At 42.6% G+C, this 115343-nt stretch carries 123 protein-coding genes, 2 tRNA genes and 1 pseudogene (2 of these 126 only partly in view); 64 read left to right on the top strand and 62 right to left on the bottom strand.

The window, feature by feature from the left end; all coding sequences use genetic code 11:
- Together kae1 and VMUT_RS04290 are read right to left on the bottom strand one after the other, a co-directional pair.
- Positions 1-534: the 5' portion of a KEOPS complex N(6)-L-threonylcarbamoyladenine synthase Kae1 gene (kae1, locus tag VMUT_RS04295; protein ID WP_013604204.1), read on the bottom strand. 471 nt of this gene lie to the left of the window's left edge; only the first 534 of its 1005 coding nucleotides appear in the window; the start codon lies at positions 532-534; the stop codon falls past the left edge of the window.
- Positions 534-881, bottom strand: a complete 348-nt coding sequence (locus VMUT_RS04290) for a hypothetical protein (protein WP_237699715.1) — start codon at positions 879-881, stop codon at positions 534-536. Before VMUT_RS04290 ends, kae1 begins: the two co-directional genes overlap by 1 nt.
- Positions 882-1001: 120 nt before the next feature.
- On the opposite strand from VMUT_RS04290, the gene VMUT_RS04285 reads away from it, so the two are divergent.
- Positions 1002-1568 carry a cysteine hydrolase family protein gene (locus VMUT_RS04285; RefSeq protein ID WP_013604202.1) on the top strand — a complete coding sequence of 189 codons (567 nt, stop codon included), beginning with the start codon at positions 1002-1004 and terminating at the stop codon, positions 1566-1568.
- A gap of 90 nt (positions 1569-1658) precedes the next feature.
- Here the strand turns inward: VMUT_RS04285 and VMUT_RS04280 are convergent, their stop codons facing one another.
- The 3 genes from VMUT_RS04280 to VMUT_RS04270 are packed head-to-tail and all read right to left on the bottom strand — an operon-like array spanning position 1659 to position 4240.
- The gene (locus tag VMUT_RS04280; protein ID WP_013604201.1) at positions 1659-3017 is read right to left on the bottom strand and encodes an aspartate aminotransferase family protein; all 1359 of its coding nucleotides are present in this window, start codon (positions 3015-3017) and stop codon (positions 1659-1661) included.
- A gap of 36 nt (positions 3018-3053) precedes the next feature.
- Complete coding sequence (locus VMUT_RS04275; RefSeq protein ID WP_148224653.1) at positions 3054-3458, bottom strand: hypothetical protein; 405 nt, start codon at positions 3456-3458, stop codon at positions 3054-3056.
- Between the two features lie 56 nt (positions 3459-3514).
- On the bottom strand, positions 3515-4240 hold the full coding sequence (locus tag VMUT_RS04270; protein ID WP_013604199.1) for a hypothetical protein: 726 nt from the start codon (positions 4238-4240) through the stop codon (positions 3515-3517).
- Between the two features lie 57 nt (positions 4241-4297).
- Between VMUT_RS04270 and VMUT_RS04265 the strand changes: the two genes are divergently transcribed.
- From VMUT_RS04265 to sfsA, 6 genes are all read left to right on the top strand, one after another.
- Positions 4298-5059, top strand: coding sequence for a glucose 1-dehydrogenase (locus VMUT_RS04265; protein WP_013604198.1), 762 nt, complete (start codon positions 4298-4300; stop codon positions 5057-5059).
- Between the two features lie 46 nt (positions 5060-5105).
- Positions 5106-6794, top strand: coding sequence for an SLC13 family permease (locus tag VMUT_RS04260; protein ID WP_048057178.1), 1689 nt, complete (start codon positions 5106-5108; stop codon positions 6792-6794).
- 95 nt (positions 6795-6889) lie between these two features.
- Positions 6890-7558 carry a DUF3834 domain-containing protein gene (locus tag VMUT_RS04255; protein WP_013604196.1) on the top strand — a complete coding sequence of 223 codons (669 nt, stop codon included), beginning with the start codon at positions 6890-6892 and terminating at the stop codon, positions 7556-7558.
- A complete protein-coding gene (locus VMUT_RS04250; protein ID WP_048056863.1) occupies positions 7555-8724 on the top strand; it encodes an MFS transporter in 1170 nt (389 codons plus the stop codon). The genes VMUT_RS04255 and VMUT_RS04250 overlap by 4 nt, the downstream gene beginning before the upstream one ends.
- Before the next feature lie 58 nt (positions 8725-8782).
- The gene (locus VMUT_RS04245; RefSeq protein ID WP_013604194.1) at positions 8783-10873 is read left to right on the top strand and encodes a DUF2079 domain-containing protein; all 2091 of its coding nucleotides are present in this window, start codon (positions 8783-8785) and stop codon (positions 10871-10873) included.
- 57 nt (positions 10874-10930) lie between these two features.
- Entirely contained in the window at positions 10931-11623 is a 693-nt protein-coding gene (sfsA, locus tag VMUT_RS04240; protein ID WP_013604193.1) for a DNA/RNA nuclease SfsA, read from the top strand.
- A gap of 45 nt (positions 11624-11668) precedes the next feature.
- Here the strand turns inward: sfsA and gatD are convergent, their stop codons facing one another.
- Positions 11669-13018 carry a Glu-tRNA(Gln) amidotransferase subunit GatD gene (gene gatD / locus VMUT_RS04235; protein ID WP_013604192.1) on the bottom strand — a complete coding sequence of 450 codons (1350 nt, stop codon included), beginning with the start codon at positions 13016-13018 and terminating at the stop codon, positions 11669-11671.
- Between the two features lie 114 nt (positions 13019-13132).
- On the opposite strand from gatD, the gene VMUT_RS04230 reads away from it, so the two are divergent.
- Together VMUT_RS04230 and VMUT_RS04225 are read left to right on the top strand one after the other, a co-directional pair.
- The gene (locus VMUT_RS04230; protein ID WP_013604191.1) at positions 13133-13402 is read left to right on the top strand and encodes an AbrB/MazE/SpoVT family DNA-binding domain-containing protein; all 270 of its coding nucleotides are present in this window, start codon (positions 13133-13135) and stop codon (positions 13400-13402) included.
- Between the two features lie 6 nt (positions 13403-13408).
- On the top strand, positions 13409-13801 hold the full coding sequence (locus tag VMUT_RS04225) for a type II toxin-antitoxin system VapC family toxin (protein WP_013604190.1): 393 nt from the start codon (positions 13409-13411) through the stop codon (positions 13799-13801).
- A gap of 1 nt (position 13802) precedes the next feature.
- Here the strand turns inward: VMUT_RS04225 and VMUT_RS04220 are convergent, their stop codons facing one another.
- Complete coding sequence (locus VMUT_RS04220; protein ID WP_013604189.1) at positions 13803-14165, bottom strand: hypothetical protein; 363 nt, start codon at positions 14163-14165, stop codon at positions 13803-13805.
- A 94-nt stretch (positions 14166-14259) separates the two neighbouring features.
- On the opposite strand from VMUT_RS04220, the gene VMUT_RS04215 reads away from it, so the two are divergent.
- From VMUT_RS04215 to VMUT_RS04200, 4 genes are read left to right on the top strand one after another with little or no spacing between them, the layout of a single operon-like run.
- Positions 14260-15810, top strand: a complete 1551-nt coding sequence (locus VMUT_RS04215) for an NADH-ubiquinone oxidoreductase-F iron-sulfur binding region domain-containing protein (protein WP_013604188.1) — start codon at positions 14260-14262, stop codon at positions 15808-15810.
- Positions 15810-18503 carry a formate dehydrogenase subunit alpha gene (gene fdhF / locus VMUT_RS04210; RefSeq protein WP_013604187.1) on the top strand — a complete coding sequence of 898 codons (2694 nt, stop codon included), beginning with the start codon at positions 15810-15812 and terminating at the stop codon, positions 18501-18503. Before VMUT_RS04215 ends, fdhF begins: the two co-directional genes overlap by 1 nt.
- Positions 18504-18530: 27 nt before the next feature.
- Positions 18531-20273, top strand: coding sequence for a hypothetical protein (locus VMUT_RS04205; RefSeq protein ID WP_048056862.1), 1743 nt, complete (start codon positions 18531-18533; stop codon positions 20271-20273).
- 41 nt (positions 20274-20314) lie between these two features.
- Positions 20315-21226, top strand: coding sequence for a hypothetical protein (locus VMUT_RS04200; protein ID WP_013604186.1), 912 nt, complete (start codon positions 20315-20317; stop codon positions 21224-21226).
- Positions 21227-21334: 108 nt separating this feature from the next.
- On the opposite strand, the gene VMUT_RS04195 is transcribed toward VMUT_RS04200, so the two are convergent.
- Entirely contained in the window at positions 21335-22336 is a 1002-nt protein-coding gene (locus VMUT_RS04195; protein WP_013604185.1) for an NAD(P)H-dependent amine dehydrogenase family protein, read from the bottom strand.
- Positions 22337-22745: 409 nt separating this feature from the next.
- Between VMUT_RS04195 and VMUT_RS04190 the strand changes: the two genes are divergently transcribed.
- Genes VMUT_RS04190 through pyrH form a run of 3 tightly spaced genes read left to right on the top strand, consistent with a single transcriptional unit; the run spans position 22746 to position 24205 of the window.
- Positions 22746-22928 (top strand): chromatin protein Cren7, encoded by a 183-nt coding sequence (locus VMUT_RS04190; RefSeq protein ID WP_048056861.1) that lies wholly within the window; start codon positions 22746-22748, stop codon positions 22926-22928.
- A 53-nt stretch (positions 22929-22981) separates the two neighbouring features.
- Positions 22982-23500 (top strand): hypothetical protein, encoded by a 519-nt coding sequence (locus VMUT_RS04185; RefSeq protein WP_013604183.1) that lies wholly within the window; start codon positions 22982-22984, stop codon positions 23498-23500.
- Positions 23501-23527: 27 nt separating this feature from the next.
- Entirely contained in the window at positions 23528-24205 is a 678-nt protein-coding gene (gene pyrH, locus VMUT_RS04180; protein ID WP_013604182.1) for a UMP kinase, read from the top strand.
- On the opposite strand, the gene VMUT_RS04175 is transcribed toward pyrH, so the two are convergent.
- Complete coding sequence (locus VMUT_RS04175; protein ID WP_052298497.1) at positions 24152-24757, bottom strand: HD domain-containing protein; 606 nt, start codon at positions 24755-24757, stop codon at positions 24152-24154. The two genes, pyrH and VMUT_RS04175, sit on opposite strands and share 54 nt — an antisense overlap.
- A 66-nt stretch (positions 24758-24823) precedes the next feature.
- Between VMUT_RS04175 and rsmA the strand changes: the two genes are divergently transcribed.
- Positions 24824-25654, top strand: a complete 831-nt coding sequence (gene rsmA / locus VMUT_RS04170; protein ID WP_013604181.1) for a 16S rRNA (adenine(1518)-N(6)/adenine(1519)-N(6))-dimethyltransferase RsmA — start codon at positions 24824-24826, stop codon at positions 25652-25654.
- 5 nt (positions 25655-25659) lie between these two features.
- On the opposite strand, the gene rnz is transcribed toward rsmA, so the two are convergent.
- A complete protein-coding gene (gene rnz / locus VMUT_RS04165; protein WP_013604180.1) occupies positions 25660-26583 on the bottom strand; it encodes a ribonuclease Z in 924 nt (307 codons plus the stop codon).
- 59 nt (positions 26584-26642) lie between these two features.
- Here rnz and VMUT_RS04160 point away from each other — a divergent pair, with 59 nt between their 5' ends.
- A complete protein-coding gene (locus VMUT_RS04160; protein ID WP_013604179.1) occupies positions 26643-27368 on the top strand; it encodes a hypothetical protein in 726 nt (241 codons plus the stop codon).
- Here the strand turns inward: VMUT_RS04160 and VMUT_RS04155 are convergent.
- Positions 27357-28031 carry an ArsR/SmtB family transcription factor gene (locus tag VMUT_RS04155; RefSeq protein ID WP_013604178.1) on the bottom strand — a complete coding sequence of 225 codons (675 nt, stop codon included), beginning with the start codon at positions 28029-28031 and terminating at the stop codon, positions 27357-27359. The two genes, VMUT_RS04160 and VMUT_RS04155, sit on opposite strands and share 12 nt — an antisense overlap.
- A gap of 96 nt (positions 28032-28127) precedes the next feature.
- On the opposite strand from VMUT_RS04155, the gene VMUT_RS04150 reads away from it, so the two are divergent.
- Together VMUT_RS04150 and VMUT_RS04145 are read left to right on the top strand one after the other, a co-directional pair.
- The gene (locus VMUT_RS04150) at positions 28128-29192 is read left to right on the top strand and encodes a radical SAM protein (protein WP_013604177.1); all 1065 of its coding nucleotides are present in this window, start codon (positions 28128-28130) and stop codon (positions 29190-29192) included.
- A gap of 76 nt (positions 29193-29268) precedes the next feature.
- Positions 29269-30054 carry an SDR family NAD(P)-dependent oxidoreductase gene (locus VMUT_RS04145; RefSeq protein ID WP_013604176.1) on the top strand — a complete coding sequence of 262 codons (786 nt, stop codon included), beginning with the start codon at positions 29269-29271 and terminating at the stop codon, positions 30052-30054.
- A gap of 28 nt (positions 30055-30082) precedes the next feature.
- On the opposite strand, the gene tenA is transcribed toward VMUT_RS04145, so the two are convergent.
- Both tenA and VMUT_RS04135 read right to left on the bottom strand, forming a co-directional pair.
- Complete coding sequence (gene tenA / locus VMUT_RS04140; RefSeq protein WP_013604175.1) at positions 30083-30754, bottom strand: thiaminase II; 672 nt, start codon at positions 30752-30754, stop codon at positions 30083-30085.
- Between the two features lie 32 nt (positions 30755-30786).
- Positions 30787-32643, bottom strand: a complete 1857-nt coding sequence (locus tag VMUT_RS04135; RefSeq protein ID WP_013604174.1) for a DNA topoisomerase — start codon at positions 32641-32643, stop codon at positions 30787-30789.
- Between the two features lie 78 nt (positions 32644-32721).
- Between VMUT_RS04135 and VMUT_RS04130 the strand changes: the two genes are divergently transcribed.
- Positions 32722-33417 (top strand): hypothetical protein, encoded by a 696-nt coding sequence (locus VMUT_RS04130; RefSeq protein ID WP_013604173.1) that lies wholly within the window; start codon positions 32722-32724, stop codon positions 33415-33417.
- On the opposite strand, the gene VMUT_RS04125 is transcribed toward VMUT_RS04130, so the two are convergent.
- A complete protein-coding gene (locus VMUT_RS04125) occupies positions 33404-35275 on the bottom strand; it encodes an ATP-dependent DNA helicase (RefSeq protein WP_013604172.1) in 1872 nt (623 codons plus the stop codon). The genes VMUT_RS04130 and VMUT_RS04125 overlap by 14 nt on opposite strands.
- Before the next feature lie 120 nt (positions 35276-35395).
- Between VMUT_RS04125 and VMUT_RS04120 the strand changes: the two genes are divergently transcribed.
- The gene (locus VMUT_RS04120; RefSeq protein ID WP_013604171.1) at positions 35396-36922 is read left to right on the top strand and encodes an elongator complex protein 3; all 1527 of its coding nucleotides are present in this window, start codon (positions 35396-35398) and stop codon (positions 36920-36922) included.
- Between the two features lie 4 nt (positions 36923-36926).
- Complete coding sequence (locus tag VMUT_RS04115) at positions 36927-37721, top strand: carbon-nitrogen hydrolase family protein (RefSeq protein ID WP_013604170.1); 795 nt, start codon at positions 36927-36929, stop codon at positions 37719-37721.
- Here VMUT_RS04115 and VMUT_RS04110 read toward each other — a convergent pair.
- Entirely contained in the window at positions 37718-38947 is a 1230-nt protein-coding gene (locus tag VMUT_RS04110; protein WP_013604169.1) for an acyl-CoA dehydrogenase family protein, read from the bottom strand. The two genes, VMUT_RS04115 and VMUT_RS04110, sit on opposite strands and share 4 nt — an antisense overlap.
- A gap of 80 nt (positions 38948-39027) precedes the next feature.
- On the opposite strand from VMUT_RS04110, the gene VMUT_RS04105 reads away from it, so the two are divergent.
- Positions 39028-40155, top strand: a complete 1128-nt coding sequence (locus VMUT_RS04105) for a VIT1/CCC1 transporter family protein (protein ID WP_013604168.1) — start codon at positions 39028-39030, stop codon at positions 40153-40155.
- On the opposite strand, the gene VMUT_RS04100 is transcribed toward VMUT_RS04105, so the two are convergent.
- Positions 40152-40421, bottom strand: a complete 270-nt coding sequence (locus VMUT_RS04100; protein WP_048056860.1) for a hypothetical protein — start codon at positions 40419-40421, stop codon at positions 40152-40154. The genes VMUT_RS04105 and VMUT_RS04100 overlap by 4 nt on opposite strands.
- Positions 40422-40531: 110 nt before the next feature.
- Positions 40532-40684, bottom strand: coding sequence for a hypothetical protein (locus VMUT_RS12935; protein WP_193387205.1), 153 nt, complete (start codon positions 40682-40684; stop codon positions 40532-40534).
- Between the two features lie 106 nt (positions 40685-40790).
- On the opposite strand from VMUT_RS12935, the gene VMUT_RS12190 reads away from it, so the two are divergent.
- Positions 40791-41027 (top strand): ATP-binding protein, encoded by a 237-nt coding sequence (locus VMUT_RS12190; protein ID WP_013604165.1) that lies wholly within the window; start codon positions 40791-40793, stop codon positions 41025-41027.
- 24 nt (positions 41028-41051) lie between these two features.
- On the top strand, positions 41052-41573 hold the full coding sequence (locus tag VMUT_RS04090; RefSeq protein WP_013604164.1) for an AAA family ATPase: 522 nt from the start codon (positions 41052-41054) through the stop codon (positions 41571-41573).
- Between the two features lie 71 nt (positions 41574-41644).
- On the opposite strand, the gene hutU is transcribed toward VMUT_RS04090, so the two are convergent.
- From hutU to VMUT_RS04070, 5 genes are all read right to left on the bottom strand, one after another.
- Positions 41645-43507, bottom strand: coding sequence for a urocanate hydratase (hutU, locus tag VMUT_RS04085; RefSeq protein WP_013604163.1), 1863 nt, complete (start codon positions 43505-43507; stop codon positions 41645-41647).
- Between the two features lie 167 nt (positions 43508-43674).
- On the bottom strand, positions 43675-43872 hold the full coding sequence (locus VMUT_RS13000) for a hypothetical protein (protein WP_202795185.1): 198 nt from the start codon (positions 43870-43872) through the stop codon (positions 43675-43677).
- A gap of 249 nt (positions 43873-44121) precedes the next feature.
- The gene (locus VMUT_RS12995; protein WP_202795184.1) at positions 44122-44706 is read right to left on the bottom strand and encodes a hypothetical protein; all 585 of its coding nucleotides are present in this window, start codon (positions 44704-44706) and stop codon (positions 44122-44124) included.
- Between the two features lie 236 nt (positions 44707-44942).
- Entirely contained in the window at positions 44943-45965 is a 1023-nt protein-coding gene (locus VMUT_RS04075; RefSeq protein WP_013604162.1) for a radical SAM protein, read from the bottom strand.
- A gap of 59 nt (positions 45966-46024) precedes the next feature.
- Entirely contained in the window at positions 46025-47560 is a 1536-nt protein-coding gene (locus tag VMUT_RS04070) for a putative sulfate exporter family transporter (RefSeq protein WP_237699714.1), read from the bottom strand.
- 191 nt (positions 47561-47751) lie between these two features.
- On the opposite strand from VMUT_RS04070, the gene VMUT_RS04065 reads away from it, so the two are divergent.
- Genes VMUT_RS04065 through VMUT_RS04055 form a run of 3 tightly spaced genes read left to right on the top strand, consistent with a single transcriptional unit; the run spans position 47752 to position 49321 of the window.
- A complete protein-coding gene (locus tag VMUT_RS04065) occupies positions 47752-47991 on the top strand; it encodes an AbrB/MazE/SpoVT family DNA-binding domain-containing protein (RefSeq protein ID WP_013604160.1) in 240 nt (79 codons plus the stop codon).
- Positions 47972-48379 carry a PIN domain-containing protein gene (locus VMUT_RS04060; RefSeq protein WP_013604159.1) on the top strand — a complete coding sequence of 136 codons (408 nt, stop codon included), beginning with the start codon at positions 47972-47974 and terminating at the stop codon, positions 48377-48379. The genes VMUT_RS04065 and VMUT_RS04060 overlap by 20 nt, the downstream gene beginning before the upstream one ends.
- Positions 48380-48424: 45 nt before the next feature.
- Positions 48425-49321: an arginase family protein gene (locus VMUT_RS04055; RefSeq protein WP_013604158.1), complete on the top strand. Its 897-nt coding sequence runs from the start codon at positions 48425-48427 to the stop codon at positions 49319-49321.
- Positions 49322-49392: 71 nt separating this feature from the next.
- On the opposite strand, the gene VMUT_RS04050 is transcribed toward VMUT_RS04055, so the two are convergent.
- Positions 49393-50022 (bottom strand): superoxide dismutase, encoded by a 630-nt coding sequence (locus VMUT_RS04050; RefSeq protein WP_013604157.1) that lies wholly within the window; start codon positions 50020-50022, stop codon positions 49393-49395.
- 67 nt (positions 50023-50089) lie between these two features.
- Between VMUT_RS04050 and VMUT_RS04045 the strand changes: the two genes are divergently transcribed.
- A complete protein-coding gene (locus VMUT_RS04045; protein ID WP_013604156.1) occupies positions 50090-51088 on the top strand; it encodes a sodium:calcium antiporter in 999 nt (332 codons plus the stop codon).
- A 22-nt stretch (positions 51089-51110) separates the two neighbouring features.
- Here VMUT_RS04045 and VMUT_RS04040 read toward each other — a convergent pair whose 3' ends face one another.
- Positions 51111-51506 (bottom strand): hypothetical protein, encoded by a 396-nt coding sequence (locus VMUT_RS04040; RefSeq protein WP_013604155.1) that lies wholly within the window; start codon positions 51504-51506, stop codon positions 51111-51113.
- 49 nt (positions 51507-51555) lie between these two features.
- Between VMUT_RS04040 and VMUT_RS04035 the strand changes: the two genes are divergently transcribed.
- Positions 51556-52527: a dihydropteroate synthase gene (locus VMUT_RS04035; protein WP_048056858.1), complete on the top strand. Its 972-nt coding sequence runs from the start codon at positions 51556-51558 to the stop codon at positions 52525-52527.
- A 32-nt stretch (positions 52528-52559) separates the two neighbouring features.
- A complete protein-coding gene (gene rpiA, locus VMUT_RS04030) occupies positions 52560-53261 on the top strand; it encodes a ribose-5-phosphate isomerase RpiA (RefSeq protein ID WP_013604153.1) in 702 nt (233 codons plus the stop codon).
- Here the strand turns inward: rpiA and VMUT_RS04025 are convergent.
- The 4 genes from VMUT_RS04025 to VMUT_RS04010 all read right to left on the bottom strand — a co-directional run bounded on the left by VMUT_RS04025 (position 53248) and on the right by VMUT_RS04010 (position 59001).
- Positions 53248-54744 (bottom strand): aromatic amino acid ammonia-lyase, encoded by a 1497-nt coding sequence (locus VMUT_RS04025; protein ID WP_013604152.1) that lies wholly within the window; start codon positions 54742-54744, stop codon positions 53248-53250. The two genes, rpiA and VMUT_RS04025, sit on opposite strands and share 14 nt — an antisense overlap.
- A 49-nt stretch (positions 54745-54793) precedes the next feature.
- Positions 54794-55996, bottom strand: coding sequence for a pyridoxal phosphate-dependent aminotransferase (locus tag VMUT_RS04020; protein WP_013604151.1), 1203 nt, complete (start codon positions 55994-55996; stop codon positions 54794-54796).
- Positions 55997-56051: 55 nt separating this feature from the next.
- Entirely contained in the window at positions 56052-57140 is a 1089-nt protein-coding gene (locus VMUT_RS04015; RefSeq protein WP_013604150.1) for a threonine synthase, read from the bottom strand.
- Between the two features lie 94 nt (positions 57141-57234).
- The gene (locus VMUT_RS04010) at positions 57235-59001 is read right to left on the bottom strand and encodes a glutamate--tRNA ligase (protein ID WP_013604149.1); all 1767 of its coding nucleotides are present in this window, start codon (positions 58999-59001) and stop codon (positions 57235-57237) included.
- Positions 59002-59051: 50 nt separating this feature from the next.
- Here VMUT_RS04010 and hutI point away from each other — a divergent pair, with 50 nt between their 5' ends.
- A complete protein-coding gene (gene hutI, locus VMUT_RS04005; RefSeq protein WP_013604148.1) occupies positions 59052-60302 on the top strand; it encodes an imidazolonepropionase in 1251 nt (416 codons plus the stop codon).
- Between the two features lie 43 nt (positions 60303-60345).
- Complete coding sequence (locus tag VMUT_RS04000) at positions 60346-60780, top strand: hypothetical protein (protein WP_013604147.1); 435 nt, start codon at positions 60346-60348, stop codon at positions 60778-60780.
- Between the two features lie 9 nt (positions 60781-60789).
- Here VMUT_RS04000 and VMUT_RS03995 read toward each other — a convergent pair whose 3' ends face one another.
- The 5 genes from VMUT_RS03995 to VMUT_RS03975 all read right to left on the bottom strand — a co-directional run bounded on the left by VMUT_RS03995 (position 60790) and on the right by VMUT_RS03975 (position 64705).
- The gene (locus VMUT_RS03995; protein ID WP_013604146.1) at positions 60790-61749 is read right to left on the bottom strand and encodes an MraY family glycosyltransferase; all 960 of its coding nucleotides are present in this window, start codon (positions 61747-61749) and stop codon (positions 60790-60792) included.
- A complete protein-coding gene (locus VMUT_RS03990; protein ID WP_013604145.1) occupies positions 61746-62627 on the bottom strand; it encodes an NAD-dependent epimerase/dehydratase family protein in 882 nt (293 codons plus the stop codon). The genes VMUT_RS03995 and VMUT_RS03990 overlap by 4 nt, the downstream gene beginning before the upstream one ends.
- Positions 62628-62687: 60 nt before the next feature.
- Entirely contained in the window at positions 62688-63758 is a 1071-nt protein-coding gene (locus tag VMUT_RS03985) for a DUF354 domain-containing protein (RefSeq protein WP_013604144.1), read from the bottom strand.
- Between the two features lie 57 nt (positions 63759-63815).
- Positions 63816-63974, bottom strand: coding sequence for a hypothetical protein (locus tag VMUT_RS12930; RefSeq protein ID WP_013604143.1), 159 nt, complete (start codon positions 63972-63974; stop codon positions 63816-63818).
- Positions 63975-64105: 131 nt separating this feature from the next.
- The gene (locus VMUT_RS03975) at positions 64106-64705 is read right to left on the bottom strand and encodes a hypothetical protein (RefSeq protein ID WP_013604142.1); all 600 of its coding nucleotides are present in this window, start codon (positions 64703-64705) and stop codon (positions 64106-64108) included.
- A gap of 53 nt (positions 64706-64758) precedes the next feature.
- Between VMUT_RS03975 and VMUT_RS03970 the strand changes: the two genes are divergently transcribed.
- Positions 64759-65712, top strand: a complete 954-nt coding sequence (locus VMUT_RS03970) for an MBL fold metallo-hydrolase (RefSeq protein WP_013604141.1) — start codon at positions 64759-64761, stop codon at positions 65710-65712.
- Here VMUT_RS03970 and VMUT_RS03965 read toward each other — a convergent pair.
- Positions 65709-65897 carry a 50S ribosomal protein L37e gene (locus tag VMUT_RS03965; protein WP_013604140.1) on the bottom strand — a complete coding sequence of 63 codons (189 nt, stop codon included), beginning with the start codon at positions 65895-65897 and terminating at the stop codon, positions 65709-65711. The two genes, VMUT_RS03970 and VMUT_RS03965, sit on opposite strands and share 4 nt — an antisense overlap.
- A 271-nt stretch (positions 65898-66168) precedes the next feature.
- Here VMUT_RS03965 and VMUT_RS03960 point away from each other — a divergent pair, with 271 nt between their 5' ends.
- Positions 66169-66399, top strand: a complete 231-nt coding sequence (locus tag VMUT_RS03960; protein WP_052298496.1) for an LSm family protein — start codon at positions 66169-66171, stop codon at positions 66397-66399.
- On the opposite strand, the gene VMUT_RS03955 is transcribed toward VMUT_RS03960, so the two are convergent.
- From VMUT_RS03955 to VMUT_RS03935, 7 genes are all read right to left on the bottom strand, one after another.
- Positions 66380-67702 (bottom strand): RNA-guided endonuclease InsQ/TnpB family protein, encoded by a 1323-nt coding sequence (locus VMUT_RS03955; RefSeq protein WP_048057171.1) that lies wholly within the window; start codon positions 67700-67702, stop codon positions 66380-66382. The genes VMUT_RS03960 and VMUT_RS03955 overlap by 20 nt on opposite strands.
- Entirely contained in the window at positions 67699-67833 is a 135-nt protein-coding gene (locus VMUT_RS13195) for a DUF7557 family protein (protein WP_258167473.1), read from the bottom strand. Before VMUT_RS13195 ends, VMUT_RS03955 begins: the two co-directional genes overlap by 4 nt.
- A gap of 76 nt (positions 67834-67909) precedes the next feature.
- A complete protein-coding gene (locus VMUT_RS03950) occupies positions 67910-70831 on the bottom strand; it encodes an alpha-mannosidase (RefSeq protein ID WP_013604137.1) in 2922 nt (973 codons plus the stop codon).
- 176 nt (positions 70832-71007) lie between these two features.
- Positions 71008-71490 (bottom strand): PaaI family thioesterase, encoded by a 483-nt coding sequence (locus tag VMUT_RS03945; protein WP_013604136.1) that lies wholly within the window; start codon positions 71488-71490, stop codon positions 71008-71010.
- A gap of 87 nt (positions 71491-71577) precedes the next feature.
- Entirely contained in the window at positions 71578-71706 is a 129-nt protein-coding gene (locus VMUT_RS13190) for a hypothetical protein (protein ID WP_258167472.1), read from the bottom strand.
- Between the two features lie 275 nt (positions 71707-71981).
- Positions 71982-72479, bottom strand: coding sequence for a hypothetical protein (locus tag VMUT_RS03940; RefSeq protein ID WP_013604135.1), 498 nt, complete (start codon positions 72477-72479; stop codon positions 71982-71984).
- A gap of 55 nt (positions 72480-72534) precedes the next feature.
- The gene (locus VMUT_RS03935) at positions 72535-74538 is read right to left on the bottom strand and encodes an acetoacetate--CoA ligase (RefSeq protein ID WP_013604134.1); all 2004 of its coding nucleotides are present in this window, start codon (positions 74536-74538) and stop codon (positions 72535-72537) included.
- A 134-nt stretch (positions 74539-74672) separates the two neighbouring features.
- Between VMUT_RS03935 and VMUT_RS03930 the strand changes: the two genes are divergently transcribed.
- From VMUT_RS03930 to VMUT_RS03910, 5 genes are all read left to right on the top strand, one after another.
- Entirely contained in the window at positions 74673-75272 is a 600-nt protein-coding gene (locus tag VMUT_RS03930) for a 30S ribosomal protein S19 (protein ID WP_013604133.1), read from the top strand.
- Positions 75273-75333: 61 nt separating this feature from the next.
- Positions 75334-75855 carry a 50S ribosomal protein L7Ae gene (gene rpl7ae / locus VMUT_RS03925; RefSeq protein WP_013604132.1) on the top strand — a complete coding sequence of 174 codons (522 nt, stop codon included), beginning with the start codon at positions 75334-75336 and terminating at the stop codon, positions 75853-75855.
- On the top strand, positions 75852-76097 hold the full coding sequence (locus VMUT_RS03920; RefSeq protein ID WP_013604131.1) for a 30S ribosomal protein S28e: 246 nt from the start codon (positions 75852-75854) through the stop codon (positions 76095-76097). The genes rpl7ae and VMUT_RS03920 overlap by 4 nt, the downstream gene beginning before the upstream one ends.
- Positions 76098-76246: 149 nt before the next feature.
- Positions 76247-76606 carry a hypothetical protein gene (locus VMUT_RS03915; RefSeq protein WP_013604130.1) on the top strand — a complete coding sequence of 120 codons (360 nt, stop codon included), beginning with the start codon at positions 76247-76249 and terminating at the stop codon, positions 76604-76606.
- A gap of 47 nt (positions 76607-76653) precedes the next feature.
- Positions 76654-78615 carry an alpha/beta hydrolase family protein gene (locus tag VMUT_RS03910; RefSeq protein ID WP_013604129.1) on the top strand — a complete coding sequence of 654 codons (1962 nt, stop codon included), beginning with the start codon at positions 76654-76656 and terminating at the stop codon, positions 78613-78615.
- Here the strand turns inward: VMUT_RS03910 and VMUT_RS03905 are convergent.
- Positions 78578-79186, bottom strand: coding sequence for a 50S ribosomal protein L32e (locus VMUT_RS03905; protein ID WP_237699713.1), 609 nt, complete (start codon positions 79184-79186; stop codon positions 78578-78580). The genes VMUT_RS03910 and VMUT_RS03905 overlap by 38 nt on opposite strands.
- A 40-nt stretch (positions 79187-79226) precedes the next feature.
- On the bottom strand, positions 79227-79619 hold the full coding sequence (locus VMUT_RS03900; RefSeq protein WP_013604128.1) for a 30S ribosomal protein S8: 393 nt from the start codon (positions 79617-79619) through the stop codon (positions 79227-79229).
- A gap of 263 nt (positions 79620-79882) precedes the next feature.
- On the opposite strand from VMUT_RS03900, the gene VMUT_RS03895 reads away from it, so the two are divergent.
- On the top strand, positions 79883-80245 hold the full coding sequence (locus VMUT_RS03895) for a TA0938 family protein (RefSeq protein WP_013604127.1): 363 nt from the start codon (positions 79883-79885) through the stop codon (positions 80243-80245).
- Positions 80246-80327: 82 nt separating this feature from the next.
- Here the strand turns inward: VMUT_RS03895 and VMUT_RS12630 are convergent.
- The 3 genes from VMUT_RS12630 to VMUT_RS03885 all read right to left on the bottom strand — a co-directional run bounded on the left by VMUT_RS12630 (position 80328) and on the right by VMUT_RS03885 (position 82246).
- Positions 80328-80463: transfer RNA gene (locus tag VMUT_RS12630), tRNA-Pro, on the bottom strand.
- A gap of 100 nt (positions 80464-80563) precedes the next feature.
- A complete protein-coding gene (locus VMUT_RS03890) occupies positions 80564-80827 on the bottom strand; it encodes a hypothetical protein (protein WP_013604126.1) in 264 nt (87 codons plus the stop codon).
- A 54-nt stretch (positions 80828-80881) separates the two neighbouring features.
- Positions 80882-82246, bottom strand: a complete 1365-nt coding sequence (locus tag VMUT_RS03885) for a (Fe-S)-binding protein (RefSeq protein ID WP_048056856.1) — start codon at positions 82244-82246, stop codon at positions 80882-80884.
- 136 nt (positions 82247-82382) lie between these two features.
- Between VMUT_RS03885 and VMUT_RS03880 the strand changes: the two genes are divergently transcribed.
- Both VMUT_RS03880 and VMUT_RS03875 read left to right on the top strand, forming a co-directional pair.
- Positions 82383-82784: a 30S ribosomal protein S8e gene (locus VMUT_RS03880; protein WP_013604124.1), complete on the top strand. Its 402-nt coding sequence runs from the start codon at positions 82383-82385 to the stop codon at positions 82782-82784.
- Between the two features lie 41 nt (positions 82785-82825).
- Positions 82826-83161 (top strand): signal recognition particle subunit SRP19/SEC65 family protein, encoded by a 336-nt coding sequence (locus VMUT_RS03875; protein ID WP_048056855.1) that lies wholly within the window; start codon positions 82826-82828, stop codon positions 83159-83161.
- Here the strand turns inward: VMUT_RS03875 and VMUT_RS03870 are convergent.
- Together VMUT_RS03870 and VMUT_RS03865 are read right to left on the bottom strand one after the other, a co-directional pair.
- Positions 83158-83454 (bottom strand): hypothetical protein, encoded by a 297-nt coding sequence (locus VMUT_RS03870; RefSeq protein WP_013604122.1) that lies wholly within the window; start codon positions 83452-83454, stop codon positions 83158-83160. The two genes, VMUT_RS03875 and VMUT_RS03870, sit on opposite strands and share 4 nt — an antisense overlap.
- A 43-nt stretch (positions 83455-83497) precedes the next feature.
- A complete protein-coding gene (locus VMUT_RS03865) occupies positions 83498-83866 on the bottom strand; it encodes a hypothetical protein (protein WP_013604121.1) in 369 nt (122 codons plus the stop codon).
- A 113-nt stretch (positions 83867-83979) separates the two neighbouring features.
- On the opposite strand from VMUT_RS03865, the gene VMUT_RS03860 reads away from it, so the two are divergent.
- The gene (locus tag VMUT_RS03860) at positions 83980-85362 is read left to right on the top strand and encodes a bifunctional hydroxymethylpyrimidine kinase/phosphomethylpyrimidine kinase (protein ID WP_013604120.1); all 1383 of its coding nucleotides are present in this window, start codon (positions 83980-83982) and stop codon (positions 85360-85362) included.
- 25 nt (positions 85363-85387) lie between these two features.
- Here the strand turns inward: VMUT_RS03860 and VMUT_RS03855 are convergent, their stop codons facing one another.
- From VMUT_RS03855 to VMUT_RS03850, 3 genes are all read right to left on the bottom strand, one after another.
- The gene (locus VMUT_RS03855) at positions 85388-85699 is read right to left on the bottom strand and encodes a hypothetical protein (protein ID WP_013604119.1); all 312 of its coding nucleotides are present in this window, start codon (positions 85697-85699) and stop codon (positions 85388-85390) included.
- Positions 85700-85809: 110 nt separating this feature from the next.
- A complete protein-coding gene (locus tag VMUT_RS12445) occupies positions 85810-85965 on the bottom strand; it encodes a 50S ribosomal protein L40e (protein ID WP_013337492.1) in 156 nt (51 codons plus the stop codon).
- A 49-nt stretch (positions 85966-86014) separates the two neighbouring features.
- Positions 86015-86350 (bottom strand): AbrB/MazE/SpoVT family DNA-binding domain-containing protein, encoded by a 336-nt coding sequence (locus VMUT_RS03850; RefSeq protein ID WP_013604118.1) that lies wholly within the window; start codon positions 86348-86350, stop codon positions 86015-86017.
- A 113-nt stretch (positions 86351-86463) separates the two neighbouring features.
- Here VMUT_RS03850 and VMUT_RS03845 point away from each other — a divergent pair, with 113 nt between their 5' ends.
- Positions 86464-87054: a MarC family protein gene (locus VMUT_RS03845; RefSeq protein ID WP_013604117.1), complete on the top strand. Its 591-nt coding sequence runs from the start codon at positions 86464-86466 to the stop codon at positions 87052-87054.
- Positions 87055-87127: 73 nt separating this feature from the next.
- On the opposite strand, the gene VMUT_RS03840 is transcribed toward VMUT_RS03845, so the two are convergent.
- A complete protein-coding gene (locus tag VMUT_RS03840; RefSeq protein ID WP_013604116.1) occupies positions 87128-89089 on the bottom strand; it encodes a S53 family peptidase in 1962 nt (653 codons plus the stop codon).
- A gap of 151 nt (positions 89090-89240) precedes the next feature.
- On the opposite strand from VMUT_RS03840, the gene VMUT_RS03835 reads away from it, so the two are divergent.
- The 5 genes from VMUT_RS03835 to VMUT_RS03815 all read left to right on the top strand — a co-directional run bounded on the left by VMUT_RS03835 (position 89241) and on the right by VMUT_RS03815 (position 94440).
- Positions 89241-90440, top strand: coding sequence for an MFS transporter (locus tag VMUT_RS03835; RefSeq protein WP_013604115.1), 1200 nt, complete (start codon positions 89241-89243; stop codon positions 90438-90440).
- A gap of 68 nt (positions 90441-90508) precedes the next feature.
- Positions 90509-91759, top strand: coding sequence for an NRAMP family divalent metal transporter (locus VMUT_RS03830; RefSeq protein ID WP_013604114.1), 1251 nt, complete (start codon positions 90509-90511; stop codon positions 91757-91759).
- A gap of 109 nt (positions 91760-91868) precedes the next feature.
- Entirely contained in the window at positions 91869-92225 is a 357-nt protein-coding gene (locus tag VMUT_RS03825; protein ID WP_048057167.1) for a metal-dependent transcriptional regulator, read from the top strand.
- Positions 92226-92285: 60 nt separating this feature from the next.
- Positions 92286-93191, top strand: a complete 906-nt coding sequence (locus VMUT_RS03820) for a branched-chain amino acid transaminase (protein ID WP_237699712.1) — start codon at positions 92286-92288, stop codon at positions 93189-93191.
- Positions 93192-93249: 58 nt separating this feature from the next.
- On the top strand, positions 93250-94440 hold the full coding sequence (locus VMUT_RS03815) for an MFS transporter (protein ID WP_052298495.1): 1191 nt from the start codon (positions 93250-93252) through the stop codon (positions 94438-94440).
- Here the strand turns inward: VMUT_RS03815 and VMUT_RS03810 are convergent.
- A complete protein-coding gene (locus VMUT_RS03810; RefSeq protein WP_013604111.1) occupies positions 94412-95428 on the bottom strand; it encodes a bifunctional phosphoglucose/phosphomannose isomerase in 1017 nt (338 codons plus the stop codon). The genes VMUT_RS03815 and VMUT_RS03810 overlap by 29 nt on opposite strands.
- Positions 95429-95494: 66 nt before the next feature.
- Positions 95495-97102 (bottom strand): hypothetical protein, encoded by a 1608-nt coding sequence (locus VMUT_RS03805; RefSeq protein ID WP_237699711.1) that lies wholly within the window; start codon positions 97100-97102, stop codon positions 95495-95497.
- A gap of 389 nt (positions 97103-97491) precedes the next feature.
- Here VMUT_RS03805 and VMUT_RS13390 point away from each other — a divergent pair.
- The 7 genes and pseudogenes from VMUT_RS13390 to VMUT_RS03780 all read left to right on the top strand — a co-directional run.
- Positions 97492-98601: pseudogene (locus VMUT_RS13390) on the top strand (DEAD/DEAH box helicase family protein); the annotation flags it as partial.
- A 310-nt stretch (positions 98602-98911) separates the two neighbouring features.
- Positions 98912-99577, top strand: coding sequence for a C2H2-type zinc finger protein (locus VMUT_RS13385; protein WP_373419232.1), 666 nt, complete (start codon positions 98912-98914; stop codon positions 99575-99577).
- Positions 99469-100605, top strand: a complete 1137-nt coding sequence (locus tag VMUT_RS13380; RefSeq protein ID WP_373419231.1) for a helicase-related protein — start codon at positions 99469-99471, stop codon at positions 100603-100605. Before VMUT_RS13385 ends, VMUT_RS13380 begins: the two co-directional genes overlap by 109 nt.
- 34 nt (positions 100606-100639) lie before the next feature.
- Positions 100640-100825, top strand: a complete 186-nt coding sequence (locus tag VMUT_RS03795) for a hypothetical protein (RefSeq protein WP_048056853.1) — start codon at positions 100640-100642, stop codon at positions 100823-100825.
- Positions 100826-100951: 126 nt separating this feature from the next.
- On the top strand, positions 100952-101260 hold the full coding sequence (locus VMUT_RS03790; RefSeq protein ID WP_148224650.1) for a hypothetical protein: 309 nt from the start codon (positions 100952-100954) through the stop codon (positions 101258-101260).
- Positions 101261-101265: 5 nt separating this feature from the next.
- Positions 101266-102066 carry a hypothetical protein gene (locus VMUT_RS03785; RefSeq protein ID WP_013604106.1) on the top strand — a complete coding sequence of 267 codons (801 nt, stop codon included), beginning with the start codon at positions 101266-101268 and terminating at the stop codon, positions 102064-102066.
- Between the two features lie 65 nt (positions 102067-102131).
- Positions 102132-103196, top strand: a complete 1065-nt coding sequence (locus VMUT_RS03780; RefSeq protein ID WP_013604105.1) for a DUF1152 domain-containing protein — start codon at positions 102132-102134, stop codon at positions 103194-103196.
- 64 nt (positions 103197-103260) lie between these two features.
- Here VMUT_RS03780 and VMUT_RS03775 read toward each other — a convergent pair whose 3' ends face one another.
- Positions 103261-103740, bottom strand: a complete 480-nt coding sequence (locus tag VMUT_RS03775; RefSeq protein WP_148224649.1) for a hypothetical protein — start codon at positions 103738-103740, stop codon at positions 103261-103263.
- Between the two features lie 186 nt (positions 103741-103926).
- Between VMUT_RS03775 and VMUT_RS03770 the strand changes: the two genes are divergently transcribed.
- Positions 103927-104205 carry a hypothetical protein gene (locus VMUT_RS03770; protein ID WP_237699710.1) on the top strand — a complete coding sequence of 93 codons (279 nt, stop codon included), beginning with the start codon at positions 103927-103929 and terminating at the stop codon, positions 104203-104205.
- 44 nt (positions 104206-104249) lie between these two features.
- Here VMUT_RS03770 and htpX read toward each other — a convergent pair whose 3' ends face one another.
- The 3 genes from htpX to VMUT_RS03755 are packed head-to-tail and all read right to left on the bottom strand — an operon-like array spanning position 104250 to position 107426.
- Positions 104250-105221, bottom strand: coding sequence for a zinc metalloprotease HtpX (gene htpX, locus VMUT_RS03765; RefSeq protein WP_013604102.1), 972 nt, complete (start codon positions 105219-105221; stop codon positions 104250-104252).
- A 46-nt stretch (positions 105222-105267) separates the two neighbouring features.
- Complete coding sequence (locus VMUT_RS03760; RefSeq protein WP_013604101.1) at positions 105268-105981, bottom strand: acetate--CoA ligase family protein; 714 nt, start codon at positions 105979-105981, stop codon at positions 105268-105270.
- The gene (locus VMUT_RS03755) at positions 105972-107426 is read right to left on the bottom strand and encodes an acetate--CoA ligase family protein (RefSeq protein ID WP_013604100.1); all 1455 of its coding nucleotides are present in this window, start codon (positions 107424-107426) and stop codon (positions 105972-105974) included. The genes VMUT_RS03760 and VMUT_RS03755 overlap by 10 nt, the downstream gene beginning before the upstream one ends.
- A 196-nt stretch (positions 107427-107622) precedes the next feature.
- Here VMUT_RS03755 and VMUT_RS03750 point away from each other — a divergent pair, with 196 nt between their 5' ends.
- Positions 107623-108942, top strand: coding sequence for an aspartate aminotransferase family protein (locus VMUT_RS03750; protein WP_013604099.1), 1320 nt, complete (start codon positions 107623-107625; stop codon positions 108940-108942).
- A gap of 34 nt (positions 108943-108976) precedes the next feature.
- Here VMUT_RS03750 and trxA read toward each other — a convergent pair whose 3' ends face one another.
- Entirely contained in the window at positions 108977-109399 is a 423-nt protein-coding gene (trxA, locus tag VMUT_RS03745; protein ID WP_013604098.1) for a thioredoxin, read from the bottom strand.
- Between the two features lie 238 nt (positions 109400-109637).
- On the opposite strand from trxA, the gene VMUT_RS03740 reads away from it, so the two are divergent.
- The 3 genes from VMUT_RS03740 to VMUT_RS03730 all read left to right on the top strand — a co-directional run bounded on the left by VMUT_RS03740 (position 109638) and on the right by VMUT_RS03730 (position 111824).
- A tRNA-Asp gene (locus tag VMUT_RS03740) sits at positions 109638-109715 on the top strand.
- A 374-nt stretch (positions 109716-110089) separates the two neighbouring features.
- Positions 110090-110872 (top strand): sulfide-dependent adenosine diphosphate thiazole synthase, encoded by a 783-nt coding sequence (locus tag VMUT_RS03735; protein ID WP_013604097.1) that lies wholly within the window; start codon positions 110090-110092, stop codon positions 110870-110872.
- A gap of 61 nt (positions 110873-110933) precedes the next feature.
- On the top strand, positions 110934-111824 hold the full coding sequence (locus VMUT_RS03730; RefSeq protein WP_013604096.1) for an inorganic phosphate transporter: 891 nt from the start codon (positions 110934-110936) through the stop codon (positions 111822-111824).
- Here the strand turns inward: VMUT_RS03730 and VMUT_RS03725 are convergent.
- From VMUT_RS03725 to VMUT_RS03715, 3 genes are all read right to left on the bottom strand, one after another.
- On the bottom strand, positions 111821-112891 hold the full coding sequence (locus VMUT_RS03725) for a sn-glycerol-1-phosphate dehydrogenase (RefSeq protein WP_048056852.1): 1071 nt from the start codon (positions 112889-112891) through the stop codon (positions 111821-111823). The genes VMUT_RS03730 and VMUT_RS03725 overlap by 4 nt on opposite strands.
- A 92-nt stretch (positions 112892-112983) precedes the next feature.
- Positions 112984-113508, bottom strand: coding sequence for a DJ-1/PfpI family protein (locus tag VMUT_RS03720; protein WP_013604094.1), 525 nt, complete (start codon positions 113506-113508; stop codon positions 112984-112986).
- A gap of 56 nt (positions 113509-113564) precedes the next feature.
- The gene (locus VMUT_RS03715) at positions 113565-114164 is read right to left on the bottom strand and encodes an adenylate kinase (RefSeq protein ID WP_013604093.1); all 600 of its coding nucleotides are present in this window, start codon (positions 114162-114164) and stop codon (positions 113565-113567) included.
- 355 nt (positions 114165-114519) lie between these two features.
- Between VMUT_RS03715 and VMUT_RS03710 the strand changes: the two genes are divergently transcribed.
- A protein-coding gene (locus tag VMUT_RS03710; RefSeq protein WP_013604092.1) for a glycosyltransferase family 4 protein crosses the window boundary here: on the top strand, positions 114520-115343 show its 5' portion. Its footprint extends 379 nt past the window's final position; the window shows 824 of its 1203 coding nt (coding positions 1-824); the start codon lies at positions 114520-114522; its stop codon lies beyond the right edge, outside the window.

Raw genomic sequence — 115343 nt, 5'->3', positions numbered from 1 at the left:
TAAGTGCGGCACCCCTGGATTTGGTAATCCAACACTCCTCGCGAAGTAGTCCAGGGCGTTCCCCACGGCCATGTCTATAGTCTCGCCAAACACACCATAAGACCTGCCCGAGTGCGCTATAATCATCGTGTGACCCCCAGACACGAGGAGTACTAATGGGTCTCTGAACCTGACGGACCACCTAGCCACCTCAACATGCGCAACGCCGTGATGCACCGGCACCAGTGGTTTGCTGAACTTAATGGCTATTGCCCTGGCTAGGGTAGCACCGACCCTTAGGGCTGGGCCAAGTCCTGGGCCCATGGAGAAGGCTATGGCATTAATATCCCTAATGCTTATGTTAAGTCTTCTCAATGCATCTTTGAGTAGTTTGGGGCCGATCATTACGTGGTGGTCAGCGGCGGCTCTTGGGTGTATGCCTACGCCCTGTGGTGGTGTGTATGTGTCGTTAATGTTTATTAGTATTCCATCCTCACTGGCTATGCCGACTCCAAAGGTGTGTGCTGTGGATTCGATGCCTAGTACTAGTGTCATTAGTAGACACCTTCCATTATTGATTCAATAACGTCATCCAACTCACCATCACTTAATCCCCCATACTTCTTAATTACATAGTCAATAATTGATTGTACAGTGTTCTCAAGCCATCCACATCCTGGATCGTAATCATTATTTAGGGGTATTATGAAGTCGCCTATTGTCTTAACAACACCGGTCTTCGTTAATTGCTCAATTACGCTTATGAACTCAGGGCTCGTTATCACCAGGTCTATCCTATCCCAATTAAATGTATCGAAACCACCCAACTTATCGACTAGGAAGATTACCTTCGCTAATCTATCTAGGCTTACCCTGCCAAGCCTCCTCAATGCACTAACCACTATGCACTCAATCAAACTCATTTGCTTAGTAATTACAAAGCCGCACTTGGGTAATTAAACTTACTACGCATGATGCCTAGGTAGCAATGCTTAAATACGAAGCATGGTTATGCGTAGTGTATGGTTAGTCCTGACGTACTTAGGGAAATACTAAAACCAAGTAATTCAATTCTTGTGGCTTGGGATATGCATAGGGCATTATTCAACGGCATATTCAATAAGGATGAATTTCAAAGGGCCTTGGATACGGCAATCAGTGCCGCCAGGAGGGTTAATGTGCCAGTAATATTTACGAGGATTACACCATATCCAAGTGGCTTTGAACCAATAACCACTAGGATTATGCAGTGGAGGGGTGGCTTCAAGCCTGAGGAGATGGAGTTAATAGTTCAGCCTCAACCCAATGACGTAGTCATTAATAAGAATACCTGGTCACTCTTTGTTGGGACAAACGTAGAACTACTGCTTAGGAATTCGGGGAGGTATACCGTTGTATTCACGGGTATTTCCACGGATATTGGTGTTGAGACCAGTGCAAGGCATGCGTACGCCCTGGGCTTCATACCGGTTATAATATCCGACGCCGTATCATCACATGATAGGGAGGCTCATGAGAGGTCGTTGATGAACATGAGGAGGTTCTTCCCAGTAATAACGGCGAATGAACTGGCTAAGTACTGGTCATGATGTTATTCCCTTAATAATTTAAACACCTAATCATGACTTATTCATTTTTATTTAAACGTAACAATGACATGACTGAGTTATATACCAAGATTACTTATGAACAATCTCACTCAATAAACCCTTGAACTCCTCCACCAATGTATTTGCATGCTCCCTTGTGTGTATCATTGATGGTAGTAGGTGTGGCATGTGCTCGGTCATGTATAGTATGCCCCTCGTCCTCATGTACAGGTGCGTTAAGTGATAAAGATCTTCATTAATTCTATCCGTATATGCCACCCTAGCATTTACTGGTCTATCCCTAGTGAAGTGAATACCCAACATACTACCCACACCAGTTACCCAACAAAGCCTGCCATGATCCTCACAGGCCCTGTTAAGCCCCTCCCTAGCCCAATTCCATAGGTTGTTGAACCCCTCGTATAATGACCTATGTTGACTTAAGTAATTAATGAGTGTATAACCTGCCGTAAGCGTTACCCTATTCCCAGTGAATGTACCACCGTGGAAACTCCTCGACCTAGCACTCGGCCTCTTAACCTGGTCGAGCAACTCCATTATCTCCGACCTAGAGGCAATGGCACCGGCGCCTGGGTACCCACCACCGACTATCTTACCAAGCGTCACTATGTCGGCCTTAGTATTGAATAATTCCTGACCACCACCAAGGGCTAGCCTAAATCCCGTAATAACCTCATCAAATATCAGCAAAGCCCCATACCTATCTACCAACTCCCTAACACCCTTTAGGTAACCGGGCTGTGGCTCTATACAACCGCCTGAACCAAGTACAGGCTCCATAATCACCGCAGCCACATCAAAATCCTTCAGAACCCTCTCCAGAGCGTTAAGATCATTGAATGGAACAACAAGCGTGTACTTAATGTGCTCCGCAGGTAGGCCAAGGCTCTCGGGACCCTCAAATGGCGGATTAATGCCGACATGCAAGCCGTCATATCCACCGTGCCAACCACCCTCCATCTTAACCACATACCTATGCCCAGTGTATGCCCTGGCAAGCCTAACGGCGTACATATTAGCCTCGGTACCGCTATTTGAGAACCTAACCATATCAACATTAGGTACAACCTTCGTTAGTAATTCGGCGTACTCAACCTCGAGAGTATTCGGATAACCCAAGTGCGTCCCCTCATAAGCTGCATCATTAACAGCCTTAACTACGAAGTCCGGTGAGTGACCGAGTATGTGGGTTCCATGACCCATCCAGTAATCAACGTACTCATTACCATCTACGTCCCAAACCCTAGCACCACCAGCCCTCGTTATGTAAACTGGGTATGGGGAGAAGTGCCTTATTTGATACGTGGTTCCTCCTGGTAACACCTTCCTAGCCCTCTCGAATAATTCCCTGGACTTACTCGTCCCCTCCATGTAAATCTTTGTGTATTTATCAATCAGCTCCTGAACTCTACCACTAAGATTACTCATTAACCCAATACGTAATGGCCTAGTTATTAAGTATTGTTATGGGAGCCTTGTTAGAAAACCATGCAACTTAATTAGATGGAGCAATGCATCAATGAACCTTACTGATTTATAACCACATTTTGCGCACACGAAGTACCTCCTCCTATGGAATGAGTTCCTTGAGTACGGCTCAACCCTAACAATGAACCACTGACCATACTCCTTAGTCCTAATTACATGCTCATTAAAACCACTAAGGTGCTGTATAAAGCCAAGCCTGACCTGGTCAGTGTGTGATGTAACGTATAGCTTAAACTCCCTACCAGTGAATGGGCATTTAATGACACCACTAAGAAACGCCTTATTGCCGCTCTTAGATACGTAAACAACGAGATCCACATACTTACCCTTAATCTCACCACTCCTCCTAAGGCCTAGGATCTCCGTCTGCTCACTCGTCACGACTACACATGCATAGGGTAAGGCTTTAAGCATTACCAGTACTTAGAGCTTATTAATCATTGTATCACGCCGTAGGTCCTCATTATCATTAGCAATTCATTCACGGTATTAGTAACGTGATCCTTAACCCTAAGTAATGTACCTGTTAATTTATCACTTAATTTATTAATATCCCTGGCCTGGGATAGTATTATTAATGATGATGGTGACCTAATGTCGGTCTTAACAACAACGTCCTCACCAACCCTAACCCTAACTATACCCGTGACCTTACCCTCCGTGTACGTAATAACCTCAATAAAACCACCCTCAATAGGCTCAGCAACTAAATTAAGTGTTATATTATTACCGATATGCGTAACGTAAATCCTATCACCACCAGCGAGACCCTCGCTAACCCTACCAAGTCTCGTGGAATCCAATACCCTCCTCCAACCATCACCAACAAGCTTAAGGTACTCGTCATGATTACTAAGCCTATTAATTAAGTATTGAATAGGATCTTTAAGCTCAATATTTTTCATGGCAATATCAACATTAACCTCACGCCCAATACCTATAACAAGTCCATCCAACTTATCAAGAAGTTTCCTGAAATAATCAATGTTTTCATTAATTATTTTTCGAACATCATCACCATTAGTCTCTAGGAGCCTCTCCTCATAACTACCGTCAGGCCCAATACCGATTATGAAAACATACTTATCACTAATGGATAACTTAACGTTATTTAATGTCCTACCTCCAACACTCACTGAGCTTAATGGTACGAGGAACTCCATTTAATTATTATATGTTTAGATTAATTCTTATAAGTACTTGGTCATTTTCAAGTTCGTATGGGCGAGTACAGTAATAAGGTGATTCTCGTTACAGGTGGTACTCGAGGCATTGGTAGGGCGATTGCGGAGGCATTCCTGAGGGAAGGTGCTAGTGTTGCTGTGACGTACGCGAGGAGCGATGATAAGGCCAGGGAGCTCGAGAAAAGGGGGATATTGACCATTAAGTGTGATGTGGCGAATAGGGACGAGGTCAGGAGGGCTGCCGAGATCGTTGAGGATAAATTTGGTGATGTCAATGTCATAGTTAATAATGCAGGTGTTATGTACTTAATGCCCCTTGAGTCTTATAATGAGGGGTTATTTGACAGAATGATGGGGATTAACGTTAAGGGCATTATCTACACGACACTTGAGTTCCTGCCGCAGTTAAAGAGGATGAAGGGCGTCATAGTGAACATAGCCTCAAATGCGGGTATAGGCACGGCCTTTGAGGGCACTACGTATTACGCAATAACTAAGGCAGCGGTCATAATACTCACGAAGCGCATGGCGTTTGAACTCGGTAAATACGGCATTAGGGTTAATGCCGTTGCACCTGGTTGGATTGAGACCGATATGACCACGGCGAACAGGAACCCCGAGGAGATTGAGAAGACGAAGTCTCTGGTCAGATCAAGGACCATGTTAAGCATTACCGGTGTGCCTGAGGACATAGCCAATGTCGTGCTCTTCCTAGCCAGCGATAGGGCTAGGTACATCACAGGACAAACCATAGTTGCTGATGGTGGTAGGATTGATTACCTAACCCATGGAATTTAGTGCGAATTACTTAAATAATCCCTCACCTAGCCTACCATTAAAAATAATGATAAGTCTTTCATTCGCAGAGTATTATGTATTAGCAGTACTTATCCTAGCAATAATACTATTATTAATCCGCATCATTAGGTATGACGTTATTGGCCTCCTTATAATGATAATGCTGATCATTGGTAATGTAATTAGCCCAGAAAAGGCCTTGGCATTTATTGGCTCTACCACGGTTATCGTACTCGGTAGCGTTATGGTGATTAGTAAGGCCCTTGAAGAGTCGGGTTTCCTTGATAGATTAGCTGAGGAGTTGGATAGGGTGTTTGGGAATGAATACTTGCTCCTACTGATTGTAATGCTAATAACCTCATTATTATCAGGATTCATGAGCGATGTAGCCCTGGTCTCCATATTCATACCATTCATGTACGCAGTATCAAGGAACCATAATAAGAGGTTATCTAAGTACTTATTACCGCTTTCTTATGCGGCCATTGTTGGTGGTAGATACACAATATTCGGTACTAGTACGAACTTAATAATTGATCAGCTTTGGTATGAGAGATTCGGTAGGTATTTGTCAATATTTCAGTTCCTAGATATAGGGTTAATAATAATCCTCGTGAGCATACCAGCACTACTACTAATTTATCTATTATTGCCGAATAGGGAGAGCATAGTTACTACTGTTGATGATTTGAAGATCGGTGAGTACGTCGTCGAGGCACAGGTGAATGATGACTGTGAATGGGTTGGTAAGGCCAAGCGTGAGGTTGAGAAAGAGTATGGAATTAGGATAAGGTCCATACTACCAAGGAGGTTATCTAGGTCGGGTAAAATACATGGTGGCGCTACATTAATAATGGAAGTACCCGTGGATAAGTTACCAATAATATCATCAGTAAAGGGATTGACCCTTGTGCCTCAGTCGACCCAGATTGAGGGTAAGGATATTGTTGAGGCTTTAATAACGAGTTCATCATCCCTCATTAACTACACGATATCGGACCTAGACGTTCTGAATAAGTATGGAGTTAAAATAGTTGGTATTTCTGCGGGGAGTAGGAGGATATACGGTAGGATATCCCATGTAATCCTCAAATCCGGTGATGCATTACTCCTCATGGGTGATGAAGAAAGTATTGCCAAATTCATGAGTGACTATGGACTTGTGCCACTTAGGTCGAAGGGCGCCAAGCTCTTTGACGTTAGGAAGGGCACCTTATCCGTTGCAGTCCTAGTTGGAGCCACGATCGCCTCATTATTTGGCGTGAACATTGCCCTGGCCTTCCTCACTGGTGTTATTGTGCTTATGCTTAGTGGTGTAGTTAATTATAGGAGGATTTACCAATACGTTGATTGGTCAGTCCTAATATTCATAGCATCATTCCTAACCCTAGGCTACGCGATGAGTAGTACTGGGTTATCAATGGTAATAGCTGGTGTATTTCCCAGGTCCTTAATCATACTATTCCTAATAACCGCGTTAATAGCTAATTTCGTAAATAACGTGAGTGCCGCAACAATAATGACTCCAATAGCTCTCACTTACCCGAATCCATTATTGGCAGTGACCGTGGTGGCCATGGCATCAACAACCACGTTCCTAACGCCATTTAGTCATCCTGCAAACCTCCTTGTTTATAATCCAGGGAATTATACACTAAGGGATTACCTTGCAATGGGGACAATACTACTGATCCTAATACTAGTGGTTACTCTCCTATTCATATACACGACTTAATACAAAGCATAACCGGCAATGATTTATTAAGGCTATGATTTACGAGACTGCGAATAAGTTTTATAAACTAAATATCTATTTCGATATCGATAAGTATGAAAATCATAACCGCACCAGGCCCAGTCTCATACCCATTAATACTGGCAACAGGAGAGCATAAAGACCTGGACCTAGCCTTTGGCAAGGGCGGTGAGGAGCATAATGCATATGCGATTACGGACTCATTAACATCACTGATAAGGAGTGGTTTAAGGATTGATATTGTGACTGTTAAGAAACTAATGTTTGTATACCCTGAGCTAAGGGGGCCTAGAATCGCCGTTTGGAGACGCGGCAGTGCTGCTGACGTTCTCACTAGGGCGTTATTGGATAGGGGTGGTTTAAGGGCTGAGCTTATTTATGCCGATGATTGGCCATCAGTACTTAACATGCTCAATACTGGTAATGCACAAAGCGCGGTGCTGAATCTGGGGATTCTCGAACATGATGGTGAATTCCTTGAGGATTTAGTTAATGCGCCAGGTGCATGTGGTGCTCAGATTAATGGTGACCCGCAGTACTTCATAGATGTTTATAATACGGGCATTAGGATTGCCAGGGAAAACCCAGTTGACTCCGCCGATTACGTAGTTAGTAAATTACCGATTAAGTTGCCTAGAGACTTCGTCCTGAATATACTGAGGAGGGTTGATTACGGTATTTACAGCCCAGGTGATATATCAGGGTTTATAAGGCTTGTTAGAAGTTACGTGGATAAGCCATGACGAGAAGCCGATATTTAGGTTTGATGGAGGCCATTTCGATAATTGTCCCGTTAACAATAGCGATTAGGGCCTCTAACAACATGTTAATGACGACAATACCACTACTCGTTAGGTATAACTTTCATTTCAGTAATACGTTAGTCGGTTTAATCTCGGCCCTAATGGCAATGATGACATTCATCAGTAGTGGCTTTATAAATGCGAGGGTTAAGGCTAACGTAAGGAGGATAATCTTTATAGCCTCATCCGCAGTTTATGCGGCCATATTTCCTGTATTCGCTTTCTCAACGCCACTATCAATTTGGGTATTGTCGGCCGTGGCCGGCTTCTCGCTGGGCTTTCTAATGCCCAACGTAATAACCTCAGCAAGTTTATTACCAGATAGAGTAGCCAGGGAAAGACTACTTAATATTTATACGTTGTCATTAAGCATAAGCCTGATCCTGGGTCCCGCCATTGAATCATTAATACTGAGGTATTTTGGGCTTAGGGAATCCTTCCTATTTTTCACAGCCTTTCCAATACTTGCATTAGCAATGGCGCCCTTCGTTAGGTTTCCGCAAGAGGATGGCGATAGGCATGCAATTAGTACTAGAGGTGTTGTGACAAACCCTGGTTTTATAACGGCCGTCCTCAACATAGCCACGTATAATGTGGTTTTCTCCTTCCTCATGGCCTTTGGAGGCATATATGCAAGGGACTCATTTGGACTTAGTTATTCCGAGGTGGAGTTGCTGTTTTCCCTGTTCTTCGTAACATCATTCCTAGGCAGGCTATACCTATCAATTAGGCCTGCAGAGAGGCTCTGGCCATACATGGCTGCGGCAGTAATGATAACCGTAGTTGGTGTGTCCACGATAGTACTGACAAATGCGCCGTTAGTATACGCCATAGCATTGTTGATACTGGGTATCCCGCATGGTACTACGTACCCGTTGTCCGTGGTCTCCATATCAAGGGCATTCAAGCCGGAGCATAGGAATGCCGCCAATAGCCTGTTCTTCTCATTCATGATGCTCATAGGTATAATAACGCCGACAATAACAGGTTACATAGCCGACTTGATAGGAATTAGGAATACCTTCATTGTGTTGATACCACCAGTAATAGTGGCGTTAGTTCTCCTTAGGAGGTACGTTAAGTCAGTTGACAAACCCCATGAATAGTGGGAAGTCCTTATTTGATGCGTTAAGCTTAAGTATTTCATTCAGTTTTACTTTTATCGTGAAATTGAACAATAAAATCTACTCATTAATGAGTACATTATTAATAATACCATTCTATTTAGTTTGGATTCTAGGCTACCTTAATGCCATATCACTAGGTCTTTACCTAATTCTCGAGAAGATATTCTCGGTAACATTCATCATAGGCCTAACAATAGCGCTAGGGCCAATTATATATAAAATAACTAAGTTGATACATAAAGATGGGTATTTCCTAGTCGTAATCCTCATAATGACCATATTCATGGCATTGGGGTCATCATTATCATACATTAAGTATCTAACGTACAACGCCTATGCCTGGGATTTGGGTATTTTTGAACAGGCTTTGTTCAGTGTGGCTTTTTATCATAGGCTTTTTTACTACACGGTTGAGCTTTACGTAAACCCAAGCGGAAGCTTTCTAGGGACACACTATTCACCAATACTTTTTTCATTGGTACCAATATACTACTTAAGTCCGCACGTACTAACACTATTAGTATTGCAAGCCATACTACTCTATATACCCGTAATTCCATTATACATTATGAGTACGCATCTAACACATGATAGGAGCATCGCGTTCATAACTTCATTAATGTACTTAATTAGCCCAGGCATAGCTAGTCCCCTTTACTATGATTTTCATGTCGAAGTTTTCATACCATTGCTATATATTACTACAGTACTGCTTATACTAATGAGAAGGTGGGTGTTAGCAATATCTTTGATGGTTTTATTCCTCATGATCATTGAGTATACGCCAATAATTGCCCTAACGATGATTATACCAATAATATATATACTCATTAAGAATAGAGAATTAGGTAAACACGTGATTCACATAACTTTATTGGTTGCTATGATTATTCTATACATGATAATAACGCCTAAAGTAATGGGCATATTAAATCCCTATAAATCATCACTGGCTGTCTATAATCCATCTACCATAGCTGGTTATTCAGGTAATCCAATAAATTTCATGCAATATGCAATAAAGTATTGGGTATTCGTTAAGCAGGAAATTCTTACGAACATTCAGCAGAAGATCATGTACTACGCAATACTTGGGGCGCCATTATTTCCATCATTACTATCACCATTATGGTTACTACCTGCTGTACCATACACAGCCTTCTCTTTCTTATCGACATACCCCGCCTATTATATGTTGGATCTCCAATATACAATGTACGTTATACCTCAATTATTTGTGGCGTACATAATGAGTATTAAGCATACTAAACAGTACATAAAGCATGTATTAATCACATCCTTAATCATTGGTATTATATTATTTGCACTATATAATCCATTAAGTCCTGCAGCATCACAAAACTTGTACGTATTTATAAAATACCTTAGCTCAACGAGGGTTAAGGCACTAAACCTACTCGTTAGGTTAATACCCAACAACGCGTCTGTATTAACAATTGATAGTGTATTTCCTCACCTGGCAAATAGAATAAATGCGTACGTCTTCCCAATGTCAATGCCAAATTATAATGAATATGTACTTAATATTAACGCCACTTACATATTAATGACAATCGATAGTAGAGGCTCTGAGGCTGGATTATTAAAAGCCGAGGTTCAGGGCTATGGGATGTTAGCCGCAGTCAATGGTACTTATTTATTCAAGAAAGGTTATGATGGTGAACCTATTATGTATGACCCACTTACTAACTACGTAATACCAGCAAGCGAGTTCCTGCTATGGCCTGGGACGCATGCTAAGACATTCAATAAGATTCAAGGTGCTATTTATTATTGGCCGGAGGATTACTCCGGTACTTTTTGGATTGGTCCGTTTTACTTAACGTTATTACCAGGCACTTATAACGTGACTGCGTATTTCACGGTTACGAAGCCTTGTAATGGAACAATAGGAATTCTTCAAGCATCGAATATTGCGGGATCACAAATATATGCATCAACGCCAATACTTTGCTCCTACTTTAAGGAACCCAATGAATGGACCGGCGTGGCACTAACATTGATTGTTAATAGTACATCTGAGGATCCAATAATGCTTAGGTGCATAAACATGACTGGAATAACTGGTGTATATTTCAGTGGTGTGGTGATTAACCAAATAAGTTGATCGCAGATTAATAAATTAAGAAATGCATCAATAAGGCGGCGCCGGAGATGATTAATAATGAGCTATATAATTAAGAAGCCAGATGCTGAGGGCATTTTCATTAAGAGGTTGAATAGGTTTGTTGGTATTGGAATTATTAACGGTAGGGAGGAGCTCGTACACATTCATGACCCTGGCAGGCTAACGGAGCTCCTAAGGCCTGGCGTTAGGTTCTTCGCATACTCAAAATTCACGGGTAAGACCAGGTTTTACTTAACTGCAGTTGATCTTGGTGATGAACTCGTACTCGTGAACTCCGCGATACATAATGAAATCGCAGCATGGTTAATTAGTAATGGTTATGTTTTGAATGGCTATGAGGTTGTTAGAAGGGAGCCTCACTTCGGTAGTGGTAGGTTTGATCTACTGCTTAAGTCACCAAGCAGTGATTATGCACTTGTTGAGGTTAAGGGTGTGACTCTTGAGGAGAATGGAATTGCTAAGTTCCCGGATGCACCGACAATGCGTGGCGCAAGGCATATGCTTGAGTTGGCTAAGGCCGTGGAGCTTGGTTATGAGGCGCACGTACTCTTCCTGGTTTTTAGGACTAGGGCGAAGCTCTTCATGCCTAATATAGCGCTTGATCCTAGGTTTACAGAAGCCCTTAAATACGCCATTAACCATGGAGTTAAGGTATTAGCCTATAAGCTAGTGCTTACGAGGGATTGGGTAATAATCCCAATAGGTCAACTCGATATTAAAATGGATTAAGTTAGGAGGGATTTTGTTATTAACCGAAAAATACTCATCAAAACTTCACAAGCTCACTTTAGGTAGCTCAGGCCTTAGTATGTATGTGCTAATATCACTCCTCAGATTTAATTCACCGGCTATTGGCATCAGCATCAATCTCCTCACCTCACTCATATCCCTGGTCTGTCCTAACACCCATGAAAGCTTAACAAAGGCTACCTCCGGCAGCATGTCCTCGGCAGGTATTACGCCAAGTCTCAGTAACTCCACACCCCTCCTATAGACGTTTAAATTCACTCTTCCAAATATTGTCTGGCTTGTGATAACCACAGGTATGCCACTGTCAATGGCTCTTTTTATTGGATCAAGTAATTCCTCCCTAACGTGACCAAAGCCCGTACCCTCAATTACAATGCCGTGATACCCCCTATCAATTAGGAAGTGAAGTATTTCTGGGTCCATACCTGGGTAGAACTTAATCAATGTTGTCTTCTCATCAAATTTATTCATTAATACTGTATCCTCTACCTTAGATCGAGTCGTATAATTATTCGTGTTTAGCACTATCTCGAGTTTATTAATGTCCACGTAAGCCACGGGTTTATCATTAATGCTAATAAACGTGTCCCTCCTAGACGTATGCATCTTCCTAACCCTAGTCCCTCTATGAACGGCTATTAAACCATCATTTGTGGATGCATGCATTACAATGTAGGAACCAGCGAAGGGTGCCCTGGCACCAACAAGTACGGCGGCCAGCATGTTCTCAAAGGCATCACTAGACGGCCTATCACTACTCCTCTGAGAACCAACGAGCGCTATTGGACCTGGAGGATTCCTTATTGCGAAGGAGAGTGCGGCAGCCGTGTAATGCATGGTATCCGTGCCATGGAGCACAACGACACCGGAAACACCGTCGAGAAACGCCTTATAAGCCGCCTCAGCAATCTCGGTCCACCTCCTTGGCGTCATATCCTCACTAAATATTGCCATTAAATTGAGGAGCTCAATATCGGCTATGCCCTTAACCTCCGGGTACATTGCATACAAGTCCTCAATACTAAAGCTTGGGTATACTGCACCGGTCCTGTAATCAACCTTGGACATTATAGTGCCGCCAGTAGCCACGAGCCTAACCCTGGGAAGCCCTGTGGATTCTGCCCTAACGAACTGACCAATTGGTATGGATACTGCGCTTTTTGATTCAACATGACTCAAAACCTCTATCTTCTCGATATTATTAACATGAATACCCACGTTATAGCCATTATCAAGCTTCAAAATCACTACGTTAGGATCACCGACGCCAGGCCTGGGCAGTACTACGCCGTCTAATGTCGTGCCATCCCTGAGGTGTATGCGGACCGTATCGAATACCTTAACACCCCACTTACTTATTACCTCGCTCAGCACGGAATAAGAGCGTGAATACCTTAGATATAAGCGTTAACTTAGATTATTACGATAATGATTTAATAGAAATAGTTAAGTAAATCTTTAAACCTAAAGATTTTGAAAAAATAAACTATGGGTAAGTTCGAGTATCGAGTTAAGGTAAGGAGGGGCCGTATCACATTGCCAAAGGCCATTAGGGAGACTCTAGGTATTAGGGATGGTGATGAACTAATAATTAAGGCTGAGAATGGTGAGATAATAATTAAGTCAGTATCGAGCATGGATATTGAAGAATTTGATAAAAAAATCAAAGAACATTTAGAAGCTATTAAAAATTATATACGTGTTAAGCCGAAACTCGGTGAGCTCAGTGGATTAAGCCTGGAAGATGAGTTTGAGTGAGATCGAATGATGTTTTTAGATGCTAACGTACTTATATACCTGAATGTAGGTGAGGAAAACGTAATCAAATTCTTTAAGGGCCTCCTTATGAGGAGAGATAGGTTATACACTGACGTTTTGGTGCTCGATGAGGTTATTCATATTTCGAGGAAGAAGTACGGTATTAAGTATGAAGATACCATCAAATTCCTTGATGACGTGGTATTACCCTACGTGAAGGTTCTTAACATTGGTTTAAAGGAGTACGAAACTGCTGAGAAGTACATAGGTGTGTTGAAGCCGTCCGACGCCATTCATGTAGCAGTGATGCTAAATAATGGAGTTAACGTAATTGTAAGTGAGGATAGGGACTTTGATAGGGTAAATACGGTGAAGAGGGTATGGCTTGATAATGAGTAAATTATTGAGTTATGTTTAGTAGTATCCTGAAGAGCTTGGTGTCTGATTCTGTGGGTTGGCGGGTTATTATTACATACTTAAGCCTCGAGAGCGCATACTCACTGAGTAAGCCAAAACCATCCATGGATATGCAGAGTACCTTACTACCCGCGGCAAGTAGGTAATCAACCTCGGTCTTATCCCTAATACTCCTCAGTAATACCGTGGTGATTCCATCTACATGCCTTAATGAATCATCAACCTGCTTAGTAAGTAATAATGCGCACTCGCCAGGTCCTAAATCAGTGAGTACTTTATCAAGATCTGAGTAACTATTGATTCTGACGATCCTAACCATATCATTAATAATATATGAAAGCAGCATTTAACACCCAAATACTCAAAATAACTAAGCCTAATAACCCACTACACATTACGGTCCCCGAAATACCTTTAAAGTTTTGCCAGGTTTTCTCAACATGGATTATAGGGCAAGACTGCGTGAGACGAGTAAGGAGATAATTGAAAGGAGGATTACGTCAGATGATGAGCTTAGGAAAATTGCCGAGAAGCATAACCTACCCCTATCAACGGTTAAGATGCTATCCACATTCTACTTCCATGATTACTCAGAGGTTCAAGTGTGCATGGGCCTTCCCTGCATATTGAAGGGAGCCAGAGAAGTCACTAGAGAATTGGAGAGACGCGGTATTAAGTACTCCGTAACGTATTGCCTTGGCTATTGCGATAAGGGACCTGCAGTTAGGATGGGTGATAGGTATTACACGTTTGTTAACGGTGATTTTAAGGAGGTTGGGGAGTCAAGGAGTGATTATGTTCAGTCTCAATACGAACCTCTCGATAAGTACATAGCGAGGAGTGGTTATAGGTACTTCGAGAAGTTTCTCAATGAAGGTAATAAGTTCCTCATTCTTGAATTACTCGTTAAGGTTGGCTTACTCGGTGGTGGTGCCCTGACCAGGCTTAAGGCTTTGGCAAGTAATGCCGATAGACCTAAGTACTTAATTGTTAATGGGCATGAGGGAGAACCAGGTGGTTTTAAGGATAGATTGATAATGGAGAGAAACACTCATCAACTACTGGAGGGCGCGTTACTGCTGTCACTTGCATTGAATGTTGATGAGGTTATAATCGCGGTTAATGAGAGGTTTAGAAATGCTAAGGCTGTAATTGAGAGGGCACTTGATGAATTAAGGACGTTCCTAACCAACAGAGACTTACTTAGTAAGTTACCTCCAATTACTGTTTCACTTATTGGTTCTCCATACATTGTTGGTGAGGAAACAGCGTTAATAAATTCAATTGAAGGGGGCAGGGGTGAGCCACGTTTAAGGCCTCCCGATCCCACCGAGGCTGGTTTGTTCGGTAAGCCCACCGCTGTGATTAACGTGGAGGTCGCTGCAGCGATACCCATACTCCTCAGTAATTATTATGAGGGTAAGGAAATAACGATAGAAAAGTACTTCTGCGTCACTGGCGATGTTGATAGGCCAGGACTTTACAGGGAGAAACTAACAATAGGCCTCAATGAATTATTAGTGAAGGCAGGTGCTAAGGAGGAAAACGTTAAGGCGGTCTTTGTTGGTGGTGTCTCCTCAGGCTTGGTCCACTCCTCGAGAATTAAGGTGAGACTTACACCCGAAGAAGCAAGAAAACTAGGTGTTTTCCTGGGCCCTGGCGTGATCATTGCCCTATCTAACAGTAGGTGTATTGTGGATGTTATGCTCGAGGTTGAGAGGTTCTTTGCGCATGAATCATGCGGTAGGTGCGAGCCATGTAGGTTGGGTACTAGGGAGTTGGTTAATATTCTCGAGAGAATTAGTAATGGTAAGGCGAATGAGGAGGACCTTAAGTGGGCTGAGTCGGTGGCGAAGACCATGATGGATACTTCATTATGTGGTCTAGGCATGTCAGCTGGTAAGGTGCTCCTTGACGCACTTAGTCAGTTTAGGGATGAATTTGAGGAGCACGTTAAGGGTGTTTGCAGGGCTGGTGTTCACTTCAGGTGATGGGTATGGTTAAGGTAGTCCTAAATGGCAGAGAGGTTGAAGCCGCTAATGGTGAGACAATACTTAATCTGGCGAGGAGGTACGGCATTGAGATACCAACGTTATGTTACTACGAGGGATATGCAAATGGTTCTTGCAGGATATGTGTTGTTGAGGTTAATGGTAGGTTAATGCCTTCATGCATAACCAAGGTGTCTGAGGGTATGAAGATCGAGACCGAGAGCATAAGAGCTACTGAGGCTAGGAAAACCTTACTAAGGCTCTTACTGAAGAATCATACCCACAGGAGTAAGGAGGAGCAAATGAGGTGTAGATTATGTGATTACGCCATTAAGTACGGCCTTGAACCAGCGCCGATAATACCAGACATCAAGATCGATGACACACACCCAGCAATAGTATTTAACCCATCGGCTTGCGTAATGTGCAGGAAGTGTGTAATTGCCTGCAGTATTGATCAGAGTAATGATACCATTACAGTCATAGGCAGAGGTTTGGATACTAGGGTTGGTTTTGATCTTGATGTTCCAATGGGCGTATCAAGCTGTGTAAGTTGTGGCGCATGTATTGATGCATGCCCAACCGGGGCATTAATGGAAAGGGATTGGGTACCTGCTGATAAGGTTGTTGAGACCACATGCCCATACTGCGGCACTGGGTGTCAAGTCGAGTATGGAATTAAGGACGACAAAGTTATTTGGGCTAGGGGTGCCTATGGACCCGCAAATGAGGGCAAGCTCTGTATTAAGGGTAAGTTTGGGTATCACTATGTTAATAGTCCTGAGAGACTTACAAAACCATTGATTAGGAGAACTGGAATTCCCAAAGGCCCGTTAAATGGTAGGCCCATTCACGAGGTATTTAGAGAGGCCACGTGGGAGGAGGTCCTAGACATAATAGCCAGTAAGATTAGGGAGATCCTTGACAAGTATGGACCAGCCGCCATTGGAGGTATAATGAGTGATAGAAGCACTAACGAGAGTATTTACGCATTTCAGAAGTTCATGAGATGCGCCATCGGTACTGACAGCATCGATCAATCAGCCACGTTATGCCATGAACCGTCAGCATGGTCATTAGCCACGCAACTGGGTTACGGCGCGGCGACCAACCCCATAAGGGATGTATTAAACTCAAGGACTATAATTGTAGTTGGCTCCAACATGAATGAAACACACCCAGTCATCGCCGCCTACGTCAAGAGGGCTGCTAAGCAGGGTGCTCACTTAATAATCGTTAACCCAATACACACTGAGTTGGCCAGGTACGCTGAGTATGAACTTCTCATTAGGCCTGGTACGGATGTCGTACTATTCTCAGCAATGGCTAAGTACATAATTGACATGGGCTGGTACGATAAAGAATTCATTAGTAGGTACACCGAGGGCTTTGAGGATTGGGTAAGGAGCCTTGATGCATTTACTCTGGATTTTGCCGAGGAAGTAACCGGAGTACCTAAGGACGTTATTAAGGAGGTTGCTAGGCTTTATGCGCTTGAGAAGCCATCAATGATTATGTGGACCCTTGGCATCACGGAGCATGAGAATGGTACAGAAAACGTATCAGCACTGATAAACCTGGCATTACTAACTGGCAACGTTGGTAAACCAGGTGCAGGTTTAATGCCACTTAGGGGGCAAAATAATGTTCAGGGAGGGGCTGATGTTGGTTGTGCACCAGGTAGGTTGCCTGGTTATCAACCTTTGATGGATTCGGAGGTTAGGAGGCGCTTTGAGGAGGTTTGGAGGTGTAAGTTACCATCCTTTATTGGTTTTAGGAGTACTGAGATGATTGATATGGCTAGGAGAGGCTTGATTAAGATGCTCTACATAGTTGGTGAGAATAGTATTAGATCTCACCCAGACAGTAAGGCTGTTGCCGAGGCGTTGAGTAAGTTGGAGTTCCTGGTCGTCCAGGACATATTCATGACTGAGACTGCCGAGTATGCCGATGTGGTATTACCAGCGGCATCTGCGGCTCTTGAGGATTACGGTACATTCACGAATACGGAGAGGAGGCTTCAATTAACGAGGAAGGTCGTTGATCCACCAGGTGATGCTAAGCCTGATTGGTGGGTCTTTGTTGAGTTAGCTAGGAAGCTTGGTTATGACATGGGCCTTAGGGATAGTACTGACATAATGAGGGATATGGCGAGGGTAGCACCAGTATTCAGTGGATTAAGCCATGAGAGACTTGAGCGTGAGGGTGGACTTCAATGGCCGGTGCCGAGTGAGTCTAGTCCAGGTACTCTAATACTATATGCTGATGGATTTCCGAGGGGTAGGGCTAGGTTTAGGGTGGTTAGTTGGAGAGGCTTTGATGTGGTTGTGGAGAGACTTTATCCGTACTCGTTAATTATTGGTAGGGAGAGGGCGCAGTATCATACTGCGACCATGACGTCTAGGTCACCAGTACTTAGGGTCATTTGGAGGGGGCCTGTTGTTGAGATGAATCCTGAGGACATGAGGGCTGAGAGCATTAAGGATGGCGAGGTTGTTAAGTTGCTCTCACCTGCTGGTGAGGTATTGGCTAGGGTCAAGGCGTCAACTAGGGTTCCGAGGGGAGTATTATTCACGACATTTCATTATCCAGAGCTATTGGCGAATACGCTGGTTCCAGCCGTGCTTAATCCAATTACAAAAACGCCTGCGTATAAAGATACAAGGGTTCGTATTGAGAAGGTTAATGCTTAAAGCTAAAAATATTTAGTCAATGAGAAGATGGCTAGTGGTAATAAAGATATTAATAGATCTAGGCGTAGGTTCCTAGAGACTATAGTCGCTAGTACAGTAGCCATCGGTGCTGGCGTTATTGGTTACGAGATTGGTAAGGAGCTCATTAAATGCCCACCATGCCCTAAATGCCCGCAAATCCCTTCTAATGCCACCACTACTACGCCGACCAGTGGTGTCTCATGTAGTTGCCCTCCATGCCCGGCACAGAGCATTCCTCAGGGCTACGATTATATAATCTTCATCAATAATGGGAATTACTACGTAATGAATTCGAGCGGTCAAACAATTTATCAATCCAGTGACCCGGGCTCGGCGATTTCCTACGCCATCAATCAATTAGGCAGTAATGGTGGTAGAGTCCTCATTAGAAATGGCGTGTATGTATGTACCTCATATCCCTGCGTCACAATCAATAACACATCAAGCAGTGGCACACCTGGCTTAATCATTATTGAGGGTGAGGATCCGACGGGCACAATATTCACAGTGGGTAATAGCGCCGTTAGCTCCTCGGGGCAGGGGTTGTTCGTGATTAGTGGGTCATACATGTGGCTTAGGAGGGTTGGCTTTAATGGGAATGCGGGTAATAACACGTACAGTGTTGGTAATCAATTCAACATTGCAGTGAGTGGCGCCAAGTTCGTGTGGATCGACTCAATATATAGCACGAATGGGCCCGGCGCGGTTGGTGTGCTTAATTCAAGCAACGTGATTGTGAGTAACGTGGTGAGTGAGGGTGACTCGATTGGGGTTTACGTGGGTGGCTCAGACACGGTGCTCATCGGTTACTCATCGCTCAGGGGGAGTGGTAATTACGGTGTTGAGGTTTCATCATCAACGAATACTGTTATTTACGGATCATCAATAATAGATGCGGGCAATGGCGTGCTCATAAATGATGGTGATGTATTGATTGATGGGGGCACAATAACCTTCCCAACCGTGAGTGGTGGTTACGGTGTGAACGCCACCATAAGCACGGCTGGTCGTGAGGTCATTATCTCGGGCACCGCAATCACGGGTAGCGTGGCGAACGCAATAAACGCCGCAGTAAACACCCAGGGCACATTGGCGATACAGGACTCCGTAGTAATGGCTGGGTCCAAAAGCACACTGAGAGTGTCATCAACGCCGGGTAACGGGGCCGAGTTAGTGATAATTGGCGCCAGCTTCAGGGACCAGGTGACCACGGCTGGCTCAAGCCCATACAACATAAACGGCGTAGACAGCGTCGCAATAATAAACAGCGCATTCCAATTCGGGAACCAAACAAGTAGTGCAAACGGCCCAAGCATAAGCAACGCCAAGTACTTGATACTCAGGGGCAACACCATTGCCGGCTACTCAACGGGCATAGGTATCAGTAGCTGCAGTTCAGCATACCTATATGATAATTACTTCGCGGGAGTCACCACACCCGTTAGTTACAGTAATGTTTCTTTAATGTATGCTATTAGGAACATTGGTTGGGTACCCACGGTAACTACGCCGTCCGTGCCCAGCTCAGGGTCGCAGGTAGTTAATACCTACCCAGTGCCAGTCACGGTGTGTCTATACGGTGGGTCAGTAAGCCAGGTAACGATAACCAAGGCTGGGCAATCAATCATTGCGTTTCAATCATCAACACCGCAATCAATAAATGGTGAATGCTTCCTACTGGATCCAGGGGACTCCATAGCGATTAATTACACGCAGCCACCGAATTGGGCATGGATACCAATGACCTAGGCAAGAATTTATTACTAGGAGTTTAAATGAGCAAAATTGTGATGTTGAAGGGTAGATGGATGTGGCTTGCCCTGGTGTTGACTGCATTGTTGCTAGTTATTGTAGATGTTAGTTCATATTCACAGCAAAATACGGTTTTAATAGCCTATAGGGATATTTCATACTTAGGCGCTAATGGTGTTAATGTCACTAAGGACGTGTCCTTACTTAATAATGCCATAGTACTAATGGAAAGTGGAAATTATACAGGTGCTCAGTCACTTGCTAATGAGGTTATTAAGGACACGCAGTCATTGAGGGGGTCGTTTTATGTGAGTATCATATACATGGTGCTGCCTGGTATTATCTCTATAATTGTAATCATAACCCTAATAGTCATGTATTTAATGAGGGAGCGAATCATTGGTAAATTGATTATTAAATTTAGGAGTCATTATAAGGTTATTAAGGGGAGCGGCAAGTCAAGGACTATGCTATTTAATGAGGAGGTTCTCGCCGTGGTAGCTGCCATAATCGTGGTATTCCTAGTATTCTTTTCCTTCTATCCAGCAATAAATAGGTATGCGATTGAGCCATATGCAGCAATAGCGTTTCTTGGACCTAACGGTACAATAACGCAATACCCAAGTATTGTCTACCCTGATGAACCGATCAACGTAAGTGTATATGTATATAATGGTATGGGGAGACCCATTTGGTTTGTTGTCTATGTTTATGTTACGAATACAAGCTTCATAGAACCGCCATTAAACGCCACACCAATAATGACACTACAAAGAATACTCCTCAATAATGAGAGTTGGGTACAGGGAATAACCCTAAGTATTAATAAGACGGGTAATTACAGGGTATTTGCAACTTTATGGATGTATGACCCAAATAATCTAGAACTTAAGTACCTAAACACGTACGTTTATCTAACACTTAATGCTACGAGTCAATCATTCCCTTAATAAGACTTCCATAATTATTAAGGGATTTACATAGGCATGCTAAGTAGGGGTGAGGTAACGACACACTGAAAGGGCAATGCAAAATAACTTAGCATGTGGCCCATTAAATTATTTTGAAGTCAACACTGAATATGAGTAGTTTATTAAGTCCTTGAGTGTTATTAATCCAGGTCTTGCATCTAATACCCTGGGTGCTAGGTTAATTATTACTGCGGCCGTAGCTGGATCGCCTGCCGTACCAGTACTTCTCCAGGTAATCGATGGCTCGCCCTCAAGTCTAACCTCCTCAAAATCCTCACAACCTGCACAGGCCCTCAGCTCAACTCTTATAATCTCCCTGCCATTAATGAAACCGCTTCCATGACCAACCACTCCCTTGACCTGCCCAGGCTCCATCTTGAAGTACTGCGTCTCATAATGCTTTTCTGCAATTAAAGCCTCCTGACCTTCCTCGACCCTATCTAGTTTAAGACCAATTATACTGGCTAAAAGATGCACTGATTCTGCAAAACCAACGTGAGCCGTTATCTCACCCCTACTTAACGCCTCATTGAACTGGCTTGGAGTCATTCCAAGACCAATCTTCTTCTGGAAGGAATACCTCCTCTTTGAGGCATCCAATGACCTGATTACAGTGATCTTATCAAGCCTTGTTAACGTTACTGAAAGCACGGCCGGTAACGCATCGAATACGAAACCTGGATTAACACCGGCACCTAGTATGGTTACATTGTGATTTTTCGCGTAACTATCAACAAGCTCTGCCAGGTCTGAATACCTATACCAGGGCCATGATAGGGTTTCACATGTGGATATTACGTCTGCGTTGGCCTTAACGGCCTTCATTATTTGTGGATACACCTTATCAAAGAAACTACCTGTTGAGTGAAGAACGATGTCTGGGTTAGAATCCTTAAGGACTTTATCAGCATCACTTTCCACTTTAATACCCAGGGTCTTACCCAATCCTATTACCTCACCAAGATCCTTACCAACCTTCTGAGGATCAATATCCACCGCACCCACAATCTCAAAGCCCCTCTCAACTGCAATCCTGGCTATTAATTGACCAATAGGACCCACACCATAAATCACGGATTTGATCGCCATCAATTACTACATTAACTCTACGGATTTATAATTATTATCATAATGTTCAATAAAATATATTACCTAACCCATTAATTCATCCCTCGATCAGCGCTTGGAACCCCTCATCCCTTAATCAGCACCTAAATTATATAACTATGATTCACCTTAAAAGTCTTTTCAATAATATTAATTCCATCTTTAACCTAAACGATGCTTATATTCATAGTCCTTAATACCTTACCTATTTACTCAATAATGAAGTTGGTATTAATTACCGTAAAAAATAGAATTATTACCATTAAACAATAATTACTCTGCTATACTCCTTGTTGTAATTACCCGCGTAGAAAGAGCATTATAAATATTAATTTATGCATTGTTTACGGTTATGATTATTTATTAAGGATAGAATAATTACTAAAGTACAATGGCGGAGCTATCAAGTTACATGGAGAAGGAGTATGAAGTCGAGTGTGATGGCCAATCAATGAAACTCAAACCAGTTAAGGTTTGGATGCTTGCTCCAAAGGGTAGGAGAGGCGTAATAATTGGGTTGTTTAAGTGTCCTGGTGGTAAGGTAGTTAGGAAGGCTATTGGTAAGGCTGAATAATTCATTCAATTAATAAGGATATCTTTAAAATAAACCCATGATTTAAACCTAAAATGCATAGTTACGATGCCATTAAGGCTTTAACCGAGGAGTATAGATCACGCTTTGTTAAGGTTATTCAGCAAATTTGTAGGTGTAAGCGTGAGTATGAGAGAAATAGGGATCTAATGAACATACTAAGCATTGGTGAGGATATTATTCAATGCATTAAATCAAAGAGGCCCTGTGACTTGGGGCTTATTAAGGTTAAGATAATTAAGAAATTTCTTAATACGCAGGTAATAATTGTGATTAATAATGAGGAAATTACTGTTGATGAATTTAATAAATTGGTGGCATCAGCTAAGTTCTTTAAGGAATGGTATGATAATGATTGCTCAATAGATTCTTACATGCAACCATTAATAGGTGCTGATCATTATGATGAAATTAAGGAATTCCTGGCAAAAAATCTTGAGAAGTTACAGTACGTATGCGACAATGCAATGCCGGGCCTAGATCTTAATGACTTGCCAATTTACGTCTCTAATGGCATTACTAAGGCTATAAGTGACTTGGTTAGGAAAGTTTAAGAAAGCATTGCACAATGAAATCAATGAATGATTCGGGAATCATTCACATTAAAACTAAGTGGGCACCTATTTGACAGTGAGGATTTATTACCTAAATACGTGGATTTAATTCGTGAATTATGGAAGAACGGTTATAGGATGGCAATAGTGACTGGGGGTGGTTCTCTCGCACGTAGGTACATAGAGCTTGGCAGGAAGATTAACATAAATGAATCATTATTAGACATGCTCGGTATATCAGCCAGCAGGTTAAATGCCCAGTTATTAGCTGCCGCACTCAGTGATATTGCCTACCTACCGATACCCACGAACCTTGATGAGGTCTTTAGGGCGTGGTCAACAGGTAGGTTAGTAATCACGGGTGGCTTCCAACCAGGTCAATCAACGGCCACGGTAGCACTACTCATCAGTGAATTCTTAGGTATTAAGAGACTAATTGATTGCGCAAACATCGATGCCGTCTATACGAACGATCCGAGGGTTGACTCCAACGCCAGGAAACTCGATAAAGTGAGCATTAGTGAGTTAATGGCTATACTTAGGTCAAGGACGGTGGCAGGTACTTACGACTTACTCGACCCATGGGCATTAAGCATAGCCCAGAGGAGCGGTATTACGATCTACGTGATTGGTTGCGGTAAGTTAAGCTCATTAAGGAGACTCATTACTGAGGGTACTAGTGACGGTACGGTCATCACACCATGAAAGAATAGGGTTAACGATGTTATTAATGACTTGCCCAATATTATCTGTGAATTCATTCAATAACTTTTCCACTAATTCCCTGTAATTAATAATTAATTCTCTCGTGTCATAACCAGTCTTGGCGTAAATGCATGCCCTAATAAATGTTGCTAGTTTATCGGCAAGATTCACAATCCTACCCTCAACGCTCAATCCATACCTATACTCCCTAAAGTAATTACGTAATTCCTCGGGAAACCCAAGCTCATCAAATAACCTAGCCTCTAAATCCCTCCATTCATTAATTAATAACCTCACATTATTACCCACATTACCTGCCAATGCCTCGTGCGCGTCATGAATAAGGGCCATAGAAACGCACTTGCTCACGTCAATGGTATCATTAATTCTCTTAACCTCATTACATATAATTAATGTGATATAACTCGTAAGCAGTACGTGATCACCAACGCTTTCAGCAATGACTTGCGGGATTCCACGTTGTATCCAACCAATCCTTGGTGTGTTAAGTATTGTATCCACGATTGAGACCGCATTTATCAACAATGACACTTCGATTGAAACGAAAAACCTGTTTAAAAGCTTATTAGTATTGATTTCTCAGGGGAATACTGAGTAATGCTTCCTGACCTTGAGACAGTTACTAAAGAGGACCTAATGAACTTAATTATGAAGTATAGGTTAAGGTTGAGAAAAAGACTGAGTCAGCATTTTGTTGTTGATCCAATGGTTATAAGGGATATTATTAGTCATGTGCCGTTGAATTCAAACGTACTTGAGATTGGTACTGGAATCGGAATATTAACTTATTACCTAGCCAAGGTAACGTCACAAGTAATTACTGTTGAAATTGACGGGAGACTCGTAAGAATAGCCGAACGCGTTTTGAACCAATTAAATAATATATCTATAATTCAGGGTAATGCCTTGGAAATACCATGGCCTCAAGTCGATATTATTGTTTCTAATGTACCGTACTCAATAACATCACCATTAATAATAAGAATAATTAGGGAGGGAATTCCAAGGGCTTTATTAACAATACAGAGGGAGGTGGCTAATAGGCTCATTAGTAAACCTGGTGGCGATGATTATGGTAGGTTAAGTATAATTACCCAGTGTAATTACTTCGTGAGTATCTTAAACACGTACCCACCTGATTCCTTCTATCCAAGCCCTGAAATTTACTCATCATTAGTAATGATGACCAAGAAGGAGCCTTGTTATGGCGATATGAAGGCTCTCGAATCAGTGACCAACGTACTCTTTAGGCATAGGAATAGGGTCCTTAGGTGGGTGCTTAATAAATACCTTGGCTCTGATGCGGTAAATGCCCTGATGAAGGCTAATATTAATGTGAATGCACGGGTTAGGCAATTGGGAATTGATGAACTAGTTAAAATAACAGAATACTTAAAACCGTTCATAGGCGGTGATGGTGGTGATTAATTCATTTATGAGAAAATCACCAGGCTCATTAAATCCCTGGCGGCTATGACGTTCGTGAAAACCTCCGATGCCTCCACAGCCAGTAGCTCTGGATCAGAGTACCTATTACTAATGTGTGTTAATACTAACCTATTGACGCCAGCTTTTCTAGCAATCTCAGCAGCGTCTATTGATCTAGAGTGACCTTGATTCCAAACCATGCTGTGATCCTCAACAGCCGAGAAAGTTGAATCATGAATAAGTACCTGGGCATCCCTAGCTATGTTTATGACAGAATCACTGGGTGCAGTATCGCCAGTATAAACAAGCCTTACTAAACCACTACTCCTAACCTCAACAACATCCTCGGGTTTTATAACCCTGCCATCATCAAGAACAACAACCTCACCCATATGCAACCTTTTCCAATACTTTACAGGAACACCCAATTCCCTAGCCCTCTCTGGATTGAACCTACCTATATATGTTCTCCAATTAAGGGAGTAGGCACAGTCGGGTACCGTGTGTTTCGCCAATACGCATTGTAGGTTAAAATTCTCCTCATTAATAATATCCTTAATCCCCTCTGAGGGTTCTATCTCGTAGATTTGTACATGAAATGGTGGATCACCAACAATCTCCATGTTACTCTTCACGAAGTTTACTATTCCATGAGGACCGCTAATCACCAAGTCCTCCTCCCTACCAAGCATTGCCATAGTGGCTAGTAATCCAGGTAATCCAAATATGTGGTCGCCATGCATGTGCGTAATGAACACATGGGTTATTTTCAATGGGCTTACGCCAATCTCAAGAAGCCTGTATTGAATGCCCTCACCAACATCAAGCAGTATCTTCCTTTGACCATCCTCAACCAATATTGCGGGTAAGTACCTATCTCTACTTGGTGTTCCTGCACCTGTTCCTAAAAACGTAACCTTTATCAGCATCTCACCATGAATTAACCAGGTTTATTTAAATAGGAATCCTCTTGGATTATTAAAGTGGAATGAGCAGTAGTAACGTGAACGTTGAGGATTTAATTAAGAGCTTTAGGGTAGGTTATGACAAGGCAGGGCTAACAATATACGTGATTCCCAGGGAAAACGTAACCTCAATAACTAGGGACACAGGGTATGCCTTTAATAATGAGGATATTCAATTATACGGAACAAGAGTAATACTTCATTTACCATGTAATGGAATAATCTATGGAAGATACCTTACACACATAAATAATGAATTAAAAGGACTATTTGTAGTAATTACGGAGAATAATTGTGACATTAGTATTTCATGGTATGAGGAAGGCATAGACGTAAAAACCCACGTGAAATCCAATGAGGCGTTAATCATTATTGTAAGGCTTATGAGAATCAAACCACATAGAATCAAGCCCAGCAGCTATGCGCTTAGGATAATGAGAGCATTAGGGCTCTCAGGTAGATTATTGTACTCCGACACTAATAATGAAATTCAAGTATTCGGTATAGAGGGAGGATTAATTCCATCATTCCAGGGTAACTGCATGAGTGAGTTCATCATTAAGCAATGGAAATTGATCTTTGATGAATGCGGCTTTATAGTTAAGGTAATTAGTGATAATGACAATATACTGCTTATCGGTGGCGTTAATACCATGGTGATTAAGCAATATTACCCATCGCTCGATAAGTGGTATGAATTAAGCAGGGTTACGGGCTTCAGGAATTACCTAGTTGTATTAGAGGGCTAGGTTTGCATGCTTCATGAAAATAGAGTTTAGGCGCGGGCTGTCAAGCATTATTGCGTTGTTTATCATGTTTATCCTAAACTCCTTAAGTATTAACTGTGTATATAGGTACATAAGCGCCCTACCTGCATCATCATAATCAACACTTATGTGATACTGCTTTCCAATTCTCTTAATCCAGTCGAGGCATGCTTCATGTGAAGGACATGAATTCCTACATTCATGGTTCGAGAATGTTGGTGTTAGTAATATGAACTTACGGCCTCTGACATCTACGAAAGCACCATAATTAGCGGGTATTATTATTTTCATACCATGCTCATTAGCCTCAAGCTTAAACCCCAGGTAAACCATGGCCGATGGCACATAGTATATCCTATTGGCCTCTCTACTTAATCCAACAGTCTTTACTTCATCATTGTTTAATTGCCTAACCCAACCAAAGTCCTCGAGCGCCTTCACATGCCTATGAACAACGCCCTTAAGCATTCCTAACTCCTGCGCCAATGACGTAACTGTCATGGGACCTCTACTGAGCATATCCATTATGTTTATTCTAATGCTATTACCTAATAACGCGTCAAAGGACTCAATGGGTAAAACAGCCACTGATTTCACATTGATCCTAAACACATTTAATTTATCTATTACATTTATCCTAATCATTTACGTCCACAAATATGTAACCCTTTGAGTTTAAAACCCTATTTTGCTAAATCATAGGAATTAGTAAACGCATAACCGAGACATGCCGGGACCACAATGTGGAAGAGGAGTATTGATGAGGTTAAGAGAATCAGGAAAGTAATCAGGGTAGATAGGGATACACCTCAGGTAGGTACTCTAGCCTTCGGCATAGTTGATAGAGGTACGAATGTAATAGAGGTTAGGCCAACAACACTATGCCCATTATCCTGTATATATTGCTCGGTTAATGCAGGCCCAAAATCAACAAATAGGTGGGCAGAATTCATTGATGATCCTGAGACATTATTAGCGGCGTTGGAGGAGGTCGTTAGGTTTAAGGGAACGATGGATATTGAGGCCCATATTGATGGTATGGGTGAACCAGGCGTTTATCCATACCTGGTCAATCTTATTCGTGGTATTAAGGCAATAAACGGAATTTCTACAGTATCCATGCAGACTAGGTTATACATGTTTAGTGAGGATGAACTCAAGGAATTGGCACAGGCAGGTTTAGATAGGATAAACCTAAGTATTGATTCATTAAATCCTGAATTGGCCAGGAAAGTAAGTGGGGCTTCTTGGTATGATGTAGATCACATTAAGGAACTAGTATCACTAGCACTTGAGTTGGGCATTAATGTTGTTGCATCCCCCGTTTGGTTACCTGGTATAAATGATAATGATATAGTTGAGATCATTAGATGGGCTACAAATGTAGGACTAGGCAAGGGTGAGTTACCACCCGTACTTATTCAAAAGTATATACCGCATAAGAGAGGTAGAAAGGTGAAGGTTAGGATTATGACATGGCAAGAATTCTGGGAAAAAATCAAGAACCTGGAGAGGGAGTTGGGCGTTAAGTTAACGGCTACTAATGAGAAATTAAACATACATAAAGCCCCTCAATTGCCTAAGCCATATCCTATTGGTGATGAGGTTAAGGTTAAGATAATTAGCAGGGGGATAATTAGAGGTGAATTCCTAGGTATTATATTGCCAATAAAGGACTCGGTAATACACGATAGAGTTATTACGGTAATAGCTAATCCCCATATGGAATCAATACTAATTGAAAATCAGGTTAAGGTTAAGATAATTGAAAACAGTGATAATATATACATTGGTAAACTTATTTAATACGTATACTATATTAACTATATAATTATTAGCTAGGTAACGCTTAATTCACTTCTTATTAACCTAGCCACTTGATATGGTTAGGAGAGTTGCTGTTGTTTCAGGTTCGGGTCGTGGTATTGGTAGGGCTATTGCCGTTAGGTTGGCTAAGGATGGTTTTGGCGTTGTTGTTAATTATAAGAGGCATGATGAGGAGGGTGAGGAGACCATGAGTTTGATTAAGAGTGTTGGTGGTGAGGCGATAATTGTTAAGTCTGATGCTGCTACAGCTGATGGTGCAAAGGCCATGATTGATGAGGCAATTAAGCAGTGGGGCTCTGTTGACGTTGTCGTTAATAACGCTGGTCTCGGCATAATGAGACCCTTCGTAGACATTGACGAGGGTTTGTGGGATAAGATAATAAACACGAACCTGAAGTCAGCCTACTTACTGACTAAATTCGCCGTGCCTCACATGATCAAGAATAATTGGGGCAGGATCATAAACATGAGCTCGATAGAGGGTATAATGGGCGCAGCATACAATGTTCCCTACGCAACGGCGAAGGCTGCCCTGATAGGATTCACAAAGGCCCTGGCAGCTGAGTTGGCGCCCTATGGCATAACCGTTAATGCAATAGCCCCCGGCCTTGTCAAGACCAAGTTGGGTATGAGCCTACTGCAGGTGCTTAATGTTAAGGAGGAGGAGTGGGTTAAGACTGGTACACTGACTGGCCGTATAATAGAGCCTGAGGAGGTTGCTGATTTAGTGGCGTTCCTCGTGGGTGATTCTGCGAGAAATATAACGGGCCAGGTATTCGTAATAGACGCAGGAACAACAATACTGCCAGCAGCGAGGCACCTCTCAAGCATGCCCAGGTAAGGGTGGTATTGGTATTAGTTTATTAAAATTATAATACCCATTGTTCCTGCCTGTATGCCATATCCCAAAATAAATACTCATAAACACTGGCCTGCCTAAATATATTCAGTAGCTTGTCGAAGTCCCTCATTAAATAATCACTGGCTTTATCAATTATCACTCTGAGACTATCAACTATACCTGAATATTCAGGGGTTAAGTAGATCGAGGCCCAATCCCTATAAATCTTAATGGGATTACTCCTTAATTTCTCCACATGGTACCTAGCGATCTCCAGGTAAGTCCAGTAACACGGTAATATCGCCACTAAGCCCTCGTATGGACTGCCTAAGGTGCATGTAGTCAATAGGAAGTTCATATACGCAATATTTGTAGGACTCGGTCTTATCCTAATAGCATCATCAAAACTTAGATTAAGAGTATTAAGTAGCTTATTGTAGTTCTCAAGCTCTGTGGATACATCAGCAAGCGCAAGTTCAAGGATCTTTCTCATGGTTGTTGGATCCTCAAACTTAGATGCTATTATGGCTTGGCATTTTGTTAATGTTATTAAGTAATTGTAATCCTGAATAACGTAGAACCTAAACTTCTCAAGTGGTAACGTACCGTTGAATAATTCAATAACAAATGGATGATTAAATATTCTATACCAAATATCATTGACACGACTCCTAAGTAGATCAGTAATATGACTATTCATTACGCCCTAATTATTGCTCAGGAATAAAAGTATTATGATACTTTCCTGTTACTATTCCTGTTAGTTTTACTTAATGATTCCTTTAATGCCTTTATGAGCTCCATAGCGACTTCATTTTGCCTATTCATGAACTTTTCATATATCTTCCTGGCCTCACTCTTAAATGTAAACAATACATCAGTGGGCCTTAGTGAACCACTTGTTATTTCCATGAGAGCCTTCTCCATGCGTGACCTAAACCATGGATCAATGAGCTCACCACCTGTCTTACTAAATACGTTTATTACTGCCTTGCCCAATGGCGTTGGTATACATTGCTTATTCCTGACCCTAAAGTATCCACGGATTATGTTCGTATGAATATGATCCTGCATTGTCGCGTCAGTTCCAATGCCGTATTTCCTCATTAACCTAAGCAATTCCGACTCTGATAGATATGGTGGTGGTTCAGTCTCCCTTTCCTCAACCCAGGCCTTAATAATACTTAACTCATCACCTAACTTCACCCTTGGTAGTACCTTCTCACTTGGACTTTCAAATGGGTAAATCACTAGGTAGCCCTTATCAATCATTCTTAATCCATCCGTACTAAATCTATGATCAACAACTTCAACAACTATTCTCTGTCTCTCAATACGGGCAGGAGGACTTAACGTAGCCATAAAGTGCCTAACCACTAAATCGTAAATCTTCCAATACCTCTCATTCTTGAAGTACCTAAGCAACTCCTGCCTTGAAACACCTCTTGTTGGGTATATTGGTGGATGCGCACCATCGTTACTATTACCACGAGTTGGCTTAATAGTCATGCCCAGTAATGTCTTTGCATAGTCACCATGCTCACCATGGGTAAGTTCAAGGAGTACCTGCTTAAGGCTTAGTGTTGGTGGATAAATAGTCGTCTCGGTCCTAGGGTATGAAATATAGCCATGCCTATAAAGTTCCTCAGCTATGTCAAGAGCCGCCTTAGGCCTAATGTTCAGGAACCTACTGGCTCTTCTTTCAAGTTCTATTGTATCGAGAGGAACAGGGGGACCCAGGAAATCCTCCTTATAACTGGCAATTATTACCTTAGCCTTGGCCATACTCCTTACTAGGTTCAGTATCTTCTCAGCCTCCTGCCTGTCCTTAAATACACCATCATGATCAAGCATTATCCTCTTTCCATCGGCATCAACAATTATGTGCAATGTATAGTACTTCTCAGGCTTGAAGTTCTCCCTCTCAAGAGCCCTTTGCACGACGAGGTTAAGTACCGGTGTCTGACACGGTCCATAACTGAGGAAGCTCCCCCTCGATAGTGCTTTTCTATCGATTTTCTCAACACTGAGGGTTAATGCTCTAGTGAAGACGGCACCTAGTGTTAGGTCTAGGACCATCCTTGTGAAGACCCTCTTGGCAAGACCAGGGTTTAAGTTCGTTGGTGAGTTGAAGGCCTCTATGATGGCGTTCCTAGTCACTGCTGAAAATAAAACCCTCTTGAAGACTGCTCCTGGGTTTACGTTCCTTATAACAAACATGGCCTCATAGGCTATGGCTTCACCCTCAGGATCAGCGTCTAGGGCTAAGTACACCGTATTAGCACTTGCTCCTAAGTGTGTTAATGCCCTCACGTAGTTTAAATCATCCCCCCTAATCACTAGTATCGGTTCAACGTCAAATAGCTTCGATGGCTCTACGGAATGCCACTTATTTAACTCCTCAGAAAAATCAACATTCATTATGTGTCCCTTAAGCCCAATACTAACCCACTGCCTATTGTCTCTCGTGAACCAGTATGCCTTAATACCGTAAATCCTCCTGATACTTATACTACCCTGGGCTAGGTACTTGGCAATGGCCCTAGCCACTGAATCCTTCTCAGCAACAACCAGCGAATCAATAATCATTAACCCTTATCACCAACTCTTTTTCGAAACATTTATTAACTTATTAATTATAAAGCTTAATAATTAATGGTGTTATAAATGAGCGAGAAAAAACCAGAAGAGAAACAGACCAGGAAACCACCTTACCAGCAATACCCAGCTTATCCACCTCCACCACCGCCACAGATACCGCCGCCACCTCCACCTCAGTATAGACCACCTCCACCACCTCCATACTCACAAACCTATCAACCCCCACCTCAATTACCTCCAAGGCAAGCACCAGTCACTAGACCAACAACTCAGCAGCCTAGGATTGAGGAGCTAACACCCAGCTTAAGCAAGCTCGTGCTTTACCTAGGTATACCACTTGCGTTGATAGCCATTGTATTCGTAATAACAGCCATAACCCTATTCCCAACAACAAGCGATGCTTATGTGCCATACTCCTCAATAGCATTTATGGCATCCTTAATAGCCATTGCTGCAGCATTAATAATTAGTTTTATAGCCATGTATCAAATAGCCATGGGCCTCGATAGGAGATTCGAATACATATCAAGGATAATGAAACAACAATCAACATCGCAATCCGTAGCCACTGCCGCAGCGCCAACGACTCCACAATATATGCCACAACCTCAACAAAACCCAGAAAGAATATTGGCGCCACCAAGACCACCGCAGATAAAGCCCCAGCAAGTGCAGCAACAACAGTATGCCGCACAGGAAGGTGGTGAAGCCGGTGAGGAGCAGTCGCAGGAAGGCTCTGAGGAAAATATTAACGAGGAGTAAAGTTTTTGATTTCATTAATTAATTCCTTCTCATCAACAATGACATACTTACCGAAATAATCCTCGAATATTTTAGCGAGCCTCATTTCCCTAAATCTACGGTCCATGAGCACTATTAATGCCTTATCATCCTCAGACCTAAAGGCCCTACCCACTGCTTGCTTAATCCTAACTATGGCAGGCCATTGATACGTTAATTCCCAAGCCATCCTCCTATCGTTAAGCCTGGCCGCCAGAATTTCCATTATGTCATCAAGATAATCATTAGGTTCTGGGTATGGAACACCAATAATGATTATAAGGCCGAGTAGGTTCTCGGTGCCGAGCCTATATTCAACACCCTCAACAAGTTTACCACCAGCCACAGCCATTATTAATTTTCTACGGTTGCTCCTTAAATCCCTGATTAAATCATCAATTGACGTACTACCTAGCTCCATTACGTACTTAACACCTGGACTTAGGTATTTCCTAACGGCCTTGAGGACTACGTATGATGGGAATATTGATAGTATTGCCTTATCAAGTGTATATGCCTGGTAAATTCTACTGAGCACATCAGCGATCTTAGCGTATTCCTCCTCATCCCTTTCCACGTATCTTGTGGTAATACCATCATAAACCAGGACTTCATAATTCTCAGACTTAACATAATCTCTAAAGCCAATCCTATACTCAACAACATCCCTATTTATACCCAGCATGCTCACTACGTAATCCTTTGGTGGTAATGTACCACTCATAAGTACAACGCCATTTGCATCATTAATTACGGAGCTGCTTACTACAGATGGGTCAACGCACTTATAAACAAGGGAGACTCCTTGCTCGTCCCTGGCAAGAAATACGCTGAAACCACTCACCTTATTGAGTACGGCTTTATGAAAATCCAATAGGCGGGATAGTGGTGTATATGGTATTGGAACACCAGCACTTCTCTTCTTCTTAATTATTTCATAATAGGCATCTTTTATTGCTTGGAAATCCTCAAAGAATTGAAGGACATCCCCCAACTCCAGTGATACCATCGTCTCCTCCTCAAGAATCCTACTTAACTTAACCATGTATGTTTGTAAACCCCTTAGTATCCTGAGAACTCTATTTTTCAGTTCTTCATCATCAATTAACTTCTTAACCTCAGCAATCGAGGCAATTACCGAGGCCAAGGGTAGGTTAATAGTATTCAATCCACTTATTGCATCCGGTAAATTATGTGCCTCATCAATTATTAAAACGGAATTCTTAACATCAATATTTATGGATTCAGGCTTATTGATACTAAAGATGTAGTAATAGGTCATAATACCGATCTTAGCCCGATCCAGGTACATCCTGGATACCTCATAAGGACAAACATTGAGTGCACATAATGATGATACATACTCATTAATACTACCTGTATTATCCATTATATGAAGCATTAAACTATTAACATCAACTCTCCTAATATTGGAATAATAGGGGCATTCGTCACTTGATCTCAAAAACCTACACTCCTCAAGGAATTCCTCGTATGGGAGTTTACGTGTACTAACCATACAGCACATATCTGGTCTATTCCTAATTATCACATAATCAATATCAACGCCCCTATCCCTTAACCTACGTAACTCCCTAATTGGCGCCTGAGCCTCATTTTTAGTCCTAATCAGAAATAGAACCTTAACGCCACTCTCCTCCGCATATGCTAATGAAGCCGCTAAGGCACTTGCCGTCTTACCAACACCTGTTGGCGCCTCAATTAGCGCAATTTTACCACTTGATAATGAATCATAAATACCCCTGGCTATCTCCCACTGATACTTCCTAAATACGTCATATGGAAAATACCTCTTAATTAATGACCTAATTCCCGACACCTATATCAATTAAAACATCACTACTTGGTTTAAAAACCTATGATGCGATCAATATTAAATTACCTGCTATAAATGATGAAAGCGTTTTAAAGACCCATAAAGGACCTATAGCTGCAGGTAATGAATAGCCTAAGTAATGCATTACTTAATAGATTAAAGCCCACTAGGACGATATCTGGGGTAGTTCCAATTGCCATAATGGTTGAGCCCGTGGCATGCCCATTCAATTGCATATACTGCCCAGGTGGAAAAAAGACAAACACGCCAAAGAGTTACCTCCCGGACTCGCCTGTGGTATTACGGGCAGCACCATTGAATTACGATCCATACAAGCAGGTGGTGGCTAGGATAAGGCAATACGAAGCTCTTCATCATCCAGTATCTAAGGTTGAGCTAATAATAATGGGCGGCACAGTGACCTCACTGCCTGAGTCATACCTTGAGTGGTTTGTTGGCAATGCATTCAAGGCTGTTAATGATTATCCATTCATAGGCACGGAATCCATTGATAATACCAGTATTGAGTATGAACATAAACGCAATGAGAAGGCAAGAATTAGAGTTGTAGCTCTCGAACTAGAGACTAGGCCGGACTTCGTGAAGCCTAAGCACATAGATATTATGCTGAGACTCGGCTTTACTAGGGTTGAGATTGGTGTTCAGTCTATATACGATGATGTACTTAAGAGAGTTAAGAGGGGTCATGGTGTTAAGGAAGTCATTGAAGCGACCCAGTATCTAAAGGACTCTGCCTATAAGGTCTGCTACCACATAATGCCAGGGCTCCCTGGATCAACACCAGATAGGGATCTCGAGATGGTAAAGACAATATTCAGTGACCCAAGCTTCATGCCCGACTGCATTAAGGTTTACCCAACCTTTGTGGTAAAGGACACCGAGTTATACGAGGAGTGGTTAAAGGGCCTTTATAGGAGTTATGATGAGGAGACTTGGCACTGGCTCCTGGCCCGTATCATGGCTTCAATACCCAGATGGGTCAGGGTTATGAGGTTTGGTAGGGACATACCACTTCACTGGGTTGTTGATGGGCCAAAAATAGGTAATATGAGAGAAGTAGTGCTTAAGGATATGGAGGAACTAGGCCTTAATTGTGTGGAGATTAGGTGCCGTGAGGTTGGTCATAAGTACATAAAGAAGGGCCTAGTACCAACACCGAGGAGACTAATGATTAATAGGATTGATTATGAGGCATCGAGTGGTCATGAGGTGTTCCTAGAGGCTACTGATGATGAGGACACGCTCTACGGAATACTGAGGCTTAGGATACCAAGTGCTAATGCGCATAGGCCTGAGATAAAGGTTGGGAGGACTGCATTGATTAGGGAATTACATGTTTATGGTCCTGAACTACCAATTGGTAGTAAGACCACTGATTTGTTTTGGTGGCAACATCGTGGTATTGGTAGGGCATTGATGGCGAGGGCTGAGCACATAACTCTTGAGGAGTTTAATGCCTATAGGATGCTCGTTATATCAGGTGTCGGCGTTAGGGAGTACTATAGAATGCTTGGTTATAGGAAGTATCCAGGGAGTTTCTATATGTTTAAGGACCTTAGAAAGTCAATATTGACAGAACCCAACCTGAATGATCAATCTTCAAGTAATGAGAGTTTAATAATGGGTTAAGTATATGGATAGGCTTAAGGTAGCTATTGCTCAAACGAGGAGATTTAATAACTATAATGAGGGCGTTGCGTGGTTAAGGGCTAAAACTAGGGATCTATCAACGGATTTAATAATCCTACCTGAAAACTGGGTTGGAGTAAAGGTACTTAGTAGTGAGGAATTCAATGAATACGTAAGCCTGCTTAAGGAACTCGCTAATAACACAGGTGCCTTAATAATTGGTGGTGCTGTTTACGTTAATACCAACAATAGGAATGTAAGTATATGCCCCATGATCAATGAGAAGGGGCTCGTTAATTACTCGGAAAAGATTTATCCATCTAGGGCAACTGGCGAGAGAGCAGAAATAAGTAATGGCAATAGACTTGGCATTATTAAAATAAATGATTGGTACATAGGCTGCATAATATGTGTTGATGTACTATATCCTGAATTAACCAGGCTAATGGCTAAGCACGGCATAGACATAATAGCTAACCCCAGCAGCATAAGCATTGATAGAGTACCCCTATGGAGAAGCCTAGGCCTAGTAAGGGCATTTGAGAACTCGGCATACTTCGCATCAGCCATGGGTACAGGGTATAAGTATCCAGATAACCGTGATGTACTCGGTGGTAGTTTTATAACGTCACCTAACGGCGAGTTCGTATTAATTATTGAACCAGGTATTGAGGGACTATTTACGGCTGTCCTTAATTATAATGAGATTGAGTATGCACGTTCCCGAAGGGGGTATATCAATGACCTAAGAAATGAATATCTGATAAATAATGTTTTAATAAGCGTGACTAATGCCTAAGTTATTGATTTAGCAACATCAGGATTTAGAATGCCCTTCTTCGTCAACGTCCTTATCAACTGTCTAAAGGCCACAACTCTCTGAATGTTATTGGCACCCTCGTAAATCTCCGTTATCTTAACATCCCTAAGAAACCTCTCTATACCAGTCTCATGAATTACACCGACACCACCATGAACATCAATTGCCTTAGAAACTATTTTCTCCGCAGCCTCAGTGGTATAAAACTTCGCCAGACTAGCCACATACTTAAACTCCTCCCTACCCTGGTCAGCCAGGTAAGCCGCTAAGTACGTTAGATACCTCGCCGTCATCAACTCAGCCATCATCTCAGCAAGGCCAAATTGTATGGCTTCAAAACTGGCTAGGTACTGACCAAAGGCCGTGCGCTGTAATGAGTACTGGAAGGCCTTCTCAAAGGCCGCCTGTGCCATGCCAAGTGCCTGCGCCGCAACACCAACCCTGGTCCTGTCGTAGGTCTCCATGGCTATTATGAAACCCATGCCAACATCACCAACCCTATTCTCGTCGGAAACCTCAACATCATCAAAAATAACCTCCACAGCATGACTACCTCTCAAACCCCTCTTCTCAAACTTAGCACCAATCTTAAGTCCAGGAGTTCCCTTCTCAACTATGAAGGCTGATATCCCAAACCAACGCCTATTTGGTTGCGGCTCGCTTGTCCTTGCAAAGACCATTATGTAATCAGCAATGTCGGCATTACTAATGAAGATCTTCCTACCATTAATAATCCACCTATCACCCCTCCTAACAGCCTTCGTCTGTATACCTGCAACATCACTACCGCAACATGGTTCCGTCATGGCATGGGCACCAAAGGCCTCACCCCTAGCTATTGGTGGTACGTACTTCCTCCTCAACTCATCACTACCAAAGAGGAGAAGGGGCGTTACGAATAAGTCATTGGTACCGCGGATAACGGCCAGAGGCGGTGCTACCCTGCTCAACTCCTCCATCAATATGACCGCTGATACTGTATCGCCACCCTGACCACCAAGGCTCTCATCAATGCCAATACCCCACAATCCCTGTTCCCCAAGCTTTCTTAATATGTCTCTAGGTACTTCATCCTTATCATCAAACTCAAGGGCATGAGGAGAAACCTCTCTCTCGAGAAACTCCCTAATGCTCTTCCTTAGGATCTCATGTTCCGGCTTAAATATTAATTGATAGTCCTGTAAACCATCCAGTGGAAATACCATACAGCGAACTATTTCTAATTTCCTTTATAAATTATCCCAGAATATAGATTTAATAAACCAAGTACTTACGTAGGTGATAGATGCAGTTAAGACTTAGCAAAGATGAGGTCATTGAGAATTATAAGGATGAGCTAACGGATGCTGAGATCTACGCAGCACTCGCTAAGATTGAGAATAATGAGGAATTAAGAAAGGAATTGTTAAAGTTATCACAGTACGAGACTAGCCACGCTGAGTTCTGGAGATTTATTGCTGATCAAGTAGGTATTGATGTTAGTAATGTAAGGTCCTCCAGGTTCTCAGTCATGTTCTCAGTATTAATTAGGAGGTTATTTGGGCTTGGTTTTCTCGTTAAGTTGAGGGAGAGTGCGGAGGTTGAGGCTATTGAGAGGTATGGTGAGATGGTTAGGAAGAATGCGCTTGGCCCATATACAGATAGGCTTAGGGAGATACTACTTGATGAGGTCTCGCATGAGGAGGTCTTTAAGGAGGAAGAGTCGAGGTTCGAAGCATTCATCGATAATATTAGGGATGCCATGTACGGAATGAGCGATGGTCTAGTGGAGGTGTTAGCTGCAGTGGCTGGTTTAGCCCCTGTCGTTGCTAATCCCATACTCATAACACTGGCTGGCCTAATAGTTGGTACTGCGGGCACGCTTTCAATGGCCGTAGGCGCTTATATGTCGACAAAGGCCCAGAGGGATATTAGGGAGACCATGTTGTCAAAGATAGATATAGAACTCGAGAACCTTGACATAGAGGATAGAACCAGGAGGGTTAAGAATGCCCTAAATAAAATGGGTATTGGCGAAAAAACAGCTAGTGAAATAGCCCCCAGCTTATCAACAGATGTGAACATAAGCAAAAGGATAACGGAAGTAAGCGAGATTGGCCTATCCGAAGAGGCGCTCGAGAACCCTGGGAAATCAGCCCTATACACGGGCATATTCTACCTAATAGGTGCATTACTCGTAATAGCGCCATTCCCATTACTAGGCCACATAATCGGCAACGTAGGCTCACTATACATATCGATAGTGCTCGTGGCTCTAGCACAGGCCATAAGTGGCCTATTAACGGCAATATCAGGAAGCGGCCGTATAGCCCATACAATGGCTATGAACATATTACTATCCCTAGGTGCAGCTGCAGCCACATACACAATAGGCACAATAGCGCATCAAATATTACACGTAGCAATAACCTAACCAGGCGTGCATGAGGCCCTAAAGGCCCTTCCTAACTCATCCCTAAAGCACCAAATGCCATTACTCGCGTCAATAATCACTATGCCTAACTCCGTTAAAGCCTTATCACTAAGAAGTACGTAATCCACAGACTCAGAAACAATGGGTATCAACCTAACGATGGGCGTATCTCTATCACTGACTAACACCTTAACGTTGATGCTCTCCCTAAAACGATATATTGGGGGCAATCCCTGAAGCCGTACGAATGGCGTAAACCTCAGCATCACCACCCGATAGGTTAAGCCCAAGTCTCTGGGCAACATCAATAGGCATTAGTATACCAGGTCCTAAACCTTCAAACCCAGTATTGGCGGGGGCGCAGGTAATGACTTCGTTATTTTCCCTTCTTATTACGATCCTTAACCAAGTGGTCATCCCTACTCAAGCCCCTAATATACTCATCATAAGTCCCTAAATAAGCAATATACCTAATATAACCAACGAAGCCCTTAACCTCAAGCTTAGGAAGCTCCTTCTTACTGCTCATCTGCTGCACCAAGGTATTACTAATGAGGGTATTTAAAAGCTGACTCATTTTTCTAGGTTCAGGGATTTAAGCACCCCTGTGTATTATATACAGGGGTGAGTATTCCATGTTATTCGACATAGAGCCAAAAACGAGGAGAGAGGGCCTCTTCGACAGAGACAACGAGGTAGATAGCATCCTAAACTTCATAAGGGGTAGGTCAAGGTTCCTTGAAATATACGGAATTAGGCGTGTCGGCAAGACATCGGTACTGAGGGTTGCCCTAAATGAAGTAAACATACCGTATTGCTACATTGACGCTAGGACCCTTGAGAATGACTTCACGAAAAGAAGGTTCTACTAATTAATATCGAATTGTCTAACTGAGTTGTCCATTAAGTGGCGACTTGAGAACGTTATTAGGAATATCGCGAAGATTATTCGAGGCATAAACGTATTCGGCAGTGGTATTGAACCTAATATTGAGGTTGATTGGAGGAGCGTTTACCTGGTGGATTTACTAAACGCCTTATCTAAAAACCTATACCAAATAGTAATAGCGATAGATGAGACCCAAATACTTAGGATGTTAAAGGGATTTGGCAAGGTCGACCTCACACAGATACTTACCTATACATACGATAACCTAAGCAATGTTAAGGTAATATTAACAGGCTCTGAAGTTGGACTACTACACGGTTTTCTAGGTCTCGAAAACCCCAAGTCACCACTTTACGGGAGATTCATCGAGGAACTAACGATAACTCCGTTCAATAGGGACGCTTCAGTTCAATTCCTAATAACGGGCTTTAGGCAATACGGAATCGAGGTAACAATGAGTGAGATACTTGATGCTGTTGATAAACTTGATGGTATCGTAGGGTGGTTAACGTACTACGGCAAATACTAGATAATAGACCCAATAATAAGGATAAAATTCATCCTGGTTTAAACGCTAAATACTTTATCATGGAGCCGTAATTAAGTATTGAATGGTGTTCTGTAGTTCTGTTTCCTAGCTTCATACTCCTGAAGGTCCTTCTTGACCCTGTCATACGTGAACTTACTAATCCTACCCTCCTTATACGCCTCCTCAATCACGCGCTTACTCTTCTCCTCAAGCCTATCAATGATTGGTATTCTAATACCCTTCTCCCTAGCGACCATTAGGGATTTCGGATAGCCAGCATGTGCATGCCTAACGACACCACTTCCTGGATCAACGGTGAAGACCCTAAGGGCCTTTTCCTCAGCAAGCTCGGTACCGTCAACAACCATGCCAAAACCAGCATGGATGGAGTAGCCAATACCAACACCGCCACCGTGGTGGAAGCATGTCCAGGTTGCGCCGGCTGCCGTGTTAAGTGCGTAGTTTAGTATTGGCCAGTCCCCAATTGCGTCTGAGCCGTCGAGCATTCCCTCGGTCTCCCTAAATGGCGATGCTACAGAACCACTATCCAGGTGGTCTCTGCCAAACCATATTGGCCCGCTTAGCTCGCCTTTCCTAACCATCTCACTAACGATCTTGCCAAACAAAGCCCTCTCTCCATAGCCTAAGTAAACTACCCTGGCGGGTAGTCCCTGGAACTTTACGTACTGGCGGGCATTCTTGATCCATCTGACTAGCCTTGGGTTCTTCTTCTCGAAGAGCGTTATTAATACGTCGTCCAACTTGTATATGTCGTTTGGATCACCGACTAGGCTTGTCCACCTGAATGGTCCACGACCCTCCTCAAACAATGGTCTCATGTACTCCATCTGCCCGGGTATCTTGAATGCGTCCTCAACACCAGCATCGTATGCCTGCTTCCTGAGGTTGTTGCCGTACTCGAAGGTTACGGCACCCCTAGCCTGTAACTGAAGCATTAATTGCACGTGCTTCTTCATGGTCTCCTTAGCCAATAGTATGTATTTCTCCGGATCACTCCTCCTTAACTGCTCAGCCTGCTCTACAGTAAGTCCCTGGGGTACATAGGATAATGGGTCGTGGGCGGGCGTCTGGTCTGTGAGTATGTCGGGGACTATGTTCTCCTTAACCAACTTCTCAAGTAGATCTACCGCATTGGCGAGAACGCCAATACTCGTTGCCTGCCGCCTCTCCTTGGCGTCGAGTGCCATGTCTATGGCCTTGTCCAGGTTATCCGTCCACGTGTCAAGGTAGCCTGTGTCTATCATCCTCTGTATCATCCTCTTATCAACATCAGCTATCAAGGCCACACCACCAAGCATTTTAATGGCCAGCGGCTGTGCACCACCCATGTTGCCAAGCCCAGCGCTAACCACTAACCTACCCTCGAGCGAGCCGCCAAAGTGCCTATCCGCAGCCGCCCCAATCGTTTCATAAGTCCCCTGGAGAATGCCCTGGGTGCCGATGTATGCCCAGCAGCCAGCCGTCATCTGGTGAAAGCTTATCAATCCCTTGGCCTCGAGCTCCCAAAATATCTTCCAATCAGCCCACTTGGGGACTAGCATTGCATTGCTCATTAAGACCCTCGGCGCGTGCTTACCGAGCTTCCAAATGGCCACGGGCTGCCCACTCTGTATGACCAGCGTGTCCTCACTATCCATCGTTAGTAATGAGTCTACAATAGCCTCGAAGTCATCCCACGAGCGCGCAGCCTTGCCAGTACCACCGTACACAATTAGGTTCTTCGGGTCCTTAGCCACCGCAGGGTCAAGCACATGAAAAAGCATCCGCAGCGGACCCTCAAGCTGCCAGTCACGGCTATGTACGTGAAGCTCCGTGCCTGTGATGACGTGAACAGTCCTAGTCTCAGGATCATAATAACCAGCCGAGATCAACTCCTCAATAGGTCTGCCCCTGTACTTTTGAGGAACAGACATAGTGATTAAAGGGTATGTGTTAGCATATTTTTATTTTTCCATAATGAATTAATAATACGTGCCCAACAGCCACTCATTGCCTATGTAAACCTCCTTAATACCCACCTCCTTAACAATTCTCACTGCCTCATTCATATGACGCATATTCGTTGGCGGCAAATCCCTCATTAAATGGTCTGGGTGAAATGCCAATAACACAATGGGTATATTAACATCATACTTACTAGCCAGCGATGATACGTAACTAGCAATCCCCTAACCTTCTCAGCATCGATGTAGCTCGGAACCAATAGAATGCTTACGACGGGTAATGGCGGGTCGGGTCTTTCACGGGCCATCTTAGCTACTAAATCGGTGTTTTTCATGAGCTTTTAATTGCCTTCTCACCATTAACTCCTGTCAGCGCTTCATAAACACCTGGATTCCAAGCCTTCCAATCAATCTTAATAATTCCACCAGAGATGAGACTTAACTTAGCCATCTCCCTCATGATTAAGGGATTCGCGAGACCATTAGTCTCCCAACAAATTCTCTTGGGTTGTTGACCATGCTTTAAGGCCTCATTGAATATCTTTCGTGAAGTTAATACTAATAACGGCGATTGCGGCGTTGGATCACCTCCAAAGTAACAAACGCAGGTAATCCTCGGGTTCAAAGCCTCCCCTAACCAACTCATCAAGGGTTGTAACTCTTAATAGACCGCTCACTTTACCATGGGCTATCCAGACCTTATGTTCGTAATTCTGACAAAACGCGCAGTCAAGTTCACAACCGCCCATAAATACTGCCAGGTTGTAGTAACTATACTCGCCATGCCTTGATAATGAATATTCAGGGTAGCCCCAGCCCACCGCTGGGCATACAGGTGTCGCTACGCAATTGGTTGGTAATGGATCAAGGTAGGTCATTAAGATTAGCTTGCCTTCACCACCCAAGGGCCTTAACCTTCCATCGTTAATCCAAACACCGCAGAAGCCCCTCGAGCCCTTAGATATACGGCACTCGTTGACACACAGGTGACAATTAACTGATCCATCCTTTGGTGGCTCCGTTTCTAAACCAAGCCTGACCCTCCATAATTGCCTATTTCTCCTCACTATGTTAAGAGCATCTTCGCGCCTACTCCTAATGCAGTTAACACAAACGCCTAAGGCTTCTGAGACCAGCCAATCCCTGCCACATATTTTACACTTACTCATTGAGCTATTTTTCACGCTATGCCTTAAATACTTCATACCATTATTCAGCGTTTAATTTTGTATCTAGCAATGAGGTCTGATGGTTCTCAATTTGCATGTCAACACCTAAGCTCACCCGCATTAATGACATGGTAATTTAAGGCGTTAAGTACGAGGTATTAATTGACGGTCGCACATCATTTGAAGATCTGAAATGCTTCATATAATGTGATCATAAATCATGATATTAATAGGAATCAAACACCATATAACCTATAACACGTGATGCATTGGCTAGGCGGCATTAAGTCAATACCATACTCCCAGTTAGGTCCTTGAGATCTTCTTCTTATGAACCTATACCTAAATTCCTTATAGTCCTCATCATTCCATATATTAATGATATTATCCTTATCTGCATTTCCGAAGATTGTTTTTTCTACCCTGAAGCACTTGCCCATGAAGCACCGCGGTATGCTATCGCCCCTGGTTGGTAGGTTTAGAAAGACACATGGGGAAACGTCACCATTTACGCCTATGAATATAGTCTCAGTAGGTCTTTCCGGGCATTCAATCAATTCCCAACAACTTAATGAGTAAGGAAACACCTTAATACCCAACTCCTTAGCCCTCCTTAACGTAATATCAATCACGCGTTTAAAGACTCTTAATTCCTGTTCCATAGGGTCCGTAAAAGCTCTCCATCTAAGCATGTACTTATTTAGTATATATGATAAGTTGTCGATGACTATCTCATCAATGCCTAACTTATGGCATAAATAGACAAAGTCTGGTAGTTCATGGATATTCATCGACAATGCGATAAAACTCGCTACCACTCTGACACCACTTCTTAACTTATTTCTCGTCTCAATAAGTCTCTTTACGTTATTAACGACCACGTTAAAATCACACCCAACCCTTATAACGTTGTGCGTTAGTGCATTGGCTCCTGCGAAAGTTACCGCTATAACGTTAATACCTAAGGAGACCAACTTACTCGCATAGTGTTCATTTAGTAATAATCCATTTGTCGTGAGACCAAAGTCAACCTTACCCCGAATCTCACCGATCATGTCCATAAAGTTTGGATGTAGTAATGGTTCACCCCACCCTTGTAAATGTACGTAATTTATTGACCCCATGCTTAGTAATTCCCCTATTACTTTACGATATAATCTCAGGTTCATGAATTTAGAAATCCAATCACTCCTCAGTACCGTTCTTGGACAGTAAATGCATGATGCATTGCATGAAGTTGATACCTCGATCTGCGCCACTCGTGGAGAGGAATCGAAATTATTAATTTTAATTTTGAAGTTCGTTATTACTCATCACCTCATTTAGGTGGTGGTAAGCCTGCGAAGAAGGCTATTGATAGGCCTAGGGCTATCAGTATTATGATTGTTAGTGATACTACGTATGCAGCTATCATACGCCCAGCCTTTATCTCAGCGAGTGTCTTGAACCTGGTCGTTAGCCCTATTGACATGAAGGTTAGGGCGAAGAAGAAGTACCTAAATAACTCTGTTTGTGGCGTTATGCCGCCGGTCATGAATTTCCACGATACGGCAGCGCCAACTGCGAAACCAACACCCCATAGTATTAACCATGTAGCCAGGTAACCAAGCACAAACTTGGGGAACCTAAACCAAATCTGAATCATGGGAACTCTTTCTCCAGGTCTTCTTTCAACTTTGGTCACCCATATCACAGCCAGTATGAATGCCCATAGTCCAATCCATATATCAATGAATACCTTATTCATGACTGCCGTTGTCAATACCCAGGTCTTATAGGCAGCAAGGCCTGGCTGAGCACTAATCAGGGCATCAGTCAAAGCGCCGCTGGCTGCAGCTGCACCATCGGTCTTAACGGATAGGCCCATCCAGGCACCAGCCGCATATGGTGCCCACTTTAGGAACGTGGCAGCTGCGAATGGTAGTACCACTAATTCTACGGCTGCGAATAGCACAATTATTGATGCAATGGTAGCTGGCACTATTGATGGGGCGCCTATTGCTGCGGCTGTGGCTATGGCCGCCGATACACCGCATATACTAACGCCTGATGCCAGTGTTGCTGCCCACTTATTATCTAATTTAAACACCTTATGGGATACTAGGTATGAGATTGGCCAGTAGATTAGGTAGGCGGCGACTATGGCTATTAACGATCTCTCCACAAGACCCACAGCCAGCGTTATGTATCTGAGAGATGATGCCCCAATCAAGGCCCCAAGAAGAACTATTGCGGTCTTTATGTACCACTCGGTTCTAGCACCGGTTTCTAGAACCGCCGGTAATTTCTTGTAGAATATTACATTGGATATAAATAAGCCTATGAGTAGTAGGTATATTAGTATACCGTCTGCTCCCACGGGTATTGACCAAGTAATGTGAAGCTTAGCATATTGGTCAGGTGTAGCGTTAAAGTATGCATAGCCAAAGAGCCACCAGAAACCGAATGTTAGAATGAACATTATTGTGAAGCTAGCCATGAATCTCTTAACGTTATGTCCCATTGACCAAGCCGCGAACGTGAGGATCGCCAGCAGGAATAGGTAGAGCAGGATCACGCTAAGCAGTGGATTTAAACCCAGGTATGCCTTAGTCATTGTCAACGCTTGCCCAACAACCACAATACTCTTTGAAGGATTTAACCACGGTGCCGAGACCCTGGGAACCCAACCAAGTAGGTAAATACCATAATAACCAGGTAATGATAAGAGAAAAATGAGAAGTCCGATCCAAAGTGCCCACCAGTCCTCTTTCTTCCATAGTGACGACCAGTCAATCTTTGCTGCTGCTTGGGTTGCCATATTTATCGGCATATCCTTGTAATTGTCAAAAATAAGACTTATTGCATTACGCAAGATATTCTTATGCAGAATAATATTTAAAAACCCTAAATCAATATAATTAATTTATTATTGATAAATTCTAAAATTATGATAATAAATATTAATCTATTGTAAAGACTTTAATTAAGTACAAAAGTGCTCTTATGTGTTAATTATTTTAACTTAGTAGAAATATTTTTATAAAAGTAATTTTTTAGTTTATTGTGAAAATCCTGGTTAAGGTTACTAGAAATTACCAGGTTACGATACCCGCAAGCGTTAGGGAGAGGCTTGGGATTAAGGTTGGTGATTTATTGAGTGTCGAGGTTGATGATGATCGTATTATCCTTAGGAAGGTAATTCAGGAAATACCAATGATTAGGTTGGGTAGGGAGTTAACGATCAGTGATATTGATAGGCTCATTGAGGAGGGTTTGATGAGTAATGTCGGAGGCAGTGATTGATACTAATGCGTTGATATTTTACATAGTTGAGGATTCTAGGGAACATACCAGGGCAGTCAGGGTTTTAGATAGTTTGGACAGATGGTTCTTACATCACATTGTTATTTATGAGCTGGTCTGGTTCTTTAGGTCTGTCAATGTGCCGAGGGATCACGCTATGGACATTTTAGGTAGTTTAATTAACCATAGGAAGGTGGTTTTAGTATGCGATAATGATATTATTAAGTGGGTGTTACGTATGATGCAGAGTACTGGTTGGGGACTTGGTGGTTTTAACGACTTAGTGGTATTAGGAACTGCATATGCGTTGGGTAAGCCGTTGTTCACGTTTGATGAGGAGCTCAGGATAAGGGCTAAGAAGGTTGGTGTTAGAGTTCTTGAGGTTTAATTCGTAATGTAGTGCTTTTAACCTCATTATCATTGTCTGTTTTGTATGCGGTTTGTTAGGGAGCCCATGTATAAGTTCATTAAGGATCCTAGTGACGTTAGGGTTGGCGAGGTTGTTAGGAGGGGCTGGATTAGTGGTGATGTTGGTATTCTCGGTGTTCCCTGGGATGGGGCTGTCGGTACTAGGCCTGGCTCTAGGCTTGCTCCCTCCAGGGTTAGGTCCTGGCTTTACTCCTCACCGTACATCCTTGGCAATACTTCGATCATTGATCTTGGTGATGTTGATGTGGTTGTTGGTGATCATAATGAGACTTGGCATAGGGTTGAGGAGACTGTTAGTGAGGCCCTGGGCCTTGTTAGGGAGTTAGTTGTGATTGGTGGTGATAGCACATCATCCTATGCTGCATTCAGGGGCTTAAAGAGAGTAGTTAATGATGGGTTAGCATATATACTGCTTGATGCTCACCCTGACGTTAGGATCGTTACCGAGGGTTTAACCAGTGGGCAAGTAATTAGGTGGATTAAGGATGTCGACCCTAATGCCTACATAGTCATAATCGGTGTTAGGACATACTCAAACGCACCCTACTTATTTAATGAGGCTAGGAAATTAGGTATCAATATATATACCATTGACCAGGTTGATTCCATGGGTATTAATGCTGTGGTTAATGAGATTACGAGTAGTATTGGTAATAGGATTGTTCATTTAAGTATTAACCTTGATGTTGTTGATCCAGCCTTCGCACCTGGCGTTAATAGTCCATCACCCGGCGGCTTCACATCAAGGGAGGTAATTAGGCTCATCCGTGAGTTAAGCACTAGATTAACGCCTAGGGTTTTCGACGTCGTTGAAGTCACGCCGCCGTTCGACATCAATGACGTGACGAGCATGCTCGCATCAGCAATAATAATTAATGCAGTGTGGGTTCATAAAGTATGATTTTATGGTAACTTAGGAAAATAGATAATAAAAATAAGGCTTATTTTGAGGTGTCCTTACCCTGTTATGAATTACTTCATGTACTTCCTAAGTCTATTTTCGGCTTCCTCCCAATTCAGCACATTCCAAATGGCATCTATGTAGCCATTCCTGTTATTTTTATACTGAAGGTAATAGGCATGTTCGAATTCATCGACTATTAGGAGAACTGGTAGCTCTGCGATGTGTTGGTTATAGTGGTTTTCGAAGGTTGTGAATTCCAGGTTCCCAGACTCTGGGTCGTAGTAGAGTACGGTCCATCCACAGCCTGGTAATGATCTCATGACCTCTGCGAATAATGCCTTAAACCTATCAAAGCTTCCAAACTGCTTCTTTATTAGGTCGCCTAGGTAGCCGCCTGGTGTTCCTCCACCCTTTCCTGATGGCGCCATTGAATTCCAGTATAGCGTGTGGAGTTTATGGCCGTTGACATTGAAGAATAGGTTCCTCAGTAATCCCTGTATGTCGTAACTAGTTACATCACCCTTAATTATCTTCTCAAGTCTTTCTATTGTAGCGTTGGCTCCGTTTACATAGCCCTTATGGTGACCGTTGTAGTGTACATCGATTACTTGACCACTTATGTGCGGTTCTAGGGCATTTATTGAATAGGGTAGTGGTGGTAATTCGTATCTTTTGAAGAGATTTGCTGGTAAGCTCATCAAGTCTTTTGTAGTGGTTGGACTTATTAAATGTTGTCCTTTCATTATTTTAACTTGGGATGATAAAGTGCTAATAATTACCCTATACATGCTTGCGGGATTTCTTTCTGTGCTTATTGGTGGTTGGCTTTTCACTAACTCAATGGAGTACATTAGTCATAGATACAGGATTGGTTCTTCCTTTGTTGGTGCCGTGTTATCACCCATTCTTACATCACTTCCGGAGCTAATAGTATTTCTAATAGCCTTGTTGTTCTATGGTGGTGTATCTGGTGAGGATGTAGCCGTGGGTACCATTATCGGGGAACCCTTTGTGGTATCCACCATTATATACCCGATTATTTTCATAGTGGCCGCTATTGGTTTTTACTTACGGCGTAGAAGCGATACTGCTCTTGAGGTTGATAAGGCATTGATAATACCATTTATCGTAGTCCTACTCCTATTTCCCACCGTACTTTTACCCGCACTCATTAGGTCACTGGTGATTAGGTACTTGGTAGCGGTGTTTTTGGTTACGGCTTACTTACTGTATGTACACGTAATGAGGAGTAGGCAGGGTCTCGTGATTGAGGATTACGAGGGACTTTATATGCTCAGAGTCATTAGGGGATATAGGATTGAGTTTATGCCCTTTATTCTTCAGCTTGTAATTTCCGTGGTGTTATTATTCGTGGGTTCTAAGGCCTTGGTTGAGGGTGTTATTGATTTGTCGAAGTACCTCATGCTTGATGTGATGGGGTTATCAATAATCATAGTACCGACGGCTACGGTACTTCCTGAATCAATAACTGCGGTAATATGGACATGGAGGGAACGTGATACAATGGCCGTTGCTGCACTAATTGGTGAGAAAGTCCTTTACTCAACTGTATACCCGGCATTAGCACTTGTGGCCACCAGATGGTTACTGAGTGTTGAGGCTTTAGTAAGTGTTGCGGTTGTTGAGGTGATATCCTCTGCAATGCTTTATCACGTAATTAAGGGAAGATTAACCTGGGATGTAGCCCTAATAGGACTTATTGGTTATTTAACCTATGTACTAATTCTATTGCATGTAATCTAATGCCATGAATTACCAGGCTCCATTAACAGTAGGTCAGCCCCATGAGCATCAATAATTCGAGTGGTACTAGATTCAGGATTATCATTAATGGTATTAATGACACGTACTGATTAAGCAATTCCTCAAGTTTTTCATTACTTATCGTATTAATACTACCAATAATGCCTTCCAAGACCCCTCTCAGCTTCTCATAAGTCCTTTGAGTCTCTTTAAGACCCGTCGGTGTTAGGTCAAATACCTCCCTCTTAATTATCAAGCCCTTCTTAACTCTCGTAACTAATTTATCATGTTCCATATACTGAATTTCCTCGACAATCTCCCTAACATCTCTACCCAGGTAATAAGCGATTTCCTCAACGGTTAATGGACCCCTCCCCCTAAGTAAAACGAGAACCTGCTCACTCAATGATATATCCATGTATTAGCACTTAAAAAAGACATAATAAGCCTTGCTCACAGACTTTGCAATGCCTAGGGCTAGGCTTGGCCGTTTATGGATTGGTGATGGCGAACCAGTTAGGCTAGTTGGGGTTATTAATGCAAGTCCTGAATCCTTCTTTAAGGGCTCCGTCAGGAAAACAATTAACGATGCTATTAAGGCCGCAGAATTCATGATATCTGGAGGTGCCGATATTATTGATATTGGCGGTATGTCCACGGCGCCGTATAATAAGACCATCATCAGCATTGATGAGGAAATAAATAGAGTCGTACCCATAATTAAGGCTTTGAAAAAGGAGTTTCCTGACTTGACGGTGTCTATCGATACATTTAGATCAAGGGTTGCTGAAGCAGCGTTGGATGTAGGTGCCGATGTAGTGAACGATGTCACGGGATTAAAGGGCGATAATGATATGGCACATGTTATAGCCGACCATGGAGTATCCGTTATTATCATGGCCAGAGAACGTATCGTTCCTGCGCAAGGTAATGACCCAGTCATTAGAACTATAGATGCGTTGAAGGAGAGCTTAGATATTGCATTACGTAGTGGCATTAGTGAGGGTAATATTGTTATTGATCCAGGCGTTGGTGCATGGCCTCCATTAAGTATGGATCCATTATTTACAGGTGGTGAACCGTTGAGGGGTGAGTATATTCGTGGTGATAATAAGTATCCGTGGTATTCCTGGGATTCAATAATTATAATGAGCATAGGCAGGATAAGGAATGAAGTAGGTAAGCCGGTACTTGTTGGTATTTCCAGGAAGTCATTTCTTGAGAGATTAATGCGTAGGAATGCACCGCCTGAGGAGAGACTATTCGCATCAATTGCTGCGGAGACTGTTGCAGTAATCATGGGTGCGGATGCCATTAGGACTCATAATGCCCATGAGAGTAGGGATGCCATTAAAGTTGCTGAAGCCCTTAGATCATGCCTTAATAAGGACCCTGGTATATGTAATGAGGAGCTTATCAAGATTGTTAAAGGTAAGTAATCATTTAAATTATTAGGTATTTTATTGATACCGTGGATAACATAGTTATTGCTAGGGAGGCAGCGGCTAGGGAAGCTATTAAGTATCTCAGGGATAAGTACGTGGTTGGTGTTGGGACTGGATCCACAGCAATGGCCTTCCTCAGGGAACTTCATAAATTAATAATTAGTGATAGCATTGAGGAAATTCTCTTAGTTCCAACATCGACTGAAACTGAGATCGAGATAATTAAACTGGGACTAGCGCATTTATTGCGCTACCCTTGGCAAGTTAACCATGTTGATGTGGCTATTGACGGCGCTGATGAGGTTGATAGGAGGAAGAACCTCATTAAGGGTGGTGGTGCTGCCCTAACCAGGGAGAAAATTATTGATTATTGGGCTAGGGAGTTCATAGTCATTGTTGATGAGACAAAAGTCTTTCCCTCAATACCGAGCAAGCACCCAATACCAATTGAGGTAATACCCTTTGCCTGGTCAATCATTAAGGCGAGACTTGAAGAACTTGGTGGAACAGCCGAGTTAAGGTTTGGTAGTGGCAAAAGGGGACCTATCGTTACTGACAACGGCAACTACATAATAGATTATATGCCTAAGGCGGTAATGAATCCTGATGATATGGAGAGAATTATTAAGGAAATACCAGGGGTTGTTGAGGTTGGGATATTTAGTGGTAAGAGGATTTCCAAGGTGATAATTGGTAGGATTGATGGATCAGTTACTACCATGGATTGATCTTCAAGGCAATAATGCCTGAAAGCTCATCAATTGAACTCATCAATTTGGTTATTGCATCATGATGCGATTGAACGTTAACCACGTACTTACTTATTGTTTTATAAATGCGTGTTGTTACTTTACCGCAAGTTGAACATGAATTGTTGGCATTAATCACTGAGTACGTGACGTAGGCGAGCGCGGCTATTAATTGCGTAATTATTGAGTTAACATCATGAAGTTTTATCGCTGAGTTTGCGCTCATGGAGTTAATATCCTCCTGAAAACCACTGGTTGGTATATTCTGTACGGTTGATGGTGTCGATAACTCCCTAAGCCTGGCTGCCAATGCCGCGGCAGTATACTGAGCAAGCATTAAGCCAACACGCCAAGGACCATTGGCCAAGTAATTATTAATGCCATTGATCTCCCTCCTAAGTAATTGAGCTATCTGCCTCTCAATTAAATTGCCAAGTACAGCCAGTGACATGTTGAGCAGGTCCGTTGATAAGGCCACATACTGACCATGAAAGTGACATGTCGAAAATACAGCGCTATTAACAATTATTGGATTATCACTCACGGAATTAACCTCATTCAATACGTTACGTAGGACCCAAATAAGTGCGTCAAGTACTGAACCAAGGACCTGTGGTATACACCTTATTGAGTATGGGTCTTGAACCCTACCACTAGTGTTCACATTCTTACTGTCACTCAATAATTCACTCATTATCTTCGCAACCTCGATTTCACCACTATGCAACTTAGCGGAATTTGCCTCAATACTTAACGATGCCATATTAGCTCGTGATGCCTCAATCATCAGTGCCATAACCGCTAATGCAGCCTTCAATAACCTATAGGAATCCCAAATACCCAACGAAGCCACTGCAGCACTGTAGCTAGTTCCATTAATTAATGATAAAGCCTCCTTATAACTAAGGCTTAACTCACTAAGTCCAATTGACTTTAGAGCCTCTATACTGGGCATTACCCTACCCTGATACCTAACAAAGCCCTTACCCAGTAGGGCTAATGCAATATGCGCTAATGGCGCTAAATCACCCGAAGCACCTACCGAACCGTATTTAGGAACCAACGGTGTTATCCTCATGTTAAGAAAATCAACTAATCTCTCTACAATAATGCTCCTAATACCACTGTACCCTAGGGACAATTGATGGGCCCTAACAAGCATTGTAGCGCGAACCCAGTCATCAGGTGCATAATCACCAACACCCATTGAGTGATCAATAAGCATATCCAGTGAGTACTTGGCTACGTCCTCGGGATTAACAGTTACATTATATAAATCACCAAGTCCCGTATTAACACCGTAAATCCTAACATTACCATGAATTAAATTCTCAAGAACCATACGGGACCGCTTCATCGCATCCAAGGCATTATTACCCACCCTGACCTCCTCATAATTCCTAGAGGCCTTGATTATGTCATCCAAGGTTAGGTGCATGCCTGCTCCAATCTCCACGACCATATAATCCTAGGTACTACAATGTAAATTAATTTATTTTCCTTAATAATGATTATTCAGAACTCCCTAAGGCCCTTAATAGGTAATTAGCCAATATACTAATACCCTCCTCGATATCTCTCTCACTCTCCCTCGCAAAAGCCATCCTTACATGGAACTTACCCACCTCCCCAAAGGCCGATCCTGGCACTACAGCAACATGTGCCTCCCTAACAAGTTTCATTGCAAATTCATAATCATTAATATTAAGCCTTCTTAAATACGATCCTAGATTCGGGAATATGAATAAGCCAGCCTTTGGCTTTACGACAACTGCCTCGGATAGGTATTCCCTAATAGCCTTGTGCATTGTCTCCATCCTCGACTTATAAATCGGCAAGGTCTCACTTAAGTACCTCTCCTTGTACTTCCTTAGGTATAGTAGACCAGCGTACTGAGCAGGCGTTGGTGGATTTAGGTTCGTGTACTGCTTAACCCTATTAAACACCTTTATGAAGTCCTCATGGGCTATTACGTAGCCTAGTCTCCAGCCGGGCATTGCTGGGTCCTTGGAGAACGTGTTCAGGGCAATGACGTTTTCAAGACCGTACTTAATGGCGTACGTATGAGAGCCCTCATAATAAAGATGCCTATACGCCTCATCATAGATTAGGAATGCGTCATAGTCACGGGCTAGGTCAATCAATAACTTAATCATGGAATCGCTAAGGACTCTACCTGTTGGGTTGTCTGGGTTAACGGCTATTATTGCCTTAACCCTCCTACTCATCACGGCCTTAACATCCTCCTCACTGGGCTCCCAACCAAGCTCCTCCCTAGCCCTAACCCTGATAACCTTACCACCCAGGTAATTAATGACTGGCTCATACATTAGGTATGTTGGGTCGAAGAGTATAACCTCATCACCTTCATCAATAATCGCCATAAAGGCTGCTAAGATAGCCTCTGCGGAGCCTGCGGTGACCGAGACATTGGCACTACTTATCTTAACCCCTGAGTACCCTGTGTAGTCTTCGGCTATTGCCTCCCTCAACTCCTCAATACCACTGCTCGGCGTGTACATGCTATACTCAAAGGGTCTCTCAAGAAGCTCCTTCGTAAACTCAAGAAGCAACTCCCTACTCGGCGGAAGACCAGGCTGACCAATATGGAAGCCATAAACCCTAACACCAGAACTCTCAAGCCTAACAACCTCCTCATTAACACCCCTAATGGCTGATCCAGGAAATGCATTACTTCTTGTTGATATCCTCACGATGCACAAAGAATAGTAAGCGTTTATAAAGGTTGCTCTTGTTAAATATATTCAACTATACCTTACTCATTATATCTATATACTTCAAGCCACTACCGGTTAGTATAATCACGACCTCATCATCACTACCTATATAATTATTACTCAATAATTTCATGTAGCCTGAAAGGGCTATTGCACTACTAGGCTCAACTATGTATCCTCTCTTTAACAATGTTTTCCACGCTTGTAAAAGTTCATCATCCTCAATCACCAATGCATCACCCCCACTACCCGTGACCGCATTAACCATTTGACCAAGCCTTGGCGGATTAGATACCCTAAGTGCATCCGCAAACTTAGTTGGCTCTTTCGAATACTCCCCATGAATCCTCCCATATAGATCAGCAAATCCCTGGGTTTGAACGGCATAAAGCCTTGGCACTTTATTAATAAGACCAAAACCCAGTAACTCATTGAAGCCGATCCATAGTCCGAGAAGCAACGTACCAGCTGATACCGGGAGAATTACGGCATTGGGTACATGCCCTATTTGATTAAGTAATTCGTAAGCCAAGGTCTTCGTACCCTGTAAGAACCAGGGGTTCCATGCATGCCCGATATAAACCTCGTTAGGTCCCACGGACTTAATAGCCACCCTACTGGCTTCAGTCCTAGAGGAGGTCTCTATTAATTCAGCGCCCAATGATCTTATGAGGGTCTTCTTACCTTCAGGTGCATCCTTAGGTACGTAAATTCTAGCCTTAATACTGGCCGTAGCAGCATAGGCAGCTACTGATATACCTGCATTACCACTTGAATCCTCAACTACAGCCTTAGCACCAAACTCTAGTGCCTTTGATATGGCCACCGCGGATCCTCTATCCTTAAACGAACCAGTTGGATTAAGGTACTCAAGCTTTAGGTAACTGCCTTTACCAAGGAAATCAGCCTTGACTAATGGCGTGAATCCCTCACCAAGACTAACTAGGGGTTTCGCAGGTATTACACTTGAGAATCTCCATAAACCCCTATACTCACTCAAAGTAAACTTTAATCCCTCAATTACTAGATCAAGTGGGCCTCCACATTTAGGGCATTGCCAAAGCCATGAAGTCGCCTCAATCGTGTAACCACATCTTGAACACCTATATTCTATCTTCATAAGGGACCTAGGTTCTACCGTATTACTATATAAAAAGCATTAACTCACAATGTGCGATATGGTGTTATATTTCATGCGTTGATATAACAACGCATTAATCATGGACATAAATAAACCTATCATTACCTACCTTCTTCACAAAGCCATACCTCATGAATTGTACTATCTCGCCGTTGGCCACCTGTTCAACAGCATGTTCCGCAAGACCCTCATCCTCAACAAGCCTTAAATCCTCAGGCCTTACAATCCTTATTGTCAATCCATCAGGCGGTACCCACTGAATTATTACCGCATTAACCTTCTTAGCGCTCTCAAGATCTTTACTATGCATATATGCAGTTAGGGCGTTGCTTGTTTTCTCGATTATTTCGACATTTACGAGCTCCATTAAACGAATTACCGAACCTACGCTAACCTTCTCATAGTCGGATCTACTTATGAAAATAATTACCTCATTATTACTTGGCTTGAGAGTTATTGTTCTAAATCCTCGCTCTGGGTACGATGGATGCATTGGCAGTTTTGCTGTTAATTCTTCGGTAACGTCCTTAATTATTACCTTAATAGGGTTTATAACGGCCATGTATCTATTAGCCCTTGGTTCAATTATTTTCCTATTTTCAGCAAATAGGTTTGCTGAGGATATCGTTGCGTCTGTTGGCTTCACACCGACTTGAAGCATGATGTTCCAAATAGCCTCGGGCTGAATACCCCTATTTCTAAGGCCAGCTAGTGTTGGTAATCTAATGTCATCCCACCTAATACCAAGTGCCTTTAGCCTAGTCTTACTAAGTGTCATGCCCACAATCCTGAGTCTACCGAAGTGAATGGCCTCTGGTTGTTCCCAATTCATGTGCGCATAAATAAAGGATTGTTTAATGGTATTCACGGAATGCTCCTGAGCCCTAAGTATGTGTGTTACTCCCATTAAGTGATCATCAATTGATACTGAAAAATTATATGTGGGCCAAACAACGTACTTAGTACCAACCCTTGGATGTGGGTACTTGGTCGTGTCTATGATCCTCATGGCGACCCAATCCCTAACACTTGGGTCTGGATGTTGAAGATCAGTCTTTATTACCATGACAGCCTCACCTTCCTTATAACGCCCCTCCAGCATCTTATCGAAAAGCTCAAGGTTAATACTCGGGTCGGCCTCCCTATTCTTACACGGCTTTCCCATCATCTTAGACTTCTTCCAGTCATCCGGCGTACAGTCTGTGTCCTTTGCAGCAACGTACGCACCGCCTTTCTCAAGGATTTTCCTGGCAATGTCATAGTAAATACCCATCCTATCAGATTGAATGTACTCCTCATCCCACCTAATACCAAGCCACTTTAGATCCTCTCTAATCGCGTCATAAGCCTCGGGAAGCGGTCTCTTGGTTCTTGGATCGGTATCCTCAAACCTAAGAACAAACTTAGCCTTTCTGCCTAAACTCTCGTACTTCAGCTTATAGGCATAATTAATAATGGCAGGTCTAGCACTACCAAGGTGCAGCACAAAGTCTGGGTTTGGTGCAAATCTGAGTGTTATCACCTCATACTTATTATCGTTAGGCAACGACGGTAGATCCTCAATACCCTTCCTATAGGACTCAACCTTCCTCTCACCAAGGGCCTCAGGCCACTTACTCATTAGTAAATTTCTTTGTTCATCAATGCTTAGGGAGTTTACGTAATCAATAACCTCCTTAACAATCTGAGCAACCTCCTTAGCCGCTGACCTTAATGAAGGGTCCTCAGCAAATACCTTAGAAATAACGGCATTTATGCTGGCTTTACCATTGAACTTTACGGCATTAATTAATGCATGCTTTAGGGCAATATCCCTAATCCTATCCTTATCCACGGACACGTTAATTAGTTAAAATGAAATCTTTTTAAACATACGCTGGCAATCGGCGTATGGACAGGGTCTCCCTACTCATTGGTCCAATAGGGCAGTTAGTCACGGCTAAGTCAATGCCCTGGAGATATGGGGATCCCATCTTAGTTCTTGAGAATGCGGGTATTGCGGTTAACGGTGATAAGATAACCGATGTTGGTTCGTGGGATTCCATAAGTAGGAAGTATGAGGGTAAGTGTAGAATACCTGCTGAGGAATCATTGGTGACGACTGGGCTTGTAGATCCACATACACACCTACTCTTTGCTGGTTCGAGGGAGGATGAGCTTGAGCTAAAGCTCGAGGGTGTTCCATACGAGGAAATACTTAGGAGGGGTGGTGGTATTTATAGGACTGTTAGCGCCACAGTTAGTGCAACGGATGATGAACTTAGGAGGATACTCCTTACTAGGTTGTTTGAAGTTGCGAAGTACGGCACGACCACAATAGAGGTTAAGAATGGTTACGGTATTGATCCAGACCAAGAAATAAGGCTTCTCAGGATAATCAATGATTCATCAGTCAATGCACCCATTGATATCATACCAACATACCTAGTCCACGTACCACCAAGGAACATGGATAGAAGGGAATACATTAATGCCGTGATAAACTCCCTCGACAATGCAAGAGGATTAGCAAAATTTGTGGATGTATTCTGTGATGAGGGCGCATTTACAGTACGGGAGACCAGGGATTTATTTAAAGAAGCATTAAGAAGAGGCTTTGGGCTTAGGCTTCATGCCGATGAAATAGCCTATATCGGATGCAGCGACTTGATTAATGAGTTTAGTATTGCATCGCTTGATCACTTACTGAATCTACCTGAACAAAATGTAAGATTGATTGCCGAGAGGGGTTCCGTAGCGACCCTATTACCCGTGACCATACTCTCACTAATGAGCAGCAAGAGACCACCGGTTAAGGCATTAAGGAACGCAGGTGCGCCCATTGCACTTGGTACGGACTTCAGCCCAAACTCCTGGTCCCTAAACATGCAATACGTAATGGAACTAGCCACATACTTACTCGGCATGACACCCATGGAAGTCATAATGGCCTCCACAGTCAATGCAGCATACAGTCTCAGCCTCAGAGACAGGGGTATCTTACAACCTGGTTACTTAGCAGATATCGTTATTTGGGATGTACCTAATTATAGGTGGTTAAGTTATGAATTAGGCAGGAATAAGGCCTTGATAGTCATAAAGAGGGGCATGATCCTGGAATCAACGCCAAGTGGTACCATAATAAGTAAAGAATGCACTTGAAAGTTTTATTTAGTTGATATAATATGCGTATTAATGATCATCGATGGAGATAAAGCTCGATCCAGAGGAGGAGTATGTAATAATGCCATTAAGTGTTTTAGAGAGGATTCTGAGGTATGCCACGGTTGTTTGCCAGGAACATTGCCCAGCCGGTAGAGACCCAGCAACGTGCCCATATATAGTTAATTTAACAAAGCAAATCGGGTTAAGTCCGCCGCCTTGCATTAATGATTATGGTGAGTATAGACAAGAAACATTCAGAACAATGATTAGGGATCTAGAGCGTAAGTATGGTATGAGTATTGAGGAGTTCATAAATACGGTTAGAAGAAGAAAGCCAAGGAGTCTTGAGGAACAGACGGACTTCATGGAGGCGACCTTCTACCTTGGTGTTCTCAAGGAGTTAAGTAATACGAAGAGCATATACGTTACGAAGGGTTACAATATAAGTGTGAAGGAGGCTGTTGCAATTAGGTAATTAGCTTTATTAAACAATGAATAACAGGGAGAGGGAAATTAGGCTTGTTATTAGGAATATTAGTAATATATCATTAACAACCTCCTTCTCAGTCTTTGGTTTCCTCATTACTATTAACTTAACTAAGGTAATTGGTGATCCAGGTATTTTATTTGCATGAATAACACCGTCATTCACAATGACGGGCCTTTTCAAGGTTTCTCTTGGCCTGAAGCCCCTTGCAGTTATGACTATTAAAAAGCCATTTATTATGTATGGCAGTGCCGATATTACTCCCTGAGTGCCAGCATTGTATAGTACCATGAATGCACCCATCATTGCACCAAGTGCGTAACTACCAACATTCCCATTGAAAACCCTCGCTGGGTACCAGTTAAATATGGCTAGGGGTAAGACCATTAGCACCAGCACTACTGTCGCTGGTAAGGCATAACTAAACCCAACCATGTAAGAGATTATTCCGCTCACGGTTATTATCATTAATGTTGAGACGGGAACTATACCATTCATTACATCAAGCATATTAACGGCATTAGCCATGACCGTAACTGCGAGCATGGAGAGGAAAGCAACTACGAAGAAGTTATGAACATGACCAATTAAGATTATGTAAATATAACCATGCATTACTGCCGGTATTATTAATGATGGAACTATCGGTAAGAATACTCTGACACTAACGGGCAATCCCCTGAGATCATCAGCAAGCCCTATTAAACCAACCGTTATAGTAACAAGCCCAAGTGCGAATAATCTCAAGTCATTGATTAGGTAGGCAAATACCGTGGCTGCACTCATGGCTATAAGTATTGAAACACCACCTATCTTAGGTACTAAAACCCTGTATGGTTTATGTACGTCAGGTGCAACAAGCCTTGGATTTCTCACCCTAGATATTACGTATACGGTAGTTAATGATAAGATGAAGGATATTACTGCAATTAATACATAGTTAGTACTAATGATCATGGATTTCGCCTAAACCAATCTATGGTGGCCCTCAACCCACTGAATAAGTCATATTTAGGCTTGAACCCTAGAACCCTCATGGCCTTACTAATGTCTGGGTAGCTCCTAAATGGTTCGGCAGTTCTCGGCTGCACATTAATCCTAGAACTGGAACCAACCAACTTAATTATTGCCTTGGCGAGATCCAATATAGACGTTTCAACACCAAATCCTATATTGAAAGCTTGACCAATGGCTTCGTCCTTCCTAAGCGCTAGCTCCGTTGCATCACATAGATCCTCAACATAGAGAAAGTCAGTGGTATCAGCACCGCCATTATTTACCACTAAATCCTCATTCTTGAACGCCTTTGTTATGAATATACCAACAACACCATTATCATAGGGACCATAGGGCTTCCATAACCTAAATATTGTCACAGGCACCTTATGAACAACTTGGTATGACATTGAAACAGCCTCCGCAGCAACCTTACTCCAACCATAACCCTCAAATGGCCTTAATGGGTCATCCTCCATGACGGGTAGTTTAAGGGGCTTACCATAAACATTAGATGTTGAGTATAGCAAGAACCTTGCATTTAGAATCCTCGTAAGTTCCAATACATTTATAGTACCAACAACATTAACATCAAGACCCTTAAGTGCGCCTGCGTTTATGAACGATCTTGGATTTGGGAAAGCCGCTAGGTGAATTACAGCATCAAAACCCTCCTTAGAAAGCCCAATAACATCATCCCTCCTCGTTATATCAACCATGTAATCCGTGGTCTCAGCCTTAACCATATCAAGGCCATGCGCATCGTAACCCCTAGCCCTCATGCAATTAACCAAGTTTCTTCCTAAGAACCCTGAGGAACCAGTTACTAAAATTTTCATCGGATCACCGACTATAGGATTACCTTAATAATAATTACCCACTGAAAATACCATTAATACTTACTTACCCTCATTTACGAGCCTCTTTATCTCATTAATAATAAGCCTTGTTGGGTCTTCCATCCTGCTTAATACGGAATTCGTATCCACATGCGTAATATCAGCCCTAAGAACAGATTCAAGCACATTTAGGCAATCCTCATCGACGCACCTATACAGCGGCAATCCCTTATTTATTAGGTAATCATCTATATAGTAATGCTGTGGGAAGTAACTAATGGCTGGTGTACCTAGTAATGCGGCTTCATGCGCCATTGTTGAACCACCAGTGATTACTAACCTTGCATGCCATGACAAGTCAATACCATCAAGTCTCATGTTTTTAGGAATTATTAACTTACCAAGTCTCAGGAATAAGCCTAGCTCTGACTTTATCAACTCCTCCTGGTATGGGTATCTCGGAAACATGACCACGTAATAACCCCTCTCAAGTATGCTTTTGGCCATCCTAATTAGCAATCGTGATCTATCACCATAACCGTAATAGGACGCCCTTGACTCCTCAAACCTAATAACAACGAATTCCTTACTCCTAATCCCAAGCCTAGCAATTGAGTCTCCAGTGGGTTTAAACCTGTTAATCCACATTAGCTCAAATATGCCATCAAAGGCCCTAATCTTATCAATCTCGGCACTGGATACATAACGAGACCACTCACTCATGGGAATTGCCGAGGGCGCTATTATAGTATTGGCTAACGGCAGTGTTAGTTTATTGACAAAGTATGAGTGAGCCGTATCCGTTAATGCTATTATTGGCTTACCTAAACCGAAGGCCACCCTAACTGCGTCAGGTGATGTTAATGAAACATGCACATCAAAGTCCCTAATTACATCAAGTAATGCTATTTGTCTCTCAATACCCCTTATCAATTTCTCCCTAGGACTCTCGCCATGGTAACCAACGCATTCATAGTGAAGATTGAACATGTCCAAAACCTCTTCCACATAATCGTATCTCCTACATGTTATTATAAAATCTATATCATGTCTTCTGCCCTCCATGCCCAGTACAGCCACTATCCTGGCTTGCTTAGCCGTTAATGCATCAAACCATGCCTTAATTACCATGTCTAAAGACACAGTTAATAAGCCTATTTTAATTTTAGTGCAGGTTGCTTTGATAATTTATCCTCTAACACGCATTGAAATTGGCGACTTATTTAACGGACTTAGGCAAACAGGGCATCTATAACCCCATTGCCTAAGTACCTCGTCAATACTCTTAAGTTGTTGATCACCATAAAAGGTAAAGCCACAGGAGTGGCACTTAATGATTATTGGCATACAGCATTCCTCATTATGATTATTTTATAAGAATTACTATCACTATACACAGTAAATTAATGATGCTCTTTGAAGATTACACAGGTAATATGTATATAATACATAGATACAAGTCCAGCGATAAGGAAACACTACTCGTAAACATTCATGGCAAGACCCGCATATGCGTAAATCAACCCGTCAAGCTCATCAAGCGTTAAGTACGGATACCTATACTTAAACATATCCTTCTTTCCATTAACAATACCCTCATCAATTACCCTAATCCTAATATTAACATCACTCAGTGAGTTCAGGAAGTCCTTAACGAGCGATGAAACACCTGGACTAGTACCAATTATTAAGTTAATGGTTAATTGCCTAGATAATCTTCTTATTATCCTGATGAGCCTAATGAAGCCTAGCGTTACGTGAATTACGGGTAATTCATTAATGAGAATAATAACACCGCACCTAGAGTTCCCCATGTCAATACCAATGTTTAACTCATTAAGTCTCAATCCCTTAATTATTGCCTCAATAATACCATCAACGCTTAAATCACTTAATATGAGAGTCCTTGGACAGTGAACCAGGTCCGCCATATATCTCTCAACAATGACTAAATCAAGCCCCAAACAATCCTCCTCATTACCCACATACCTCAATAACACATGTTCAGGAAACACAAGTCCTCTAAGTACATTCCAAGTGGATGACTTACCTACAAAACCAAGTCTAATGCCATCCACTAAATATAGTGTGAACTGAATATATTATAAATCTTTCATACATTAATCACTTAATGGATGTAATACCAATAGCCGAGGAATCACTTGGGGTTAGGTCAATGGCCATGTTCATAAAGACTAGAGACCTGTCCATACTCCTAGATCCAGGTATTAGTCTCTCACCAAATAGATTTGGCTTACCGCCACACCCCCGTGAGCTAGAGAGAGTTAGGACATTAAGGAGTATACTTGAGAGATATTCAGAGGAGACTAATTATGTATTCATTAGTCATTATCATCGTGATCACTTCACAGTACCTTACCCAAGTATTTACATGGGTACTACAAACGAAAGCTACAGGAAAATATATAGTAACAAGGTATTATTACTAAAGTCACCTGATGATGAAAATTGGAGCCAAAGAAGGCGTTATTACGGCTTGAGAAGGGCCATTGAAGGCTTAGTACGTGAAATAATGTTTGTTGATGGTAGGGAACTCACCATAGGCTCCACAAAGCTTGTGATATCACAATCCCTACCGCATGGTGAAGATAATGCAAGAACAGGCAAGGTAATAGCCATTACAATAATTAATAACGATGAGTCATTAACCTTTATGCCTGATGTGGAGGGTCCAGTCTCACAATTAGCCGTTAATTACATAATGGCTATAAGACCACAGACATTAATAGTCGGTGGACCACCCCTTTATCTATCGAGAAAGGGTTTCGGCGAGGATTACCTTAACAATGCACTGAGAAACCTCATGAGCATTTTAAGGGCAGGCTTCCTTGATAGGTTAGTTATAGCCCACCATACATTAAGAGAGTTGAATTGGAGGAATGCATTGAAGGCCTTGTTTGAGGATGCATCTAAGTATAATATTTCGATAATAACATACGCTGGAATGCTTGATCGTGAAGATGAATTACTCGAGGCAATGAGAAAAGAACTATATGCCGCTGAACCACCACCAAAGGATTACCTTAAACAATTCAGGGGAGTTAAGGATGAGAATGAGGATTAACGAACTCTAACCTTATTCACCTTCTTATTCTGCCAAGCATAACGCCTTATCTTCTTTGACCTTCCCCAACCGCAGGCTGCGCAGTAGCCCTTCACTGGGTTGTATGCATGCCTACCGCACCTTGGGCATCTAATGTGTGTCCAACCCTTATTCATCCTTCCAAATGAGGGCGTTCCCTTTCCCATAATTCCTGAACCAAGGCATTTTCTCCTTGCTTAATAAATTTAACTTCCGACATTCAATCACGGGTATTTCATCAATTTACCATCTCATTGCTTATATACGTTAATGCTTTACCTCACCCTATTTACTCAGCGGTAAATCATGAAAAAGAGTCTTCGGTACGCTTCACTAGACCTCCTCAAATAATCTCCTACATGGAAAAAGCCTGTCGGTTTATTGCATGATGTCTCGTAAAGATTAACCTTTAAAATAAGGTTTGAGGGATTAACCGCAATGCCTCGCTGCATGGAAATAGTTAATGAGGAGTTACAGAAAAACCTGAATAAGGTAATACTTGTGAAGCTGAGAAACGGAACAGAAATCAGGGGTGTACTGGTTGGTTATGACCAACACCTAAACCTACTATTAACGAATACGGAGGAGATAAACCCAAAGGGTGGGGTTAAGAGCGGTTTAATGATTATTAGAGGCGACACAGTATTGTTCATAAGTCCATCAATCTGACCTCCTTCCCGCCCTGGAGGGTGTGGGTTTTCTCAGGGTGGTTCATTGGTTTGTGGTTTGCCGCCTTCATCCTCATTGCTTCATTGCTGGTGGCCTTCAGCCACCCCGCTCCGCTCGTCCAGCGGTAGACCACGGGCTGGGTCTTCAGCCCATTACCCCTATCCCTGGCACTGGCCAGGGACTTGGGGCTATGTAGGCTTAGGATGTTTATCGCGGCGTTCAAGTCTGCGTTTATTACCTTCCCCGTGCGGGGACACTTAAACAAGCCACGGTGGATACGCCCACTCTCATGGGTCTCCCCGCACAGGGAGCATGTTTTTGAGGTATTCGCCTCATTAACTGTGGCAATCCTAATGCCCAACTCCTCCCCAATCTCCCTGAAACGCCTAATGATGTAGTTGTAGTTCCAGAAGTTAACAGTCAACTTATTGCCGTGGTTCCGCAATATCTCCTTAGGATACCCCACAATGACTTCACCTACTCCCTTCTCTATCAAGATATTCATAATCCTCCTAACCATGCTGTTCAAGGCATGTTTCAGGAACCTCCTCCTCTTATCATAAAGCAGTTTAAGCCTCCTACCACTCCCCTGCCCATGCCTAGCCAAAACCTTTTGAATTGAACTAATCCTCTTACTGTAATACTCGTATCGAGAGAGAACACCACCACCCTTGAAGAGGTACCAAGAACCATCCTCAACATAAACCGTTGCTAAATTAACAATCCCCAGATCCACAGAAGCCCTTAAATTGCCTTTAGCCTTCACGGTATTCCCCAACTCAACAGGTATGTGTGCGTACCAAGCCCTCCTAGCCTCATCATAATGAATCTCAAGCCTACCCTGCCTCCCACGCCACCTCAGCCTCCCTTTAAACCTTAGGGCCAACTTGAAGTCCTTGAGGTGAATAACTTGATTAGTCTCATCGACAACATACCTATCATTCCTAATGAGGATGATTAACCTATAATTTCCATCCTCATCCTTCCAGTACCCTGGAGGTCTAGGTTTGAACCACTTTGGTAATTTCCCCTCCTCCTTTTCCCTGATTAATGAGAAGAAGCTCCTCCAGTCCTCAGCATTCTTCCTAGCAACCTGCTGAGCATTAACTTTCAGAACATGTTTGTACTTCTCGTAGACCTCCCTTTCTGTCCTAGCAAAATCAACCCTCTCCCCCTCCTTGAACTGCTGCATTCTTAACCAGTTCACCTCATTCCAACACTTCGCGGTTATTACGGCTAGCTCCCTAAGCTTCCCGTGGGTATTCCTATCCACGGCGAGTTTAACCACATTAGTCCTCTTCATTGTTGGCATTTCTTATACACCTCAATGAGTCTCCTAATCACATCATCATAGGTCTCCCTAGGGTGGACCTTCAACTTCCTCAACTCCTCCTTAACCTCCCTACTAACCCTAATCGGCTCAGTAGCAGGCATACTACAGAGGTAGCAGGCAGTAGCTTAAAAAACCCAACCCCACCCCTAGAAGGGACGAGACTTGTCAATCTTTTTGTCATGAACTAATGAGTACCGTCTTGATCTCATACGGCCTAAAGCATAGGTTACTTATATCAGTAGTTCCGTAATCACCTAACTCAATTAGGTCAGTCTCAACACCATCACCACGTATAGAACCCTTAACCTCTGTGCAGGTATTGATGCCGTAGGTCTCATAAAGCCTCATGACTATACCAGAGTCCTCACCCCACTTAAGTGCCTCAAGCATTACCGCTGGGTTTGTAATTTCGAGGAAGGATGATTCACCGCCACTCGTATTCTCAACAATAATTAGTGGTTGATTGAATTCATAGGCTCTCCTAGGAATTTGGGCGATCCTCCAATCACCTGGGTGTGGGTATATGGCGTATGTGAATTTACTATGTCCATAATCAAGGAATGGGTTTGGATAAATCGGTGACCTGAGTAATGTTATTGATACCGTATTCTCCTCAACGGAGTAACCCTGTCTACCATCATTAATAATCGCAACGCCATAATCCGGGTCCCAAACATCAACCCAACGCAAAGCTGGCACCTCGAACTTGGCAACCTCCCAGGTATTACTTGGTCTTGTTGGTCTGCTTATCACGCCGTAGGGTATCTCAAATGATGCATTATGCCCGAATAAACCGAGTTTATACACAGCCTTGAGTAACGTAAGTCTCTCTTTCCAATCAACCTCATTTTCAACATCAACACGCCTATTGAAGGCACTTACGCAAATCCTCTGCTTAATACTTGAGTCCCTAAACTTATAATTAACCTCGATACAACCTCTTAGCGGTCCTCTCTCCACAATACTAAAGCCAATTGGCTTCAACTTTCTACAAACCCTCTTATAGTAAGCCTCTATATCCCAACCATCCCAGCGACTCGGTATATCCTCACAAACCACTAGATTACCTTCTTCAATTGCCCATCTTTTGACTTCTTTATCGTAGATTTTAAGTGAGTCGTTAAAGACAACCTTAATCATTGAGTTCTCAATATAGTCACCACCAACATTAACATCACCAGAGGAAACACCATCACCAACCTCAAAGGATTTCCAACCTAGAGCGGGAATGCTAACAAGGGCTAGGTAACCTTCATCAACCTTCTGCATAGGTACACCGCCTAATTCCTCCTTAGTCATTACCAGCTCTCTGCGAGACCAAGGTAATGAATTAATAATGGTCGTGAGGGAACCTGTACCAAGAACATTCCTGAGCACATTCATTAATTCATTATTAACCTTCCTCAAATCCTCCTCGAGCTCATTAATGATTTCATCATAAACAGCCTTAGTGGATGTGGCACCCATCGGATCATGATACTCAGCCTCAAGGAGTGGATACCAAAGCTCCTCATAATTTTTATGAACACCAACAACCACACTCAGTGCTTCTAACTCCCTGAGCTTAGTTTCGAGAATCCTAACCAACTGCTTAAGCCTAATGCCATTCGTATAGACACCCCTATGGATTTCAAGATATAACTCGCCTCTCCACCTGGGTAGTGAACAGTCCTTAACAACCTTATTAACCAGGTCCTTTAAATTACCCATCACGAGTCTCGGCATACCTGGTAAATCCCTATATGCTCCATACCTCTCGAGCATTAGCCAGGTTGGTCCACCACCACCATCACCCTTACCAAAGGGTAGGAAGGCGGGGAGCTCAGGGCTTGTGTGGTCTGACCAGGCCCTCGCTATTTGTCTCGGTGTTAGGTCTGCGCCGTAGGTTGCGTAGTTTATTGTTGGTATCACTGAGCCATCAATACCCTCCCACAGGAATACGGAGTATGGGAACTTATTAACCGTGTTCCAATACATCTTATGCTCAAAGAACACCTTGATACCAGCCTTCCTTAGTATTTGCGGTAGTGATGCTGGGAACCCAAAGGTGTCCGGTAACCAACCAATCTCCGTCGTGAACCCAAACTCCTTGAGTAGGAACCTCTGTCCATAAAGGAACTGCCTAGCTAGGGATTCACCGCCAGGCAAGTTAGTGTCGCTTTCAACCCACATACCGCCGATTGGTATTACTCTGCCCGCCTTAATGGCGTCCTTAATCCTAGACCATAAATCCTTATCCTCACTAAGCCACTTCAGGTAAGCCATGTTTGAGACTAGGAATGTTAGCTCCGGGTATGACTGGAGCAGTGATAGGACATTAATAACAGTCCTCCTAATCTTCTCCCTAGTCACGTCCCTACTCCACAGCCAACCAAGGTCTATGTGCGCGTGGCCGGCCACGTACACGACGCCCCTATGACCCCTCCTAACTCTCAACTCCTCAATACCCTCCTCAAGAATCCTCAAACCCTCCTTAGCAGCCTTACTGAGCTCGTTGAAGTCCGGAGGCCTTAGGTGCGTGAGCTCCTTAGAATCGTAGTAATTAAATAAGGCCCTAACAAAGCCCGGTGGCTCAACAATATGCCCTCTAACCGCGAACTCCAACTGCCAATTGGCCATGGAATCCAGAGGAACGGCGTCAAGGGCCTCATTAAGCACCCTGAGGTAGTCAAGCCTAAGGTCATCAAAGGCATCAGCAACATCAAGTAGTAACTTAGCCCTCAGGACGAAGTTAAATAGTGAAGGCTCCCTATAGACAACGTACATACCATTGAAACTAACCTTACGCTCACCAAACATCCTAACAGGGGACAAAACAAGCGATAGGGAATGCCTACCCGGGGAAGCCCTAACCCACCTACTCTCACCCTCATCACCGTAATTAAAAACCGCAAACTGAAGATCATCAACCCTCAGGGTACCCTCACCAACAACATCAACGAAAAACCAAGGCTCACCAAAATCCCTAACCACAACAGAGCTGCAGAGAGCACCACCACAAGCCTCGAGATTAACAACATCAACACCCATTATGGAAGCCGCCTCAAGATAAAACAACTTAGTCCTAACACCACCAACATCCCTCAAATCAAAACCCACAAACACCAAACACAAAGAGAAACAAGTACAAATTTAAAAACAACGCACAAACCACGAAAAACAACAAATACGCGCTCCGTAGGAAGAATTTAGAAACGTATTCCCTGAGACATTCCATGGCAAAATTTTGCCACAGAACAATACAAGGACTAATGTTCGAAATTCTTCCGAGAAGCTCACGCCTTGCTTCTTAATTCGTTTATTATGTCGTTTAGTGTTTTGTTTGTTGGCGTTATCCAGTACGTAGTTGTTGACGTTCCTATTAATTCATTGTTTTTATTCCTTAGTTCCGCGGTTATTAACGCCATTGGTTCCTTCACGTGGGTTATCCTGGCAATGGTCTTTAGTACACCCTCGGTTATTGGCTTTAGGTACTTTACTGTTAAGTCCGTGGTCACTGCGATCACGTACCTTGGGTAGTAATGGCTTATTATGGCTACCCAGGCCATTGCGTCGATCAACGCCGCGTGGACTCCACCATGCACAGTGCCCAATACCTGCAAGTGTTTCCTGCCTATCTCCACAAACCCTACTGCACAGTCCCTGCCTACATCCTCAACCCTAATGCCTATCAATACCCAGTAGGGACTTGACTCCTCAATAATCTTCATCGTCCTCAATAACTCATCATTACTCGCCTCACATCTTAATTCCTGCATTGCTAGTTGGCATTACGACTATGGGCTTTAAGCATTAGCCCATGAACAGCCACCTCCAGGGTGGCGTTATTTCGGCCCTGAGCTCCTCTACCTCATCCCAAGGTCCCAACTAATTATCCTGGCCGCTCCACGCCCAAGCACCTCATAAACCTTAACCAAGGCCTTAAACTCCCTCCTATTTGATTTCATTAATTGCCGAGACGTAGGTAACTGCATGTACTCCCTGGGCTTTGATTAATTACGAAGTTTACCTCGTAACCATTTACCCTCAGATAATGAGTACGAAATATCTGGATATAACCCTAAGCAGGTTAAAGGCAAACCACTCCTCAATAACTTACTTAACCACACTCTCAACACTCATGCTGTGGATTCAGCATTGAATAGGAAACAACTTAATCATAAATCTGTTTCCTAGGGAAACAAAGTTAATGAGAACTAGGCATAGGTATTTATTAAAATAAGTAAATAAATTACTTGGTATTATACCATTAATTCTCTTTCTCTTTTAAATAATTATTAAGGCATTCCTTGTTTATTGTTATTTTCCTGTTTATCCACGCCCTCTCGGTTATTTTTATTGGCTGTATCATCTCATCCATCACGGTAAGCGGGTCATAATCCCTACTCAGGACTATGCACCTACCCCTCCTTAGGCATTCCCTGGCTGCCCTAACTTCAGCTGGCTCGTCCTCCGCTAGTATATAATCGAGACCGAGCTCCCTGAGCCACTTAACCCTAGACTCAGCAACGGCTTTATGCTCAGGCCTTGAGTAGTCAATCACGAAGGTGACGCTTGGCCTTAGGTAGTCGTAGTCCAGGGCGAGCCTAACATTCATTAGAAATGTCCTTGGGTCCCTTAAACCGTAGGTTATACTGGCCAGGTCAATCATTAGGTAGTCATACCTATCATTAACTAGGTCTGAGAGAGTCCCACGCTCGACCTCAACAACGCACTTTGAGTATATCCTCCTTAGCCTTGGGTTCATTAATTACTGCCTTCAGTGGTATTTTACAAAAATAAGTAGTTAAGGTTTAGGGAAGTCATTCCTTCATTATTTCATCTATGTATGGTTTCAGGGCTTCGATGACTGCGTAGAGAGCCTCTGGGTTTAGGACCGCATTTATGTTTACCGCCTTATCGATGGACCAGCCCATTAGGACCTTCTTGATGGGTACTTCGAGCTTCTTGTAATTCCTGGTCATTGGTATGTCTGGGACCTGTATTATGTAATCAGCGATATAGTAAGGCCCCAGTTGGTTCCTTAATGTGTTGTTTATTTTCTTTTTCAATTCCTCAGTCAACTGAAGACCTGGCCTTAAGGCAACGAAGAGAATTAACTTGTTCTTAACTTCAACGGCTAGGCTACCCACAACCTCTGGTAGTGACTCAACAACCTTATAAATATCGAGAGTACCAATTCTAATACCCCTTCTTTTTATTGTTGAGTCTGAACGACCAGTAATCATTACCGATCCCCTATTCGTTATCACGGCCCAATCACCATGCCTCCAAACACCAGGGAACATACTGAAGTATGATTCCCTGTACCAGTTATAGTCTTGGTCGTTCCAGAAGTAGATGGGCATCGAGGGCATGGGTTTCTCAATGACCAATTCACCGACCTCATTAACCACGGGCTTACCCTCCTCATTATACACATTGACCGCAGCCCCCAACCACCTACACTGCATCTCACCCTCCCACACAGGCAGTATTGGACAACCACCAACGAATGCTGAGACAACATCAGTCCCGCCACTAATTGGCGCTAGCCAAACATCCTCCTTAACCTTGGTGTAAACCCACTCAAAACCCTGCGGCGATAGCGGCGCTGCCGTTGAGCCAATCTCCCTAAGAGTCTTCAGGTTGAATTGCTTGCCAGGTTCTATCGTGGACTTCATGGCAGCGTGGATATAAGGCGCACTTAGGCCTAGTATTGTGAGGCCCTCCTTCTCCGTAATCTCCCAATATGGTTCGAAGTTCCTAGCCGTTGGATCGCCATCGTAGAAGAGTATTGTCGTGCCGAAGAGCAGGGCATTGACTGTGAAGTTCCACATCATCCATGACGGTGTCGTGTACCAGGTGAATTTATCGCTTGATTTATAATCCATGTGAAGACCAACCTTGTAGGCCTCTAGGAGGACACCACCGTGGCTGTGTACTACTGGTTTTGGTATTCCCGTTGTGCCTGACGTGAATAGTACCCATAGTGGTTCATTGAACTCCATGGGCTCATAGGAAAGCCCAACACCCCTCCTACCCGTCACCTCCCTCCAATCATGCACTGGCTTGCTAAGGCTTAACTCCACTGAATTCCTCATGTTCGGTACTACGACAATCCTCCCAATACTCTGCACCGAATCAACAATCTGCTTAATATCACCATACTTATCAAAGATCCTACCATTATACTGATAACCATCAACTGCAATCAATACCTTAGGCTGAAGCAGGTTAAACCTGTCAATAGCAGCCCTAGGAGCCAACTCAGCACCAACACCAACCCAAATGGCCCCAATGCTCGCCGTAGCCAGTAGAGCCACCACAGCCTCTGGGACTTGACTAACATAGGCAGCAACCCTATCACCTCTACCAACACCAACACTCCTAAGCCAATCAGCCAAGGCAGCAACCTCCCTATACAATTGATCCCATGTAAGGCTTCTCCTAAGTCCATCCTCCCTAGCGTATATAATGGCCTCCTCACCCCAACGAGCCGCCTTAAACACGTGCTCTGCATAATTAAGCCTAGAACCAATGAACCAGCGGGCACCAGGCATGGTCTTGGGCTCGAGAACCTTAGTATAGGGTGAGTGGGGGATAACACCGAAGTAGCGCCAGATACTGACCCAGAAGTTCTCGAGATCATCAACACTCCACCTCCAAAGCCTATCATAATTACCCACATTCCTCAGGGGATCATCAACAGAAATCTCAAAATCAAAACCAAAAACGCCATCAACCCAATTAACAAACCTTAAAATATTCGACCACTTAATCACGTCCTGATTAGGCGACCAAAGAACCTTGATATTTTCCACCATATAATTATTGCCTATTAAACGCCCTTATTAAAATTAATTCGTTTAAAGATCGCTTTATATATGTAAAATGATGATGCCGTATTCGTGCTACGTAATGAGTAAAGATTATAAAAAGGCCTGTTATTGTGGCTTGAATGTCCAAGAAGCCAGAATCAAAGGCACCCAGTAAGGCTGAGGAGAAGGCTGGAGCTAAGGCTGCTGGTAAGGCGGCAGAGAAGGCTGCTGAGAAACCAGCGGCTGCGCCGGCTGCTGCGGCAACTAAGGAAGAAGAGGAAGGTGCTGAGGCTGGTAGGAAGGGTTGGTTAACTGCTGCCGTAATACCACAGGAGGAGTGGAAGGGATTTAGGTATAGGGGCTTTACCTTTGAGGATATTTCTAAGATGTCCATGGAGGAGTTCATTAAGTTATTGCCTGCTAGGCAGAGAAGATCTTTAATGAGAGGCTTAAAGCCTGAGCACAGGAAGTTCCTTGAGAAGATTAGGAAGGCTAGGAAACTCATGGCCGAGGGCAAGAAGGTTACCCTAAAGACCCATACCAGGGACATGATAATACTGCCCGAGATGGTTGGCTTAACAATAGCTGTTTATAACGGTATTACCTATCTACCAATTACGATTAGTCCGTGGCATATTGGTCATTACCTTGGGGAGTTCGCAATAACTTCAAAGATTGTGCAGCATGGCGAACCAGGTCTCAAGGCAACAAGGAGTACATTGCACATAGCCTCAAAGTGATACCTCCATTATCTCGTATTGAAAAATACTTATAAATGCCAATTTCACGGTATACACGAGTATGGCAGCAGTAAGTATAGACCCAAAGACATTTTACGCAAATCCACCGCAGGGGAAGCCATTTTACGTAAGATTCACAGTACCGCAGGAAATAGCTGAGAAGGCTTATGAGGTTTTATCAGCTGCAAGGGAAACGGGCAGGATTAAGAAAGGCACCAATGAGGTTACTAAGGCTGTTGAAAGAGGACTAGCAAAGCTTGTTCTTATAGCAGAGGATGTTGATCCACCTGAGATTGTGGCTCACTTACCAATACTTTGTGAGGAGAAGGGTGTACCCTATATTTATGTGCCGAGTAAGGAGAGACTTGGCAAGGCTGCTGGTCTTCAGAGTACGTCAGCAGCATCAGCAGTCATTATTGATCCTGGACAGGCAGGTGCCGAGTTAGAGAACCTTATCAAGCAGGTAAATGACGTTAGGGTTAAGGCTGGCTTAAACCCGATACAAATGCCACAGCCACAGGCTGCACCACCTGCTGAGAAGGCTCATGTTAGGAGGGCTGCCAGGAAAGGTGAGTCTAAGTGAGTAATGAGGAGGTTAAGATTGAGAAGTTTAGCCCGTATGAGGACGCCGTTGCCGCCTTAGTAGTCCAGATTTTAGGTAGGACTGGAATAGCTGGTGAGGTCAGTATTGTTAGGGTTAGAATACTGGAGGGTAGGGATAAGGGCAGGGTAATAACAAGGAACGTGAAGGGACCCGTAAGGGTTGGAGACATTGTAATGCTCAGGGAGACCGAGAGAGAAGCCAGGAAGCTAACAGTAAAATAAGTCAATATATTTACATATTAAATCATGACTTAATCTACACATTCTGTTTCTGTATTTTTAATTAGGTTTTTCGATACCAGCCATAGTAATGAAGCCGTAATTAATCACGTAAATAAGGGATTTAGTATTGTCCTGGTAGGGGATTTTACGTGCCACCTATAGACCTATTAGTGGTTCTTACAATACCCATGATTGCGATTCACATTATAATAGCGATAATTAGTATGAGGTACCTGACGATAGCAAGATCAATCGGTTTACCCATCGCTATTTATGAAGGAATTTACTACGTGCTTCTCTTAACCTACTTACTGTTAAATCGATATGACCCATTGCTCCTCAGTATAGCAGCACTATTTTTGGTAATACATGTAGGTGGTGCCTATTTATACATAAATGGAACGTTGGCGTATTTATCGCGTAAACGTAGTAACCTTAGGTATTATGGTTATTACGAACTTACTGAATTAATGTTCATAATAATTGTCATGTACTTACTCATTCATTGAATTCGGTCCTGAGTGAAATCTTAATAGCTTATTAATTATCCGTATTAATGATGGATAGGAGGTTAACGGTTGATGACTTGAAATTAGTGAGGATGATTCATGATTTGGACGCGGATGCTGATAATAATATCATTGCTTTTACGGTTTCGAAAATAGCGGATTCTCTCGAGGATTATGAAAGGAATATCTGGATTTTTGACGGTAAGGTTTTGAGGCAGGTTACTAGGGGTAATAGTGATTTTTCACCAAGGATCCTAAGTGGAAATAAGGGCTTAGTATTCCTATCAAGGAGAGGTCTCGGTAAGGATAAACCAGGCGTTGAGGTTTGGTATTTGCCCTTTAATGGAGAGGCCGTAAAGATCGCACATATTGAGGGTGGTGTTAGTAATTTACGTATAATTAATGATACCATGTACTTCATTAGTAATGTTGGTCCGATACAGGAGGATGTGAAGTTCGTTGATGAATGGCCTCTTTGGTTTAATGGTAGGGATTTCATACATACGTTTAAGTCGCACCTGTTCTCGCTTGATCTGAATGGCACCATAAGGCAGATTACAAGCGGTGACTTTAATGTTGTTACGTACGATGTAGAGCCTAGTGGTAAGAGGGTTGCGGTGGTTGTAAGTACCAGCAGGTTTAAACCGTATAGGAATGAGGTCTGGGTGCTAAACCTAGAGAGTAATGAGAGATACACCGTATTAAGTAACTATAGCGTATCGGCGATCAGGTGGTCACAGGACGGAAAATACCTTGCGTTAATTGGTAATGATCTTCATAGAGGCCTTGTGACTCATGACCACGTTTTACTCATAAGATCAGAGGGTGGTGAGGTGGTTGATTTGATGAAGGGTGTTGATAGGAATGTTGGTAACAGCCTCAATAGTGATGTTAGGGGTTCACCACCACCAATCAAGCTTCAGTGGCTCAATGATTGGGTTTACTTCATAATGATGGATGGCGGGTCAGCAAAGCTCGCTAGGGCTAATGTCCATGGTGGTGTTGAGACCGTGATTGGTAGTGAGAGGAGTGTTGAGGATTTCGTGGTCATGAAGGACGGTACAATATATTTCATATCCATGGATCCACTAAGACCTACTGAATTGTATAAATGGTATAATGGCAGTGAGGAAAGGATAACAAACCTCAATGATTGGGTTGATTCTGTAGAGCTTTCGAGACCTGAACCATTTAGGTTCCACGCTAGTGATGGTAGAGAGGTTGAGGGTTGGGTAATGAGGCCTATCGAAATTAAACAAGGTGTTAAATACCCAGCGATCCTTGAGATTCACGGCGGTCCAAAGACCGCTTATGGCTACTCGTTCATGTTCGAGTTCCAGTTGTTAGCTAACGAGGGCTTTGCCGTTATCTTCATGAATCCAAGGGGCAGTGATGGCTATGATGAGGAATTCGCAGATATACGTGGGCATTATGGCGAGAGGGATTATGAGGATTTAATGGAGGGGCTTGACTATATAATTAAGAGCTATGACTTTATAGACCCGAATAGGTTGGGTGTTATTGGTGGTTCGTATGGTGGGTTCATGACTAACTGGATAATAACCCACACAGATAGGTTCAGGGCGGCAATCACTGACAGATCAATATCTAACTGGATTAGTTTCTTTGGTGCGAGTGATATTGGTCCTTACTTCGCCAATGACCAAATAGGCGGGAATGAGGATAGGGACTTCTGGTCAAATCTAGAGAATTACATGGCTAAATCACCAATTATGTATGTGAAGAACGTCAGGACACCACTATTGATAATACATTCGTTAGAGGATTATCGTTGCTGGTTCGAACAAGCAATTCAACTATACACGGCACTGAAGTACTTGAATAAGGAGGTCAGGATGGTCGTATTCCCAGGAGAAAACCACGACCTATCCAGGTTTGGTAAGCCTAACCATAGGATTGTTAGGTTGAGGACTATCGTTGATTGGTTCAACGGTAAATTTAAAGGCGTAATTACTGAGTCCTTTTTAATTCCTCAATTACGTCCTTAGTCACATTCATTACCCTAACGCCCCTCTCAATAGCCCTCTTAACAATCTCGACTCTCTTCCTAAGTCCAACGGTTCTTCCAATGACGATAGCCTCGGTATTAGGGTCAACCTTATCAACCTCCTCAGGCCTATGCACAAGGACGAGCTTAAACCCTGTTGGATGCAAATTCTTAACTAACCTGGGCTTCCCATAACCAACCTTAACCCTCTTCGGGTAACCCTTAATCTCAAGCCTAATCTTATTATCATTACCCCTGGGCTTACGCCAGTGCTCGCCATGGGCGACCCTAAGATACCTCCATTCATCCATCCTCATCCAACGCGGTTCTCTCCTCTCCATCAATAACCTAAGCCTTAATAACCGTCTCAACTTATCACTCAAGGAAACTCTTGGTCTTGGTAACTTCACCTCCTTAACCTCAGGCTTAGTCTCTGGTTTAGCCGCTGCCTGCTCAGGAGCTTGCTGGGTCTGTTGTGCCTGTTCCTCTGCCTGTTGAGTAGTCACTTGCTCATTAGTTGTTTGCGACTCCATTGCTTGCTGCTCCGTGGGCTTATTCTCTTCCGTGGACATCGCAGAAGCACCTAGTTAATGCCTTTTTAAATTTACCACATTAATAAACATACGCAACTAATACACCACCAACATTTAACTGCCTAGCCTCTAGATGTGATAATACACCCTTTGATGTGCTTAGGATTAGTATGCCGACATTCCTGGCCGGTAAGTACTTCTCCTCCCAACCCATTAACTCGGAAACCTTAACATTAAACCGAGGCTTAATTGCAGCAACATCATTGATTTTTCCAAGGAGTTGAACCTTGAACTTACCACCCCTACCGTCCTCAATGAACTCAATCTCACCTACATAGCCATATCTTTGCATAACCCTAAGAACATTACCCACAAGCTTAGAAGAAGGCCAAATAATCACTTCCCTATGTCCCCTAGCCTCCGCATTCTTTATCATCATTAAAGCGCTGGATAGGACGTCAAGCATTACCATACAACCAACGCACAGATCCGCAAATTAAAAAACTTTACTGAACCATCAGTGAAGGACCACGTCATCAAGGCTCAGCCGTACTCCCTAACATCATAGCATTAAAAATATCTCCTTAGGATTTAAATGCTTGATTTTATCGTAAGCATGTTATTGAATATATTTCTATGTACTTATATTAGATAAAATATTAATAAATATAACTGTTCATAAAAGATTAGAAACCTCAAAATACAATAAAATAAAGCCGAATAATTAGCTAAATTATGATTGTCCTAATTAATGGCAGAATAGTTGGCGATGAATACACGGGATGTGCTTTATGCGGCGACAACAGAAGAACAGGGACTTACTTAAGTATTGACGGCACCCTTAGGTGCAAGATGTGTGGTAAGCCATGGATAGGTTTTTACCAAGAAGTGGCCGGCATAAAATTATACTTCTGCTGTGGAGATCATTATAAGGAATTTAGGAAAATAATAGAGAGAATAATTACAATAAGCGGTAAATCAAGAATAAAAGTAATATCAATCTCCATAAATGGAGGAGAAAGAACCATAAGAATCGAAAGTGAAAATAGTAAAGAAATATCCATAAATGAACCAATGTTTAACTTAACTAAAACATAATCCTTCGCTTTTATTTTTAATAAATCACATATAACTCAATAAAAATTCACTGATCGATAATGTAAGGATTAAATAATTAATTTGGTGGGGCCGCCGGGATTTGAACATACCCCGCATACCCATTAAGGTATGCGACCGGGTTCACCGGCTTCGTGCCAACCCATTCATCGGGGCTGGTGCCCCAGGCCGGCATCCTAGCCAGGCTAGACTACGGCCCCGCGCCTTAAGTCTCAATAGTTAGTTTTTATGTGTTTCTGTGATACTGTGTTTTAGGTAATTAATGCTTCCTCCTCTCAAATCCCCGGTAAGTTTATTCTATCATAATACTTCTTCATATATTCTCTCTATGTATTTTCTATCCTCATTACATAATGGTTCCGCCCTATTCATAACGTTATCGAATTTTACCACGCAATATGTAATTAATTCCCCTGTATCTACTTGATAAATCGCAATGAGCATCTTTACGCCGTTTAATACTTCGTTATAGTGAAGAACGCTCATGCACAACGACTTATTCCTAAGGCCTAGGTAGTTAGCTAAGAACTCCATAACGCGTTTATAAAGTGCGTAGTCAATCATTGAGTTGGAAATAGAAAGTAAATACTAATAAACCATTATCCATTAGGGTTGCGGTTAGGACACGGCCTTACCCTCATTGCCCTTCTTCGGTATCATGGCTCTGTATATTAGGTCCATTAACCCTGTGAATGTTACCTCTTGGCTATGCATTTTATTTAGTTTTGGTAATACCCTGTCCATTTGTAATTTGCAGGCTGCGCATGGCACTACAATGCAATTAGCGCCCTTATTGACTACTCTTTGGTACCAGAGTTCTGCGTACTTAATGGATAATTCCTCCATCTCCCTAGCTAGCATTCCACTTGTTCCTCCACAGCATATAGCTAATTCAGGTCTTTCATTCAACTCTATGTAACGCGACACCACACTATTCATGATGAACCTCGGCTCCTTAACTAGATCCCCACCTCTTGCGTAGTGACATGGATCCATGTATATATACACTAAATCACTATTAACTAAAGAATCGAGCCTAATTAAATTCCTCCTTATAGCATCCGCGGCTATATAGAGTATGTGCGTTCCTTCAATGCCATACTCCCTAAGCCTTGGTATTACGTAATTCTTAAACACCCTCCAACCATGTCCACATTCACCGGCTATTACAAGCTTCACGCCCAACCTACGTGCCTCTTCAACAATTTTCTCGGCTATTAACCTCATGTGTCTTTCATCCATGAATAAGCCGTAATTTGTTATGTCCGGTGTCTTTGTACTTAGGGTAAAGTCTATACCTAATTCATTAAGTAGTAGTATGTAACCCTTAAATGTATTTATTGCTACGGTATAATCGGCACAAGCCGATGGGAGCAATAATGCGTAGGCAGGCTCATTAATCTTAATATTAACGTAAACGCCCTTCTCAAGCCTTACTTCATCAACCAAATTTAGTATTATTTCCTTAAGGGCGTCCTCGGGTAGGCCTAGGAAGTTTCCAGTGAATTCCAGGTTATTAATTACCCCAGCCACGTAGTTAGGAGCCAAGCCAATTTCATAGAGTAGTGACCTAATGGTTCTCGATATATCAGCAATATCAACACCGAAGGGACAGACCCATGCACATCTCCTACACGTGAGACACTGCCAGAAGTACGTATACGCCTCATTAATTAGTTTACTATCAAAATAACTACGTATTAATAGCTTAGCCAGTGTTATTCTCCCTATTGGTGAGTTCTTAATATTACGTGTTGCTAAATATGCGGGGCATACCGTTAGGCACGCACCACAACCCACGCATAGACCCAGGGAAATGACTAGGTTCCTATTATTCCGTACCTTCGCAATCAACGACTCCCTTAGCCTAATTAAGTCATAGCGATCTAGCTTAAGCCCAATCCTACTATGAAGCTTCTCCACTAAGTCTGTAGGTGCTTTTTCATGCCTATACTCATTCATTACCTGTTTGATTTTCATCATCAATACCTTAATACATTATTATCTGTGCAAAATGTGCATATTGGTAAGGAACAATGTCCTTCATTAATACTAGGTATCATAATTCCATACCTTACGGAACAAAATCTTTTAAAGGCAATACTCGCGTTGGGTCTTCGTGGTTAAGCTACTGAGCTTTTACCAAGACAGGGACACCAAGAAGCCTACTGGTGGTTATAGGGCTAGGCCATATAAGGTTAAGAAGAAGGCACTGGGCGGCGGCTCACCAACAAACACAACATTGTCAAGCAATGACACTAGGAATGTAATTAGGGTCTTTGGTGGTAATGTTAAGGTTAAAATTGTGGGTGCTCAATATGCAAATCTGTACATACCTAGGGAGGGTAAGGCGGTTAAGGTGAAGATTCTCAGAGTCCTTGAAACACCAGCAAATAGGGAATTGGCTAAGAGGGATATTATCGTTAAGGGCGCAATTATCGAGACAGAGAGAGGCAGAGCCGTGGTCACGTCAAGGCCTGGACAGGATGGCGTAGTAAATGCGGTGCTCCTTGAGAAGTAGCCCCAGTAAAGCATTATTAATTAGTGTTTTCCTGATTAATCGTGGATAAGAGTGATTATTGGATTATATGGACGGTGTACTTCGACTCAAGTAGGAGTAGGGGCTTTGGTAGGAGAGTTCCAAGTAGTATGGCTGTGAGGTCCCCAACAATCGAGGAGTTGGTTAAGGCAGTTAGTAACCTGGGCCTTGAATTCGAGGTTTATGGCGACAAGAAGCACCCGAGTAATTGGTTTGATGGTCCATATGGTTACATTGCCGTTAGGAAGGACTCAATAATTAAGAGATTTGGTTCAATGAATAAGAGGAGGCTGCTCATGCTAATAGCCAAGGAAATAATTAGAATTAGGCAAACCACGGTGCAGTTAAAGGGCGTCTAATTGCTCATGTTAATTACTAGCCTTAGGTTCATCATATCGTTAATTGCACGAAGTAATGACAATAATAGATTCTTATTTGTTGGTGAGTTAACTATTAAATCAATTATATCCTCAGGCTTATCGAGTGAGGATGGGTTAACATCCGTGGGTATGGGCATGTTAAGTTCAATCTCTATTTCACTAGAACCCGCAGACATTACCTTTAATACTACGTTATTTCCATAATCCTTAAACCAGTAATTATCATCATCACTTTTCCTGAACCCCATCCTTTCGAGGATCCTTACGAACATATGCCTCACTGAACCGCTTAGCTCGTTTATATTATTTGCTCTCTCATATGTGAATTATTATTATAGCCAATAACGCAAGTAGTATTGCTGATATAACGAGTCTTCTACCTCTATATGGACTTATGCCACTAAGCCATAGGAACCCACCAATAATGCCAAAAAGTATTGCGAGTGCTTCGGAAGCACTGTATATCACACTCTTTAAGAAATTAGTGAAGGATATCAGGTCCGCCAATGCTGTATTAATAATATTCTCAGTACCATTAGTTATTGAGTCCATGAAGCCATTTATCGTACTCGTCACATTAGTCGCTGCATTATTAAGGTTATCAATGTTCTGCGAAGCATGTGCAATAATTGGCGTTACTAATGTGATTAATATTACGAGGAATATTTCCAAGGCCTTTCTCATTTTCTCACCAATACTTTAATTATCATTACGATTTATAAATTACTTTCACTGAACTCCTTCGTCAACAACAATTAATAAAAGATTTATATGATTATAATAAGTGAATTATTCGTATGAGCATGAGAATACCTAGGGCATTAACAATAGCAGGTCTTGATTCAGGTGGTGGTGCTGGTATTACGGCTGATCTAAAGACGTTTCATGCACTTGGGGTTTATGGCATGGTCGCATTAACGGCAGTAACAGCACAAAATACCCTTGGTGTTAAGGCCGTCCAGGAGATTGACCCATTAGTAGTTGAGAACCAGATAAATACTGTGGCCGAGGACATAGGTGTTGATGCAGCTAAGACAGGCATGTTAAGTAGTTCGCAAATCATGGAGGCTGCAGCCCGTGCAGTAAGGAGATGGGGATTCCAGCTTGTTGTTGATCCTGTGATGTACGCAAAGAGTGGTGATCCTCTCATTAGGCCTGAGGCCATGGAAACACTAAGGCGTGTAATAATACCCATTTCTAAGGTCGTAACTCCAAACGCGCCTGAGGCTTCCCACCTTGCTGGTTTCCGTGTCGAAACACTGGATGATGCTAAGAGGGCTGCTAAGTTTATTGCCGAAGAACTTCACCCAGAGATTGTTATTGTCAAGGGTGGTCACCTAACTGGTAATGAGAGTATTGACATTGTTTACTTCAGAGATTCAGGTGAGTATAGGGAGTTGAGGGCTCCCAGGATAGATACAAAGAATACACACGGCACTGGTTGCTCATTCTCAGCAGCCATAGCCGCTGGATTAGCTAAGGGTTTAAGTCCTTGGGACGCTATTAAACTGGCTAAGGAATTTATAACCACGGCCATTAAGTACTCATTACCTCTTGGCCATGGCCACGGCCCCGTTAATCCAATGGCGTGGCTCGAGCTTAGGGCCTATAGGGCTGATGTTATTGATGAATTAAATAAGGCGTTGAGGATTATCGAGGATAATGCCGACCTAATTGGGAATTACATACCCGAGGTTCAGTCAAACCTAGGCTATGCATTACCCGCGTTTTATGCTAGGGACTTAAATGATATTGCTGCCGTGCCTGGCAGGATTATTAAATACATGGGTAAGGCCAAGCCGAGCGGCCCACCGGCCTTTGGCGTTAGTTCCCATGTGGCTAATTATATACTTACTGCTATGAGGCATGACCCTGAGGTTAGGTCTGCAATGAATATTAAGTATGACGATAAGGTAATAGAGACTGCGAGGAAACTTGGTTATGTGGTTAGCAGTTACGATAGGAGACAGGAACCACCTGAGGTTAAGGCTAGGGAGGGTGCATCAATACCCTGGGGCACTGAGCAAGCCATAAAGAACGCTGGTAGGGTTCCTGACGTTATTTACCACCTTGGTGATTGGGGTAAGGAACCTGTGATCATAATACTTGGTAGAAATCCAACGGAGGTTGTTAGTAAGTTATTGGCGATATTAAGGCGTATTAACGAGAATCGGTTTTAATAATAATTACTGCGGTAAAGCATCATTAAATTAAAACAACCTGAAGGTACTTATCCCCGCGCCTACTTATCTTGTACTTGCTAACCTTTCCATCCCTAAGAACAACAACCTCGCCACTGACATTCTTAGCCACAGGCCTCCAACTCGGTGAGAAGTAATACTCACTCCTCTTAAACTTGGACTTGGCCAATGGATAAGCATTGCCATTATACAGTATCACACCAACACTCCACTCAGGTGCCTTATCAACAAGTGATGAGTAATCCTCACCGCTCGTCATTTCCTCATTTCCTCCTTCGTTTTCAGGCTCTTCCTCGTACCTATCCTCGTCCTCCATTACATAAAGCTCAAACCACCTCTTTATATTTTTATCTAAGCACCGACAGTGTTAACGATAAATATGCGTAGTTAGGTAATACACTAAGAATAAGGCAGGGATTGAGTAATTTACCTCTTGAATCTTTTGGGTCTTAGGTTCTTGCTCTTACATCTCCTGCACTTCTCGGCACCTGGTGGGTTTCTTGCCCCGCATTCCCTGCATATCCAGTAATTAAACCTATGCTCAACAGCTATTCTAAGCTTTTCGGGATCACTGATAGGCATCGTGGTTTATGAAGTTAAGGGCCTTTTTATATTTTTACCTTCATGACAATTACTCAACCGGTACTATCGCCTTTATCTTAATCTCATCAAGCGGTTTTATGCCATACTTCTCCCTGACTTCCTTCGGTATTGTGAATTGCCTACTCGCCGTATTCCTAGTCCTCAATAACTTAACCCTCTCAAGTGTTATTTCCTGGCCGAAGTACTCAATGGTTATGTCCGCATACCAAACATTTTCAATATTGAGAGCCTTAACTAAACTGGCTGGTATAAGGACTTGGTAATTTATGTATATCTTCGTTACATATGGTAGTTTAGTAATTACCATACTTCTCCTAACTCTCCTTACCCTAGAAATTCCAGACGCCATATCAAGATTATACATACTGATTTATTTATTAAAGTTTCTAATTAGGTTTAGAAAAATTAGGATGTAAACATGCCATAACAACGTACATAGTGAACTCTTTTAAAGGGCTTAGGCCTCACCATTGGATAATGAGTATTGCAATTGACGTATTGATAATGACCACACAACTAATTGCAATAGTGGATCCAGTAGGTGCGCTGCCAATAATGATTAGTATGCCGGGTATTGAAAAACCCGAGGTCTTTAGGAAAGCCCTTAAGATCATTGCTATTGCCGTACCAACACTACTGATGATCTTTGCCGTGGCCGGGCCGTACATATTAAGGGCCTTCAACATAAGCATTGCCGATTTTAGAATCGCGGGTGGCATAGTACTCCTGGTAATAGGCATTGACACACTCCGTGAAGGTGCCCCAAGGACGATGGGCCTAAGCCCAGAGGACTTCATATTCACGCCAATAATAACGCCGATGCTTGTTGGACCTGGCGCAATAACCTCGGTAATGCTCTTCACCACCTATTATGGAGCGCCCGAGGTAATAATCAGCATACTCATTACGTCATTAATAACGTACTTAATCATTAGGTTCAGCTTCTCAATAATTAGGTTCATTGGGAGCAACATGCTTAGATTCATTGGTAGGTTCATGAGCCTCATAATAGTGGCATGGGCAGTATCACTAATAATAGAGGGAATTAAGGAGGCATTATTAATTTGAAACCGTGGTATTATAGGGTTTGAAAAATACTTTCAATTTTTAATAACAAGCTAAGCATTACCCACAATTACCCTTAACCAATCTGCATCTGAGACGCAAAGAGGTATCTCGGCGTTATGTATGGAAGCAGTTGAGCCAGTCCATAAACGTTTATTTGACCAAGTCCATCAACTGGGTTCCACTGGCCCTGTATGACCCAATAGAGACCATTCTCACCGCCGAGAGTCACGAACATACCTCCAGGGAAGCCAGTGAAGAATTGGCTCGTTGGGTATGCCGTGCTCCACGCATAGAATTGGCTTGGGTAATAGTGGTCGAGTAGGTATAGGTTTGGTGCTAGGTCACCGATTATGAATGAATTACCTAAGTAGCTCTGTATGGTCGTGGTCATGCCCGCAGACAGTGGTGTGGCTAGGCTAGTGCCGCCTATGAAGTATGGCGGTATCACGCCATTAAGCACAATTAATACGCCGGTGAATGGGTCAGCATCGGCGGCAATATCTGGCACACCCCTATGACCAACCGTATAGAAGTAGATGCCTAGGTCAGGCTCATACACGTAAGTCCTCTCATAAACTATGTGTATCAATGCCTGACCAGGCGTCTCAGGGAATGTGAATGAGTAACCGCCTCCAGTGCCCCACATGTAGTGGCTATTCCAGTCCCAGGCATACTCTACGCGGTTAGTCATTACATAACTAATTACGCCCTTAAGCGTTGTCCCACCAACCCCAGTCACCCACGGATCACTGGCTGGGTATGAGACACTGGCCTCCATTGGACTTACAAACACGTCATAGGCACCACTATCACCTGATGCCGCGAATACGCCAATACCCTCCGCAGCAGCTTGCATGAATATCTCGTCATAGCCATAGAGTAGGTTATATGATACGGGTGGTATGTAGTAGGCATCCTCTAGTGAGGCCCAGCTTAGACTTATGAAGTTTGCTAGTTTGTTGGCGATCACGTACTCAACATCTGTGAACAAATCATCACCAGATGTTGGTGATATTACAAGGAGTATATTAGCGCCAGGAGTCATCGTATGGGCATACTCAATGTCAAGGGCCGTCTCCCAAGACCAGCCAGCTGCCGTGTATATATCACTACGGGTTATTACTGGCATGCCTGTTGGGTAAATAACACTACACTGGGAAGGACTATACGGCAAGCCAAAGTTCTCGCTAAATGTTGCCAGGTCTTGGCATGCTACTGAAACGTATTTAGGCGGAACTATGCCGGTGAATGTAGCTTTATAGGCACCCTCAAAGTCGCCAAAGGCATCGACAATGGCTATTGTTAGGCCTTGGCCAGTATAGCCACTATACGTGTATCCATTAAATAGTGGTAATTCGTCATAGATGAATTCGAGACCCTTTGGTAGCCATATCTCGGCTTGGTGATAACGAATTTGTAGTGGTACTCCGTTTAGTGTGGTTACGTTTGTTGTGAGCACAGTATTGATGTTTGTCGTGTTTAGGCTGAGCATTGTGTACTGTGGTTTATAGTTGGGGGCTGTACTATTGACTATGAAGTACCCGAGTGGTATGCATTCTCCTGCCAGTATCCATTGTTGTATGTTGCTTGGTGCTGATTGTAGGGCTGTTAGGAAGTTGTCTACTGCCGATGCATTGCCGCTAGCTTCAATGAGCATTGGGAATGTGTACATAACAGTCAAGCCATATTGCTGGGCAAGACCCTCAATATAACTGAAGACGTAACTTGGCGGTGAATACCAAGCCGCAAACTGCTGCGGCGTAATAAACTGGTGGAAGTAGGGACTAAATGGGTTATAATACATCTGATCAAGCAGGTAAAGCAGACCATTAGGTGTGGTAACGTTGCTTAACCTCAGCCAGACAATAACGTGGCTTATGTTTGAGCCCGATACTGTGGGTATTATCTCTGTACATGTGAAGTATTGTGGGGTTGGTGATGGGCCTATCGGTAATGACTGAGCGTGAACTATTGGTATTGTCAGTGCTAGCGTTAGTGCGGTTATTATTAGTAGGGTTTTCCCTAGATTTGTCATAGTTAATTATGTTTTCTTTTCTATTTTTAAATGTTTCTCTCTTTATCGTATTCCCTTTGATTACTTATTCTATGTTTCTCTTTGTTTCTTTAAATTTTCTATTCCTAAATGAGAAATACACCTTATTAACCTAGGCTCTAACCAATGCCTAATGTCGTTTAAACGCATTGGTCGTGTTGGTTTCCTCCTGGTAACGGCCAATTCCCTAAGTGGAATCATTTGGGGTGCTAATTCGGTGATTCTTTCAATATATATGTTAAACATTGGAATATCAACCACGCTCATTGGTATCGTCCTAGGGCTCTTCTCATTAATAAATGCCCTTGGTTCATTAGTCGTTGGCTACCTAACCGATTTCATAAATAGAGTCAGACTCTTCATGGTTCTCTCCGTAATTAGCGGCTCCCTAATACTACTAATGATCACCGGTGTGCCCATTATCGTTTCAACGGCTTACTTGTTGGCAGCATTATTTAACCGATACGTTGTTCTGACAGCCATAATTGGTGAATTCGCTAAGCAGAGGAATGTATCAGACGAGGTGTTTAGTCTCTCATCATCCTTCAACATAGTTTTTAGCGTCATTGGTTCGATAATGGCTGTGTTACCCAGTTACCTTGGTCATCTTGGTTATGAGCTTATCTTCGTGACCGAGGCAATCGCAGTCTACCTAACAATACCTCTAGTGCTCAATGCAATTAGGCATTTGGACCCGGTCATCGTGAATGCAAAGATTGAGAAGATCAGCCTTAGGGATTTGGGTAGGCTGCGTTCATCATGGCTAATAAAGAGACTGTTGCCCGAGGCGTTAATTGGCCTTGGGGCTGGCGTGATAATACCACTATTTAGCCTTTGGTTCTATCTTAAGTTTCACATAAACATTGCCAGCCTGGGCATTGTCTACGCCATATCCAACGCCACACTAGCCCTGGGCACGTTAATGGCACCGACAATATCAAGACTACTACGTAGTAGGGTGATTTCCGTGGTAACACTTGAGGGCTTGGCCACGGTCGTACTTGCAATAATGCCGTTAATATACGACCTACCATTGTTACTAGCTCTTTTCATAATTAGGAATACGCTCATGAACATGGCAAACCCATTACTGACATCACTCATTAATGAATTAGTGCCTAGGGAAGAGAGAGGTCGTGTATTCGGTATTTGGAATATGATATCCTCAATACCGCGAGCTGTTGGTCCAGGTATTGGTGGTTACCTAATGGATATTGGTTATTTAGACCTGCCCTTGTACATAACTTCCATACTCTATGCCATAGCAGTGGTACTATTTTATGCCTTGCTTAGGGGTGTTGAGGGTAAGGTTAGAGTTATTCACGGTACTTAATGCATGCCTTATCTCTTTAGTTGCCACAGGAAAAATATTAATTAAACAGGTCTTTTTGTGACTCTGGCGTGAATTTTCAGGAGAGAGTATCGAGAAGTATTAAAGGAGTCAGCGACTCACTTAGGGTATTACTAGGTCCTGGTTGGTTAACCATGCTTGCTGACGTCGATGCGCCGAGTATACTTACGGCAATGCAGAGCGGTTATTACATGGGCTTGGCCATGGTTCCCTGGCTTATACTCCTAACCATACCCTTGTACTTTATTCAGGAATTGACCATAAGGGCAGCATTAGGCAGTGGTAAGGGTATGGGGACCTTGCTTAAGGAGGTTTATGGCGAGAAGATTGTGGCGATATCATTAATCGCGATGCTCATCATAGATGGCGCTGCGTATGTCAGCGAGTACGCAGCAATATCAGCAATAGGACTTCTCTTTGGAATTCCTGTCTTCGTTTCCGTGATCCTGATACTGACATTCCATACAGCCATAATACTAATGGGTGGTTCATATAAGAGGGTTGAGAATATATTATTGATTATTTCCGCATTTATTCTCGTTTACATAACTGCTTTCGCAGTAATACCTGTGAAACCTCAGGAGACTTTTGATGCATTTCTGTCTATTTTCACACCCAGTTCATACATTAATTCATTATACGTTACATTACTCGCGGCCAACATTGGTGCTGTGGTAATGCCCTGGATGCTTTATTACCAGCAATCGGCAATTGTCGATAAGGGGTTAAGAAGGGAGCATTATACTCATGAGAGATTTGAGACGATTATGGGCGCCATAATAAGTGAAGTGTTAATGATTGGTAGCCTATTGGTTGGTTATTGGCTTAGGATTAAGGGTGGGGTTGTTGATGGCTTTCAATCAGCACTTCTTTCCATTGACAAGATCATTAGTCCGTACTGGTTCGTAGTAGCTGCCATAGGCATGATAGCAGCGGCGTTACTCGCCATATTCGTGATAAGCCTGGGCTTCGCCTATGGACTTAGCGAGTACTTCAATTGGCCCTCAGGACTTAGTAAGAGGATGTGTGAGGCCAGGGGCTTTTACGCATTTTACGTGGTTGAGGTTGTACCCGCTGCCCTGATAATAATATTCATGAGAGACCTCGTTAACTTAATATTGGGGATCATGGTCTTCAACGCCATAGCCCTGGCAATACCCACCTACTTATTGATAAGTTTAACATCGAGGAAAGATGTTGTTGGGGAGTATGCAATAAGTAGGGCTCGAACTATTGTGCTTTATGTGGTAACAACTATGCTTGTCATTTCAGGTATTTACGCCGCAATAATGGCAATTTAGGCGATGCCTAGGGAATAAGGTTTAATTAGATCTTTATTAAGTGTAGTAGTTGGGTCTGAGCGTGAGGATATCCAATAGAGAATTTCTATACCTATTAGTAATTAAGGGGATGAATGAGAAGGGTTCTGGGGCTACAATATTCAGTGTTGCTAAGGCTCTCGGCATATCAACCGCAAGCGCTTACGAGGAGGTAAATCACTTGATTAGGAAGGGTTTCGTGGAGAAGAGAGATAATGGCATCTTCATTACTGATGAGGGCATTAAGGAAATGAACTCATTAATCAGAGCCCATAGAGTTATTGAAACCCTACTTGTCAAGGCAGGTATTGACCCCGATAAGGCCTGCGAACTGGCCAAGATGTTCGACGATGCATTACCCGAGGAGGTTGTAGAGAAGCTTTATGATTACCTGGGAAGACCAAATAAATGCCCCCATGGCAGGGATATACCTAGCCCTAACTCGTGATTGAACAAATATACTATATAAATGATAATGCTTAATAAGGAGCCTATAGTGCAACACTTAATGAAGTACGTATGGGTTAATGGTAAGTTAATACCTGAAAAGGAAGCTACAATACCAATACTCACGCATGCGCTACATTACGGTACATCAATATTCGAAGGTATAAGGGCTTACTGGAATTCTGACAATAATAATCTATATGTATTTAGGGCTAGGGATCATTACGTTAGGTTTCACGACTCGGCTAAGATAATGAGTATTAAAGTTGGTTATAGCGTTGATGAGCTGATTGATGCAACCGTGGAACTATTGAGAGCCAATGATGTGCATGAGGATGTTTATATAAGACCAATAACCTTTGTATCTGCAAGTACCGTTAACCTAGACATTAGGAACCTTGATGTAACCACAGCAATAATAACGGTACCCTTCGGACATTACCTAGAACCTAAGGGCATTAAGGCCAAGGTAGTTAGTTGGTTAAGGGTTCATAATTCTATGTTCCCAATGAAGGCCAAGGTAAGTGGTATTTACGTTAATTCCGTAATTGCAATAATAGATGCCAAGGTGTCGGGATTTGATGAGGCCATATTACTTAACCGCGACGGTTATGTTGCTGAGGGAAGCGGGGAGAACATATTCATTATTAAGGACGGCATACTATACACACCACCAGTATATGACTCAATACTCGAGGGTATTACGAGAGATACCGTAATCACAATAGCAAGGGACCTAGGCTTAACAGTTACTGAGAAAAGAATTACCAGGGAGGAATTATATACGGCGGATGAAGTCTTCTTCACGGGAACTGCTGCTGAGGTAACTCCGGTAGTAAACATTGACGGTAGGGTCATTGGTAATGGAGAACCAGGCCCAATAGCCCTCAAGGTAAGGAGTTATTATATGGATGTGGTTCACGGTAGGGTCAGCAAGTACAAGAACTGGCTCACACCGATTTACTAATGATCAATGATTTATTAAATCAAATGGTTTTTAAGTAATAGGTCTTCCGTTGATTATTGTGCGTATCAATCGAGAAATTATTTATTATGCAATTACGATATTCCTAATGACCTTCGCCATACGTGCAACAAATAACATGATCGGAACCACAGCACCTTTACTGGCTAGGTATGACCTATTATTCTCTAATTATTTAGTTGGTTTGTTGGCATCATTGGTTACTGCCGTAAATCTCACATCTATTCTATTTATTAATGCTAGATTACCTGGGTCAACAAGGAGGCTACTATTCATTATTTCAAATGCATTAATAATAATCCTATTGCCAATGTACTCCCTGGCTAATTCCCTCAGTATTTGGTTAGTATCTATACTTACTGGATTTGCGTATGGCGTAATAATGCCCAACATAATGACATCAGCAAGTATTATAGGTGATCAAACCACCGCAGAGAGATTACTTGTGCTCTATACCCTAGCCCTTAGTACGAGTTTAGTTGTGGGTCCATTATTTGAAACATACTTATTGACCCGATTTGGCTATAGGTACGTATTCCTACTGTTCATACCACTGGCAATACTCTCCCTCGCCTTATCATTTAGGGTACGATTCCCGCCAGATCCTAGGGAACCAAGAATACGCATTGATTCAGGTAGGATACTTAGGAACAAGGGCTTAATATCGGCCATGCTCGCGAACTCCACATATAGTATACCGTTTATTGTCTTTACGGCATTCATAGCAATATACGCACAGAGCATATACCACGTTAGTAGATACTTGGCTTATTTCTCATTCGTACCATTCTTCCTTACCTCCTTCCTTACCAGGCTTTACCTAACCATTTATATCCCAAGAAGTCTATTCAGGCCTATGGCCATTTCCATAGTACTAACCGTAATAGGTATTACCCTGCTCTACGCATCACCTAATTACGCAATATTCATAGCATCTATGGCAATACTCGGCATACCTCATGGCTCGACATACCCTCTCTCAACGCTTATGATCAGTAGGGGAACAAGTATTGAGGAAAGGAACACCGCCAATTCTTACTTCTCGGCATTTCAAGGCATACTAGGCATAGTGGTTCCAGCATTATTTGGAGTTTCGGCGGATTTAATTGGAATTAGATTATCAATGGCTCTGCTCCTAGTTCCAGTAATTACCGTGGCTATTATATTCACAAGATTTTACCTAAACTCAGGCCTTGAACCATTTAAACCTGGAATACCCTCCTCTCATTAAGTAGGTTCTTGAGCCTATCAATTGGTTCCGTGGACACAGGTTCAACACCCAACAATTCAGCTAATGCAAGGGTTACAATTCCTAGGTAGGTTACGCCATAAATCTCCGTCTCGAGAGGTGTCTTACCCTCAAGCTTAACAATTATTGGCCTTGCCCCGAATGAGGATATCACGTCAATGAGCACCTCCTCATACAAGCCCTCATAGTCACTAGGTCCCATTATCGCCACATGCTTTAAACAGCCTTGCTTTGTGATTACCGCAGCTATGTCATTATGAGCACCCTCAGGCACTACGGAAATCACTGAGTAGTACTTGGCGTTTTCGTTGAGGTCGTTCTTAAACCTAATACCAACGCCACGCCTACTCTCCGTAACCCAAACCACGGGTATTGAATCCACTAACTGCCTGGCCAGGTTTACCGCATCGTCAACGTGCTTAAGGGCATTCTCAATCCCGGTAATACCGCTCTCTAACTCATTAGTCACTGAGGCAATGCCGAATCTCTCAAGGATGATTAACGCCGGGTATAGTAGTGCCGGTAATCCATACCTGGGCGCCGAAGCCTTTGGAATCAGGACAACGGGTACACCCTTACCACTAAGTACCGCGCTTAATTTACCGCCAGTCGTAATACCAATCACTGGGTATCCCCTGGACAGAGCCTCATTAGCGCTCATTATCGTCTCTGCAGTGTTGCCCGAGTAACTAATGGCTATGACCAAAGGCCTCGATAACCTCCTCGGTAACCTCATGTTCTTACTAACGATTATGGGCACCCTGCAATCCCAGAACCAGCACAGGTCACTTAATAAATCGCCAACAACGCCCGACCCACCCATACCGGTAATAACCACGGAATCAATCTCAGCGCCATAATCAATGACCTTACCATCGATACTCAACCTAACACTCCTCAGATCCATGGGCACATTAAGTATTGACTCCCTCGCGAGTGACGGCCATTTCGGGTAGTCAATCAGGTTCATCAGGATTATTAAACTAAAGCCTTTGTAAGCTTTAAGTACGCGCAAAAATATGATGCAATCGATGTACTAACCCTGGCAGTTCAGGTTATTGTATGGATTTTGGTAGTAACTCGTTGCATTTACTATGAATCCGAAGGTTGGTACTCCAAAGGCGTTGGATGCGGTTATTAAGGATAAATACCAACTCACATGATTCACATTGCTCGTTGGTACATATATTGCTAATGCGGTTTGTCGTACGTTAATTAAGGTGTTCAATGGCATGAGTAGGCCTATTAGGTTAATACCAAGGCCTAAGCCTCCCAACTCATACCTAAGCTCGGGACCACTCAACTGGTACTGCTCATCAACGCTCTGCAATAATATGGCCCATACGAGCTCGTTAGGTCCTTGAGCTGGGTTTAATGTTGTGCATCCAGGCCCATTACTCCCCTCTTGCCAGCTTGCGTATGTTACCACAGTTGATTGATTTAGGACTGGGTAGCCAAGCTCCTGCTCCGCGAGTGGTATCAAGCCGTTGTATATGTACGATATCGGCCCATTACCGAAGTCGTAATTACCTGGGAGTGATTGAGTTGAGGTTGATGAGCCGGCGGGCGTTGATACACTTATGACCTCAACAACAGGTACCTGCCCCACGTACTCGTAAATTCCGAGGTGCGTGTTGTACACGTACTCGCTGTAGTTAACTATGGCGAATGTACCCTCATAATAAATATACATACTACCCTCGCTAACAACAGAGCTGGTAAGTATCTCGCCTGTATTCTCATACCAATAAACATTCTCGCTATACGAGACGCCTATCGTACCGAACCGACCATTATAGTAATCCGTGGCATACCAATCAGTGGTCCCTGTAATCGAGGCTTGAAGTGCGAGGTTTAGTCCGTAATCCTCATACTCATTAACTATTCCGTTACTCCACGTCACCCAAGCCAGTGGTATTGGACCCGTAAAGCCGTCGCACATCGTTGTTGGTGAGTAGACCGTTGTGTAATAGCCGGATTCATAGAATGTGGGTGGTGATGGGCCCTGCTCACTACAGTTATAGACTGTGTATGGGCCGACGGTTATGGATTGATCCCTTTGAATAACCGGTGGTTTTGCCGGGATTAGCTTGAATGGTTTTGTTGTTAGGTTTATGTATGCTGTCAGGATTATGTACCTTACACTCCCTTGGTTTTTCATTACCCAGCCGATGTTGTATGGCACTGAGATTGCCGTAATCCAACTCCTGTTTGTTGCGAGGTCTATGTACGTCACGAACACGAGGAGTGACGTGTTGTACTCACTAACACTCGGATTAAAGGACAACCACCTACCAGCCACAAACCTCCAATTCGTATTATTGAATGGTACATCAATCACAGAGCCAAAACCATAGACTATTGGGACGATATGCCTAGGGGTCAGTCCATAAACAGCCACGAAGGCAGGTATTGGGTAGACCTTAGAACCATTGACCACATAAACCCTGACAATGAGGCCGGGAGGTGTGGAGGACTGGAGGGACTTATAGTAAGAGACGATGCCGTAGGTGAACCTAATACTCTGAACAGGGCTTGGCTGAGCCCTAACAGTGGTAAGGAGTGAGAGGATAACCGATAGAGAGGCAATAGTAACGACTAAAGCCGTGACCAACCACCTACGGGAGGCGGATTGCATAGACATCAAGAGTTATTAATTTACGGGATTTTTTACTTCGCCTATTCTTAAAAAGTGGTTCGAGCGAGGTTGAAAATAACCTACACGGGCTTATCAACCCTTAACAGTGCCTCGCTCGTCTTATTCAGGCGTTAGTCATAGTTTCCAGGTTCCTCCTGAACCGTGCCTAATTATTTCCAAGGTCGTGATTATTAACATTAGAGTAATTGAGATCAATGATCTATTGATAGATTAGTACTGCCGTAAATAGTAAGGAGTGGGCTTAGGTCGTGGGAAACTCAGGACTGCTTAATAAGTGTGGTAATACGTGCCAGCTTCGTAAATGATGATTACTCATTTTTAAATTCAAGTTTAAAATATGGATTTAAACTCCAGTTATATTGGCTATTCATAAAATGCGATTTAGGGTTGTCATTAATGGCGATGTTGAGATTAGGAGGGAGTGGCCGTGGGATAGGGTATCGAGGGTTAAGGATAGGTTGAAGGAGCTGGGCTTTAGGTGGAATGGTGAGTATTGGACTGGCAAGGTTTACTCGGTTTCATTAATTAGAGAGCTGAAGGACCTGCTGGAGCTGACTAGTGAGGAGGTTGAGAAATTAATGAGGGCTATACTCGTAAACTCGTCAGGTGGCGTAATCGGTGTCGAGGATTTAGGGAGTCTCGGATCCATACCTAACGACTGTGTGTTGGGTGAGGAGGGTGGCTTATTCATTATTTCACTATCATGCCTAATCAGGGATTTCATTAAAAATGATAGGAATCACATAGGCAGTGTATCTTCATATGAGGAGTACGTTGATAAAGCCGTGGAGAGTATTAGGCAGTTACTCATTGGTAAGGCGGTGATTGGCGACGTGGAACTTGCCCTTAAGAGGGCTCGGGAGTTTGCCCTGGCCAGTAATAAGTTGAGGGAATTATTCATGAGGAGGACTGAGTGGTGGACCGCCAAGCTCAGCCTTGATGGAGCCGAGCTACACTTTCTATCCAGGGAACTTTATGATAAGTTGAGGGGTTTGACCATACCGTACTACGTAGTTGATAAGGAGGGTAACCTGAATAAGTATGATTTGAGGCTTATACGCAAGGACGATATAGTAAGAGCTGAGGATAAAGTCATCATTAGATTCCCCGTATTCATCAGAGAGACGATTAAGGACATGCTGGTAAAGAGTGGCTATAGGGTTTCTGAGGTCCCATGGAGTCCAAGAACCATACAAATACCTAAGGATGAAATAAAGCTCCTACCCTTTCAGGAAAAGGCCCTCGATTCCTGGCTGAAGGCCGGTAAGAGAGGTACCATCGTCGTACCAACCGGCGGTGGAAAAACCTTCATAGCACTCAAAGCTCTAGCCGTTACTAAGGTACCGACAATAATCCTGGTAATTACGGAGGAATTAATGAACCAGTGGTACGAGAGAATAATGAGGCACTTAGGCATAAAGGCAGGTAGGCTAGGTGGTGGTTTTGACGATATTAGGGAGGTCACTGTGGCAATTTACAACTCAGCCGTTAATAAAATAGCAGAAATAAGCGATAAGTTCGACATGGTGGTGTTTGATGAATGCTTACCTTACGATGCATTGATAGTCACAGATAGAGGATTAATGCCCATAGGTGAGGTCGTGGAGAAGCGCTTACCAGTGAAGGTTCTGACGCATAAAGGACGCTTTATGCGTATAACGAACTACTTCAAGATACCACTCATTAAGAGGTTAGTAAGAGTTACTCATGAAAGGGGAGAGATAGTATTAACTGAGGATCACCTGGTCCTAACTAAGGATGGATGGAAACAAGCGATAACGTTAAAGAGAGGCGATGTGGTATACTTTTATGATGTACAAATGCAGAATTTGCGGGAAAGAATTCAAGACGGTTCAAGCCCTTGGGGGACATTACGTGACGGCTCACAACTCAGAGCTTCAAGGGATGAGGTCTCAGAAACGGTGGCTACTTCACAGAGAAGAGGGAGTTCAGCAAATAAGGAATATGGTAAGAATGAGGGAGGAGAGGAGATTAGCTTCATTACCGAGATTGACGGAAGAACAGAGGGAAATAGTGTTAGGTACGGTACTTGGGGATGGGTATCTATCAATTCCACCACCAAGGGCGAAGAATGCAAGACTAACGGTGGTTCATGCTTTATCCCAGTACGAGTACTTAATGTGGAAGTACTCGAAACTAAAAAATATCGTGAAGTCGCCACCAAGGTTGGAAAGGAATACGAAGTACGGGGCTTACGGGGACGTCTACAGATTTCAAACTATCTGCCATCCAGAGCTAACGGAGATTTACAAGGTGGCTTACGTAAATGGGCGGAAAACAATAACCAGGGAGTTCCTGAATATGATAAATACTCCGATAGCATTGGCAGTTTGGTTCCTGGACGATGGGTCAATAAGTATGGGGAAAAATGGTTATATCGCAATTTCTCTTCATACGGAGGGTTATACCTTGAAGGAGAACAGGGAGCTGGTACAGTAGTTAAAGACGAATTGGGACCTAACATTCAGCATTTCACAATATCGCAATTACTACTTCCTACATACACCGAATATGAGGGAGGCGAAGAAATTCCTGGAATTGATCAAACCGATAGCACTGGAGGCATTTCCAGGGAAGGTGAATTCGTTTATGACATTGAGGTAGAGGAGGATCATAGTTTCGTGGCTGATGGGGTAGTAGTGCATAATTGTCATCATGTTCCTGCCGATACCTTTAAGGAGGTTGCGTTTAGGCTTAGAGCGCCGTTTAGGTTGGCTTTGTCTGCTACGCCAAAGAGAAGTGATAGTAATGAGCATTTGATTTTCCTGAGTTCTGGTGACGTTGTGTTTCAGGCTGATTATAGGGATATGGTTGAGGCTAGGTTGGTTGTTCCTGTTAGGCATTTCAGGATATACGTTGACCTAACGCCTGAGGAAAGGAGGGACTATGAGAGGGCTGGTGATAATGCGATTGTTCTGAGGAACATAGCCAGCGTAGCCAGCGCCAAGATTAGTATTACTAAGGAAATAGTGAAGGCTGAGGTTGGTATTGGTAGTAAGATTATTGTCTTCACACAATTCATAAGGCAGGCTGAGGAGTTGTATAAAGTCCTTAAGGAAGAGTTGGGGCCAATTATTACATTAATAACCTCCAAGACAAGTGATAGGGACTCGATATTTAAGGCGTTTGCCAGGGGTGCGTATAAGGTCATTGTGGCGACAACGGTTCTTGATGAGGGTATTGATGTGCCTGATGCGGATGTAGCAATTATTCTCTCCGGGACTGGTTCCCGAAGGCAGATGATCCAGAGGATTGGTCGTGTTGTTAGGGCTAGTGATGATAAGGTTGAGGCGAGAATCTACGAAGTAGTGGCTAGGAACACCATTGAGGAGGCGCTGAGTGAGGAGAGGCATGTTAAGGGTGAGGTTCTCGAAATTGAGTGCAGGAGATACTTGGCTGATGAGATTAGGCGTTTAATAAACCACGTAATTAGCAGTACGTCATTATTTAAATCGTCGAATCCCTGAGTGACTTATATATTGAGCTGTGGAGTAATTAATTGTGAAACTTCTTGAGGAACTAATGAACATACTTTTCCAGGAATATGGCGCATTAATACTCATGGTAGTATCTACGATATTGTCGATAATCATTGCCACATTATATGCGGAATTATTGAGAAATAATATTCTATTGATCAAGGAACTTAATACCATTATTCAGTGGATCAATGGGGTGATCAAATGATTAGATATCTATTAACATCAGTCCTAATACTGATGATTCTGATCATGATCATTATGATAACAGGTTTCATATTAAATATACTATACCTAACAGGCTCCGTTAGTAATTACGCCGTGGTGATCATGAATGGCACTCGCAGATTCCTTAATATTTCCTGACATGTTGATCTCCATAACCCTAGTAATCGTAATACTCATTTTCGCCATATTCCTGACAAACCTACTGGTAAAACTCTCTATAATTGATTATAAGGCATCCATGGGAACTTACCTATTCACCAAATGCCAATTAGGTAATTTTACGGGCGATGCTGATCTCGATCACATAATAATAACTGATGAGGTAATATCGAGTAATTATTTAATTATATGTCCAAGGATCACGGTTAACAACTCGCAGTTGGAGGTTAATGTTTACGTTACTTATACTAGGTGATGTAAATGATTTATAAATCGTTACTACCCATACTAATAGTATTACTGGTAATGATTGTATTAACCACGTACTTAATGAATTACGTAAATAATGAGACATCGAGGGCATTAACCCTTGAGAATAATTACCTATTGTCGACGAACGTATTTAAGCAACTGAATAATACATTACCCCAGATATTACGGAATAATGCATGCATGCTTATTGCGAATCCAATGAATTATTCATGTAGCATTATTGCTATGAATATGACGAATATGTTAAGTGAAGCCCTCAATATTATTAGTAATAAAACAGGAAATATCGCAAGATATAGAGTGATTAATTATGAGATTTATGGAGAAGGAAATGTAACAATTTACCAGATAACAATTCAAGCACTTATCCAATCTAATAGTATTGAGGGAACGATTACTACCGTGTATCCATTCAATTTATGTTACTATTCACAATTAGTCAATAATATCGTTAATGACTTGAGAGAAAATATAACAATACATGCCGATAATATAACAGAGACCTCTGAGGGTTTAAGCAAGGAATTAATGAGCAAGATTAATCATAATTATGATAACATAAATATCACACTTCATTATACAGGTGTTTTTAGTATGACCCAGCGAACGCGTAACTACACCATTTACGTTGGAATAATAGATTACACTTTATACGTTTCACCAAGCGAAAAACTATGTAGTGAATTCGCGAAAATCACTGGTAGTTTTTACGTCACAATAATTATTAATAAGTATGTAAATAATACATATTACTTCACAATTAATGGAATAATTAGTAATAACAAATAATGACTAAATTCTAGAGGAACTAATTAAGTTAATGCATTTAAATAATAAGGCACAACCTTTAATCCGTGATTAACGAAATTATTGGACTTAATGTTAGGAGTGTCTTGGTAATTGGAATTGGCGGTGGAGGCGATGTTGTCGGTTCATCAATTACATATAGTCTTGCTGTGAATGAGGGGAAGGAGGCCGTGCTTGGTGCAGTTCTTTGGGAGAGATATATTAATGATATTGTACCTGGGCCAATTAGAGTGCAGGAGCTTCGAAACGCCGAGGTCTTTGGTAATTATTTAGCTATGGTTGATGGAGATACTTATGCAATTAGGGAGGGTAGGCGTGTTGTACCTCAAATAGCCAATGTATTAAGTGTAATTAAGGATGATGGGTTAGGTATTAGCATTTCGGGCTCCGTAAATGATGTAGCTAGAGAATTAAGTACGTATGTGAATAAGTATGGATTTGATGCCATAATAGGCATTGATGTTGGTGGTGATGTGTTAGCCTTAGGTAATGAGGATGGACTATATAGCCCACTTACTGATAGTTACTCAGTTGCTGTTTTAAGTAAGGTTCAAGATTATACTGGCGCCCAGGTAGTACTTGGTATTGCAGGTCCTGGTGTTGATGGTGAGTTAGATAGGGATTACGTGCTAATGAGAATAAGCCAATTAGCCAGTAAGTGTGCATTTCTAGGTGCCTATGGACCAACACGAGGCGATTTAATGATTCTTGAGGACATTCTAAGTAAGGCAGTAACAGAGGCCAGTGGATTAGTGTATAGGGCTGCTAAGGGGTATCACGGAAACGTTGGGATAAGAGGAAGCACTAAGAATGTGAAGCTCGATATATCATCATCAATAACTTACTACCTAGACCTCAGGAAGATCATTAGTGATTTACCGCTAGCCAATTTAGTGATTAATGCAAGGGATCCCTGGGATGCAATGAGAACATTAAATAGTAAGGGTGTAATGACCGAGCTTAACTTTGAGGAAGAGGTCTATAGATATTATAAGACTAAGTCAAAGATACCGAGTCCTGAAGAGGCTTACTTAATGATTAAGGAAATAAAGAATAGATTAAAGTCTCAGGTGCAGTTAATGAGTAATCAGCATGGCAGTACTCATCATTAAGTGGTCTCAGTTAAGGGCGTGATCGTCATGCAGAACTTAATACTAATTCTGCAATTTAAATGCGTTAATCACCAGCCTCTTCATAAAAGAGAGCATAGTCTTTCTCGGCTTCACGAAGTAGCTGGAGTTGCGATATTCTTTCCTCAGCCTTTCTATACATGTTTGCGAATTCCATAATCCTCGCAGCAACATCATCAGATTTACTAAAGGATACTGGGTTGTATAAGAGCTTCCTCTTATCGCCGCCCTTCACACTCACTACATAACCCTCAACAATACCTGACGCAGGTATTTTGCCCAATTCACCGCCTTCGCCCCTTATTAGGAATACGTAACCTTTATGGGAACCATCATTGAACGTTACCCTAACGAGGACCAACGCTATGTGAAATTCCCTAAGTATGTTTGTAATCACGTCCCTATATCTTTCATACTCTCGTACATAGGGCAATCTCTCAATAAGTGATAAATCATCTCTACTGAGATCATTGAGAAGATCATTGAGCATATCCATAACGTTCTTACCTGTATTTATGACCTCCATCAGAATAAATAGTGCCTGGTTAAAAATAAGCATTACCTAAGGCTCATAATTCCTAATTACCATAAGGAATCCTTTAGATTTGACTTTACGGTAAGTAACGAGCAGATAAGGTATATTTAGTGGTACAGTGATGATATGTAGATGAGTAATTTAGACAAGCGAGTATATGAATTACATAGTAGGGTGATGAGCGAGTTCATGGGCGGTAGGTGCTATGATATTGATGAGTCATTAGTGATAGATTGTATCAAGAATGCATTGACGGGCATTGGATTAAGCATTAACGATGTAGCACTCTTTGACATAGATGGTAATGTGACTAGGGACATTAATAGCGCTAAGTACGTGAGAGTTACAGCCACTAGTAATTACATCAACGGTGAACAAATATTTACCTTCGCCTTACTTAAATTTAGAGATAAATATAGGGTCCTCTATCTCCAATCAGCCATAAAAGAAGATTAAATAATTTTTATGAATTAAATTTATTTTTCAATTAATTATGAGAATTACGGTGAGGACTCAGCTAACCTATCAAGCATCTGTATCCTCTTTGCAGGATGCGGATGCGTCATGAATAACTCCTCCCAAATTGATGGCTTGTAATGTCTCCAATACTCTATCAAGTCATCAACATTATTCTCAATATACTCAGCACTAACTGGTGGTGCAAAGAACAACATCCTTAATGTACCATTTGTAGTCTTCTTCACCATGTTTGGATCCATGTAAAGCGTTATCTTTGCAAGGGCTCTCTGAAGATTATGTGCACCATTCTCCACAGTCAATGCGCCATTAATATCGGCATAAGCCTCCCTTAACCTATTTATGTACAGAACAAATAACTGGAATAGGAAGCTAACGGCAAGTAATACCAGGCCTATGAGAAGCAGTAAACCACCATTATTATTCCTGCCTCCTGACCAACCTCCCCACCAACCACCCCACCAAAGCGACCAACCAAGCCAGTAAATAACTGTGGGCAATAGTCCGACAGCCATCAGAACCTCAACATCCCTATGCCTAAGGTGGCCAATCTCATGACCAAGAACAGCCTTCAACTCGCCTGGCTTCAATATCTTCAGTAGAGGCAGTGTTATTGCAACCCTCTTACCAGCTATTGGGCTTCCGTAAGCGAAAGCGTTGGGAAACGGTACATCAGCCACATAGACCTTCGGCACACTCTTGAAGCCATTAGCCCTAGCGACATCGGCAATAATGTCGTAGACCCAGCCATAGGTTGGGTCACCAGGCTTAATCTCATGGGCTCTATACATGGCATTTATCAAAAACGGTCCAATAAGCCATTGTAGTAATGTTAAGAAGAAAGCCATTATTATTAAGCTCGTAACTAACGCAACACCACCTAGTGATGGATCTAGTAACAAAATGACACCATACGTAAAAGCCGCACCCAATAGTAATATTGCTATTATTGCAAGTGCCATCTTTAACCTGAATACTAGTAGTGCCTTGTTCATACAAGACAAGAGGCACGGCATTAATTTTAAACCTAACTCACGTAGATTACACTGATCTGATTATGAATCTGGCGTCGGCTGCGTAAGCCCCCTTACCCCTCTCAAGTACAATGACTGGGTTTAGATCGGCCTCAACAATGTTTGGGTTGTCGGATAGGAGTTCTGAGAACTTCGTTATTACATATATTATGGCTTCCTCATCCCTGGCAGGCATGTTCCTATAACCATTAAATAATCGATAGCCCTTTATTTCCCTAACCATTGCCCTGGCATCCTCCTCGGTAATAGGCACTATCCTAAAGCTCACGTCCTGTAGAACCTCGACCATAATACCACCAAGACCAAAGGCTATTACATGACCGAAAATTGGATCCTTTGTGGCGCCAATTATTGTCTCCAAACCCTCAGGCACCATCCTCTGTATTAGGAAACCACTGATTCTGGCATATGGGGCCTTTTCCTTAATATTATTCTTAATTCTATCACAGGCGTTCCTAAGTTCATCATCATTATTTATATTGAGAATGACACCACCAACATCGGATTTATGGATTATGTCTGGAGAAACAACCTTAAGTACCACTGGGTAACCTATGTCCTTAACAACCTTAAGCGCCTCATTAACATCCTGAACAAGTGCAAAGTCAGGAACTGGTATGTTATACTGCCTAAGAAGCTCAAAGGATTCATGTTCGAGTAATTTATACCTGCCCTCCTCAAGGGCCTTAGCAACTATTGGGTTCATAACCCTCACCACCATTCCTTAGCTACGCCTTTTATCTTTGAGTATTCATATAAGGCCCACAGTGCCTTTGCAGCTCTATGAGGCGCATGGTAAACAGGAATGCCATTCTCCTCTAGATTACTCTCGAACTTGGCCACGTATTCATTACCACCAAAGCTAACAACAACTATTGGTTTATTGAATCTCTTGGCCTCAATTATGTAATTGCCCAGGTTTATTGATAAACCAGGTATTTGCATTAGGGCTATTATTAACGCCATATCTACATAACTCGTTGGTAGTACTGTGTCTAGCACGAATTTGTACATGGCATCCGTGGCACTACCCGTCAAGTCAATTGGATTACGAGTAACGGATAATGGAGGTAACTGCTTCCTCAAGATTTCCTGAAGACTCTCAGATAATTCCGGTACTTGTAGTCCACGTATGTCCAAGGCATCCACAGACTGTATACCCATACCGCCACTGTCCGTTATCACCAATACCCTGTTACCCCTTGGCAATGGTTGCGTTGCCAATGCCTTAGCCATATCAAATGCATCAGTTAAGTTATCAGCCTCTATGACATTAGCCTGCCTAAGCATCGCATGGTATATCTCGTAATTACCCGCCAATGCCGCTGTGTGGGACTTAACGGCTCCCGTGGCTGCCTTAGTCCTGCCCGCCTTATAAGTAACAATTGGCTTAACGCTGGATACCTCCTTCATCACCTCAAGGAGTTTCTTACCCTCTCCAATATACTTCAGTCCTTCCATGTACATAACAATAACCTTAACCCTATTATCCTTAGCAAAGTACTCAAGGAGCTCAGACTCGTTAATGTCCAGTTTATTTCCATAGTTAACGGCGAGGCCTACCCCAATATTCCTCCTGGCTGCCCAATCAAGTATTGCACCAGCCACAGCACCACTCTGGCTTATAAGAGCCACAGGACCTGGCTTAGGCCTACCCATCCTATCCTCAGGCAGGAAGAATGTGTCTAGGCCATTAAATGCATTGTAAACACCAATACAATTAGGTCCAAGTACTCTAATGCGGTTTTGAACAACTCTTCTGAGCTCCTCCTCGAGCTTTGCCCCATCCTCACCAACCTCACTAAAACCACCACTAATTATTATGACAATCCTAACACCCTTCTTGATGCATTCATCAGCGACCTTAGGCACTGCAGGTGCTGGGACTGCTATGACTGCCAGGTCAATATTGTCTTGAATATCAAGTATTGATTTATAGTATTTAATGCCATTAACTTCATCATACTTAGGATTAACTAGGTAAACCTTACCCTTAAACCTAGTGAGCAGGTTCTTAGTTATTACACCACCAACACTATTCTCCCTGGGCGTGGCTCCGATAATTGCCACCGATTTTGGATTAAATAATAAGTCAAGAGGTGAGGCAGTTACTAATGACACTTCAGCAATCTTACCCTCTTGTGATTGTGCCTTCTGTTCCTCCATAAGAACCGGACGCAATTCACGCTTATTCTTAAAAACCTTTCTAGATATATAAATAATCTATGTATTTTTATAGACTGAACACCTTAATGGAAAAATCTTAAAGAAAAATAGAGAATTTTAGGAAAACATATTATATATCTTATAGAGGAAGTAGTTAATAGATTAAGCTTAAAAGGAGAAACATTTAATTAACTCGATGGGAAGATCCGAGGAAATCCTTAAGGAACTGGACGAATATTTAATGACGAATATATACCCAACCCATAAGATCGTCGTCAGGGAGGCCCGCGATATTTATGTTTATGATGTTGATGGGAATACGTACTTAGACTTCATGACCGTAGTAACCACGGCATTGCTTGGCCATAATCCACCAGGTCTCGCTGATGCTATTGCTGAAACGGCCAAGCGATTAATAGCTGGCAATGGTTATAATTGGTACACTGAGGAGCTACTAAACGCCGCGAAGGCAGTACTAGGCCTCTTCCCTGATAAGGCAATGTATAATAAGGTTCACTTCAAGTTAAGTGGTTCTGAGGGTATTGAATTAGCGCTGAAGATTGCAAAGAGGTATACTAAGAGCACATACGTGATGTACCTAATGGGTGGCTATCACGGTAGGACATACCTAACCGGTTCATACCATGGAATGAGGAGAAAGGAGTATGGCCCATTACCATCAGGTACATTAATAGCTCCATTCCCATACCCATACAGGTGTCCATTTGGCGAAATGGCACCCGAGGAATGCAGCAAGGCAGCCGTCGAGACTATTGAGTATTACATAAATTATGTCGCCATTAAAGACGCTTGTTGTTTAGTGACTGAACCAATACAGGGTGTTGGTGGTATCGTAGTACCGCCTATGAATTTCTTCGAGAAGCTCAAGAAGGTATTGGATACATACGGCATATTACTAGTATTTGATGAAGTTCAAACGGGTATGGGTAGGACAGGCACCACCTGGGCCTTTGAACAATTTAACGTTAAGCCTGACATTGTCGTAGCTGCTAAGGGAATGACTGGTGGATTGCCGGCATCAGCTGTAGTCACTAGGAAGGAATTATCATCGGTAATGCAACTAAATGATGAGCATTCGACCTTTGGCGCATCAGCGTTAATAATGGCTGCTGTGAAGGCGACAATTGATTATTATAACATACATAAGGAGGAATTATTAAGTAATGCCAAGAAAATGGGCGAGTATGCGATGAAGAGGTTGATGGAGCTCTATGATAAGCATCCACTCATTGGTGAGGTCAGGGGATTAGGACTCATGATCGGTATTGAACTTGTTAAGAACAGGAAGACTAAGGAGCCAGCGACGAAGGAAACAAGTGACGTATGCCTTAATAGAGCATTGAAAAGAGGCGTACTCTTCGTGACCAGTGGTTGGAATGGTAACGTCATTAGGTTCGCACCGCCACTAACTGTTAAGCAGGAACATATTGATAAGGCGATAGATGTACTCGATAAATCACTAGGTGAAGTAGAGAGGGAGGAGAATATCAAGTAATTAACCATGATCTTGTTAAATGTAATTTAAATCATTAATTCTCGCTAAGGATTCTCCTTATCTTATCAGCAATTATCTTCTTGGGCACTGCACCAATCACGAAGTCCACAGGTTCACCATTCCTAAATATGATGACCGTAGGCAGACTCATTACATCATACTTTGCCGCAACATCAGGCCACTCCTGCGTATTTAACCTACCAAAACCAACACAAGGCATCTCCTTAGCTAAGGCCTTTAGGATAGGCTCGAGTAAAAAGCATGGAGCGCACCAGGGTGCCCAAAAGTCCACAACCACAACCCTCTTACTCCTGATAAAATTATCAAAATTATCCGCATCCAACTCAACAGGCTCATTACCAACCGCCCTAGCTAATTCCCTAGCTCTCCTTTCCAATAACTTATTCAATTCATCATCCTCCTTATTATTTACATTACTTGTATTATTCACCGTCATACCAAGACAAAAAATCGGCAATTTAAAGTGTTTACTCAGTCAGTAATTAGACAGGAAACGACTAAATAGAGACCCACACATAATAGAGCACGTACTTTAAGGAAGATTTACATCCAAGGGTCTTTTCTTTATGTTCCTGCTTTTGTTTAAAATGCAAAATAGAATTCAAATAGAATACCAATCTTAATACCATAACGAGCCAAAAAATTTAAAACTTCCTCAAGCCTTTCCACCATAAGCCCCGGTGGTATAGCCCGGTCTAGTATGGCGGCCTGTCGAGCCGCAGACCCGGGTTCAAATCCCGGCCGGGGCGCCAAAGTGTTAAAGAAATTGAAATTTTATTATTATTTGCGGTTTTGTTTTGAGCCTATGGGCCTTGGGTGGGGTTGTTAGCTGTTTAATAAGTTAGCCATTGCCCTGGTTATTACCCTATGTTCTTTTGATGTTGCGCTTGGTCATTATCTCATTAAACGTATTTCTAAAGTTCTGGGTGTTTCCTTATTTTTCCTATGTTCACGTAGACTTTGAGACAGCCACTTTGTTTCTTCAGCTTAACCTTCTCATGTGGGCACCAGGTAAGTTTTGATTTTAATCAGGATGCTACGTGCTTAATTACTCCTTTCTTCATGAACTTTATCGGGGGAATTAATTTATAACTTGTTTATTTGTAAATAATAACTTGGTGATTGCATGGTGGGAGTATCAATCTCGGAGTCAAGCATTACCCGTGCGATAATGAGGAGCGCCTTGAAAATACTTGATGAGTATTCAAGCGTTGATGTTGCTATTGTTGGTGCCGGTCCCTCAGGCATGACCGCGGCTTATTATCTGGCAAAGGCTGGTTTGAAGACAATAGTTCTTGAGAGAAGGTTGTCATTTGGTGGTGGTATCGGTGGCGCTGCAAGCCACTTACCAAGCATAGTCATTGAGTACCCAGCCTCTGAGATCCTAAGTAAGGACTTTGGCATTAGGCTTCAGGACATGGGCGATGGATTATTCACCATTGACCCTGCTGAATTAATTGTCAAGTTGGCTGTTAAGGCTATGGATGCTGGAACAAAGTTCCTTCTTGGAATCCACGTTGAGGATGTTATAACTAGGGACAATCCACCTAGAGTTGCTGGTCTAGCTGTTTATTGGTCAACAATACAGATGGCCAATATGCATACGGACCCGTTCTTCATAGAAGCCAAAGCCGTGGTTGATGCTACGGGGCATGATGCAGAAATCGCTAATGTAACCGCCAGGAAGAATCCTAACATGGGATTGAAGGTACTTGGTGAACGCTCAGCAAATGCCGCAATTGCTGAGGACTTAGTCGTCAAATACACAGGTAAGGTCGTGAATGGCCTTTACGTGACTGGTATGGCCGTTGCTGCCGTTTACGGATTGCCGAGGATGGGGCCAATATTTGGTTCAATGATTATGAGCGGGAAGAGGGTGGCTGAATTAATAATTAATGATTTAAAGTAGTGCATTTTGCATACATAGAATAGTTGAATTTAAAAGTAGAGAGCGTTTCTTGTTTATTAGTATGACGTATACGTTGATAGTGAACTACGCATTAGCGTTTTTGCTTTCATTTTTAGTATCCGGGAATAATTTATCGGCTAATGCTGGAGCTGCCGTGGGTTCTAGGTCAATTGATTATAAATATGCCTTAGTAATTGCGTTACTTGGTTATGTACTTGGATTATGGTTGCAGGGTACTTATATGAAGTCCAATATAGTGAGTGGTGATGTGGCCCTGGTGGCTATGGCGGTTGCCATAGTTATATTCATAATTGGTGAGGGAATGAAAGTCCCAATGTCACTAACAGGCTCCTTATACGCAAGCCTAGTCGGTGCTTCATTTGCACTAGGCCACATAATGAGCAATGCAGTTTTTGTACTTAGTTATTGGTTATCCCTGCCTATAATAGTAATGTTTCTCTCATATATTCTTTACAAATTTCTTAGCGCATTTTCGAGAATATCATTCAGGCACATAGGTATTTATAGGGCATTATCCATACTAACAGTCTTTCTACTCTCATTCTCCTTTGGTGCAAATAACCTTGGATTACTATGGGCATTATTAGGCTTTAGTTATAGAGGCCTATTACTAATAATCATTAGTTCAATGATGGGTGTTTTATTGATTGGTTGGAGAACACTATATAGACTTAGTACTGGCTTATTCACAATAGGCCCATTAACCAGCTTTACTGTGCAATTGTTCTCATTTATTGCCATGGAGATTGGCACTCTCTATTCTGTGCCCATGCCCGTCACCGTAACGACATCATTCGGTCTAGTTGGTGTTGGAGCTGCGCATAGATTCAGAATAATAAACCTTAGATACTTCAATGAGTTAATACTCGGCTTCATAGCATCAATAATCGTAGGCCTAATATTCAGCTACCTGCTAATTAAGGTTATTTAAGCAATACCTGTAATCTCGATTAGGTTTTCGGCGGCTTTACGAGACAAGCCCGCTCCTAATATAGTAAATCTATCAGGCCTAACGTTATGTGCCATTGTTAATGCCTCAATTATTATTTCCCTATCAAGACCAAGATCCTTAGCCGTAACGGGTATATTTAAGCTCTGTAGGAACGACCTTATCCTCCTCCACCTCATACCATGTAGATACGCCATCATTATTGCACCAAGTGCCACCTGCTCTCCATGCAGTGCAGGTCTGAACCCCCTTTCCCTCGCTAGTAAATCTATAGCATGACTGAATAGGTGCTCGGAACCACTACACGGCCTTGAGCTACCGGCAATTGCCATAGCGACACCACAACCAAGTAGCGCCTTTACAACTATCCTCACACTCTCCTCGCCATGTATCTTCAACCTATCCCTATTCCTAAGGACTATCAACGCGCTATCCCTTGCAAGGGCTGCGGCGTATTCGCTGAATTCCTCGCCCTTAACTCTAACGGCTAGTTCCCAGTCCTTAACAGCTATTAACTTACCAATCAATTCACCAACACCAGCCAGTAGGTACCTCCTTGGAGCTTCAAGTATTATTGACGTATCTGCAATAATGGCTATTGGAGTTCTCTGAACCTTGCCGAGACCGTACTTATTAAGATCTAACTGAAGTATGTGTGATACATAAGGGCTTGCTATACCGTCGTGAGACGCTATCGTGGGTATTGACACGTATGGTGCATTCATTATGTGAGCCATGGCCTTACCGAAATCAATTATCCTACCACCACCTAGGGCTATTATATAATCAACAATGTGGGCATACTTATTCGATAATTCAATAATTCCCTCAGGACTTATTTCACTAATCTCCTCAACATCACAAATCCTACACTCAATCTTATCAATTAAGTGCTTGCCAAAGTGAGGACCAATGAGAATTAACCCTCTTAATCCATTAAGTCCAATTTTACTTAATATTTCAGGAACCTTACTAATGGCGTTGGGTCCAAATACCACGACTCGGGGAATCTCATACATTTCCAGTGATTTACGTTGTGGTGAAGCCATTACTAGTTAAGGCGAGGTATATGGTAATTTAAACTATTCCTTGCTCTTATCAATGATATGATGCTTAATATCATGAAAACTATGAAACGTATTTATTTGCTAAGTGCCTTGGTGAGCGATTCCACTGTTACTTTCTTCAGGGTTATTATACTGCCATCGATCACAAAATTGTCATTAATATACTCAACACCATTATTCCTGAGTATGGTTATTAAGTCCGTCGTTGGGTAAACAGTTGCCTTCTTACCCTTTAGTAAACCCAGCTTGGCTGCATAGGCTGGTGTTGCCAGGGGTAGTATCGTTGTTTTACCACCATTTACCGATTGAGTAAGTATTTCCTCAAAAACCTCCTTATTAACCATGGGCTTAACTCTACCAGGTATTTCCTTACCGGTACTGGCGTAGTAGGCCCAATAACCACCTATATAGATTACGGCGTCATAATTACTGAGAATACCCTCACTTAATCCACCTGTGAGATCAATGTCGAAGTTTACATTCACGGATTTACTTACTAACCCCGTACTAACTTCCATACCTAATTGTCTAAGTGCCTGTACCGCCATTGAGTACTCCCCCTTATATGATACATCAGCAACGATTATTAAAGCCTTCATACAAGCCTTCGAAATGTCATACTATTTTAAGTATTTCGCGCCTTGATAGGAAAGAATTATTTACTTGAACCTCTACTCCTCATTATTAAATCAACAACAAACTTAGCAGCTATCTCAGCATGCTCAAAGGGCTTCGACTGGGGTTTCCTCCTAAAGTCAAGTATATAAACGGTACACTCCCCTGCATTAGCTGCTGCAAAGGCGTAATACCTATTGGCTAATTGATGCATTTCAATATCCTCAGGCGACTCAGACTCTCTATCCCTAAGCCCCACGTCCTTAGCCCTCCTCTCCATTATATCCTTTGGATCAAACTCCATAAGTACAATTGCATCCGGCTTTAACTTCGTTATTATCCTATCAGGAAGACCTGGATAAAAGCCTCCTTGTACTCGAATACTTGCGTGAGTATCTATAATTACATCACCAGGTAATTTCGCGATCTCCTCAGCAGCAAGCTCCTGAACCTTCCTATACTCCTCAACTGGTAATTTCCTCCTCATATCGTCCCTATTGGTAATTCCATAATGCTTCTTCGCGATCTCAAGCATATAATCACCATAATTTACTATCGCTATGTCAGGCAGCATCTCCTTAACGAACTTTAACGTTGTTGATTTACCACTACCCGGCACAGCAACAAGTATAATCTTCACGTACTAAGACCACTTTTCATTAATTTTAAATTTTATTACACGGCATTCACTGCAGACCTTGCTTTAAATAGCGTAGGAAATAATGCCCGTAACGATGTACTAAATTAAGTTCTAATTCTCGAACCTCTTCAAGGACCTTGCCAGTTTATTATTAAGATCAAGAAGAATCATTGAGTACTTAAGGGTATCTATGGTAAGGGTCTCGATATTAGGACCAAGAGACCAAGGCGCTAAGGGTCATGATATAGGGAAGTAAGGTATTTACAAGGGAATTGAAAAGAGTGAAAAGACATATTATCCCTGAAATGAATTACCTTAAATTAACTTTAAATAAATATGTCACAAAAAATACTCCGTGGTAATACACGTATTAATGCTCAGTTGGGAATATCCACCTCATATGGTTGGTGGATTGGGAAGGCATGTTTATCACATTACTAGGCATTTGGTTAGTGATGGTGTTGATACTACCGTGATGAGTATATCATTACCTGGCGTACTACCTTTTGAGGAAGTCGATGGGGTTCACGTTAGGAGAGTTGATCCATTTAGGTTTCGATCAACTGGCTTTATTACGTGGGTGTTGAATTTCAATGAGGAAATGATTGAGGAGGCCCTTAGGCTATATGACGAATGGGGGTTTGATTTGATTCATGTTCATGATTGGTTAACGGGACCTGCTGGAATAGTGCTTAAGCATGTATTACGTAAGCCCTTAATAGCTACGATACACGCTACTGAGGTTGGTAGGCGTGGTGGTATTCATAATGAGGAACAATTCATAATTCATTCATGGGAATGGAGAACCACTTACGAGGCTTGGAAGGTCATTGTTTGCAGTAATTACATGCTTAATGAGGTTTCGATGGTGCATGGAATTCCAAAGGATAAATTGATAATGATTCCCAATGGCATTGACATATCCTACATAGACTCCGTCAAAGTAAGGCCTGGCTTCAGGGACCTCTACGCAATGCCTAATGAAAGGATCATAGTTTTTGTCGGTAGGTTGGTACATGAGAAGGGTCCTGACCTGGTACTTGCGGCATTTAAGGAATTGCTTAAGTGGGATTGGAATTTGAAACTTCTTATTGTTGGTGATGGGCCAATGAGGGAGTACCTGATGGGACTTGCACATGATTGGGGTATTTGGAACAAGGTTTACTTCACTGGTAGGGT

It is taken from the genome of Vulcanisaeta moutnovskia 768-28, assembly GCF_000190315.1.
Classification (GTDB): Archaea; Thermoproteota; Thermoprotei; order Thermoproteales; family Thermocladiaceae; genus Vulcanisaeta; species Vulcanisaeta moutnovskia.
This window is presented reverse-complemented; position numbering and strand designations above follow the sequence as displayed.

What these genes read in the sequence shown, in the direction of transcription:
- VMUT_RS03935 (WP_013604134.1), bottom strand. Translation starts at nt 74,538, where the DNA reads ATGGTGGAAAATATCAAGGTTCTTTGGTCGCCTAATCAGGACGTGATT.
- VMUT_RS03725 (WP_048056852.1), bottom strand. Translation starts at nt 112,891, where the DNA reads ATGGCTTCACCACAACGTAAATCACTGGAAATGTATGAGATTCCCCGA.
- tenA (WP_013604175.1), bottom strand. Translation starts at nt 30,754, where the DNA reads ATGAATAGTCATATTACTGATCTACTTAGGAGTCGTGTCAATGATATT.
- VMUT_RS03825 (WP_048057167.1), top strand. Translation starts at nt 91,869, where the DNA reads ATGAATGAGAAGGGTTCTGGGGCTACAATATTCAGTGTTGCTAAGGCT.
- VMUT_RS03810 (WP_013604111.1), bottom strand. Translation starts at nt 95,428, where the DNA reads ATGAACCTGATTGACTACCCGAAATGGCCGTCACTCGCGAGGGAGTCA.
- VMUT_RS03805 (WP_237699711.1), bottom strand. Translation starts at nt 97,102, where the DNA reads ATGTCTATGCAATCCGCCTCCCGTAGGTGGTTGGTCACGGCTTTAGTC.
- VMUT_RS03855 (WP_013604119.1), bottom strand. Translation starts at nt 85,699, where the DNA reads ATGGAGGACGAGGATAGGTACGAGGAAGAGCCTGAAAACGAAGGAGGA.
- VMUT_RS03720 (WP_013604094.1), bottom strand. Translation starts at nt 113,508, where the DNA reads ATGAAGGCTTTAATAATCGTTGCTGATGTATCATATAAGGGGGAGTAC.
- VMUT_RS12995 (WP_202795184.1), bottom strand. Translation starts at nt 44,706, where the DNA reads ATGAGTAAGTGTAAAATATGTGGCAGGGATTGGCTGGTCTCAGAAGCC.
- VMUT_RS04155 (WP_013604178.1), bottom strand. Translation starts at nt 28,031, where the DNA reads ATGATTAGGATAAATGTAATAGATAAATTAAATGTGTTTAGGATCAAT.
- VMUT_RS12930 (WP_013604143.1), bottom strand. Translation starts at nt 63,974, where the DNA reads ATGCCAATAATCATTAAGTGCCACTCCTGTGGCTTTACCTTTTATGGT.
- VMUT_RS03940 (WP_013604135.1), bottom strand. Translation starts at nt 72,479, where the DNA reads ATGAACCCAAGGCTAAGGAGGATATACTCAAAGTGCGTTGTTGAGGTC.
- VMUT_RS03835 (WP_013604115.1), top strand. Translation starts at nt 89,241, where the DNA reads ATGTCGTTTAAACGCATTGGTCGTGTTGGTTTCCTCCTGGTAACGGCC.
- VMUT_RS03970 (WP_013604141.1), top strand. Translation starts at nt 64,759, where the DNA reads ATGGATGTAATACCAATAGCCGAGGAATCACTTGGGGTTAGGTCAATG.
- VMUT_RS04250 (WP_048056863.1), top strand. Translation starts at nt 7,555, where the DNA reads ATGACGAGAAGCCGATATTTAGGTTTGATGGAGGCCATTTCGATAATT.
- VMUT_RS03760 (WP_013604101.1), bottom strand. Translation starts at nt 105,981, where the DNA reads ATGGTGGTGAGGGTTATGAACCCAATAGTTGCTAAGGCCCTTGAGGAG.
- fdhF (WP_013604187.1), top strand. Translation starts at nt 15,810, where the DNA reads ATGGGTATGGTTAAGGTAGTCCTAAATGGCAGAGAGGTTGAAGCCGCT.
- VMUT_RS03770 (WP_237699710.1), top strand. Translation starts at nt 103,927, where the DNA reads ATGAGCGAGTTCATGGGCGGTAGGTGCTATGATATTGATGAGTCATTA.
- VMUT_RS04025 (WP_013604152.1), bottom strand. Translation starts at nt 54,744, where the DNA reads ATGGTCGTGGAGATTGGAGCAGGCATGCACCTAACCTTGGATGACATA.
- VMUT_RS03865 (WP_013604121.1), bottom strand. Translation starts at nt 83,866, where the DNA reads ATGAGAAAGGCCTTGGAAATATTCCTCGTAATATTAATCACATTAGTA.
- hutI (WP_013604148.1), top strand. Translation starts at nt 59,052, where the DNA reads ATGGACAGGGTCTCCCTACTCATTGGTCCAATAGGGCAGTTAGTCACG.
- VMUT_RS04135 (WP_013604174.1), bottom strand. Translation starts at nt 32,643, where the DNA reads ATGATTATTGATTCGCTGGTTGTTGCTGAGAAGGATTCAGTGGCTAGG.
- VMUT_RS03775 (WP_148224649.1), bottom strand. Translation starts at nt 103,740, where the DNA reads ATGGAGGTCATAAATACAGGTAAGAACGTTATGGATATGCTCAATGAT.
- VMUT_RS04270 (WP_013604199.1), bottom strand. Translation starts at nt 4,240, where the DNA reads ATGGAGTTCCTCGTACCATTAAGCTCAGTGAGTGTTGGAGGTAGGACA.
- pyrH (WP_013604182.1), top strand. Translation starts at nt 23,528, where the DNA reads ATGATTCGGGAATCATTCACATTAAAACTAAGTGGGCACCTATTTGAC.
- VMUT_RS03910 (WP_013604129.1), top strand. Translation starts at nt 76,654, where the DNA reads ATGATGGATAGGAGGTTAACGGTTGATGACTTGAAATTAGTGAGGATG.
- VMUT_RS04185 (WP_013604183.1), top strand. Translation starts at nt 22,982, where the DNA reads ATGCATAGTTACGATGCCATTAAGGCTTTAACCGAGGAGTATAGATCA.
- VMUT_RS03985 (WP_013604144.1), bottom strand. Translation starts at nt 63,758, where the DNA reads ATGGTAATTAAGGCATGGTTTGATGCATTAACGGCTAAGCAAGCCAGG.
- hutU (WP_013604163.1), bottom strand. Translation starts at nt 43,507, where the DNA reads ATGTCTGTTCCTCAAAAGTACAGGGGCAGACCTATTGAGGAGTTGATC.
- VMUT_RS03750 (WP_013604099.1), top strand. Translation starts at nt 107,623, where the DNA reads ATGGGAAGATCCGAGGAAATCCTTAAGGAACTGGACGAATATTTAATG.
- sfsA (WP_013604193.1), top strand. Translation starts at nt 10,931, where the DNA reads ATGAGCTATATAATTAAGAAGCCAGATGCTGAGGGCATTTTCATTAAG.
- VMUT_RS04200 (WP_013604186.1), top strand. Translation starts at nt 20,315, where the DNA reads ATGTTGAAGGGTAGATGGATGTGGCTTGCCCTGGTGTTGACTGCATTG.
- VMUT_RS03820 (WP_237699712.1), top strand. Translation starts at nt 92,286, where the DNA reads ATGAAGTACGTATGGGTTAATGGTAAGTTAATACCTGAAAAGGAAGCT.
- VMUT_RS04230 (WP_013604191.1), top strand. Translation starts at nt 13,133, where the DNA reads ATGGGTAAGTTCGAGTATCGAGTTAAGGTAAGGAGGGGCCGTATCACA.
- VMUT_RS12935 (WP_193387205.1), bottom strand. Translation starts at nt 40,684, where the DNA reads ATGAGCAGTAAGAAGGAGCTTCCTAAGCTTGAGGTTAAGGGCTTCGTT.
- VMUT_RS03930 (WP_013604133.1), top strand. Translation starts at nt 74,673, where the DNA reads ATGTCCAAGAAGCCAGAATCAAAGGCACCCAGTAAGGCTGAGGAGAAG.
- VMUT_RS03790 (WP_148224650.1), top strand. Translation starts at nt 100,952, where the DNA reads ATGGCACTCGCAGATTCCTTAATATTTCCTGACATGTTGATCTCCATA.
- VMUT_RS04130 (WP_013604173.1), top strand. Translation starts at nt 32,722, where the DNA reads ATGAGCGAGAAAAAACCAGAAGAGAAACAGACCAGGAAACCACCTTAC.
- VMUT_RS04265 (WP_013604198.1), top strand. Translation starts at nt 4,298, where the DNA reads ATGGGCGAGTACAGTAATAAGGTGATTCTCGTTACAGGTGGTACTCGA.
- VMUT_RS12190 (WP_013604165.1), top strand. Translation starts at nt 40,791, where the DNA reads ATGTTATTCGACATAGAGCCAAAAACGAGGAGAGAGGGCCTCTTCGAC.
- VMUT_RS04015 (WP_013604150.1), bottom strand. Translation starts at nt 57,140, where the DNA reads ATGAAGATAGAATATAGGTGTTCAAGATGTGGTTACACGATTGAGGCG.
- rpl7ae (WP_013604132.1), top strand. Translation starts at nt 75,334, where the DNA reads ATGGCAGCAGTAAGTATAGACCCAAAGACATTTTACGCAAATCCACCG.
- VMUT_RS03900 (WP_013604128.1), bottom strand. Translation starts at nt 79,619, where the DNA reads ATGGTAATGCTTGACGTCCTATCCAGCGCTTTAATGATGATAAAGAAT.
- VMUT_RS03850 (WP_013604118.1), bottom strand. Translation starts at nt 86,350, where the DNA reads ATGTATAATCTTGATATGGCGTCTGGAATTTCTAGGGTAAGGAGAGTT.
- VMUT_RS03945 (WP_013604136.1), bottom strand. Translation starts at nt 71,490, where the DNA reads ATGCAGGAATTAAGATGTGAGGCGAGTAATGATGAGTTATTGAGGACG.
- VMUT_RS04255 (WP_013604196.1), top strand. Translation starts at nt 6,890, where the DNA reads ATGAAAATCATAACCGCACCAGGCCCAGTCTCATACCCATTAATACTG.
- VMUT_RS03960 (WP_052298496.1), top strand. Translation starts at nt 66,169, where the DNA reads ATGCCTCGCTGCATGGAAATAGTTAATGAGGAGTTACAGAAAAACCTG.
- VMUT_RS04000 (WP_013604147.1), top strand. Translation starts at nt 60,346, where the DNA reads ATGGAGATAAAGCTCGATCCAGAGGAGGAGTATGTAATAATGCCATTA.
- VMUT_RS03995 (WP_013604146.1), bottom strand. Translation starts at nt 61,749, where the DNA reads ATGATCATTAGTACTAACTATGTATTAATTGCAGTAATATCCTTCATC.
- VMUT_RS04105 (WP_013604168.1), top strand. Translation starts at nt 39,028, where the DNA reads ATGCAGTTAAGACTTAGCAAAGATGAGGTCATTGAGAATTATAAGGAT.
- VMUT_RS04190 (WP_048056861.1), top strand. Translation starts at nt 22,746, where the DNA reads ATGGCGGAGCTATCAAGTTACATGGAGAAGGAGTATGAAGTCGAGTGT.
- rnz (WP_013604180.1), bottom strand. Translation starts at nt 26,583, where the DNA reads ATGCTGATAAAGGTTACGTTTTTAGGAACAGGTGCAGGAACACCAAGT.
- VMUT_RS03860 (WP_013604120.1), top strand. Translation starts at nt 83,980, where the DNA reads ATGAGCATGAGAATACCTAGGGCATTAACAATAGCAGGTCTTGATTCA.
- VMUT_RS13195 (WP_258167473.1), bottom strand. Translation starts at nt 67,833, where the DNA reads ATGCCTGCTACTGAGCCGATTAGGGTTAGTAGGGAGGTTAAGGAGGAG.
- VMUT_RS04115 (WP_013604170.1), top strand. Translation starts at nt 36,927, where the DNA reads ATGGATAGGCTTAAGGTAGCTATTGCTCAAACGAGGAGATTTAATAAC.
- VMUT_RS04150 (WP_013604177.1), top strand. Translation starts at nt 28,128, where the DNA reads ATGTGGAAGAGGAGTATTGATGAGGTTAAGAGAATCAGGAAAGTAATC.
- VMUT_RS03885 (WP_048056856.1), bottom strand. Translation starts at nt 82,246, where the DNA reads ATGATGAAAATCAAACAGGTAATGAATGAGTATAGGCATGAAAAAGCA.
- VMUT_RS03840 (WP_013604116.1), bottom strand. Translation starts at nt 89,089, where the DNA reads ATGACAAATCTAGGGAAAACCCTACTAATAATAACCGCACTAACGCTA.
- VMUT_RS03730 (WP_013604096.1), top strand. Translation starts at nt 110,934, where the DNA reads ATGACGTATACGTTGATAGTGAACTACGCATTAGCGTTTTTGCTTTCA.
- VMUT_RS03965 (WP_013604140.1), bottom strand. Translation starts at nt 65,897, where the DNA reads ATGGGAAAGGGAACGCCCTCATTTGGAAGGATGAATAAGGGTTGGACA.
- rsmA (WP_013604181.1), top strand. Translation starts at nt 24,824, where the DNA reads ATGCTTCCTGACCTTGAGACAGTTACTAAAGAGGACCTAATGAACTTA.
- VMUT_RS04215 (WP_013604188.1), top strand. Translation starts at nt 14,260, where the DNA reads ATGGATTATAGGGCAAGACTGCGTGAGACGAGTAAGGAGATAATTGAA.
- VMUT_RS03845 (WP_013604117.1), top strand. Translation starts at nt 86,464, where the DNA reads ATGAGTATTGCAATTGACGTATTGATAATGACCACACAACTAATTGCA.
- VMUT_RS03735 (WP_013604097.1), top strand. Translation starts at nt 110,090, where the DNA reads ATGGTGGGAGTATCAATCTCGGAGTCAAGCATTACCCGTGCGATAATG.
- VMUT_RS04050 (WP_013604157.1), bottom strand. Translation starts at nt 50,022, where the DNA reads ATGAGCTTACCAGCAAATCTCTTCAAAAGATACGAATTACCACCACTA.
- VMUT_RS04100 (WP_048056860.1), bottom strand. Translation starts at nt 40,421, where the DNA reads ATGCTGAGGTTTACGCCATTCGTACGGCTTCAGGGATTGCCCCCAATA.
- VMUT_RS03905 (WP_237699713.1), bottom strand. Translation starts at nt 79,186, where the DNA reads ATGTCCACGGAAGAGAATAAGCCCACGGAGCAGCAAGCAATGGAGTCG.
- VMUT_RS13385 (WP_373419232.1), top strand. Translation starts at nt 98,912, where the DNA reads ATGTGGTATACTTTTATGATGTACAAATGCAGAATTTGCGGGAAAGAA.
- VMUT_RS03895 (WP_013604127.1), top strand. Translation starts at nt 79,883, where the DNA reads ATGATTGTCCTAATTAATGGCAGAATAGTTGGCGATGAATACACGGGA.
- VMUT_RS04220 (WP_013604189.1), bottom strand. Translation starts at nt 14,165, where the DNA reads ATGCTGCTTTCATATATTATTAATGATATGGTTAGGATCGTCAGAATC.
- VMUT_RS04040 (WP_013604155.1), bottom strand. Translation starts at nt 51,506, where the DNA reads ATGGATATATCATTGAGTGAGCAGGTTCTCGTTTTACTTAGGGGGAGG.
- VMUT_RS04110 (WP_013604169.1), bottom strand. Translation starts at nt 38,947, where the DNA reads ATGGTATTTCCACTGGATGGTTTACAGGACTATCAATTAATATTTAAG.
- VMUT_RS03990 (WP_013604145.1), bottom strand. Translation starts at nt 62,627, where the DNA reads ATGAAAATTTTAGTAACTGGTTCCTCAGGGTTCTTAGGAAGAAACTTG.
- VMUT_RS04060 (WP_013604159.1), top strand. Translation starts at nt 47,972, where the DNA reads ATGTCGGAGGCAGTGATTGATACTAATGCGTTGATATTTTACATAGTT.
- VMUT_RS03890 (WP_013604126.1), bottom strand. Translation starts at nt 80,827, where the DNA reads ATGATTGACTACGCACTTTATAAACGCGTTATGGAGTTCTTAGCTAAC.
- VMUT_RS03785 (WP_013604106.1), top strand. Translation starts at nt 101,266, where the DNA reads ATGATTTATAAATCGTTACTACCCATACTAATAGTATTACTGGTAATG.
- VMUT_RS04120 (WP_013604171.1), top strand. Translation starts at nt 35,396, where the DNA reads ATGAATAGCCTAAGTAATGCATTACTTAATAGATTAAAGCCCACTAGG.
- VMUT_RS13000 (WP_202795185.1), bottom strand. Translation starts at nt 43,872, where the DNA reads ATGAAAAACACCGATTTAGTAGCTAAGATGGCCCGTGAAAGACCCGAC.
- VMUT_RS04225 (WP_013604190.1), top strand. Translation starts at nt 13,409, where the DNA reads ATGATGTTTTTAGATGCTAACGTACTTATATACCTGAATGTAGGTGAG.
- VMUT_RS12445 (WP_013337492.1), bottom strand. Translation starts at nt 85,965, where the DNA reads ATGCCTATCAGTGATCCCGAAAAGCTTAGAATAGCTGTTGAGCATAGG.
- VMUT_RS04205 (WP_048056862.1), top strand. Translation starts at nt 18,531, where the DNA reads ATGGCTAGTGGTAATAAAGATATTAATAGATCTAGGCGTAGGTTCCTA.
- VMUT_RS04280 (WP_013604201.1), bottom strand. Translation starts at nt 3,017, where the DNA reads ATGAGTAATCTTAGTGGTAGAGTTCAGGAGCTGATTGATAAATACACA.
- VMUT_RS03870 (WP_013604122.1), bottom strand. Translation starts at nt 83,454, where the DNA reads ATGTTCGTAAGGATCCTCGAAAGGATGGGGTTCAGGAAAAGTGATGAT.
- VMUT_RS04055 (WP_013604158.1), top strand. Translation starts at nt 48,425, where the DNA reads ATGCGGTTTGTTAGGGAGCCCATGTATAAGTTCATTAAGGATCCTAGT.
- VMUT_RS03755 (WP_013604100.1), bottom strand. Translation starts at nt 107,426, where the DNA reads ATGGAGGAACAGAAGGCACAATCACAAGAGGGTAAGATTGCTGAAGTG.
- VMUT_RS04145 (WP_013604176.1), top strand. Translation starts at nt 29,269, where the DNA reads ATGGTTAGGAGAGTTGCTGTTGTTTCAGGTTCGGGTCGTGGTATTGGT.
- VMUT_RS04035 (WP_048056858.1), top strand. Translation starts at nt 51,556, where the DNA reads ATGCCTAGGGCTAGGCTTGGCCGTTTATGGATTGGTGATGGCGAACCA.
- trxA (WP_013604098.1), bottom strand. Translation starts at nt 109,399, where the DNA reads ATGACGGTGAATAATACAAGTAATGTAAATAATAAGGAGGATGATGAA.
- VMUT_RS04285 (WP_013604202.1), top strand. Translation starts at nt 1,002, where the DNA reads ATGGTTAGTCCTGACGTACTTAGGGAAATACTAAAACCAAGTAATTCA.
- VMUT_RS04195 (WP_013604185.1), bottom strand. Translation starts at nt 22,336, where the DNA reads ATGGCGATCAAATCCGTGATTTATGGTGTGGGTCCTATTGGTCAATTA.
- VMUT_RS04160 (WP_013604179.1), top strand. Translation starts at nt 26,643, where the DNA reads ATGAGCAGTAGTAACGTGAACGTTGAGGATTTAATTAAGAGCTTTAGG.
- VMUT_RS13190 (WP_258167472.1), bottom strand. Translation starts at nt 71,706, where the DNA reads ATGCAGTTACCTACGTCTCGGCAATTAATGAAATCAAATAGGAGGGAG.
- VMUT_RS03955 (WP_048057171.1), bottom strand. Translation starts at nt 67,702, where the DNA reads ATGAAGAGGACTAATGTGGTTAAACTCGCCGTGGATAGGAATACCCAC.
- htpX (WP_013604102.1), bottom strand. Translation starts at nt 105,221, where the DNA reads ATGAACAAGGCACTACTAGTATTCAGGTTAAAGATGGCACTTGCAATA.
- VMUT_RS04260 (WP_048057178.1), top strand. Translation starts at nt 5,106, where the DNA reads ATGATAAGTCTTTCATTCGCAGAGTATTATGTATTAGCAGTACTTATC.